At 32.4% G+C, this 115,343-nt stretch carries 96 protein-coding genes and 1 other annotated feature (1 of these 97 running past the window's edge); of the genes, 26 read left to right on the top strand and 70 right to left on the bottom strand.

Annotated elements, in window-relative coordinates:
* The 10 genes from GXK57_RS01190 to GXK57_RS01145 form a co-directional block, all read right to left on the bottom strand.
* Nucleotides 1-595 carry the 5' portion of a response regulator transcription factor gene (locus tag GXK57_RS01190; RefSeq protein WP_160670216.1) on the bottom strand. It extends 107 nt beyond the left edge of the window, so the window shows 595 of its 702 coding nt (coding positions 1-595); it begins with the start codon at nt 593-595; its stop codon lies beyond the left edge, outside the window.
* 198 nt (nt 596-793) lie between these two features.
* Nucleotides 794-2,581: a heme NO-binding domain-containing protein gene (locus GXK57_RS01185; RefSeq protein WP_160670213.1), complete on the bottom strand. Its 1,788-nt coding sequence runs from the start codon at nt 2,579-2,581 to the stop codon at nt 794-796.
* Between the two features lie 241 nt (nt 2,582-2,822).
* The gene (locus tag GXK57_RS01180) at nt 2,823-4,181 is read right to left on the bottom strand and encodes a peptidoglycan-binding domain-containing protein (RefSeq protein ID WP_160670210.1); all 1,359 of its coding nucleotides are present in this window, start codon (nt 4,179-4,181) and stop codon (nt 2,823-2,825) included.
* A gap of 131 nt (nt 4,182-4,312) precedes the next feature.
* Nucleotides 4,313-8,452 carry a S8 family peptidase gene (locus GXK57_RS01175; protein ID WP_243156349.1) on the bottom strand — a complete coding sequence of 1,380 codons (4,140 nt, stop codon included), beginning with the start codon at nt 8,450-8,452 and terminating at the stop codon, nt 4,313-4,315.
* A 95-nt stretch (nt 8,453-8,547) separates the two neighbouring features.
* Nucleotides 8,548-9,234, bottom strand: a complete 687-nt coding sequence (locus GXK57_RS01170; protein ID WP_160670204.1) for a LexA family transcriptional regulator — start codon at nt 9,232-9,234, stop codon at nt 8,548-8,550.
* Nucleotides 9,235-9,603, bottom strand: a complete 369-nt coding sequence (locus GXK57_RS01165) for a DUF3783 domain-containing protein (protein ID WP_160670202.1) — start codon at nt 9,601-9,603, stop codon at nt 9,235-9,237. It lies immediately after the preceding gene.
* Between the two features lie 223 nt (nt 9,604-9,826).
* Nucleotides 9,827-10,339 carry a peptidylprolyl isomerase gene (locus tag GXK57_RS01160; protein ID WP_160670199.1) on the bottom strand — a complete coding sequence of 171 codons (513 nt, stop codon included), beginning with the start codon at nt 10,337-10,339 and terminating at the stop codon, nt 9,827-9,829.
* 368 nt (nt 10,340-10,707) lie between these two features.
* Nucleotides 10,708-10,977, bottom strand: a complete 270-nt coding sequence (locus tag GXK57_RS01155) for an STAS-like domain-containing protein (protein ID WP_160670196.1) — start codon at nt 10,975-10,977, stop codon at nt 10,708-10,710.
* 153 nt (nt 10,978-11,130) lie between these two features.
* On the bottom strand, nt 11,131-11,907 hold the full coding sequence (gene murI / locus GXK57_RS01150; RefSeq protein WP_160670193.1) for a glutamate racemase: 777 nt from the start codon (nt 11,905-11,907) through the stop codon (nt 11,131-11,133).
* Nucleotides 11,908-12,077: 170 nt separating this feature from the next.
* Nucleotides 12,078-14,165 (bottom strand): glutamine synthetase III, encoded by a 2,088-nt coding sequence (locus GXK57_RS01145; protein WP_160670190.1) that lies wholly within the window; start codon nt 14,163-14,165, stop codon nt 12,078-12,080.
* A gap of 910 nt (nt 14,166-15,075) precedes the next feature.
* Here GXK57_RS01145 and GXK57_RS01140 point away from each other — a divergent pair.
* Nucleotides 15,076-16,983, top strand: coding sequence for a glutamine synthetase (locus GXK57_RS01140; RefSeq protein ID WP_160670187.1), 1,908 nt, complete (start codon nt 15,076-15,078; stop codon nt 16,981-16,983).
* Between the two features lie 287 nt (nt 16,984-17,270).
* Nucleotides 17,271-18,389 (top strand): HD-GYP domain-containing protein, encoded by a 1,119-nt coding sequence (locus tag GXK57_RS01135; protein WP_160670184.1) that lies wholly within the window; start codon nt 17,271-17,273, stop codon nt 18,387-18,389.
* 454 nt (nt 18,390-18,843) lie between these two features.
* Here the strand turns inward: GXK57_RS01135 and GXK57_RS01130 are convergent, their stop codons facing one another.
* Nucleotides 18,844-19,119: a hypothetical protein gene (locus GXK57_RS01130; RefSeq protein WP_160670181.1), complete on the bottom strand. Its 276-nt coding sequence runs from the start codon at nt 19,117-19,119 to the stop codon at nt 18,844-18,846.
* Nucleotides 19,120-19,443: 324 nt separating this feature from the next.
* Between GXK57_RS01130 and GXK57_RS01125 the strand changes: the two genes are divergently transcribed.
* Both GXK57_RS01125 and GXK57_RS01120 read left to right on the top strand, forming a co-directional pair.
* Nucleotides 19,444-19,644 (top strand): helix-turn-helix transcriptional regulator, encoded by a 201-nt coding sequence (locus tag GXK57_RS01125; protein ID WP_128211076.1) that lies wholly within the window; start codon nt 19,444-19,446, stop codon nt 19,642-19,644.
* Nucleotide 19,645: 1 nt separating this feature from the next.
* Nucleotides 19,646-20,026 (top strand): hypothetical protein, encoded by a 381-nt coding sequence (locus GXK57_RS01120; protein ID WP_243156341.1) that lies wholly within the window; start codon nt 19,646-19,648, stop codon nt 20,024-20,026.
* 211 nt (nt 20,027-20,237) lie between these two features.
* Here the strand turns inward: GXK57_RS01120 and carB are convergent, their stop codons facing one another.
* Both carB and carA read right to left on the bottom strand, forming a co-directional pair.
* Nucleotides 20,238-23,453, bottom strand: a complete 3,216-nt coding sequence (carB, locus tag GXK57_RS01115) for a carbamoyl-phosphate synthase large subunit (RefSeq protein ID WP_160670178.1) — start codon at nt 23,451-23,453, stop codon at nt 20,238-20,240.
* Between the two features lie 33 nt (nt 23,454-23,486).
* The gene (carA, locus tag GXK57_RS01110; protein ID WP_160670175.1) at nt 23,487-24,536 is read right to left on the bottom strand and encodes a glutamine-hydrolyzing carbamoyl-phosphate synthase small subunit; all 1,050 of its coding nucleotides are present in this window, start codon (nt 24,534-24,536) and stop codon (nt 23,487-23,489) included.
* Nucleotides 24,537-25,661: 1,125 nt separating this feature from the next.
* Between carA and GXK57_RS01105 the strand changes: the two genes are divergently transcribed.
* The gene (locus GXK57_RS01105) at nt 25,662-26,147 is read left to right on the top strand and encodes a hypothetical protein (RefSeq protein ID WP_160670173.1); all 486 of its coding nucleotides are present in this window, start codon (nt 25,662-25,664) and stop codon (nt 26,145-26,147) included.
* Nucleotides 26,148-26,537: 390 nt separating this feature from the next.
* Here the strand turns inward: GXK57_RS01105 and GXK57_RS01100 are convergent, their stop codons facing one another.
* The 3 genes from GXK57_RS01100 to hisS all read right to left on the bottom strand — a co-directional run bounded on the left by GXK57_RS01100 (nt 26,538) and on the right by hisS (nt 30,625).
* Nucleotides 26,538-27,161, bottom strand: coding sequence for a DNA-3-methyladenine glycosylase (locus GXK57_RS01100; RefSeq protein ID WP_160670170.1), 624 nt, complete (start codon nt 27,159-27,161; stop codon nt 26,538-26,540).
* A 177-nt stretch (nt 27,162-27,338) separates the two neighbouring features.
* Nucleotides 27,339-28,559, bottom strand: a complete 1,221-nt coding sequence (gene tyrS, locus GXK57_RS01095) for a tyrosine--tRNA ligase (protein ID WP_160670167.1) — start codon at nt 28,557-28,559, stop codon at nt 27,339-27,341.
* 367 nt (nt 28,560-28,926) lie between these two features.
* Nucleotides 28,927-29,188, bottom strand: a binding site (T-box leader).
* A 117-nt stretch (nt 29,189-29,305) separates the two neighbouring features.
* Entirely contained in the window at nt 29,306-30,625 is a 1,320-nt protein-coding gene (gene hisS, locus GXK57_RS01090) for a histidine--tRNA ligase (protein WP_160670164.1), read from the bottom strand.
* 700 nt (nt 30,626-31,325) lie between these two features.
* Between hisS and GXK57_RS01085 the strand changes: the two genes are divergently transcribed.
* On the top strand, nt 31,326-31,559 hold the full coding sequence (locus GXK57_RS01085; protein WP_160670161.1) for a DUF2164 domain-containing protein: 234 nt from the start codon (nt 31,326-31,328) through the stop codon (nt 31,557-31,559).
* 90 nt (nt 31,560-31,649) lie between these two features.
* On the opposite strand, the gene GXK57_RS01080 is transcribed toward GXK57_RS01085, so the two are convergent.
* From GXK57_RS01080 to GXK57_RS01050, 7 genes are all read right to left on the bottom strand, one after another.
* Nucleotides 31,650-32,681, bottom strand: a complete 1,032-nt coding sequence (locus GXK57_RS01080) for a hypothetical protein (RefSeq protein WP_160670158.1) — start codon at nt 32,679-32,681, stop codon at nt 31,650-31,652.
* A gap of 10 nt (nt 32,682-32,691) precedes the next feature.
* Entirely contained in the window at nt 32,692-33,705 is a 1,014-nt protein-coding gene (locus GXK57_RS01075) for a phosphodiester glycosidase family protein (RefSeq protein WP_160670155.1), read from the bottom strand.
* A 758-nt stretch (nt 33,706-34,463) separates the two neighbouring features.
* On the bottom strand, nt 34,464-35,639 hold the full coding sequence (locus GXK57_RS01070) for an ABC transporter permease (protein ID WP_160670152.1): 1,176 nt from the start codon (nt 35,637-35,639) through the stop codon (nt 34,464-34,466).
* Nucleotides 35,632-36,363 (bottom strand): ATP-binding cassette domain-containing protein, encoded by a 732-nt coding sequence (locus tag GXK57_RS01065; protein ID WP_160670149.1) that lies wholly within the window; start codon nt 36,361-36,363, stop codon nt 35,632-35,634. Before GXK57_RS01065 ends, GXK57_RS01070 begins: the two co-directional genes overlap by 8 nt.
* Nucleotides 36,364-36,382: 19 nt before the next feature.
* Nucleotides 36,383-36,910, bottom strand: a complete 528-nt coding sequence (locus GXK57_RS01060) for a DUF2812 domain-containing protein (RefSeq protein WP_160670146.1) — start codon at nt 36,908-36,910, stop codon at nt 36,383-36,385.
* Nucleotides 36,911-36,930: 20 nt separating this feature from the next.
* Nucleotides 36,931-37,254 carry a PadR family transcriptional regulator gene (locus tag GXK57_RS01055; RefSeq protein ID WP_160670143.1) on the bottom strand — a complete coding sequence of 108 codons (324 nt, stop codon included), beginning with the start codon at nt 37,252-37,254 and terminating at the stop codon, nt 36,931-36,933.
* A 259-nt stretch (nt 37,255-37,513) separates the two neighbouring features.
* Nucleotides 37,514-37,954, bottom strand: coding sequence for a GNAT family N-acetyltransferase (locus tag GXK57_RS01050; RefSeq protein ID WP_160670140.1), 441 nt, complete (start codon nt 37,952-37,954; stop codon nt 37,514-37,516).
* A 240-nt stretch (nt 37,955-38,194) separates the two neighbouring features.
* On the opposite strand from GXK57_RS01050, the gene GXK57_RS01045 reads away from it, so the two are divergent.
* Nucleotides 38,195-38,353 carry a hypothetical protein gene (locus tag GXK57_RS01045; protein ID WP_202127657.1) on the top strand — a complete coding sequence of 53 codons (159 nt, stop codon included), beginning with the start codon at nt 38,195-38,197 and terminating at the stop codon, nt 38,351-38,353.
* 136 nt (nt 38,354-38,489) lie between these two features.
* Here the strand turns inward: GXK57_RS01045 and GXK57_RS01040 are convergent, their stop codons facing one another.
* The gene (locus GXK57_RS01040) at nt 38,490-39,362 is read right to left on the bottom strand and encodes an SDR family oxidoreductase (RefSeq protein ID WP_160670134.1); all 873 of its coding nucleotides are present in this window, start codon (nt 39,360-39,362) and stop codon (nt 38,490-38,492) included.
* A gap of 183 nt (nt 39,363-39,545) precedes the next feature.
* On the opposite strand from GXK57_RS01040, the gene GXK57_RS01035 reads away from it, so the two are divergent.
* Nucleotides 39,546-39,962 carry a hypothetical protein gene (locus GXK57_RS01035; RefSeq protein ID WP_160670131.1) on the top strand — a complete coding sequence of 139 codons (417 nt, stop codon included), beginning with the start codon at nt 39,546-39,548 and terminating at the stop codon, nt 39,960-39,962.
* Between the two features lie 198 nt (nt 39,963-40,160).
* Here GXK57_RS01035 and GXK57_RS01030 read toward each other — a convergent pair whose 3' ends face one another.
* Nucleotides 40,161-40,796: an FMN-dependent NADH-azoreductase gene (locus tag GXK57_RS01030; protein ID WP_160670128.1), complete on the bottom strand. Its 636-nt coding sequence runs from the start codon at nt 40,794-40,796 to the stop codon at nt 40,161-40,163.
* 196 nt (nt 40,797-40,992) lie between these two features.
* On the opposite strand from GXK57_RS01030, the gene GXK57_RS01025 reads away from it, so the two are divergent.
* Nucleotides 40,993-41,304, top strand: a complete 312-nt coding sequence (locus tag GXK57_RS01025) for a helix-turn-helix domain-containing protein (RefSeq protein WP_128211055.1) — start codon at nt 40,993-40,995, stop codon at nt 41,302-41,304.
* Between the two features lie 49 nt (nt 41,305-41,353).
* Here the strand turns inward: GXK57_RS01025 and GXK57_RS01020 are convergent, their stop codons facing one another.
* The 4 genes from GXK57_RS01020 to GXK57_RS01005 all read right to left on the bottom strand — a co-directional run bounded on the left by GXK57_RS01020 (nt 41,354) and on the right by GXK57_RS01005 (nt 47,026).
* Nucleotides 41,354-42,424 (bottom strand): AI-2E family transporter, encoded by a 1,071-nt coding sequence (locus GXK57_RS01020; RefSeq protein WP_160670125.1) that lies wholly within the window; start codon nt 42,422-42,424, stop codon nt 41,354-41,356.
* Between the two features lie 569 nt (nt 42,425-42,993).
* A complete protein-coding gene (hcp, locus tag GXK57_RS01015; protein ID WP_160670122.1) occupies nt 42,994-44,703 on the bottom strand; it encodes a hydroxylamine reductase in 1,710 nt (569 codons plus the stop codon).
* A gap of 318 nt (nt 44,704-45,021) precedes the next feature.
* On the bottom strand, nt 45,022-45,936 hold the full coding sequence (locus tag GXK57_RS01010; RefSeq protein WP_160670119.1) for a pseudouridine-5'-phosphate glycosidase: 915 nt from the start codon (nt 45,934-45,936) through the stop codon (nt 45,022-45,024).
* A 1-nt stretch (nt 45,937) separates the two neighbouring features.
* A complete protein-coding gene (locus GXK57_RS01005) occupies nt 45,938-47,026 on the bottom strand; it encodes a PfkB family carbohydrate kinase (RefSeq protein ID WP_160670116.1) in 1,089 nt (362 codons plus the stop codon).
* Between the two features lie 462 nt (nt 47,027-47,488).
* On the opposite strand from GXK57_RS01005, the gene GXK57_RS01000 reads away from it, so the two are divergent.
* Nucleotides 47,489-48,205: an EcsC family protein gene (locus tag GXK57_RS01000; RefSeq protein WP_160670113.1), complete on the top strand. Its 717-nt coding sequence runs from the start codon at nt 47,489-47,491 to the stop codon at nt 48,203-48,205.
* A gap of 217 nt (nt 48,206-48,422) precedes the next feature.
* Here the strand turns inward: GXK57_RS01000 and GXK57_RS00995 are convergent, their stop codons facing one another.
* Genes GXK57_RS00995 through GXK57_RS00985 form a run of 3 tightly spaced genes read right to left on the bottom strand, consistent with a single transcriptional unit; the run spans nt 48,423 to nt 51,302 of the window.
* Nucleotides 48,423-49,526, bottom strand: coding sequence for a Gfo/Idh/MocA family oxidoreductase (locus GXK57_RS00995; RefSeq protein ID WP_160670110.1), 1,104 nt, complete (start codon nt 49,524-49,526; stop codon nt 48,423-48,425).
* Complete coding sequence (locus GXK57_RS00990) at nt 49,523-50,107, bottom strand: acyltransferase (protein WP_243156340.1); 585 nt, start codon at nt 50,105-50,107, stop codon at nt 49,523-49,525. The genes GXK57_RS00995 and GXK57_RS00990 overlap by 4 nt, the downstream gene beginning before the upstream one ends.
* Before the next feature lie 7 nt (nt 50,108-50,114).
* On the bottom strand, nt 50,115-51,302 hold the full coding sequence (locus GXK57_RS00985; protein ID WP_160670104.1) for a DegT/DnrJ/EryC1/StrS family aminotransferase: 1,188 nt from the start codon (nt 51,300-51,302) through the stop codon (nt 50,115-50,117).
* 267 nt (nt 51,303-51,569) lie between these two features.
* Here GXK57_RS00985 and GXK57_RS00980 point away from each other — a divergent pair, with 267 nt between their 5' ends.
* Together GXK57_RS00980 and GXK57_RS00975 are read left to right on the top strand one after the other, a co-directional pair.
* Nucleotides 51,570-51,866 carry a hypothetical protein gene (locus GXK57_RS00980; protein ID WP_160670101.1) on the top strand — a complete coding sequence of 99 codons (297 nt, stop codon included), beginning with the start codon at nt 51,570-51,572 and terminating at the stop codon, nt 51,864-51,866.
* Nucleotides 51,867-52,244: 378 nt separating this feature from the next.
* Entirely contained in the window at nt 52,245-53,066 is an 822-nt protein-coding gene (locus GXK57_RS00975) for a DNRLRE domain-containing protein (protein WP_160670098.1), read from the top strand.
* Between the two features lie 186 nt (nt 53,067-53,252).
* On the opposite strand, the gene GXK57_RS00970 is transcribed toward GXK57_RS00975, so the two are convergent.
* The 4 genes from GXK57_RS00970 to GXK57_RS00955 form a co-directional block, all read right to left on the bottom strand.
* A complete protein-coding gene (locus tag GXK57_RS00970) occupies nt 53,253-55,046 on the bottom strand; it encodes a glycosyltransferase family 2 protein (RefSeq protein WP_160670095.1) in 1,794 nt (597 codons plus the stop codon).
* A gap of 20 nt (nt 55,047-55,066) precedes the next feature.
* Nucleotides 55,067-56,383 carry a nucleotide sugar dehydrogenase gene (locus GXK57_RS00965; RefSeq protein WP_160670092.1) on the bottom strand — a complete coding sequence of 439 codons (1,317 nt, stop codon included), beginning with the start codon at nt 56,381-56,383 and terminating at the stop codon, nt 55,067-55,069.
* Between the two features lie 158 nt (nt 56,384-56,541).
* On the bottom strand, nt 56,542-57,540 hold the full coding sequence (locus GXK57_RS00960) for a UDP-3-O-(3-hydroxymyristoyl)glucosamine N-acyltransferase (protein ID WP_160670089.1): 999 nt from the start codon (nt 57,538-57,540) through the stop codon (nt 56,542-56,544).
* Nucleotides 57,541-57,551: 11 nt separating this feature from the next.
* Complete coding sequence (locus GXK57_RS00955; RefSeq protein WP_160670086.1) at nt 57,552-58,301, bottom strand: hypothetical protein; 750 nt, start codon at nt 58,299-58,301, stop codon at nt 57,552-57,554.
* Nucleotides 58,302-58,405: 104 nt separating this feature from the next.
* On the opposite strand from GXK57_RS00955, the gene GXK57_RS00950 reads away from it, so the two are divergent.
* The 3 genes from GXK57_RS00950 (at nt 58,406) to GXK57_RS00940 (ending at nt 61,308) form a co-directional block, all read left to right on the top strand.
* Nucleotides 58,406-58,930, top strand: a complete 525-nt coding sequence (locus GXK57_RS00950) for a DapH/DapD/GlmU-related protein (protein ID WP_202127651.1) — start codon at nt 58,406-58,408, stop codon at nt 58,928-58,930.
* A gap of 45 nt (nt 58,931-58,975) precedes the next feature.
* Nucleotides 58,976-59,851 carry an NAD(P)-dependent oxidoreductase gene (locus GXK57_RS00945; protein WP_160670083.1) on the top strand — a complete coding sequence of 292 codons (876 nt, stop codon included), beginning with the start codon at nt 58,976-58,978 and terminating at the stop codon, nt 59,849-59,851.
* Nucleotides 59,852-59,952: 101 nt separating this feature from the next.
* Nucleotides 59,953-61,308 (top strand): tetratricopeptide repeat protein, encoded by a 1,356-nt coding sequence (locus GXK57_RS00940; protein WP_160670080.1) that lies wholly within the window; start codon nt 59,953-59,955, stop codon nt 61,306-61,308.
* A 242-nt stretch (nt 61,309-61,550) separates the two neighbouring features.
* Here GXK57_RS00940 and GXK57_RS00935 read toward each other — a convergent pair whose 3' ends face one another.
* The 6 genes from GXK57_RS00935 to GXK57_RS00910 all read right to left on the bottom strand — a co-directional run bounded on the left by GXK57_RS00935 (nt 61,551) and on the right by GXK57_RS00910 (nt 70,289).
* Complete coding sequence (locus tag GXK57_RS00935) at nt 61,551-62,540, bottom strand: NAD-dependent epimerase/dehydratase family protein (RefSeq protein WP_160670077.1); 990 nt, start codon at nt 62,538-62,540, stop codon at nt 61,551-61,553.
* A gap of 15 nt (nt 62,541-62,555) precedes the next feature.
* Nucleotides 62,556-63,185 carry a PIG-L deacetylase family protein gene (locus tag GXK57_RS00930; protein WP_160670074.1) on the bottom strand — a complete coding sequence of 210 codons (630 nt, stop codon included), beginning with the start codon at nt 63,183-63,185 and terminating at the stop codon, nt 62,556-62,558.
* Between the two features lie 14 nt (nt 63,186-63,199).
* Entirely contained in the window at nt 63,200-63,886 is a 687-nt protein-coding gene (locus GXK57_RS00925) for a glycosyltransferase family protein (protein ID WP_160670071.1), read from the bottom strand.
* Nucleotides 63,879-65,471 carry a glycosyltransferase gene (locus tag GXK57_RS00920; protein ID WP_160670068.1) on the bottom strand — a complete coding sequence of 531 codons (1,593 nt, stop codon included), beginning with the start codon at nt 65,469-65,471 and terminating at the stop codon, nt 63,879-63,881. Before GXK57_RS00920 ends, GXK57_RS00925 begins: the two co-directional genes overlap by 8 nt.
* A 308-nt stretch (nt 65,472-65,779) precedes the next feature.
* Nucleotides 65,780-67,810, bottom strand: coding sequence for a methyl-accepting chemotaxis protein (locus tag GXK57_RS00915; protein ID WP_160670065.1), 2,031 nt, complete (start codon nt 67,808-67,810; stop codon nt 65,780-65,782).
* Nucleotides 67,811-68,270: 460 nt separating this feature from the next.
* Complete coding sequence (locus tag GXK57_RS00910; protein ID WP_160670062.1) at nt 68,271-70,289, bottom strand: methyl-accepting chemotaxis protein; 2,019 nt, start codon at nt 70,287-70,289, stop codon at nt 68,271-68,273.
* Nucleotides 70,290-70,503: 214 nt separating this feature from the next.
* Between GXK57_RS00910 and namA the strand changes: the two genes are divergently transcribed.
* Complete coding sequence (gene namA / locus GXK57_RS00905) at nt 70,504-71,529, top strand: NADPH dehydrogenase NamA (RefSeq protein WP_160670059.1); 1,026 nt, start codon at nt 70,504-70,506, stop codon at nt 71,527-71,529.
* 143 nt (nt 71,530-71,672) lie between these two features.
* Here the strand turns inward: namA and GXK57_RS00900 are convergent, their stop codons facing one another.
* The 26 genes from GXK57_RS00900 to cysC form a co-directional block, all read right to left on the bottom strand.
* Nucleotides 71,673-72,242: a hypothetical protein gene (locus tag GXK57_RS00900; RefSeq protein WP_160670056.1), complete on the bottom strand. Its 570-nt coding sequence runs from the start codon at nt 72,240-72,242 to the stop codon at nt 71,673-71,675.
* Between the two features lie 138 nt (nt 72,243-72,380).
* Nucleotides 72,381-72,683: a PTS sugar transporter subunit IIB gene (locus tag GXK57_RS00895; RefSeq protein WP_160670053.1), complete on the bottom strand. Its 303-nt coding sequence runs from the start codon at nt 72,681-72,683 to the stop codon at nt 72,381-72,383.
* Nucleotides 72,684-72,758: 75 nt separating this feature from the next.
* Nucleotides 72,759-72,998: a hypothetical protein gene (locus tag GXK57_RS00890; RefSeq protein WP_160670050.1), complete on the bottom strand. Its 240-nt coding sequence runs from the start codon at nt 72,996-72,998 to the stop codon at nt 72,759-72,761.
* Nucleotides 72,999-73,456: 458 nt separating this feature from the next.
* Nucleotides 73,457-74,197 carry a MurR/RpiR family transcriptional regulator gene (locus GXK57_RS00885; protein WP_160670047.1) on the bottom strand — a complete coding sequence of 247 codons (741 nt, stop codon included), beginning with the start codon at nt 74,195-74,197 and terminating at the stop codon, nt 73,457-73,459.
* 59 nt (nt 74,198-74,256) lie between these two features.
* Nucleotides 74,257-75,273 carry a homoserine dehydrogenase gene (locus tag GXK57_RS00880; protein ID WP_160670044.1) on the bottom strand — a complete coding sequence of 339 codons (1,017 nt, stop codon included), beginning with the start codon at nt 75,271-75,273 and terminating at the stop codon, nt 74,257-74,259.
* Between the two features lie 25 nt (nt 75,274-75,298).
* Nucleotides 75,299-76,483 carry an MFS transporter gene (locus tag GXK57_RS00875; RefSeq protein ID WP_160670041.1) on the bottom strand — a complete coding sequence of 395 codons (1,185 nt, stop codon included), beginning with the start codon at nt 76,481-76,483 and terminating at the stop codon, nt 75,299-75,301.
* A 279-nt stretch (nt 76,484-76,762) separates the two neighbouring features.
* Complete coding sequence (locus GXK57_RS00870; RefSeq protein ID WP_202127650.1) at nt 76,763-77,872, bottom strand: FtsW/RodA/SpoVE family cell cycle protein; 1,110 nt, start codon at nt 77,870-77,872, stop codon at nt 76,763-76,765.
* A gap of 269 nt (nt 77,873-78,141) precedes the next feature.
* Nucleotides 78,142-78,663, bottom strand: coding sequence for a DUF1648 domain-containing protein (locus GXK57_RS00865; protein WP_160670038.1), 522 nt, complete (start codon nt 78,661-78,663; stop codon nt 78,142-78,144).
* 211 nt (nt 78,664-78,874) lie between these two features.
* A complete protein-coding gene (locus tag GXK57_RS00860; RefSeq protein WP_160670035.1) occupies nt 78,875-79,876 on the bottom strand; it encodes a hypothetical protein in 1,002 nt (333 codons plus the stop codon).
* Nucleotides 79,873-81,036 carry an FtsX-like permease family protein gene (locus GXK57_RS00855; RefSeq protein WP_160670032.1) on the bottom strand — a complete coding sequence of 388 codons (1,164 nt, stop codon included), beginning with the start codon at nt 81,034-81,036 and terminating at the stop codon, nt 79,873-79,875. The genes GXK57_RS00860 and GXK57_RS00855 overlap by 4 nt, the downstream gene beginning before the upstream one ends.
* 23 nt (nt 81,037-81,059) lie before the next feature.
* The gene (locus GXK57_RS00850; RefSeq protein WP_160670029.1) at nt 81,060-81,722 is read right to left on the bottom strand and encodes an ABC transporter ATP-binding protein; all 663 of its coding nucleotides are present in this window, start codon (nt 81,720-81,722) and stop codon (nt 81,060-81,062) included.
* An 11-nt stretch (nt 81,723-81,733) separates the two neighbouring features.
* Nucleotides 81,734-83,425 carry a hypothetical protein gene (locus GXK57_RS00845; protein ID WP_160670026.1) on the bottom strand — a complete coding sequence of 564 codons (1,692 nt, stop codon included), beginning with the start codon at nt 83,423-83,425 and terminating at the stop codon, nt 81,734-81,736.
* 60 nt (nt 83,426-83,485) lie between these two features.
* Complete coding sequence (locus GXK57_RS00840; protein ID WP_160670023.1) at nt 83,486-83,932, bottom strand: hypothetical protein; 447 nt, start codon at nt 83,930-83,932, stop codon at nt 83,486-83,488.
* Between the two features lie 179 nt (nt 83,933-84,111).
* Nucleotides 84,112-84,558 carry a hypothetical protein gene (locus GXK57_RS00835; protein WP_160670020.1) on the bottom strand — a complete coding sequence of 149 codons (447 nt, stop codon included), beginning with the start codon at nt 84,556-84,558 and terminating at the stop codon, nt 84,112-84,114.
* Between the two features lie 278 nt (nt 84,559-84,836).
* Complete coding sequence (locus GXK57_RS00830; protein WP_160670017.1) at nt 84,837-87,023, bottom strand: DNA topoisomerase III; 2,187 nt, start codon at nt 87,021-87,023, stop codon at nt 84,837-84,839.
* Between the two features lie 690 nt (nt 87,024-87,713).
* The gene (locus GXK57_RS00825; protein ID WP_160670014.1) at nt 87,714-88,619 is read right to left on the bottom strand and encodes an HD domain-containing phosphohydrolase; all 906 of its coding nucleotides are present in this window, start codon (nt 88,617-88,619) and stop codon (nt 87,714-87,716) included.
* 65 nt (nt 88,620-88,684) lie between these two features.
* Nucleotides 88,685-89,146, bottom strand: a complete 462-nt coding sequence (locus GXK57_RS00820; protein WP_160670011.1) for a hypothetical protein — start codon at nt 89,144-89,146, stop codon at nt 88,685-88,687.
* Nucleotides 89,147-89,477: 331 nt separating this feature from the next.
* On the bottom strand, nt 89,478-90,854 hold the full coding sequence (locus GXK57_RS00815; protein WP_160670008.1) for an amino acid permease: 1,377 nt from the start codon (nt 90,852-90,854) through the stop codon (nt 89,478-89,480).
* 429 nt (nt 90,855-91,283) lie between these two features.
* The gene (locus GXK57_RS00810; protein WP_160670005.1) at nt 91,284-93,083 is read right to left on the bottom strand and encodes a GTP-binding protein; all 1,800 of its coding nucleotides are present in this window, start codon (nt 93,081-93,083) and stop codon (nt 91,284-91,286) included.
* 16 nt (nt 93,084-93,099) lie between these two features.
* On the bottom strand, nt 93,100-93,981 hold the full coding sequence (gene cysD / locus GXK57_RS00805; protein WP_160670002.1) for a sulfate adenylyltransferase subunit CysD: 882 nt from the start codon (nt 93,979-93,981) through the stop codon (nt 93,100-93,102).
* A 219-nt stretch (nt 93,982-94,200) separates the two neighbouring features.
* Entirely contained in the window at nt 94,201-94,515 is a 315-nt protein-coding gene (locus tag GXK57_RS00800; protein ID WP_160669999.1) for a ferredoxin family protein, read from the bottom strand.
* Nucleotides 94,499-96,187: an adenylyl-sulfate reductase subunit alpha gene (locus GXK57_RS00795; protein WP_160669996.1), complete on the bottom strand. Its 1,689-nt coding sequence runs from the start codon at nt 96,185-96,187 to the stop codon at nt 94,499-94,501. Before GXK57_RS00795 ends, GXK57_RS00800 begins: the two co-directional genes overlap by 17 nt.
* A gap of 26 nt (nt 96,188-96,213) precedes the next feature.
* Nucleotides 96,214-97,011: an ABC transporter permease gene (locus GXK57_RS00790; protein ID WP_243156339.1), complete on the bottom strand. Its 798-nt coding sequence runs from the start codon at nt 97,009-97,011 to the stop codon at nt 96,214-96,216.
* Nucleotides 96,923-97,762 (bottom strand): ABC transporter ATP-binding protein, encoded by an 840-nt coding sequence (locus GXK57_RS00785; protein ID WP_160669993.1) that lies wholly within the window; start codon nt 97,760-97,762, stop codon nt 96,923-96,925. The genes GXK57_RS00790 and GXK57_RS00785 overlap by 89 nt, the downstream gene beginning before the upstream one ends.
* A 16-nt stretch (nt 97,763-97,778) precedes the next feature.
* Entirely contained in the window at nt 97,779-98,804 is a 1,026-nt protein-coding gene (locus GXK57_RS00780; RefSeq protein ID WP_160669990.1) for an aliphatic sulfonate ABC transporter substrate-binding protein, read from the bottom strand.
* A 21-nt stretch (nt 98,805-98,825) separates the two neighbouring features.
* Nucleotides 98,826-99,437, bottom strand: a complete 612-nt coding sequence (gene cysC / locus GXK57_RS00775; RefSeq protein ID WP_160669987.1) for an adenylyl-sulfate kinase — start codon at nt 99,435-99,437, stop codon at nt 98,826-98,828.
* Between the two features lie 583 nt (nt 99,438-100,020).
* On the opposite strand from cysC, the gene GXK57_RS00770 reads away from it, so the two are divergent.
* The 3 genes from GXK57_RS00770 to GXK57_RS00760 all read left to right on the top strand — a co-directional run bounded on the left by GXK57_RS00770 (nt 100,021) and on the right by GXK57_RS00760 (nt 104,187).
* On the top strand, nt 100,021-101,046 hold the full coding sequence (locus tag GXK57_RS00770) for a branched-chain amino acid aminotransferase (protein WP_160669984.1): 1,026 nt from the start codon (nt 100,021-100,023) through the stop codon (nt 101,044-101,046).
* Nucleotides 101,047-101,258: 212 nt separating this feature from the next.
* Complete coding sequence (locus GXK57_RS00765; RefSeq protein WP_160669981.1) at nt 101,259-103,259, top strand: S9 family peptidase; 2,001 nt, start codon at nt 101,259-101,261, stop codon at nt 103,257-103,259.
* Between the two features lie 277 nt (nt 103,260-103,536).
* Entirely contained in the window at nt 103,537-104,187 is a 651-nt protein-coding gene (locus tag GXK57_RS00760; protein ID WP_160669978.1) for a hypothetical protein, read from the top strand.
* 284 nt (nt 104,188-104,471) lie between these two features.
* Here GXK57_RS00760 and uppS read toward each other — a convergent pair whose 3' ends face one another.
* Together uppS and GXK57_RS00750 are read right to left on the bottom strand one after the other, a co-directional pair.
* Nucleotides 104,472-105,113: a polyprenyl diphosphate synthase gene (gene uppS / locus GXK57_RS00755; protein WP_160669975.1), complete on the bottom strand. Its 642-nt coding sequence runs from the start codon at nt 105,111-105,113 to the stop codon at nt 104,472-104,474.
* A 71-nt stretch (nt 105,114-105,184) separates the two neighbouring features.
* Nucleotides 105,185-106,063 carry a DMT family transporter gene (locus GXK57_RS00750; protein WP_160669972.1) on the bottom strand — a complete coding sequence of 293 codons (879 nt, stop codon included), beginning with the start codon at nt 106,061-106,063 and terminating at the stop codon, nt 105,185-105,187.
* A gap of 365 nt (nt 106,064-106,428) precedes the next feature.
* Between GXK57_RS00750 and GXK57_RS00745 the strand changes: the two genes are divergently transcribed.
* The 7 genes from GXK57_RS00745 (at nt 106,429) to GXK57_RS00715 (ending at nt 115,300) form a co-directional block, all read left to right on the top strand.
* A complete protein-coding gene (locus tag GXK57_RS00745) occupies nt 106,429-107,331 on the top strand; it encodes a Gfo/Idh/MocA family oxidoreductase (RefSeq protein ID WP_160669969.1) in 903 nt (300 codons plus the stop codon).
* Between the two features lie 228 nt (nt 107,332-107,559).
* A complete protein-coding gene (locus GXK57_RS00740; RefSeq protein WP_160669966.1) occupies nt 107,560-108,333 on the top strand; it encodes a MurR/RpiR family transcriptional regulator in 774 nt (257 codons plus the stop codon).
* 691 nt (nt 108,334-109,024) lie between these two features.
* The gene (locus GXK57_RS00735) at nt 109,025-109,984 is read left to right on the top strand and encodes a GTP-binding protein (RefSeq protein WP_160669963.1); all 960 of its coding nucleotides are present in this window, start codon (nt 109,025-109,027) and stop codon (nt 109,982-109,984) included.
* Nucleotides 109,985-110,581: 597 nt separating this feature from the next.
* Nucleotides 110,582-111,250 (top strand): GTP-binding protein, encoded by a 669-nt coding sequence (locus GXK57_RS00730; protein ID WP_160669960.1) that lies wholly within the window; start codon nt 110,582-110,584, stop codon nt 111,248-111,250.
* Between the two features lie 2 nt (nt 111,251-111,252).
* Nucleotides 111,253-112,293: a permease gene (locus tag GXK57_RS00725; protein WP_160669957.1), complete on the top strand. Its 1,041-nt coding sequence runs from the start codon at nt 111,253-111,255 to the stop codon at nt 112,291-112,293.
* Between the two features lie 2 nt (nt 112,294-112,295).
* Nucleotides 112,296-113,039, top strand: coding sequence for a TIGR03943 family protein (locus tag GXK57_RS00720; RefSeq protein WP_160669954.1), 744 nt, complete (start codon nt 112,296-112,298; stop codon nt 113,037-113,039).
* 548 nt (nt 113,040-113,587) lie between these two features.
* Nucleotides 113,588-115,300: a methyl-accepting chemotaxis protein gene (locus GXK57_RS00715; RefSeq protein WP_160669951.1), complete on the top strand. Its 1,713-nt coding sequence runs from the start codon at nt 113,588-113,590 to the stop codon at nt 115,298-115,300.
* Nucleotides 115,301-115,343 lie beyond the last annotated feature (43 nt).

Here is a 115,343-nt window from a genome sequence, read left to right as displayed (position 1 = left end):
CTACTGTATTTTCACTGTTATAGCTTGGTTCATTCCATACTATTTCATATATCTCATCTATAGAAAAAACTCTTCCCTGATTTGATATCAGAAGTTCTAAGATTTTATATTCTCTTGGAGTTAGTTTAATTTCTTCTCCATCAACTGAGACACTTTTATCTAAAGTATTGAGAACTAAACCACCTGCTCTTAACTCACCCTTTTCTAAACTCTTATAATTGCCAAGATTTAAATATCTTCTCAGCTGAGATTTCACTCTTGCCACAAGCTCTAAGGGATTGAAAGGCTTTGTTATATAGTCATCAGCTCCCATATTAAGTCCTAAGACCTTATCCGCGTCTTCTGATTTTGCGGACAAAATTATTATAGGGATATTCCTCTCCTCCCTTATCCTAAAAGTAGCCTTTAATCCATCCAATCTAGGCATCATTATATCCATTAAAATCAAGTGAATGTCGTTGTCCATCAAAATTTCTAAAGCCTCTAACCCATCGTAGGCCTTAAACACCTTTAACCCTTCATTCATAAGATATATCTCAATAGCATCGGTTATTTCTTTTTCGTCATCTACCACTAAAACATTGTACTTTGCCAAAGTCTCTTCCCCCTATTAATACAATTCTACAATATTATACCATGCAACTCCCTCCTAAACCTTTTCTTTAATAATATAGCTAAAATCTTACAAACTACTTTTCATATTTCTTAAGTTTTTCTTACGAAAAACAAAAAAGCTACCCAGCACGAATCTTGTATCAATTCGCATTAGGTAGCATTTATTATGTATTAAAGACTATATATTATACTTAGCTAATTCCTTCTTAAATACATCTATTATTCCTTCAATCTTTCTTATGCTCTCAATGGTCTTGTCTATTTCCTTCTTGTAGTCATCAATGCTTGCACTTACAGTTTCTGAAGCTGCTGCATTTTCTACTGCTATAGCAGCTAAGGAATCTATACTCTTAAACATCTCTTGTATAGAATCAGCTTCTCTATTAAGAGCTTCAATAGAAGTATTTATTGCTTGTGAAACTTCTTGTATTGAATTCTTAGCCTCAAAGCTTATATCCTTAACATCTCTAAGTGAGGAAGTCTCTGTTTCCAGTATCTTATACTGATCATCTATATTGTCAACTAGTACATTTATGTCTTTAGCAAAGGTGTCTAGATTTGAGTTTATTTCACCAACAGCATCCTTTGATTGTTCTGCTAACTTTCTTATAGATTCAGCAACAACTGCGAAGCCTCTACCTTGTTCACCTGCTCTAGCTGCTTCTATAGAAGCATTTAGAGCTAGTAGATTAGTCTGTTCTGATATTCCAGAAACGATAGATACTATACTAGTTATATCTAAAGCTTTTTCTTGTAGTCTTCTTCCACTATCTTTTACTCCCATAAAGGATTTAAGTGATTCTTCTATATTCCTGCTTGACTTTTCTACATGCTCGTAGCTGTCACCTATCTTTAAAACAGCTTTATCAAGCTCAGCTTTATTCTTATTTTCACTGCTTACCAATGAATTTATTTCCTCAATGTTATTATTTATTTGAGTTACTAGTTTTTCTGTATTTATATCTTGCTCTGTTGCCATATCTGCAACTTGTCCAGAAAATCCGCTGATTTCATCAGTAGTAAACTTCATAGATTCTGTTATATCAAACATATTCTTTGAAAATACATTCATTTCATCTGTAACACTATTAAAGGAAGTTAAGTCTTGAGACCACATATTCTTAACTCCAACAATACTATTGAATATGTCTTCGAACATATCCTTAGATTCCAGCTGAAAATTACTATACTTTCTTTCTGCCATAGCATTAAGCTCATTTATTATTACCTTTCTTGGAGAAAGCATAATACTTGTGAATAAAGCAGATATAACAGAGGCAACTCCAGCTAATATAAGACCATTGATAGTTCCAGCTAGTATTACTCCTAGAATAGCTGTAACTACAAAAGTTGGTATAGCTGACTTTATGCCTATATTTCTTATAAAGCCAAGAGATAGGATTTTATTAATTCTAAACTTTTTCCTATTTATTATTTCATATTGAAAAGTTAATTTAAGAGAAAGTGAAGTCTCTGTCCTTGCAACTTCTTCTATTGTTATCTCTTCACCAAACCTTTTAGCACTTCCGATAAGTAACCCTTGAAAATAATCAAACATTCCTCTTGGTGAATTATATACAAATATAGCTTGATTCTTGCTTACTGGCTCTAATTGAAAAGCAGGAGGCTTCGCTCCAGCAAACTTTCTCATTATAACAGCATGTACATCATTCATTGCTTTTAAGAATGTATATAAATTTAACTTTCTGAAGAAAGCTGGGTAATCATTATAAAAAGTATCTATGTTATTTTCACCTAATATGTGCCAAAGCCTTCCTATCTCCATCTGCCTAACTTCGGCTATGTATCTTATCACATTTCCTATTACCTTATCATCTACATTCTCTAGTGGTGTAAAAATCTTATTGCTATCCCAAGAGACCTTAGTCATAGCACTATCTACAACATCATCTCCGTAAAGTCTTCTACAAGTCTTAAGCCACGTAGAAACTACTGTACCTTTCATAAGAATCCTCCTTATTATTTAATAACCATTATCATCTCTATTAATTATACTCCTATTATACGAAAATAAATAGTCATAGAAAGACAATAATTCGCCAATATTCTACACAATTTTTGTATACTATTCCATTATAGTTAGCTTTATTAAAAATATAAATATATAATCTATCTATTTAATAAAAATAAGCAGACTACCTAAAGTAGCCTGCATTGTATTTGTATTGTATATAAAAAAGTTGTCCTTAATATAAATCATCAAAATATTGTACATAAGGCACATCATCATTTCTGTAAATATTAGTTGATGGTGGGAAAAATGTTCTCTCTACTCCCACTTCTTTTGTATCATAGCTACTACCTCTAAGCTCAGCTATTTTACTAACACCTACATATACATCAGAAATCTTATACCAGGTAGCGTAATCTACGACTCCTGTTTGCGGCAAATTAAATACACTTTGGAATACCTTAACTGAATTTGCAGTGTTAGGGCCATAATCTCCATCTACTGATAGCTTTGGAATAAGAGGATATGCTACAGATATTCTATTTAAAAAGGTCTGTACAGTCCTTACAGGTTCTCCTTTTGCACCTACAGTAAGATTATATCCAGGGTAAGAGCTTGGGATTCCTTTTACCTGATCAGCTCTAGTGAGCTCAAGATCTGTACCATAAAAGCTTGTTAGTATATCAAAAGGTGCTTTCCCTTCGTCGCCAAGATATTTGCTGCCCCACTGTGTGAGCCAACCTGGGCACTGAACATTTTTACCATCACAATATTGAGTTAGCAGTGGCTGTCTTCTTCCTGGTCTCTTTACGTAGGATGAAAATATATCATCTGCTATTCTGTCTATATTGTCAAATATGTTTCTGCCATAACTAAAAGCATGGTCATAGGCAGTAGAACTTGTTATATCAAAGTTTTTTCCTTTTCCTCTATACCACTCTGTGTATATTCTATTGAGAGTAAATGATATTATACAATATAAATTTGCCCTTATAGTATTATCAGTCCAAGTAGGAAATATTTCAGAGCTAGCTACGTTCTTTATATAATCTTTGTATTTAACTGTGTAGTTAGGTGCCGAAGCATCATTAGGAACACCTTGATGGACTACTACATATTCAGGAACAACAGGATAAGGAAGTACTACGCCACTAGCTGGAGGCGGCATAACCTTTTCTGGAGACTCTGGTATCTTAGGTGGAAAGTTGCCCACAAGTTTATTAGGTAATATAACTATGATGTCCTGCTGCTGTCTGGTATTAGATACTGGTATCATCCTGCACTGCTGAAAAGCAACTCTATCAGGGTAAACTTGACAGCCTCTTACAAATAGTGGCTCAAAACCATCCCTTTCTACTCTAACATCTGCAAGACTATAAGGAATTTGATTTGTTGGAGTTTGTGAATAATTTAATGGCGGTGTATCTAACGGAACCTGTTGTGTTAATCCTGAAGAATCTGTAACAAGTTGTATAGTCTTAGCATTAGGTGAGACAAATTGACCAGTGGGACTTATAGTTATCCTTGCTCTATCCAAAGGAACATAATTGTCCCCTTGAAAACATTGAATTTTCAAATCACCCCTAAATGGCATTACGTGACTCCTTTAAAATTTCTCTCTAATATATTATGATTTTAATAAAACTTTTGTGAACAATATGATTACTTTTAATTTATATAATACATTATATTTTGAGAGCCTTTATTATAAATTATATATTAGATTTATCTACTAGACTTCGGTATTCTAATCAACAGATTCCCCTTACTATACTGTATAAACTCCTCGCTTTCTATATACAAGTTGTTCTCAGTATTTAATTTCTGTCTTCTTGCTTGATTTTTATCATTACTTTCAACATTCTGTCCGAGTACTTCTACTGCTGAATCCTCTTTCATGTTTATAGCACTTCTTATGTTGTCAAATACTCCTTTCATATTAAGCATACCGTATCCCCACTGTGGGTTAGGATATACGTCACCTTCTCGTTTTGTAGCTCCTCTATATAGATAAGTCTTTATATTGGCTGCATACATGGTAGGATCATTCTTCTCCACTACTCCCCATTGCAAAAGTATTGCACAGCAACCAGCAGTAACTGCACCAGCCACACTTGCACCGGAAATAGTAACTGTCCCACCTCCAACATCTGTAGTAAGTGCATTAATACCACCGGCTGCTATATCTGGCTTTATCCTATTATCTCTAGTGTATCCTCTGCCAGATTCACCAACTGTTGCATTATTATTCTGGTTATAGTAGGCAACAGCTATTATTCTTCTTGAGGTAGCTGGCAGTGTAAGTGTGGTATATTGGTTTCCACTCAAAAACTTAGTATCCGGTGCTAAAAGTTCTTTTTGAAGAAGATATGAATCATACCTTCCGGTAACCACCAAATCACCAATAATCTTAAACTGCCATATTCCTTCTCTTATGTTCTCCGCTCTTATTACTATTCTTTCATCACCAGTGGTATTTTCAGGAATAAAGTACTCTATATTCATTTTAGTTCTTTCGTAAACAAAATTTACATCTATTGCTTGATTCAATCTAGGAGGGATCCTTTGGATTATCTCTCCAGAAGGAGATACAATAGATAATGAATATTTATCCGGCTTTCCTACCCAAATATCTATTAATATATTTCTTTGGTTCTTGCCTATTCTTAATTCAATAATGCTGCTATCACCATTTTTAGTTAAGGTTCCAGTAGTATGGTTATCAGCTTCACCTTGATTGCCTACAGTAGTAACTACAATTATCCCCCTAATTTTACAAACTTCATCTATATACCTTTCCATAGATGAGTTGCCATCATGGGAGCCTAGGTTAGTTCCTAGCGGTATATATATTACCATAGGTCTTCTAAGTTCAAGCGCTAGATTGTAAAGATATTTTATACCTAATAACACATCCACATTTCCATAGCTACCACGTTCTCCATCATAAGCATAAAAATAATCTAAGGACCCTTGGGGAGCTTCCTTTAGCTTAACTATAGCTAGATCACTTCCTGGTGCTGCTCCAACTAAAGCTGGATTTTTACCTCTTGCTGCAGCGAGTCCTGCCATATGTGTCCCATGTCCAATCTCATCTTTTGTAGGTACTATAGCATAAGGGTCGGTTCCGGCTCTTTTAGCCTTGATAGCACTATTTATCTGCTGTTCTGTGTATACTGTTCCAAAAGGGAAGCCTATGGGAATTTGATTTGGAGTTTGAATGGTCTGATCCCATATTCTAACTACCCTAGAGGTATCATCTTCCCTTATAAACTCTTCATTTAAATAGTCTATACCAGTATCTACAATACCTATTATTACGCCACTGCCATCCAGAGGAAGATATACATTATTATGAAACAATGTGGCTTGTGAAGCTTCTACTGGAGATAACGCTGATAAGGTATATAGTCTTCCCGTATCCAGGTTAACCACCTCAGGTACACTTTTTGCAATTTCAAATACTCTATTTATTGGCGCTACTAATACCGCATTAAATTCATCTAATATGAGAACATCAGCATCTGGATAATTACTTATAGCTCGCTTAATATCTCCTTGATACTCGATAGCAAAGTATCTGTAGTTAGGATTTAAAAATAAATTGCCCTCTGCACTGATTTGCAGATTTTGGTTCGGCCCACCTTCTTGAGCTATCTGAGGCGTCACTTGTATAGTTCCAGTTTGACCAGTAGCCCCCCCTGTTGCAGGTTGATTGCTTAATCCTGTAGTTCCACCAAATCCAGTGTTGCCAGTTACTCCTTGTGTATTAATTAGTTGATCTCCCTGTGCTGTAGCAACGGTCTGACCTACCTGAAATTGATTTCCTTGAAAACTATTTGTACCTGTACTTTCCGCACCTATGGCAACTCCTTGAGTTTGACTTTGCTGACTTGAACCTATACCAGTAGCACCAGATACACCTATCTGACCTTGATTTTGCTGTACACCTAAATCAGTAGTTGTTCCTGCGGCATTCTGTTGAAGCTGTTGAGTATTATTACCAGCACCTTGATTAGTACCGGACACAGTCCCAGGCTGCTGATTTTGTATTATTGCATTTTGTTGCGGTGGATTTTGTGGGCTGTTAGGAGTAACACTTTGCTCTATGTTCTCTTGTCTATAATCGTCACTCAATTGATATAATCTTCCTTCTTGAGATGCTTTCAATAGTGAAAATGCATTATCTGCACATGCAGTACCATATCCCCAGCTTGGATTTGGATATACAACATCTGTTCTTTCCCTCTTTGCCGCTCTCATAAGGTAATACTTTAATCTATCCCCAAATAGGAAAGGATCATTTTTATTGACAATACCCCATTGAAGAAGTAAAGCACATATTCCTGCCACATGAGGAGCAGCCATAGAAGTGCCACTCTTTGAATCAAAACCTCCCCCTTCTACTGATGATAATATGCCTTCACCTGGTGCGGATAAGTCTGGTTTATTGAAGGAAACATTTAAAAGTCGTCCTCTTCCTGAAAAAGGAGATAGATTATTAGTTCTATAATCATAGCTGCCTACAGAAATAGCAGCTTCAACTGTCGCTGGAATTCCTAAGGTATTATATACATTAGGCTGTAGGAATCTAGTATTAGGATTTAATCCTTCGGTAATTGGCATCCAAATATCATAAAGTCCTCTATATTGATTTAAGGTTTTTATTGTAAGCCCCCATTCTCCAGGACTTATATTTTCTCCCACAGGAACAAAGCTTATTATTATTTCTCCAGATATATCAAAGGGTCTAGGGCCTGTATTGTAGATGAGGCATCTGTTGCCACCTATAGTAACATCCTTATAACCCTCACTTAAGACTATATCTCCACTCCTAACGCCAGAAGGTGTAGTTAAAACTATTGATAAGTTACTGAGAAGTGGCTTATAAAGCTGAAGGGATAGTCTAGGTTCACCTTCTGATACTGTAAATCCTATATTTATCTGATCTCTTAATTCTCCTCCTACATGGTGAGCCGCTTCACCTTCATTACCTGCAGCTATAACTATAGCCACTCTCTCTAGAGTACATACTGTTTGTATATACTGCTCGAAAAGACTAGTTCCATTGTGTGCACCATCATTTGTACTTAAGCTTATATTTATAACCAGAGGCTTATTCAACTCTGCCGACTTATCAATTAGAAACCTTATTCCTCTCATTATCTGAGTACTAAGTGCATAATTTGCAAAGCCATACCGAGTGGTTTTTACCATTGCTATAGAGCTCTCATAAGCTACGCCATAATACTGCCTATCTATATTACCTCCAGCACACGCAATGCCTGCAACATGAGTTCCATGACCTATAGGGTCAGTTATATCAACTATAGTTAGTGGATTTGGAGATCTTAATGCTTGATTTATAGTATTCCTATCATAGACTTTTCCCAAGGTGCTTAAGTCATATATATAATCTATTCTAGTAGTCCCATCAGCGTTTCTGAAAGCTGGATGAGTGTAATCAATACCTGTATCTATAAAACCTACTAATACACCTGCTCCAGTGGAATTGTATTCACTATAAACTTGTGGCACACAAGCGGCTCTATTACTGTTAATATCCGATGTAAATAGCACCTTTGGTAGCTCTGCATATTGAACCCCTTGCAATTCAGATATTCTATTGATATCCACAGCTTTAATAGTTACTATTCCAAACCCAAAGCCCAAGTTTTCAAGCTTTCCACCGATTTTATCCACAGATTGCACAACTTTATCCACATTATCCCCAAATAATACAACAACCTCTATACTTCCTTGATTTATCGTCTCGTTTTCTGATATCTTCGAAAGTTTTCCTACTAATTCATTTGGTACGTTGGCTAATAGATTAAGTGATGCATCAAATTTTCCGGTATCTATAGTAAATTCCTCCTAAAAATCTTTCCATATACTAAATTATTCAAAAAATAATAGAGTAATGCACCGCATTACTCTATTATTGTATAAATATTTAATTATAATATTATTTCTAATCTATCTAGCTTCCCAATAAGCTTTATGTCCTTAACATTAGCAGTTTCAGTTTTTACAGTACCTTTATTACTGATAAGAAGCACTTTTGTACTATCAAGTTTCTTTATCTGTCTTATAACCCTATTGTTATTAAATTCTAATAAGCAAATAGTGTTGTTTTCAACTTCTTTTATGCTATGACAAAAAGCAATATCTCCCTCAGTGATTCTGAAGCCTGACATATCATCATTTTCTACCTTTATATAGAAAACCTTATCTATGCTATGTCCTTCTATTTTGTTAGAGTGTAGTACCATTTCTTTGTAGTCATACACTTTTGTCATTGAATAATCATAAATTGGAACTCTCTTAAGCACTGAACCAAAAGCTTGATTCCAAACTTCGTCAGTATCACCCTTTGGTGCAGCTTCTGACTTTTTAGGTTCATAAACCTTCTTAACTTCTTTTTCTTTTCTTAGGTCTTCATCAGTAACAACCATGTTTACATCATTTAGATTTGTATTAAGTACTTTAGCAATTTTCTCTATAAGAGCTTCGTTGAGTATTCTTTTACCCATTTCAACTTCATTTATAAACTTTTCTGCCACACCTAACTTTTTAGCTAGAACCTTTTGAGATATTCCCGCATCTGTTCTTGCTTGTTTTATCTTCTCTCCTACCCTACTCAATTAAACTCTTCCTTTCTGCTTTTTATACCACTCTCTTTCTTCTATTAAGTGTTCTATTAAATAACTAAAAGTCCACTCACTTGAAGTTGGAGTAACCACTGCCAATATGGAATTCTTAACTGTAGCTCTAACTATCTTTATAAGATCATGCAATTCCTTGTCTTCAAAATTATTAAATATTAGAACCTTTTCTTGCGGAGTAGCTTTATCTGCCACAGTTTCAAACTTTAATCCAGAAACCAAATCCTTAATCTTCATATTAGCCATTTCAGTGGTTATTACAATAAACTTATTCTTTGTAATCTCTAATTCACTTAATTCTTCCTTTTCCAACCCATAGGCTAAAATACATTTTTGATTATCTAGCACCTTAAACACCTCCATTCCATACTTTAATATTCTTAGTATAAGTTTACCACTTCGTAACGAACCTTATATTTTCAAATTCTCCTCTAAGAACCCAGAGTGGCCTTGAAAATAGATTTCTGATCGAAGTGGTAAATCTTTATATCCTGCTTAATACTATTATTATTTTGAAAAAATCTATACTAAAATACTGTGTTGAAATTATACTTAGCTTAAAATAGCTGTATTATAGTGTTTCTGGTTCTCCGATTTCATCTGCACCTTCAACAGTTACTTTTTCCATAACTTGATCTTCATAAGGCTTATCGCTATAGTCTGTCTTTGTCGCTACAATGCTATCAACAACATCTAAGCCTTCAGTTACCTTTCCAAAAGCTGCATATTGGCCATCTAAGTGTGGAGCATCTGCAACCATTATAAAGAATTGGCTGCCAGCAGAATCTGGATGACCTGATCTAGCCATTGAAAGAACTCCCTTTGTATGTTTCAAGTCATTTTTAACACCATTAGCTGAAAATTCACCTTTTATTGAATATCCTGGGCCACCAACACCTATACCTTGTGGATCTCCTCCTTGTATAACAAAGCCTGGTATTACTCTATGAAAAATCACTCCATCATAAAATCCTTTTTTAATTAAAGATACGAAATTCTTAACAGTATTTGGAGCTACCTCTGGATAAAGTTCTGCCTTTATAACCCCACCTTGTGCCATTTTTATAGTAACTATTGGATTCATAATAATTCTCCTTTCAAGATACAGAAATATAATCTATATTATTGACAATATTTCCTTGTTAAATTCTACATAGGTAAATTATATAATACTTTAAGGGTTAATATCAATAATTGCTATCAGTACATAAAATGGTAATTTATTAATAACTTATAAATTAATTTAAATTATCTAACTATAATTACTCATAGCCTTGTCTAAAATATAGTTTAATAAAAGACAAAAACTAATAAAGGAGTATATTCAAGAACTACCTCTTAAATACACTCCTTTATCATTGATGCCATATAATAGTCTTTGACCATTTCAGAATAAAACTCCTAGCAGATACTTAGATTTTTCATCTTAATGTCTTTCTACATAAAACTACATTAATTGAAAGTTGTTCCCCTAACAACTCTAGAGTAATCTGTAGAATTTGATAAGTTTTTAACATTTATGTGTGAAATAATAAAATCTCTACCGTTCTTGTTTATTAAATCAGTAAACAAGCAGCATAAAAAAGTGGTTGGAACTCTATCAAATCCTTCAAAATCTAATTCAATTTCTTCCCCAATGTTTTCTTGTATTAGTTCTCTTAGCACTATAGCATCCTCTACAGCAAAATTTTCCCCTAAAAACTTTCTTACATTAACCTTCATAAGATCATCCCCTTGATATATATTCATAAAGAATTAATATTCTTTTTTTACAATTTTCAGATAATTCATCCTCTATATATAATATATCAAGAACAGCGTATTTTGTCAATATTTTAACAAACTTTTTTTATGATATTTTTATTGTTTTTATAGTTATTCTAATAGTCTATAACTAAGCTCTATAATCTTATTATTTTTCAAAGAATTATATATCTTTATTTGCCCTTTTCTACCTTTATCACCCAATGTACCATTCTTGCCTAGTCTTCTTCTTAACTCCTTAGCAGTACCTTCACTACCGTCTATAAGTATAGCCTTATCTCCTAAAACTTTAGATATAGCTTTTTTTACAAAAGGATAATGAGTACATCCTAAAACAACCGCTGATATAGTATCTTTATCTATATCTTGAAATTTGTTTTCTAGAAATTGTACTAACTCATCCCCTTCAGTAACTCCAGACTCTATAAGTTCTACTAATCCTGCACAAGGCAATGGAATTATATCAGCCTCTTCAGCATATCTGTCCATTAACTTCTTAAACTTCTTCTCAGCAAGTGTCATTGGTGTAGCCATTATTATTATCTTACCACCATCACTCAATTCTACTGCAGGTTTTAGCGCAGGCTCTATCCCAATAATAGGAATGTCCTTATAGTGAGCTCTAAGCTCATCAATAGCCGCTGAAGTTGCAGTGTTGCAAGCTACTACTAACGCTTTAACGCCTTCCTTTATTAAGAACTCTGCTGCATTAAAGGTTAGTTCTTTCACTTCATCAACAGTTTTAGTTCCGTAAGGAGCATTTTTAGAATCTCCAAAATATATATAATCTTCCCAAGGCATAAATTCTATAGCCTTTTTCATTACACTTAATCCACCTACCCCTGAATCAAAAAATCCAATAGGCTTTATATTTTCATTCTTTCCCATATATATCACCCCATGCTATAGTCTCTAAAGTTATTTTATTACTTTACAACTAATAAATCCAATTTTTTTTATTGTAATAATACAAATAAGAGCTGTGTATCAGCGTTTTATAAACGCCAATGCCACAGCTCCTTATAATTTACTAAAGAATAAATTATCTTTCTTGAATATTAAACGTTAAATAGTAATTCACCATAAGTTGGTAAAGGCCAAACTTCCTTATCAACTAAAGTTTCAAGCTTATCTGCAACAGCTCTTACTGCTTGCATCTTTTCAAACACATCAAACTTATAGAAATGAGCAACTTCATATGAGTCTCCTTCTAAAGCTTGTGCCTTTTCAACTGAAGCTTCTAATTCAGCAACGTTTTTCTTTAATGCTACTGCAAGTTCGTCCACTTCGCCTAAAAGTTCAACTTGAACTCCTGCAGCTGCACCAGCAGCCTTAACAGCGCTGATTGATTGAGCTAAGCCTGTCTCAAACTTGATAACAGCTGGTAGTATTTGACGTTTAGCAATCTCAAGTGTTGTTTCTGCTTCTATATTTGTAGTCTTAGCATAGTTTTCTAGATTTACATCATAACGAGCATGCATTTCTAGCTTGCTTAATACGCCATGCTTTTCCATTAATGCTACGTTCTTTTCTGTTATATAAGCCTTAGTAGCTTCAACAGTTGTCTTTATATTTGGAAGACCTCTCTTTTCAGCTTCAGCTACCCATTCATCAGAGTAACCATTTCCGTTGAATATGATCTTTCCATGTTCCTTAACAATTTCAGTTAATATTGCAGTTATTTCAGCATCTAAGTCTGAAGCCTTTTCAAGTCTATCAGCAACTTCTGAAAGAACTTCAGCTACTATTGTATTTAAAACTGTATTACAATCAGCTATATTTCCTGAAGATGGAACCATTCTGAACTCAAACTTATTACCAGTGAAAGCAAATGGTGATGTTCTATTTCTATCTGTTGGATCCTTAACTAACTTAGGTAATGCTGCAGCACCTAAATCTAACACTCCTGCTGGTAAAGATGAAGTTAATTCACCTTTTTCAATTTGTTCAATTAGATCTTGTAATTGATCTCCTAAGAATATTGATATTATAGCTGGTGGTGCTTCATTAGCTCCCAATCTATGGTCATTACCAGGATTTGCAGCAGAAGCTCTTAATAAATCTGAATATTCATTAACAGCCTTGATAACTGATGTTAAGAATAATAAGAATTGCTTATTATCATGTGGTGCATCAGTAGGATCAAGAAGATTTTGTCCATCATCTGTGCTCATTGACCAGTTATTGTGCTTACCTGAACCATTAACCCCTGCAAATGGCTTCTCATGTAATAAGCATACTAATCCATGTCTTAAAGCAACTTTCTTCATTACATCCATTGTTAATTGATTGTTGTCTGTAGCTACATTAGTTGTACCGAATATTGGTGCTAACTCATGTTGAGCTGGTGCAACTTCATTATGCTTTGTCTTAACTGATATTCCAAGTGACCAAAGTTCTTTATCTAAATCCTTCATGAAGTCGGATATTCTTTCTTTTAATGAACCGAAGTAATGATCTTCTAATTCTTGTCCCTTTGCAGGTTTAGCCCCAAATAAAGTTCTTCCAGTATATATAAGGTCTGGACGCTTGTCATATAATTTCTTATCAACTATAAAATACTCTTGTTCAGGTCCAACTGTAGTTGTTACCTTAGTAGCTGTAGTATTTCCTAGAGCCTTTAAAACTCTTAAAGCTTCTTTTGAAAGAGCTTCCATTGAGCGAAGTAATGGAATCTTCTTATCAAGTGCTTCACCAGTATATGAAACAAATGCTGTAGGAATATATAAAGTTCCATCCTTAACAAAAGCAGGAGAAGTTATATCCCAAGCAGTGTATCCTCTTGCAGCACATGTAGCTCTGCTACCGCCTGATGGGAAAGAAGATGCATCTGGTTCTCCTTTTATTAATTCTTTACCTGTAAACTCTAGCATAACCTTACCGTCACCTGTAGGATTGATAAATGAATCATGCTTTTCTGCAGTAATACCAGTTAGTGGTTGGAACCAATGAGTAAAATGTGTAGCCCCTTTTTCAACTGCCCAATCCTTTAATGCTGAAGCGACAACATCAGCTGTAGCTAAATCTACAGCTACCCCATCTGCAGCTGCCTTTTTAACAGCCTTATAAGTAGCCTTAGGAAGACGTTCCTTCATAGTTGCATCGTTAAATACATTTACACCGTATAAATCACCAAAATTGCTCATCGTAATAGCCCCTTTCGTATTCAAACCCTTTTTACACAAAACGTGCCTATCTTTTAATTTGCTATTCAAAATTATAGCATCCTAAATTTCTACAATCATCAAATCCGGGCCAATACCTAAAAAAGCTATATTTTTTTGTAAAATTAATAATTTGTCATACGGTATTTTTCTTTTTTCATATTTTTACTAGTTTTTTTGGTTTTTTTGACTTTTTTTATTGATTTTTCTTTATCATTTCATTGACACCTTAGGTTTGCTTATACTACAATTTTTTTATAATATATTACTTTTTCTTTTACTCTTTATAAGTATAATACAATGCTTTCTAAGGAATTCCTATATCGAAACTTATTTTATACTTGCTGAAAAGTGGCCAATTATGGTTATTTGGGAAGTGGATAAATTAATAATTTGGTTAGGAACTCTATATAGATATACCAATTCATATTGAAATCTAAGCTAATAAGTAAATTACAGTTATATGAAGGAAAGATCCATCATATTATTTTTCCATTGGTTGTCTATACAATATTACAAAATTCAATTCTAAAGATTTTGTAATATATAATTTTTCAAAGAGTAAAATACTAATAGTTTCTGAATACTAATCTAAAATCTCAGAAATTGCTAATGCTATCTAGTAAAAAGTAATTGTTCTCTAATAAAGATCTACTACTTTAATCATTAAACTCAGATAAAGAATGAGTAAATATCATTCTTGCCTTAGTAAACTCTACTTTAAAGTGATTAATCTATAGATGTACAATAATAAACTTTATAGTAATTAATTCAAGGTTCTTTTAAGCATTTCATTTAACAGCCAGTTACTCTTATAAAATCACTAAAATTTATAAAGAAGGGAAGTGAACACGCTCTTACTTAAATATATATTTAGTAAGAGCAAAATATTATGGCAAAAGATTTAATCTATACTATTAGTAATGATAAGCATAACAAAGAGGATTTATTAAACTTATTAAGTTCTCATCCTGAAATAAAGTTTGTGTCTATAGTAGGCATAGATTTATCAGGTAACGATACAGATGAAAAAATACCTGTAAGCTTATTTAAGGAGGATATAGATTCATTTTTAAGTGGAACCGCTGTTCAAACTGACGGTTCGTCTGTAGTTCTTCCAGAAATAGCTACATTGAATAATGCCAAGGTAGATATGATAACAGACTTAGATGCAGATTGGTTTGTAGATTATAACTATGAGTTTATAGATGAAGAAACAAACAAGCCTGTAGGAACCTTAAGAATACCTTGTTTTCTTTATCACGAAGATGTGCCAGTAGATTCAAGACATATATTAAAATCCGCAGTAGAAACTTTCAAAAGCTCATTGCTTGATATATTTAATAATAAACCTGAAACTCTTAAACCATTTGGAATAACTTCAAATGACATAAAGGAAATTGTTATAACCTCTGCAACTGAACTTGAATTCTGGGTTAAAACCCCTAACGATAAGGTGGAGACTGAAGAACTATCCACTTCCCAAGTGTTGCAAGAGCAATACTGGACTAGAACTAAGGGTATAGTAAGAACTGCTCTTGAGCAAAGTTTAATTCTTATGGAAGAATACGGCTTCGAACCAGAAATGGGTCACAAAGAAGTTGGCGGAGTTAAAGGTAAGTTCGATTCTTCAGGTCATTTCAATCACATAATGGAACAGTTAGAAATAGATTGGAAGTATGCTGACGCAATTCAATCTGCTGACAATGAACTTTTTATAAGAAATCTTGTAAAAGAAACCTTTAGAAGAAATGGGTTAGATGTTACCTTCCTAGCTAAACCAATAGAAGGCGTTGCAGGAAGTGGAGAACATACTCATCTTGGGGTTAGTGTTAAGCTTAAGGATGGTAAGAGAATAAATCTATTCACAGCCACAAAAAATGACTTCTTAAGTACTATAGGCTATGGCGCTATAATGGGACTTTTAAAGAACTACGAAGTTGTAAATCCTTTTGTTTCTTCAACTGCTGATTCTTTAAGAAGATTAAAACCTGGTTTTGAAGCTCCTGTTTGCATAGTTACTTCATTAGGTCACAGCCCAGAAGTACCTTCAAGAAACAGAACTATCTTGGCTGGTCTTGTAAGAGATCCTCATAATCCATTAGCTACAAGATTTGAATTAAGAGCACCAAATCCTCATACAAATACTTATTTAGCATTAAGTACTGCTTATTTATCAATGTTAGATGGTATATTATATGCCTTAGAAAACGGAAAAACAGAAGAAGAGCTTCTTAAAGAGCTTTCAAAAAAGGCTGGTGAAGAAGCTGATTACCTTGAAAAATCCAGAGCATATAGAGCCGAAGAAGATGTTTTCGAAGACTTTACACCAGAGGAAAGAGATGAATTCTTTGGTATAGCACCAGCTACAGTTTATGAGAATTTATTAGCCTTAGATAAGTATCCCGAGAAAGTTAAAGTATTAAAGAGAAATGATGTATTTACTGATAAGCTTATAAACAGCTTCAGACTTGGAGCTACTAAAAGATGGACTACAGAAATAACTAGCAGAGTAATTGCTGAATATGCTTCAGAAATAAGAAGTTATAAATCTCTTCATTCTCTTGATAAAGCACTTGACCTAGATATATCTAATTGGATGGCTATAAATGATTTAAGACATTATATAATGAAGGATAGCTATACTAACAAGAGCTTATTCACAAAGATTAGAGAAGCTATTGCATCAGATGACCTAGAAACTGCTTCAGATTTACAAATAGAATTAGATGATAAGATGACCTTACTAAGATACTTATATAGTACTTATAAGAAGAATCTACTTGATATAGATTTATAAAACAGTAAAAATAGCCCTTAAAGATTTATTCTATAGGGGCTTTTTTTTATGTTTAATTTTACTTACACCACTGAACGATGAATAAGTAAATATCCATAAGTCCAATAAAAAATAAATATACTTATATGAACTTTTGTATAAAAAATGTTAACTTACTTCAATATGAACAAAAAATATAATTAATTCATAATACTTTGTCATTAATTTCTATTATTTAATAAAAGTATGGAAGACTAGAAACTTTTTGTAGTATAATTGAGTATATATCTTAAGATGAGGTGCAGGAAATGAGACTAGTTCCTATTGAATGCGTAAGGGAAGGTTGTTATTTAGCCAAGACTTTATTTGATGAAAGCGGAAGAACTTTACTAAAGGAAGGTATAAAACTAACTTCCCCTATAATAAAACGAATTAAAGACATACATATTTATTCCTTATATGTAACGGATGAATATAGCGAAAAAGAGATTAATGATATTATAAAACCTGAATTAAGGCAAAAATCCATTGCATTAGTTAGGGAAACTTTTAGTGATGTAGAAAGAATTTATTCAAATCTTCATAATTCATCATTAAACAAAAAGAAAAGAGGAATACTTCTAAAACAAAAGGAAGATTATCTATCCTCCATTCATGATCTCGCTGAAGAACTTTTAGATAATATACTTTCAAATAAAAATATAATGGTAAATCTAGTAGATATTAAGAGCATGGATGCATATACATACCAACATTGTGTAAATGTAGCTATACTTTCCCTAGTACTCGGAATAGGGCTTCAACTAACCAAACACGAACTGATAGATCTTTGCATAGGCGCTTTATTACACGACATTGGAAAAGTATTTATTCCTAAAGAAATCTTATTAAAAGAAGGTCCTTTGACATATAGTGAATTTGAGATAATGAAAGAACATCCTAAGAAAGGATATTCTTACTTAAAAAATTCTCATAATGTTTCAGCTTTCTCAAGAATGGTAGTATTACAGCATCATGAGAGAGAAGATGGATTAGGATATCCAGATAACCAAAACGGAGCTAAGATAAACAAGCTAGCAAAAATAGTTTCGGTCGCTGATGTATATGACGCTCTAACTTCTGACAGGCCCTATAGACGAGGTTTGTCGCCTAATGAGGCTTTTGAATTCATTCTAGGAAACGCTGGCACAATGTTTGATTATAACATAGTGAAAGCCTTTGCTAAAATAATAGTTCCATACCCAGAAGGTACTATAGTACAACTAAGCAATGGAGATATCTGTGTTGTTGAAAGCACTCCACCTGACTATCCACTTAGACCTCAAGTGAAGATAGTTAAAAGTACTAATGGAAGCTCTGTAGGTTCATTAGTAAGCTTAGTGAAAGAATTGTCTCTGGTAATATCATCAGTACAATATGAAGTTTAGATCTTTTTAAGATTACATCTTACATATTTGAAAGTTATAAATAGTAATTACATATATGCTTTGAACTTAATTATTATATCTACACAATCTAAAAACTTTATATTTTACCCTAAACTTAAAAAGTACAGATTTGAGCATTCTGTACTTTTTACTTATTCTATATATTTACTATTATATATACATGCTAAAGCTTATATTTACAGATTAAACCGGTGGATCTTTATAGAGTCCATAACTCAACTATTATTTATACATGCTCTAAAGTTCCAATAACCAGCAAATTTACAACAAGTATACATTAAGCTTCGATATATGAACTATTTATATGTCTTCTAATATAAAAACCAAGGTTCTGCTAGATAATACTGTTGAAATTATACCCACTTACTTTCAGCAACACTCTAAACATAACCAATATAAAAAGAAAAACCTGCAGTGTACTATTGTTAAGTCATTAATTATTTAAAGCTATATAATTATTGCTTAATATTTCAAAAGAATAATAATCAGTACCCACAAAAGGATTATTGTTTACAATTTCTTCAGCTTCCTGAAAAGTGTTTGCTTGGAATATAAATGTACCACCATTTTTATTATATGTTCCAGCACATAATAAATATTTTGATAAATTCATTTCTCTATATTTAGCATTAGTGTCCTTGATCTTCTGCTTTTCTGCTTGATCCAGTTTATAATTAATCTTAACAAATATACCACTATTTTTTTTCATCTCATAAGTCCTCCCTTTTTTATCCTTGTTTTATTATATTAGCTCGTCCATAAATTTATGCCTAAAGTTTTCCCGAACATACGTTTGATTATATTGTAGCGAACACCCGTTCACATGTCAATACATTTATATACATTTTCCAACATATTATTCAAAATATTTTACATAGATTTTGTAGTATTATAAGAAATTCTGTAATATTAAAATTCTAAGTGTTCTCTTTATAGGAATATTTGCATATGGAAAGTTTACTTGACATTATTAATTGTTATTGTTAAACTATAATTGTAAAGTTTACTTTCCATTCTAAACGGAGGTAATATTATGAAAAACAAACTTGAAGAAATTAGAAAACAGCACGGCATAACACAAGAAGAACTTGCTGAAAAATTAGAAGTATCCAGACAAACTATCGGCTCACTTGAAAACGGAAGATACAACCCTTCTATATTATTAGCATTTAAGATTTCTAGGCTTTTCAAACTGAGTATTGAAGATATCTTTATTTATGAGGAGAGTGAATAAAATGAAACCTTTCAATTATATTTTTCTTTTTTTAGTAATTATCTTACTCCTATGTTCATCAATCACTTTGTTTTTTATAGGTGGGTATACTTCTAAGACCGTAACAATTATAATAGTTGCAATAGCTGTATCCGCTATCACTAGAACTATATATTCTAGAATTTTTGTAAAACAAAAGGAAACCGATGAGAGAAATATAGACATTGACGCTAAAGCTAAAGCAAAAGCCTTTGATGTGGTTGGAATTATCCTAGGAATACTAATACTTATATATGCATTTACAAACGCTCACATTCAGGTAATAGCCTTTGTTGGTGTAGCGTACTTATTAATATATATTGTGTATATGTTTTACTTTTCTAAATACCATAAAGAAATGTAACTTTATAAAAAAATTTATTACTCTATAAAAAAACTGCTATGATCATTTGATATTTTAAAGTTTAGCTAACTAAAAATTTTATACCGATCTAGACATTGAAAAAGCCATCCACATGAAAAGGGTATACCTTACATGTAGGTGGCTTTCTTATTTTAACTCTATTTAATTTAGCGTATATTCAAATATTGTTTAAATTAAGTGACAGCTTAAATTAATATTTCTGCGCTAGGTTGAACACCTCAAGGTCTTTATCTTCCATTTTACTTAGTTTTACTTGCACAAGAGCATTGAATGTATCTAAAGCGGTTATAACACCTATGTTTCTTTCTACAGCAGCTCTTCTTATATGAAAGCCGTCTCTCTTAGAGTCATTTCCCTTAGTTGGTGTATTTATAACCAAGTCTACTTCTTTATTCTTTATAACATCTATTATATTAGGATGCTCTTCATTTAACTTTCTTACATTCTTAGCACTTATACCAGCAGCTTCTAGTAGTTCAGCAGTACCTGAAGTAGCCACAAACTCATAACCTATCTCAGAAAGAACCTTTGCTATTGGGAGGAATTCATCCTTGTCATGGTTATTTATAGTAGCTAGTACTGCTCCCTTCTTTTTGTTAAGGGTATACATGTATGCTCCTACAAATCCTTTATAAAGAGCTTCTTCTAAAGTTCTACCAACTCCAAGCACTTCTCCAGTAGATTTCATTTCAGGTCCTAGTGAAACCTCTACCTTTGGAAGCTTTTGAGTTGAGAATACTGGAACCTTAACTGATATCAAATTTGGCTCCTTATATATCCCAGTACCATAACCTAAGTCCTTAAGTTTAGCTCCTAGCATTATTCTTGTAGCTATATCTACTATAGGAACTCCACTAACCTTACTTATATAAGGTACAGTTCTTGAAGCTCTAGGATTAACCTCTATAACATAAAGTTCTCCCTGAAATTCTATGAACTGAATATTAATCATGCCTTTTATTCCTATAGCAAGAGCTAACTTATTTGTATACTCTAGAATCTTATCCTTTATACTTGCACTTACATTTTGGCTTGGGTACATAGTTATACTATCCCCTGAATGTACTCCAGCTCTTTCTAAATGTTCCATTATTCCAGGTATAAGTACTTCTTCTCCATCAGAGATAGCATCAACTTCAATTTCTCTTCCCATTAAATATTTGTCTATTAATATAGGATTTTTTCTATCTTTTTCGAAGGCATTACTTAGGTAGAATTTCAACTCTTCATCATCATGAGTTATCTCCATGCCTTGACCTCCAAGAACAAAGGAAGGTCTTACTAGTACTGGGAAACCTAACTCTCTTGCTTCATTTATACCTTCTTCTAGACTCCAAATCGCCTTGCCCTTAGGTCTATAGATTCCAAGCTCCTCAAGAAGAGCATCAAACTTTTCTCTATCCTCTGCCATGTCTATCTGATCCGAAGTAGTTCCAAGAGTCTTTATATTCTTTTCCTTAAGGAACTTTGCTAGCTTTATGGCAGTTTGACCACCAAATTGAAGTATAACTCCATCTGGATTTTCTTTTTCAATTATGTTGAATACATCCTCTTCTGTTAGAGGCTCAAAATATAGTTTGTCTGATATATTAAAGTCAGTACTTACGGTCTCAGGATTGTTGTTTACTATTATAGTTTCTATGCCTTGGCTTCTTAAAGATTTTACACAATGTACTGAGGCATAATCAAACTCGATTCCCTGGCCTATTCTTATTGGGCCAGATCCTATTACCATAACCTTTTTCTTATCACTTACTTCTACCTCATCATGAGTTTCGTAGGTTGAATAGTAGTAAGGAGATAAGGCTTCAAATTCCCCGCCGCAGGTATCAACCATCTTATATACTGGTCTTATGCTCCATATATCCCTTAACTTATATATGTCATCTGGAGATACTTCCAAAAGATCTGCTATACCCTTATCAGAAAATCCCTTTCTTTTAAGTTTGTACAACCAATCCTTATCTACATCACCTATCTTAGATATTCTTAATCTCTGCTCTTCTTCAACTATCCATTTAAACTTTTCTAGGAAGAACATATCTACGCCTGTTATTTCAGCAATTTTCTCCATCCTATAATCTCTTCTAAGCATTTCCGCAAGAGCAAATATTCTCTCATCATCTGGAGTTACTACTTTTTCTTTAAGTTCTTTCATAGAAAGGTTTCTAAACTTCTTAAACTCTAAAGAATATTTTCCTATCTCTAAAGATCTTATTCCCTTAAGGAATGCAGATTCAAAATCACTTCCTATAGCCATTATCTCTCCAGTAGCCATCATCTTTGTTCCTAGAGCCCTATCTGCTCCTTGGAATTTATCAAAAGGCCACTTTGGTATTTTTACAACCACATAATCTAGGGATGGCTCAAAGCAAGCATAAGTCTTTTGAGTAACCGCATTTTTAATTTCATCTAAAGCATAGCCTAAGGCTAACTTTGCAGCAACCTTAGCTATTGGATAACCAGTTGCCTTTGATGCTAAAGCTGATGATCTGGAAACCCTAGGATTTATTTCAATTACAGCATACTCAAAAGAGTCTGGATTTAACGCAAATTGTACGTTACATCCACCTTCTATTCCAACGGCATTGATTATATCTATAGATGCACTTCTAAGCATTTGATACTCTTTGTCTGATAGTGTTTGGCTAGGAGCAACAACTATACTGTCGCCAGTATGTATTCCAACAGGATCAATATTCTCCATATTACATACTGTTATACAGTTTCCAAAGCTATCTCTCATAACTTCGTATTCTATTTCCTTCCAACCTTTTACACTCTTCTCAAGCAATACTTGACCTATGGAACTAAGTTGCAAACCTGAATCTAGTATTTCTTCTAGTTGCTCTTCATTGTCTGCAATTCCACCACCAGTTCCACCTAGAGTATATGCAGGTCTCACTATCACTGGATATCCTATCTTCTTAGCAAACTCTTTCCCTGCTTCCATGTCTGTTATAATTTCGCTCTTTATAACAGGTTGACCGATTCTATGCATCATCGCTCTAAAAAGCTCTCTATCTTCGCCTTCTTTTATTCCCTCTATGGATGTACCTATAACCTTGACTCCATATTTATCAAGTATACCTTTATCATAAAGCTCAACAGCTAGATTTAAACCAGTTTGTCCTCCCATACCAGCTAAAAGACTATCTGGTCTCTCCTCTGCAATAACCTTCTCAACAAATTTTATTGTAAGAGGCTCTAAATAAACTTTATCCGCAACCTCTGCGTCAGTCATTATAGTTGCAGGATTGGAGTTTACAAGTACCACTTCTATTCCCTCTTCTTTAAGTGCTTGACATGCCTGAGTTCCTGAATAATCAAACTCCGCTGCCTGACCTATTACAATTGGTCCTGAACCTATAACTAATACTTTTTTTATATCTTTTTTAATTGGCATAATGGTTACCCCCTAAGTTTTCTATACTACTAACTATTCTGCAAATTTTATAAACTCATCAAATATATAGTCGCTATCCTTTGGTCCAGGACTTGCTTCAGGATGAAATTGTACAGAGAAAATAGGCAAGCTTTCATGTCTCATTCCTTCTATAGTTCCATCATTTACACTGATATGAGTTGCTCTTACGTCTTTTGGTAGTACATCTACGTAATAACCATGGTTTTGGGAAGTAATATAAACTCTGTTTTTATCAAGATCCTTAACAGGATGATTACATCCTCTATGTCCAAACTTAAGCTTCTTAGTCTTTCCACCTAAGCTTAAAGCCAATATTTGATGACCAAGGCATATGCCTATTATAGGTTTCTTGCCTATCATATTTTTCACATTTTCAACTACTTCTGTTAAGTCCTCTGGATCTCCAGGGCCATTTGATAGGAAAACAAGATCTGGATTTACTTTTAGAACCTCTTCGAAAGGTGTACTTGCTGGAAAAACCGTAACCTTACAGCCTCTTCTAGCAAAGCTTTTTATTATGTTTTGCTTAACACCAAAATCCATTATAGCTATATGTTTTCCTTTTCCTTCTATCTCATAGGAGCTACTAGTTGTAACTTCCCAAACAGCATCTTTATTTGAATAAAGTTCTGTCTTTTTTATAGCCTCTTCAGTAGAAATATCTTCTAAGGTTATGATACCTTTCATGGTTCCATTTTCTCTTAGAATCTTTGTGAGAGCTCTTGTATCAATACCTTGCAGTCCTATTATCTTATTGTTATTTAAAAAAGTTTCTAGCTCTAATTCGCATCTAAAATTACTTGGTGAATCACATTTTTCTCTGACTATGAATCCTTTCACCTTCGGAGCAGAAGACTCCATGTCTTCAAGGTTTATACCGTAGTTTCCGATCAAAGGATAAGTCATAGTAACTATTTGTCCATAATAGGATGGATCTGTAAGCACTTCTTGATACCCTGTCATTCCTGTATTAAATACTACTTCTCCAACACTTTCTTTTAGGTATCCAAAGGCTTTTCCCTCAAAAACAATACCATTTTCTAATATAAGCTTTGCTTTCATTATAGTCCTCCTTATAATCCTTTAAGGAAAATACACTTTTTACAAGCGAGGTTCCCGCCGAACTAATTCATGTATATTTATTAAATCATATTGCATAAATATTCGTCAATAACAATTTATGCGTACAGTTCATCATTTATTCTAATAATGAGCCTATACTTTTACTTAGGTTAAAATTCTACTCTTTATCTTAATGGATATAGCTCCAGCATAAGATTAGATCTCTCTATTCGCTTAGATAAATGCAGTATTATGAATATAGAGCATCACAATCAAAAACTCATAAGAAGCTCTTTAAAGAGCAATAAATTAACCCTTGTGACATGAAAAGAATAAAACAAAAGGATATCTAAGAGATTAATAAAAACACTAATCTCTTAGATACCCTATATATTCAGCAGGATATTCAATTATAATCAAAGCTATTTGTTTAATTGCACGACAAAAAACGTGTGTCATAATCATACCCCTTTCTGGCCTCTCTGGACCAATTTAAAGTGTATTATCTACCTTAATATTTTCTTATTTATATCTATTCTAGTTTAACCATTAAACTCTGTCAAGCTTTAAAAGTTAGCAAATAGGAAAAAAAAGATTAAAGATTACTCTAATGAGTAATCTTTAATCTTAACAATATTATACCTTGCCTATAGGTATTTGTAAGTTATAAATAACCTACGTTGTACTCTTTTTGTCCTATTGAGTCCATTATATTATTATCTATACCAAGGATTTTGTCAATGTGATTATTAATCCATAAAAATATAAAATATACAATCGAGAGCCGCGCTTTGTATATTTATGCATAAAACTATCATCTAGAGTTTCCTTTAACTATATTTTATCCTAATGATATAACTAAAACTTTATAGCTAACAAAAAACAAAGTTCTTAAAATAAGGCTATATTTAAGAATATTGCTTAAATCAAGTGGTTCCGGAGGAGATGCTATATAAGCAAGTTATTAGCGCAAGCTAATCTAGGCATTGGATTACTGATCACTTACAACACGGTACTTTAAAAGGGCCTACAGTTAAAGACTTTAAGTATTTTAAACATATATTGTAACTTAAGTGATATAAATCTCATATTCATATAAGGAGATAAATTTTATAGGAGATCAAAATGGATTTCTTTAATAATGATTACTTCAATCCAAACAGTCATTTCAGATTTTATGATGACGGAAGTGATATTGACGAGGTTGGGGAATATGAAGTTGATGTTAGTTTTACTTACGCTCCAATATATGAGAGCTTAGAAGAAGATATGAGAGGACCTTCTGACAGACCAGTTCCTCCTCCACCTCCAGTTAATACACCACCTATGGCTCCACCACCATCCTTTAATCCTTCAAAAAACGATCCTAAGGCAAAAACACTTGCTGGAGGACCTGAAACCTTCGGAGGACAAACAAAAGCTGTAAGCCCAACTTCAATTAGGCCATGTCTTTTTAGATACACTTATATATGGCAAAATAACGGAAGATCTTACTGGGCATATCTAACCTCAGTAGATCGTTACTCAGTTTCTGGATGGAGATGGATGTTCTATAGATGGGTATATTTTGGTATAGACATAAGAAGAATAGATACCTTTATATGCTACTAAGAATGTTTTAAGGAGAAGATTTAAAATTTCTTCTCCTTAAAATATACTTGCCCTAGCATTAGTGTAGATGATATCACTTGATAATTAATTCCTTAAGCTGAAGTTTATACACCATTAGACGAATATCCATTCCATATCCTCTATGCCTTCACAATAAAAAATATATCCTGTGGTTTTATCAAAAATAATAATAGGGTTCATAGCACATCACCATTAATATTATTTTCAATAGAACTATTTTTATGACACTCATATAATGTATATTTACTACTGTAACCAGCATTATAACTATATATTTATATAAATATAACTTTTTATAAAGTTTTATTTTTAACTTCTTAAGAAGTTGAAGCATTAGATATAAATACTACAATCAAAAAAATATCTATACTACTTTTTAGAAACCCACTCATTGCCCTTAACGTAGAATCTCCATGGGAAATGAACAGCTTCTTCAGCATAATCAATTCCAATCCTTGTAGTTTCAACAATTTCTTCTGCTGTCAGTACTTTAGATTCCTTAGCTTCTTCTAAATAAATACTTTCACTTTTAGTCATATCTACCCAGTTGTCATTTTTATCTATAGAAAAAGCTATACATAGCTTTGATGGCCCATTGGTAAGTGACTTTCGCTGTGCCTTAGTTAAAGTATCTATATCTTTATCAAATCGCCTTTTGGCCATTTCCTCTAGCCCTTCCAAGGGTTCTATGCCTCTTATAAGCACGCCTTCAGCGGTTCCTTCTTCTTTAGTAATTATATTAAAGCAATTATACATACCGTATATAGAAAATACATATACAATACCAGGAGGTCCATATAGTGGCTTAACTCTCTCTGTCATTCTTCCACCATATGCATGAGAGGCTTTATCTATAGCACCAATATAAGCTTCTGTTTCTACTATCTTTCCTTTAAAAGTTATTCCATTTATATTTCTAACCAATACTTTTCCTAAAAGCTCCTTAGAAACTGTAATAGCATCTCTTGAATAAAAATCCTTTTCTATTCTCATGGTTACCTCCTGTTTTATAACTTTTATCTATAACTTTTTACGTAACTGCCTTTTCTAAATAAATGCAAAGAATTTATACCAGGCCAATGAGTTGTTGTATATTTAATACTCTAAGTTTCACTCACTACTATAGGTATATCACTGAAATTCATCACAAATTATTTTCAGCTTATTACTCTAATCTATTCTAAGCCTAAAAAACCTCAATTTACCAATCTGTATTATATCTTCATTCTTTAATTCAACAGTGGACGTGTCAATAAGCTTCTCTCCATTAATCTTTACTGCTCCACCTGCAATGAGCCTTTTGCCCTCATTCCTACTTTTAAACAGTGCTTTTTCAGTTAAGAATCCAACAAAATCTTTATTTATGACTTCCAACATATCTTTTGTAATATCCAACTCTTTTATATCTGTAGGCATATTCTTATTTTGAAATATATTAATAAATTCTTGTTCTTCGAGCTCCGCCGCAGCCTCTCCATGGTATAACCTTACAAGCTCTTTAGCCAAGCTAAGCTTAATATCTCTTGGATTGACTTTATCTTCTTCTAACCTAGCTTTCATTTCATTCACTTTATCAGGATGAATATCAGTGGCTAGCTCAAAGTATTTGATTATTTTATCATCCGGTATAGACATGGTTTTACCAAATATATCTTTAGAGCTTTCATTTATACCAATGTAATTACCTAAGCTCTTGCTCATCTTTTCTATTCCATCTATACCTTCAAGCAAAGGCATAAAAATAGCAACCTGTCTTTCTATATTAAAATCCTGCTGAAGGTTTCTTCCCATCAGTATATTAAATCTTTGGTCCGTTCCTCCAAGCTCAATATCTGCTTTTAGACTTACTGAATCGTAAGCCTGCATCAATGGGTAGAAAAACTCATGAAGTGAAATGCTTTGATTGTTTTGAAATCTTTTCTTAAAATCATCCCTTTCAAGCATTCTAGCTACCGTAGTTTTAGAAGCAAGATTTATCACATCCTCAAAATTAAGCTTAGAAAGCCATTCACTATTAAACCTTACCGTTGTCTTTTTCTCATCAAGTATTTTAAAAATTTGCTTTTCATAAGTTTTTGCATTTTCTAAGACCTGCTCTTTAGACAATTGCTTTCTAGTCTTAGACTTTCCAGTTGGGTCTCCAATCATTCCAGTAAAATCACCTAAAACTATAACAGCTTCATGGCCAAGTTCCTGCATCTGTCTTATCTTTCTAAGCACAACAGCATGACCAAGATGTATATCTGGAGCAGATGGATCAAGTCCTAGCTTGATCACTAATGGTCTGCTTTCCTTTATTGAATTTTCTATTTTCAGTCTTAAATCGTCGAGATTTATAATCTCATCTACACCTTTGGATATTATTTTTATTTGCTCTTCTATATTTATCATTTCTAATAAGTTAAGACCTCCCGCTAATTACTTAGAAATTACATTTTGAATTAAGGCTCCTAAAATAATGTAATAAAATTAAGTAATTAGCTATATCTTAACTACACCTCCTAATCAAATTAATAATTTAAATCTAGCTTCATAGTAAGCACATATAAAATTATCTGCAGAATAATCTTATAAGAATGCCTTCTTTACCAAATTAATAAACCCGCTATAGCTTATTAATCAATGAACCTTAGCTACTAATAAAGTAATTTTTATTTCCCAGAAAATAAAATTGATAAATTGACTAGTCATTAATTGATATATTTTTAAAATTGTACTTTATTTTTGAAAACAAAAAACTCCCGCCATCTAGATTGCTCTAGAGGGCGAGAGTATAACTTCGCGGTACCACCTCAGTTTATTAATGCCTTACGACACTAACCTTTTCAAGTACAATGTTAAAACATGATACTCTAGCACTATAACCTGTGCAGGAAACGGAAAACAGCCTACTACCTTTTATAAGGGTTTGGTGTTTAGCTAATAGATGTATTCAAAATAAACTCTTTGCTTCTTCACACCACCCAGAAGCTCTCTTAAAAAGAAATATATTTTTACTCTTTCTATATCATAGCCTTTTTTATATTTTTTTATATATTATACTCAACTAAACAAATTTATTCAACTAATTTATTGAAAATGTTATTTTTTTATCTCCTAAATATATCTCAACAAAAATCAAGTTGTGAAGTTTATAATCATATATTTGATACAACCAGCTTAATTGTTTCCTCAATAGATTGTTTAAACTGCTGCCCCTGAGCCATTTCTTTTACTGTTAAAATATTGCTCTGCATTTCTTCATCACCGATAAGTATCACATAAGGTATCCCTAACTTATTTGCGTAATTAAGCTTCTTTTGAAGCTTTCCTTCCTCAAAATAGACCTGAGTCACAATTCCAGCCTCCCTTAACTTATTAGCTGTATCTATAGAATAAGCTAGAGCACCATCCATAGGTATTATAATCACATCACATAAACTTTCCTTTTCCTTTGATTTTAAAAGCTTAGCTTCTCTCAGCTGGTAAAACAGTCTTGTTAACCCTATAGATATACCTACTCCTGGAAGCTTTTGATTGGTATAGTATTCTGCTAAGTTTTCATATCTTCCTCCAGAGCAAACTGAACCTATAGATGGATAGTCATCTAATATGGTTTCGTATACTGTTCCTGTGTAGTAATCTAACCCTCTAGCAATCTTTAAGTCTATCATATAATTTTTTTCAGGTACTTTAAACGCTCTTATATACTCTACTACAGTTTTCAATTCATTTAGTCCTTGAGTAAACTCTTCTTCTTGTATATTTAATTTATCTAGAGCTTCAATTACTTCATCATTACTGCCTGTTATCATTATAAAGTTAATTATAGATGATACCTGTTCTTCCTTCAAAGCAGCTAAAAGCTCTTCTTTTACACTATCTTCGCCGATTTTATCTAACTTATCTATAGTTCTAAGCACAGCCGAGGCATCAACTATCCCTAAGGCTTTAAAGAAACCATTCAATATCTTTCTATTATTTATCCTTATCTTAAAATTCTCAAAACCTAACTCTTTGAATATGGAATATATCACAGCTGGAATCTCTGCATCATTTACTATGCTTAGTTTTCCATTGCCTATAATATCTATATCACATTGATAAAACTCTCTAAATCTACCCTTTTGGTTTCTCTCTCCTCTATAGACCTTTCCTATCTGATATCTCCTAAAAGGAAAATTTAAAGAGCTCATGTTTTGAGCTACAAACCTAGCAAAAGGAACTGTCAGATCAAAGCGTAGGGATATATCATTATCACCTTTAGTAAAACGATATATCTGCTTTTCTGTTTCTCCACCACCCTTTGCTAAAAGCACCTCGCTTTTTTCCATTATAGGTGTGTCCATTGGTACAAAACCGTATTTTTCATAATTCTTCTTTATAGTATCCAACATCATATTAAAGTCAATTTGATCCTTTGGTGTAAGCTCCATAAACCCCGGAAGTATTGATGGTTTAACAATATTATTACTCATTTCTGTTCCTCCTTGTACAATATAATTAATTTCTTAGTTTGGATATTTTATATAAATAGTTGTTAGCACAAATATAAGCTTTTTATTTTACCGTATACACTGAAGGACTATCATACCACTCAGCATTGAGAGGTTTAGCTAGGAAAAACTTATACTCTAAAGTAAAAAACACCCACACAGGTTTTTGTACCTATGTGGGTGTTAATCTCTATCTTCACACCATAGATGCAAGCTAAACAGCAATAGACCTGTATCTATGGTTACTTTAACCAAGAACAAGCCTTCTATCTATGGTGATGTAATTTTACTCGCAAATTAAAATTCTCTCTTATCATAAATATACTTCTCCAAAACTAATTTTCATAATTTTAACATAATGGCAAAATATAATCAAGTAATCAGATAGACAAAAGCCAATTAGAAGAGCTATTTAATTATAATGCTATTTATGTATAACTCAATCTAGATTTTGCTTTTATTGCCTATAGTATGTATGTTAATTTATAATTATTATATATTTCATTATAAATCTATATAGCTAACTCATTCGAATAATATCGATAAAGAATATCTATATGGAATTTTAATTTATACTTGCTTGAAGATCGCGATACTTAGCCATCTTAAAGCATGAATAATTTGATAATTAAGTTGGGATCTAATTCACTATACTATATTTATTTTAAAGGAGAATGTAATCTTGAGAAAAGAGAAAAAGCCACCAATTAGTAAAGAAAAAAGAGAGGAGATGATTTCCTCAATACAAGAATTTTTCTACAATGAAAGAGATGAAGAAATAGGTAACTTAGCAGCTTCTGCAGTTTTAGACTTTTTTATAGAAGAGCTATCTTCAGAATTTTACAATCAAGGAATAAGCGATGCCTATAAATATATAACTGACAGAACTGAGGATTTACTAGGACTGCAAAAATAAAACTAAATTCTACCTTCATGTTGAATTATTGTACAGTAAAATAAGAACTACAAAGCTAGCTCATATAGCATGCTTTGTAGTTCTTATTTATTATTCTAATTCTATTACCTTAGACTGACCGTCAACTTCACAAAGTACTCCTCTATCATTGACATCTAATAAGGTTCCTTCGTATTTTATATTCTTCTTAGTAGTTAAATCAGTTAAAGTTTTATTTGAGTTGTTTACAAAAATTCTACCACCAGAAGTTAAGAATATATTTTTCACGCTAGTCTTATTGTCTATATTAATTATTTGCCAGCTACTTGCAGGCTTTTCTACATCTCCATATACTATTTCACTAACAGAATCACTTTTTCCCTTTGCAATAAATACTGAACTGTCGCTATGCCCTAGTACATTTCCTTCACTAAGATTTTTAATTCTAGTTTGTTTAGAACCAGTATTAATTTTTACCATACCAGATTGCTCATATATTAAATTTGCATTTACAGGATCTACTTCTATAGTATCTATGCCCTGAAGGTTAGCCTTAACTTTTTCCATCTGAGCCATTACATTTATTTTATATATATCACATTTACCTGCTGGTTTTCCTAATTTAAAGTACATAACATTTGAGGAAGTAGCAAAGGCCATATCTTCAATATTATCTTTACTGCTTGATAAGTTTATTATGTCTTTATGCAGGTCTAAATCAGTAAGTTCAGTTTTATCATCTCTAACGGCATCATACTTGTAAAAACCTATATATGGCTTCTTACTATCTTTTGTCTTTTCAGCTATTATTAAAAAGTTTCCGTCAGTAACCCATTTTGTATAGTTTACTGACATGTAGTCAGCTACCTCAACAGTTTTTACCGTGCCTTTAGTTCTATCCCCTATCTTCAATACACCATCTTCTAGATATGAAACATATGATCCATCATGAGACATTTTTACGCTTTTAGCCTCACTTGGTATACTAACATCTTTCATATCACTGGCTTTTTTCTTTTCTACCTTTTCTGCTTTAATAGAAGAACCTTGAACTAAATATACTTTTTCAAAGTATAAAAAAACTCCATTTTCTATAAGCAAAGCAATGACAGTCCATATTAAAAATGTTCTAAGCTTTTTCATAACAGTTCACCTACTTTTCCACATAAAATGCTGTGGCTACCTTTCTCTCCCCAGACCAAACATTAGGTGAGTTAATAACTTCTCCATCATAATACATGGTACTTGAATAACCACCATCAAGCTTTCCTGCATTCACTGCTCCTCTTGACATCATTATCTCTTGAACATCATACATATTAGCTCCAATTTTACTAACGCTCTTTCTTCCATCTATAACAAGAAGTAAGATGGTTCCATCACTTTTTTGTCCTATTGCTGTTCTAGGATTAATTCCATCTATAAACTTATCCTTAGCCTTAATCTGCCTTTGACCATTCACGATTATAGGAACCTCTGAAAAGCACATAGCTTCTTTTACATTTAGTTTTTTCAAATCGTTTATGGTATAGTTTCCAACTATAAGCACTCCACTTTTACTTATTGCAACAGCACTTTTAGCGTCATCGTAATTTATATTCTCTTTTGGGTATATAACCTTACCATCAGAAATTACATATCCTCCAGGTACAGCTCCTGTACCTTCATAAAGCTTTCCATCTGGAGTCTGGTCACTAAAAGCCCCTCCATTTATTGCAGCAATGGCATTATAATCCTTGGCAAACTCGCTGGTTTTTTCTCCAACCTTGCCTAAGTACTTAGTCATCGCCACTCTTACTTTCTTAGGGTTCTTTACCTCAAGCATATACCCATCATATCTGTCTGTATGGAAGTCATATCTCTCTATATCATTGCCAAAAGTATTCTTTATATTAATTAAACTAGTATCTTCTTTCATTGTTGGTGCAGATTCGCTGGTTTTATCCAACAAGTCATTTATAGTTGACTCAGGTAAAAATTTAGTTATAAGATAACTGTGCCTCGTACCCAAAACAGTACCTAAAACCATCTTTCTAACATCATTATATGGACCGAATAATAATATTATAGGCGAAGTTACAATTGTAAATACTATTATGTAAACTATAAACAAAGCAAACTTTTTGTATGAAAACCTACTTTTGTTCCTTGCTTTTTTCTTCTTCATAATACAAATCCTTTCATCTATAATAATTGCCTTACTTAATATAACAAAGACATATTTAGTTTTAATTACATTTTAATTACAGCTTTAATATTTAATAAATATTTAATTTTTAATTTCTCAATAACAGCATGTCCAAACGGCTTTCACTATTATAAGCTCTATAGCTTTATCACTAAGTTATATATCCAATGAAATCAATAAAATTGATAGTTACAACAAACATATCTAAGGCTTTAATAGAATAGTTATTTATTAATTAAATACTAATCTAGTTTAAATAAGAACAGTCTGAACTATCATAATTCTTCATTATTATATAATTATATGTAATCCTATACTATTATTCCAGTAACATATATTTTTATACTTGCCTATTAAGCATATTACTATACACCCCATCTATTATATAACTTTATAATTTTTATATAAACATATTTTTGTAACCATCAATCACATATTAACACTTTTCACCCATTAAATTATCCTTTGGCCTGGTAGAAAAAATTATAATTGCAGATGTGAAGAAACTACTTGGCATCATATATATCCTTATCCTTAGAGGTTTTAATCAAGCTGGTATTGGAATATTAAAACCAAAGGTTTAAAAGTACTAAAAAAATAAAAGTCATGGATAAAAAAGATAATGAATCTTTTTTCAAACATGACTTTCATTCATAAAAATTTATAAATATAGGTTTAGTAACATTATATTCAGAGATTTACTATGGTTATAACTTAGAAACCTTATACTTTCATTTCTAGCTTCTAAATATAACCTCTTCTCTTGAGAACATTATCTTGGCGAATAGAAGTGATAGTATTACATAAACTATATGCCAAGCTGCTACCACAAGAATATGTTGAGTATTAAATATTCCAACTAAAAATTCCTTCATAAGTACTACTACGTTAACTATAGGTACATGGAAGTATATAAACTTAACAGTTTTAGCATCCATCATAAATGGGATATAAGATAATATGAATACTGGAGCTGTAATTCCTGCTAAAAATGAATTTGCTTCTTTTATAGATTTTGCATATATGCTTATAGCCATTTCTACTGCACAAACTGATATTAATATAAATAATGCAAATACTGAAATTAATATTAAAGCCTTAGGCGTTATATTCAAGGAGCTACCTAACTTAAAGTTATATACTAAGGACCCTCCCATAGCTAACATACTGGCTACTAAAGCTATTATTGATACTGTTGCTAGAGTGGCTAGCTTGCCCCACATTATTGACATTCTGCTAACCGATGTAGATAGTAGTGGTTCAAAGGTTCCTCTTTCCTTTTCTCCAGCAATGAAGTCTGCTGCAATTGAGAGAGTTGGAGTAAGCATGAATATAATTATAAAGGTTGGAAGCATTCCTATCATCATAGATCCAATATCATCACCGTTGCTCTTCTTATTGTCTGCAGTGACTTGTTGTATATCAAAAGGATTTAAAAAGGTTTTATCCAAGCCCTTGCTCTCAACTCTTGCATTGACAATGGATTTATAGTATGAATCAAAAATCGCTCTTATATTTGATGCAGCCATAGATGATTTATTTGAATCCTTATCGTATACCAGCTTCAAGGTTGTTGGCTTAAGGTCTTTTATATTTTGATCAAAACCTTCTGGTACTTCTACTATAAGAGATACATCCCCTTTTTTAAGCTTAGCATCTAAATTGTCATCATAATGAAGATTTATATTTTTCTGCTCTTTTAGTATGCTTACTATGGCAGAATCCTTATTTCCTTTAATCCCTAGATCTAACTTTTTCTCAATATCAGTTTGAGCATCCTTCATCATGTAGTTAACAAGGCCAAACATCACTGGATATATTAGTATAGGTAAAAAGATACTAAATATTATTGTCTTTCTATCTCTAAAGATATCTGTAAGTTCCTTTTTAAATATGGTAAGAAAATTATTCATCTTTTTCACCTCCTATAAGATCAACAAACACTTCTTCTAAATCATTGTTATTATACTTTTTCTTTAATTCTTCTATGGTTCCCTCTTCTATAAGCTCACCTTTATTTATTATTACTACTCTATCGCACAATCTTTCAACTTCGCTCATAGAGTGACTAGAAAACAGTATTGTTTTATTTTCCGCCTTACATTTCTTTATAAAGTTCTGTATTATTCTTGTAGCTCTTACATCTAAACCAGTTGTAGGTTCATCAAATAGCATAACTGATGGAGAATGCACTATTGATCTTGCAATAGAAACCTTTTGCTTCATCCCCCTTGAGAACTTACCTACCTTTTTGTCTATATATTCCTTCATATCAAGTTCTTCAGCTAGCTCGTTGATTCTTCTATCAGCCTCTTCCTTAGTAAATCCATAAAGATTAGCGAAGTAAAGCATGTTTTCCCTAGCTGTTAATCTATCATAAAGCCCTACATCTCCACCAAATAAAATTCCTATCTCTTTTCTAACCTTTTCTGGCTCATTGATTACATCAAATCCATCCACAAGAACCGTACCTGTAGTTGGCTTTAAAAGTGTAGAAACCATTCTCATTGTTGTGGTCTTTCCTGCACCATTTTCTCCAAGAAGACCTACTATTTCTCCCGGATTAACAGTAAAACTCACTTCTTTTACTGCCTTAGTATTCTTAAAAGTTTTAGTTAAGTTTTTAACCTCTAGCATATATATTCACCCTTTCCATCTATAACTTTTTCTTTAATTCTCTATATTTAAAAAACATTTTTATATTGCCGTATATAAAAAATCCAATTATTAATATCCAAAAAATATATAATATTACTGACCTATCTGGCTGTAGAATTACTGATGTAAAGCAAATTAGCTCTGCAACTGTAAGTAAAGCTAACAGCTTTTGAATATCCCTAATCATCTCAGCTTTTGACTCTACATCATTGAAAATGTCCAGTTCTTCACTGTTTATTGCTTCACTTTTAAAATAAATCCAGCTCTTGCAAGTGGTTACAAGCTGCCAGCCTGACTCTTCGAATATAGTTAGGTAATTATCCTTTTCATACTTTTTAAGTCTTCTGTAATCAAGCTTATACACTACATCCTTTGGTTCACAGACTCTAAACTTAAATCTGCATACTCTCACAGATACTAATTCGTATCCCTTGAGGCTCATTTCCCTTAACCATCTTTCTTCAGCATCGTGCTGCCATATAAAGAAAGGCCTGTATTTTGTTATACTCTTCTCTCCACTTTTCATATTGCCCTCCAAAATATATACTATAATTTAGCTATCGCCGACTTACCATTTTCATAAAGCAATTTAATTCTTGCGTGTTCTAATCTAACTACCTCTTTGCCTAATTCAGTTAATGAATAGCTTTTTCTTCTTGAGTCAAACTCATTAACCACTTCCACTATTATTTCCTCTTTAACTAGTTTGCTTATAGCTCCATACAAGGTTCCAGGTCCAAGCTTTACTTGACCTTCAGTCATTTCTTCAACTTTTTGCATTATGCCATAACCATGCATAGTCTCTGTTAAGGAAAGGAGTATATAATATGTAGCTTCTGTTAAAGGAATATACTTTTTAGCATCCTTCATCTATCTTAGGTCATCTCCCTTAGTTATCAGTTTTTATATCGCTAACCGATATATCGCTTACTGATATATTATTCCATTTATTTCATAAAGTCAACTGTTTTTATTGAATTTTTTTACTATTATTATAGAAATTTTTCTCACTGTTCTTTCTTCAATGCTATTTCTTTATGCCTCTTACTTTCTAAATTTATATGGATAAAATACTTTAGGCAAAAAAATAGAAGCTAAATATTATAGCCTCTAACTTTCTTATAATCATTTACTCATATCTCATTTTAATATGAGGTATTCCAGCCTCCATATATACATCAGACTTTCTTTTAAAACCTAAGGATTCATATAAATCTACCACGTATTGCTGGGCTGATAGGGTTATACTTTCTTCTTTAAGTTCATCTCTTATAAATTTCATAGCCTTTACCATCATTTTGCTGGCTAGGCCAAGTCTTCTATGACTTTTTATAACTAAAACTCTTCCGATGGAAGGATCTTTATAAGCAACTCCAGCTTTAATAATCCTGCAATAGGCTACCACTCTTCCATTATCTACTGCAAAAAGATGATAACAGTCTTTATCTCTATCATCCAAGTCTTGTTCAGTAACTCTTTGCTCTCCTATAAACACTTCCATTCTAGACTTAAGTATTTCATAAAGCTCGTCTATTGTTAATTGGTTATAATGCTTTAAAATCCACTCCATAATATCTTCTCCTTCTTCATTATAACTATTTTACTAATTTCTTGAGATTAATTCTATAGCTTATAAGATCCAAACTTCAACTATTAATTTTCACTTGTCCAAAAAAATCTCCAAAGCCCGCGAATTTGAAACAATTATATATTAACTTTACATATAGGAACTCTTTAGTACAACTCTCTTTTTATTCTAGTTTAAATCTTTAGGATTAATCAAATAATAACATTGAAAGGAGTGTTGATTATGCCAAATAAAAAAGGAATGCATGAAAAACAAATGGAATCTGCTAGAAAGTTCCTTGAACATAATGTTGGATTAACAGAGATAGTAAAACAAACAGGCTTATCTGAAGAAGATGTGTTAAAAGAGAAACATAAGATGGAGAGAAAATTTGATGATTAGCTAATAGCTTACTGATATTCATCTATCTATATTATATAGATGGATATCAGTAAGAATTGTGTCAAAATATTTATTAGCATAATAAATTGGTATATCCAAATTGTTTTTTGTAATAAATATCAGACCTAATTATTAATTATCCATTAACTATATTACCACCATTTACATGTATGGTCTGGCCAGTAATATAAGATGCATCATTTGATGCCAAAAATACATAGGCTTGAGCCAACTCAACTGGTTGCCCTGCTCTACCTAAAGGTGAGTCTGATCCAAACTTTTGAACATCTTGAGCATTGAAGCTAGCTGGTATTAATGGCGTCCAAATTGGTCCTGGTGCAACAGCATTAACCCTTATCCCTGTCTCTGCAAGGTTTTGAGATAAAGATCTTGTAAAGCTAACTAAAGCACCTTTAGTAGAAGAATAATCAAGTAAAGTTTCATTGCCTAGGTAAGCTGTTATAGATGTAGTATTTATTATGTTAGCTCCACATCTCATATGTGGCAAAACTGCCTTAGTTAGATAGAAAGCACCAAATACATTAGTTCTGAAAGTTTTCTCAAGCTGATCCGCACTTATATCCTTTAGACTATTTTGTACATGTTGCTCTGCTGCATTGTTAACTAAAATATCTATTTTACCCCATTGATCTATTACTTTCTTAACTACTTGCCCACAGAAGTCTTCATACCCTATATCTCCACTTATTAGCATACACTGTGCGCCATATTTATCTATTACTGTCTTTGTTTCTTCTGCATCATCCTCTTCATGAAGATAAACTATGGCTACTTTAGCTCCTTCTTTAGCAAAAGCTATAGACACTGCTCTTCCTATTCCACTATCTCCTCCAGTTATTATGGCAACCTTATCTTTCAACCTGTTGGAAGATTGATTGTAGCCTTCCATCTCAAAAATTGGTCTAGGATCCATCTCATTTTCAAAACCTGGCTGTCTATCTTGATGTTGTGGTGGAAAACTTGTAGGAAATTTATGATTTTTATCCATTTTTATCACCTCTAAAATCTAAAATCTATCTTATCTATTATTCCTTTTAAAAAAGTATTTTATCCTTTTCATAAAATGTTTAATGATTGCACCTCATATTTGTTAACCCTTTATTGCTGAATAATTCTAGTATAGAGACATATAAATATAGAAAAAATATATTTGTAGAAAGGAGTGATTGCAATGGAGTATAAAAGAATACTTGATAGCGGCGACTTAGAATCAAGAATTGAGAATACTTTAAATGAGTTCTATTGGGTTAATAAATTAGATATAAACGCAAAAAATGATCCTTTTTCTGCAATTGTATATGTGGATCCTAAATTAGTAACCTATGATGAGGTACTTGACTTTATAGAATTTATAGGAGACGAACAAGATACTGCTAAATGTACAATATGTGATACTAGAGCCATAGTATCCTTAAAAGAGGGCTTTGACAGCGGTAAGGAATTTGAGTATTTAATAGGATTAAATGAACTTAAGATAATTCTTGCAAGATCTTATGACTTACCTGACAGCAAGGTAATTGATGCTATAGTTAAGGTTCATGAGGATATCCATATTTTAATAAAGGATAGAAAACCACTTCCAGTATAATCAAAAGGAGCTAACAGTAACTTTACGTTTACTATTAGCTCCTTACCAATTTATATCTTTGAATAAATAAGAAACAAAAATCATATAAATAGATTTTCATATTTATTTTAAGCTTGCTCTTGTAATTAAGTATATATAGAAGATGCTATAATAGACCACCATTACAATTAATTAAATAACACTTTTACAGTAGCTTTATTAAAACTTCTTAGCTACTTCCTTTGCATTAGCTATTGCAGCAGCCTTAATCTCCTCAGCTTTATCTGGAGTGAAGTTAGCACCTTCAACTACTACAGACTGAACATCTGTTACTCCAAAGAATCTAAGTACAGCTTTTATATATCTATCTGCTAATTCAAGTTCTGCAGCAGGTCCAACACTATATATGCCGCCTCTTGCTTGAACATGTACAGCTTTCTTGCCACTTAACAAACCAACTGAACCTGTTTCAGTATATTTAAAAGTCTTACCAGCTACTGATACTGCATCTATATAAGCCTTTAGCATTGGAGGTATACCGAAGTTCCATAATGGAGATACAAATACATACTTGTCCGCTTCAACAAATTGGTCTACTAGTGCACCTAAAGTACCAACCTTTTGTTGTTGCGCTTCTGTTAAGTCTGTAAAAGCTGTGCCTTGAGCTAACTTGCCCCAAGCTTCAAAAACATCTCCATCTATTAAAGGAATGTTGTTCTTGTAAACATCTATATTTATTATTTCATCTTCTGGGTTATTATTCTTATACTCATTTATAAATTGTTCAGCTACAGATAAGCTATAAGAAGCTTCTATAGGCTTTGGATTTGCTGTGATATATAATACTTTTGACATAATTTAATCATCCTTTCATTTTCCATAAATTATATTTTAAAATTTCTAATAATATGCTTGAGTTCTTGTAATAAGTTTTATATAATTATGATACCTAATTAATAATTATTATCAACTTACTTTATGTAACTATATTAATATATACAGCTTACTTTTGTCAAGTATATATGTTAAAATAAATTTGGGAGATGATTATATGGATAAGTGTCACCAACTTTGCCCTAAGTTTGAAGCTGCTTTTTCTCTACTTGGTAAGAGATGGACTGGTTTAATAATTCGAACTTTACTAAGTGGTCCTAAAAGATTTTCAGATATATCCGAAACTATTCCAAACATGAGTGCTAGAATGCTTACAGAACGTTTTAAGGAATTAGAAAAAGAGGGGATTATACTGAGAAATGTTTACCCTGAAATACCAGTAAGAATTGAGTATGAGCTTACTGAAAAAGGGAGAGACCTTGGAACAGCCATGGATGAAATACAAAAATGGGCTGAGAAATGGAGTTAAAATCGGCAGGCATCTGCCGATTTTCCATTTTATAAAAAAGATGTAGCTTTTAATTTTCATTTTTATAATTTATTCTATTGTCAGAAGTTAATACATTAATATTTATTAAGACAACTTTCAGCAGTGAATATAATGGAACTATTATGAAAGCTCCTAAAGGTCCTATTAGACTAGCTGCGGCTATAACTAAGAATATGTCAGTAAGAGGATGTATATGCATAGCCTTAGACATTATAAGCGGAACTACTATTCTCCCTTTTATTCCTTGAGCTGCCATAAAAAGTATAGTAAGCTTTATTATCATTGGTATCCCATAACTTATGGCTATAATATATGGAATAACCATAGATATAAAGAACCCTACGAAAGGTACAAAGGCTAGTATAAATGTGGTAGATGCCAAAACAATTGCACTAGGGATACCTATTATCTTATAACCTATAAAAATCATAGTAGCCAAAGATATTGCAACACAAGCTTGCCCTGTGACATAAGAGGAAAGAACTTTATTCCCATCACTCATAATCTTTGATATCACATCTTTATATCTTTTAGGAATTATCTTCAGTACACTTTCTTTAAATTCTAATCCATCCTTTAGTAAATAAAATATTATGATAAGTATTAGAAGCAAAGCTGAAAACAAGTTCATAGTAAAGGAAAATACTTTTAAACTTCTTCTTCCAATAATGTATAGATAGCCTTCTAAATACTTTGTTATTCTATCATACATCCATTGAACATCCATATATCTACCAACATAACCATCAAACTGACTGGTAAAGTCATTATTTATTATTTCAGACAGATTAAATATCAGTGTCCTAAACTCTTTTATTAAATGCCTTCCTAAAAAGATAAAAAATCCAGCAAGCACTACCGAGGCTATAATCAAGGTTATCATTGCAGAAAATCCAGACTTAACCCCCTTTTTTAATAATATATCATTAAGGGGTTTTATAAGATAAAAGAAAAATACTCCTATTATTATTGGTACCATAACAACCTTTACTATCTTTCCAGTAAAGGTCAACAGCATAGGTACTTTACTATAAATATATAATATTAACAACAAAAGGTTTATTATTAATAGATTATAAATTACTTTCTTTTTATTCATAATTTTCTCCTAATCCTCTTGATTTTGTTCATGTTCCTGGGCCAATTTCCGTAATAGATTATACAAAATCATGTTAATTCTTTGAACAGGCTCATAGACCCCTAAGAGGACTGAGCACTCAATTTTGATAAGTTATTTTAATAGAGCCAATAATCTAAAGAATAATTACTAACTCTGTAATTAGCTTTTTCCATAACCTTAATTTGTATTCCTAGTAATATTTATAAATTAGGCTCTAATTCTTCTACCGGACCTTACTTTCCTGGACAATAAAAAAACTGCTAAATCCACCTAACTTGGCAACCCTTGGGACACCTCGCTTTCCGAAGTATATGAGGAAAACTTGGCAGTCTACATAACTTTTCTTTTTTCTATTAATCTAAAAGTTAATCTGAAGCATTAATATGGCTAATCTTAACTAAAGAAACCTTTTATACTGTAAAGTAAAAAAGAGAACTACATACTGTAGTCCTCTTTTTATAAAGGGTGTGAGATTGTTACTATAATGAAGATCTGGGGAGATCTTATTTTAATTTTAAAGGGATAGTTATATATAATTTAAGCTTATCTTATGCGTTTAAGAACATTGCCATATCATCTTCAACATTAGTTATTCCACCGATACCAAAGTTTTGTACTAAAACGTTAGCTACATTTGGTGAAAGGAATGCTGGTAGAGTTGGTCCTAAATGTATGTTCTTAACTCCTAAGTGAAGTAATGATAACAATACTATAACAGCTTTTTGTTCGTACCAAGCTATGTTGTATGATATTGGTAACTCATTGATATCAGCTAGACCGAATACTTCTTTAAGCTTTAATGCTATTAATGCTAATGAGTATGAGTCATTACATTGACCAGCATCTAGAACTCTTGGAATTCCTCCGATATCACCTAGGTTTAATTTGTTATACTTATATTTAGCACATCCAGCTGTAAGGATTACTGTATCCTTTGGAAGCTTTTCAGCAAATTCTGTGTAGTAGCTTCTGCTCTTAGCTCTTCCGTCACAACCAGCCATTACGAAGAATCTCTTTATAGCTCCACTCTTAACTGCATCAACAACCTTATCTGCTAAAGCAAATACTTGTTCATGAGCGAATCCACCGATGATTTCTCCTGTTTCTATTTCAGTTGGTGTTGGGCATTTCTTAGCTTGTTCAATTAATACTGAGAAATCCTTAATTCCATTTGCATCTGCATCTATGTGCTTAACTCCTGGGAAACCAGTTACACCTGTAGTGTATATTCTATCCTTGTATGAATCCTTTGGAGTAACTATACAGTTTGTAGTCATTAGTATTGGTCCGTTGAATTTTTCGAACTCTTCGTTTTGTTTCCACCAAGCATTTCCGTAGTTTCCTGCAAAGTGACTGTATTTCTTGAATGCTGGGTAGTAGTGAGCTGGAAGCATTTCACTGTGAGTATAAACGTCTACTCCAGTTCCTTCTGTTTGCTGAAGTAATTGTTCTAAATCTCTTAAGTCATGTCCACTTATTAATATAGCTGGGTTATTTCTAACTCCTATATTAACCTTTGTTATTTCAGGATTTCCGTAAGTCTTAGTGTTAGCAGTATCTAATAATGCCATACCTTGAACACCAACTTCACCTGCTTTTAATGCTAACGCTACATAATCATCAACTGTCTTTGTATCATCTAGCAATTCTGCTAATGCTTCAGCCATGAAAGCAACAACATCATCATTTTCAAAACCTAATGCTCTAGCTTGCTTTACGTAAGCTGACATACCTTTTAATCCATAAGTTGTTAATTCTCTTAATGATCTTATATCTTCATCTTTAGTTGAAAGAACACCTACAGTTTCAGCCTTTTCATTAAATTCATCTATATTAGTTGAGAACCAAGTTGTTGCTTCTGGAAGCTTGCTTTCTTCTTCTCTCTTTAATCCAACGAAAGAAAGTATTTTAGTTAGCCAGTTTTCATTAGTAACTCCAACGTTTCCGCCTGCTTTAGCTACTTCAGCCTTTAGTTCTTCTCTTAAAGCTAAACCTTCTCTTATTCTTGATATAAATACATCTCTATCAAAGTTTGCATTTGTTATTGTTGCAAATAAACTATCAACTATGAAGTTGTCAGCCTTTTTGCTTGTAACTCCAACTTTTCTTCCTTCATTGTTTACTACTGCAAGACCTTTAACAACATATATTAATAAATCTTGTGATTTTGCTACATCTTCAGTCTTTCCACAAACACCTTTTATTGTACAGCCTTTACATCCAGCTGCTTCTTGACATTGATAACAGAACATACTCATAACTTAACCTCCAGATTAATTTATTTATTTTAAATTATTAATACTAGCTTCCTGCCTACGCCCTAAACTAGTATTTATTATTTTAATCTCTTCTCTACATTTCAAATTATACTAACTTAATCCACATTAATCGGTAACCTAAGTTACGAATAAAACTTTTTTTAAAAATAAATAAAATTTTAGCCCGTTAAGCATGATAAGTTCATACTTAACGGGCCGACAACTATTATAGTATTTTAAATTTTTCCATAAGCTGTTTAAAACGTTGGCTAACTAGCCTCTTAATTTAACACAGCGCTTTAACAAAATATAATATTATTAAAGTTTAGCTAATTCTACTGCAAGCTTAGCAGCAACCTCTGCATTATTAAATACTAGTTTTATATTTGAATCTAGAGATGCCCCACCTGTGATTTCTTTAACCTTAGCAAGTAAGAATGGAGTGCTGTCTTTTCCCTTTATTCCTTTTTCCTTAGCTTCTTTTAATGCATTTTCTATAGCAGTAGTTATTGTGTCATAATCCATTTGATATTGTTCTGGTATAGGATTAGCAACTACAACTCCACCATTTAGCCCAAGATCCCACTTAGCTTTTATAGCTAGAGCAAGTTCCTTTTCATCATCAACTTTGTAATCAACTCCAAAGCCGCTCTTTCTTGTATAGAAAGCTGGAAGCTCTTCTGTCTTGAAGCCTACTACAGGAACTCCGAAAGTTTCTAGGTATTCTAGAGTTAATCCTATATCAAGTATTGATTTTGCACCAGCGCAAACAACTGCTACGTTTGTATGAGCAAATTCTTGTAAATCTGCTGATATATCAAAGGTCTCTTGTGCTTCTCTATGCACTCCACCTATTCCACCTGTAGCAAATACTTTTATTCCAGCTAAAGCTGCTATTATCATAGTTGATGCAACAGTTGTAGCTCCATCAGCCTTTTTAGCTATTATGAAAGGTATATCTCTTCTTGAAGTCTTTATTACATTTTTAGCTTGACCCAAATGATCTATTTCTGCTTCACTTAGTCCAACCTTTAGAACTCCGTCTAATATAGCTATTGTAGCAGGAACTGCCCCATTGTCTCTTATTATCTTTTCAACTGCAAGAGCTGTTACAACATTTTGTGGATAAGGCATACCATGTGATATTATTGTAGATTCTAGAGCTACTACTGGTCTACCTTCCTCTATTGCCTTCTTAATTTCTGGTTTAACGTCTAAATATTTTTCTAACATTCTAAAATGCCTCCTCAATTAATTTATATATATTATCCACAGTTATATTAGGGTTTATTGTATTCTCATGACTTAAGGCCATTATAGCTGCAGCGTTTCCAAATATAGCTTTTTCCTTTATGCTAAGATTATTTAGCTCACCATAAACTAAACCTGCTATAAATGCATCTCCAGCACCTGTGGCATTCACTACCTTTATTGCTTTACCTTCTATATGTCCATCTTCTTTGCCATCTGTATAATAAGTACCTTTTGAACCAAGACTTATAAATACATTCTTAACACCTGCATTTATAAAATACTTTCCAGCCTTTTTTAAGCTAGCTTCATCTTCAATCTTTATTCCACTTAGTATTTCAGCTTCCAGCTTATTAGGCTTTATGGTATGAAAAGCACCTATTATTTCCTTTACCTTTATAGCCTTTGCAGTAGACACAGTATCTAAAAACAGCTTGCTTTCTTTGTAATTATTAGCTATATGCCTTATAACATCTTCCCTGAGGTTTGTATCCACAACTGTAATTGCTGAATTCTCAAGCACATGCTTTTTACTTAGCACGTAATTAACATCAAGCTTTTCCATAACCTCCATATGAGATATAGCTACAGCCATATCACCAGTTTCATCTAAAATAGAAAGATAAGAAGATGTACTTTGCCCCTGAGCTACCATAACATCTTTAATATCAAGGCCTAAGCTTCTGCCTTCATCTAGTATCTTTTGACCATAGACATCTTCACCTACTACTGATAAAAACTTAGTAGCAATGCCAAGCCTAACCATGTTTTCAGCTATGTTTCTTCCAACCCCACCTAAGGAGTGTTTAACTGTTCCTATATTAGAGTCTTTAAAAATTAATTTGTTACTTGGAAAGCCTTGAATATCTATATTAGCTCCACCAACCACAGTAGCATACTGACTTTCCTTAACCACATAACCTTTTCCTACAATACTACCTTTTTTAATTAAATTAGTTATGTGCACTGCTACTGAAGATCTAGTTATTCCTAAGATATTTGCTAGTTCCTTTTGCGATATCATAGGATTTTTTCTTATAATCTGTAAAATTTCCTGCTCTCTGTTCGTCATAGCATCACCCTAACATATGCTTATTTTATTAACTTTTGCTTATATAAATCATATCACTTTCACTTCTAAGTGTAAAGGTTTTATATGCCCCATATTTGTAAATAAAATATAAACTTTTACTAAAGCAATAGAAGTTCTAAATAAACATTCAAACCTTGCTACGCCCCCCTTTACTTAGATAGATTCATTTTAATAAGTATTTATCTATAGGTAATATTATTGGATAATAAACATAAAACTACTCAAAATATATGTAATAATTAAATTGGTTATTTTCGAAATTTATTTGGTTTCTGATGGAGCAACTTCAAAATATAAATTTTCACATCTATATAGCACAATCAAGGTATTACTGAATATTAAATAATATACACCAGTATGCTTTAATACCATTAATGCTATATTGTTTTATTAAAAACTATTGCATACAAATCACTTTGAAAAGGAGAGACTTCTTTATATATGAGACACTATAAAGATCACGTTAGAGCGGAACTAAAGCAGTGGAAATCCAAAGTAAATAAAAAACCTTCTGTGATAGATAAACTTACAAAAGGCAGTCAAAAGAAGATAAATAGTATACTTCCAGATAAGTATCATACTATTATGACTGAAGCCATAAAAAATATATCAAAAGCTGTTATATCAGGTTCTGAATTCATAACTAAAAAAACATATTCCGATATGAGTTTTTTTGATAGAGAAGAATTAGTAAGAAAAAAGCTAGAAACCTATAAAACTACAGCCATGATAGAAGGAGCTGGAACCGGTGCTGGTGGATTCTTAGTAGGTCTTGCTGACTTTCCTTTATTGTTAACCATAAAGTTTAAGTTTCTTTTTGATGTGGCCTCAGTATACGGTTTTGACGTTAAGGACTATAAGGAAAGATTGTTTATCCTCCATGTATTCCAACTGGCCTTCTCCAGTCAGGAACATATAAATAAGACCTTCTCTGAAATTGAGAACTGGGATAGTTACTCAGAGACTCTGCCTGAAGATATAAATAAGTTTGACTGGCAGACCTTTCAGCAGGAATATAGGGATTATATTGACTTAGCTAAATTACTGCAGATGCTTCCAGCAGTAGGAGCCTTTGTAGGCGCCTATGTAAATTCTAAGCTTTTAGATAAGCTTGGTGAGACGGCTATGAACTGTTATAGGATGAGGTTGTTAAGGTAAAAAAATATGTGCCTACTTTTGTAAAAGTTATGTTTTCACCTCTCATCTAGCGGCTAAAACTATAACTTATTACCTTCAGTAGGCACACATTTATTAGTTTCTAATATAGTAGTCAAACTCTAGAAAATATATTGGGTTGTCTGTTAATTCTTTGCGTAAGCTCATTAAAATATAGGATCATTAACCATTAAAATTCAATCTAGCCTTCTAATGTCAACTAACCTTTTCCCACAACACCTTCCATATCCAAGGTAGAAAACTGTTCCAATGGAAACTTAACTTCCTTACCTGTTAGCCTTGACTTGTAGGCTGCTAAAACTATTGCCATAGCCTTTTTTCCTTCTTCACCATCTACATATGGGGTTTTGTTTTCTCTAATGGCGTCAATCATATCCTTAAATAGAAGCTTATGTCCAAAACCATAGACAGTATCAGGATCTTTTGAACTAAACTTAGATATAAATTCATTACCCTGACTACCATCTTCAAAACTCCAAGTATCTATTTTATTAACAGCAATTCCTCCTATTGATACAGTTCCTTTCTGTCCAAATATATCTAAGGTTTCCTTAAGGTTCTTTGGATATATGCAGGTTGTTCCTTCAACCATACCTACAGCACCATTTTTGAACCTAATTATTATGGCTCCAAAATCCTCTGCCTCTATTTTTCTTAAAAAGGTATCACACTGAGCATAAACTGTATCAATTTGTCCTCCAAGCATCCATTGAAGCAAGTCTATATCATGTATACACTGATTCATCAAAGTTCCGCCATCTAACTTCCAAGTACCTCTCCACTTTGCTTGATTATAGTAGTCCATCTCTCTATTCCAAAGTATACGTGCTGTTCCACTTATTAATTTACCGAACCTATCTTCTTCAACTGCTTTTCTTAATAGTTGAATAGCAGAGTTAAACCTGTTTTGATGGCATATAGCTAGCTTTACATTGTTTGCTTCAGCACAACATATCATATCATCAGCATCCTTAATGGATAAGGCCATTGGCTTCTCGCATATGACATTTATACCTTTGTTCATACAATAAACTGCTATCTCAGCATGATACCCACTTTCTGTTGCTATTGTTATAACATCTATCTGTTCTTTTTCTATCATTTCCTTGTAATCACTATATACCTTAGGAAACTGCTCAAGTGGACATTCTTCTTTGTACTGCTTAGCTTTGCTTACAGCTCTTTCTTTCACTAAGTCACAAACACATACTAATATAGCTTCATCCTTATTAGCAGCAATTGCATCAACATGCTTACAGGATATTCTTCCACAGCCTATTATTGCAAATCTGTATTTTTTCATTGCTCTACACACCTTACTATTCCATTGATCATCAAATATAATTTTCCACAGCTGCTGCAGGTTTCATGTTCTTTATCCACAAAATTTATCCGTTGTCCACATTTGCAAACATAGCCTATTAACTTTCCTGGGTTGCCTACAACAACGCCATAATCAGGAACATCTTTTGTAATAACTGCACCAGCACCCACTAAGGCGTATTTTCCAATATTGTTTCCGCATACAATTGTAGAATTAGCGCCTATACTTGCACCTTTACCTATTAAAGTACGCCTATACTCCTTTTTTCTTTCTATAAAGCTTCTAGGATTTATAACATTAGTAAAAACACAAGAAGGACCTAAGAAAACATCGTCTTCACAGATTACACCGGTATAAACTGATACATTATTTTGTATCTTAACTCTATTTCCTATAATAACCTCAGAGGATATATATACATTTTGACCTAAGTTACAATCACGTCCTATAATGCAGTCCTTCATCACATGGCAAAAGTGCCATATCTTTGTTCCTTCTCCTATGATGCAAGGCTCATCTATATATGAAGACGCATGAACAAAATAATTGTTGTTCTCCACTTTACTTTTACACCTCGAAATCATTTATAGTATCTATAATGTATTGTTTTTGTTCCATGGATAGTTCAGGGTATACAGGGATGGCTAATGTTCTTTTTGATACATATTCTGACTTAGGTAAATCCCCTTCTTTGTATCCAAGACCAGAGTAGACTTTTTGAAGATGTAATGGTATAGGGTAATATACACCTGTAGCTATACCTTTTTCTTTTAGATAATAGCTAAGCTTATCTCTATAGTCACTCTTAATTACATACATATGATAAACATGCTTGGATTCAATGTTATCCATTGGCTTTTCTATAAGCTTATTAACTATATTGCTATTGTAAAAAGTAGCATTTTTTCTTCTATCATCGTTCCATTCATCTAGTTTTTTAAGCTTTACTTTGAGAATAGCAGCTTGAATAGTATCTAGCCTAGAGTTGCACCCAACAATATAGTTGTAATACTTTGTAGGATTATATACGGTATTTTCAATATTATTAGCTTCTAACTCTTCATGAATATCATTCATCAAATTGTACGCCCTTCTACCATAAACTCCGCTGCCATGAGTTCTAATAGCTCTAGCGATATCTGCTATATCATCATTATTAGTTACTATCATGCCTCCATCTCCAGCACAACTCAAGTTCTTTGTAGGAAAAAAAGAAAAGCAAGCTACATCACCTAAAGTTCCTACCTTTTTACCGTGGTACTCTGCGCCAATAGCTTGGCATGCGTCTTCTATAACATATAAACCCTGCTCCTTAGCAATAACTAGTATGTCCTTCATATTTGCAGGCAGCCCGAACAAATGCACAGGAAGTATCGCTTTTGTTTTATCAGTTATCTTATTAATAAGCTTTGAGCAATCTATATTAAAAGTCGCCGTATCTATATCCACAAACACTGGCTTTGCTCCAATGGCCGAGATACTTTCTGCTGTTGAAAAAAAGGTGAATGTAGTGGTTATTACCTCATCACCTTCCTTTATGCCTAAAGCCTTCATTGCTATTATAAGTGCATCAGTTCCATTCGCTACGGAAATTGCATTCTTTACCTTTAAATAACTGGCAAACTCCTTTTCGAACTGCTTTACAGCCTTTCCCATGATATAATCTGACGAAGACAAAACCTCTAACACTGCTCTATTTATATCTTTTTCTAAACTTATATATTGAGCCTTCAAATCAATAAGAGGGATATTCACAATGTTCACCTTCATTACTTATTATTGATAAAATCACAACGTATAAACTAATTACCTTTAATTATTCTTTGCAAACTAAGATACACTTCACTATATGCAAAATACTGTATTTTAGATACTTCTCTATACCATAGAACTAAGTATCTAGAATCAATGGACAAATAGTTCACACTATTCTTTTAAATTCATATATTAATATAAGGATACCGTTTTAGACCATAGGATAATATCGTAATAAACTAATTAAGATAAAAGGAGCTGATTATTTTGGCAGCAGATGCAACCTTGCATTTTGATACCCCTGAAACTGGTTCACTCTATACCGTACAAGCAACAGGAACTCTCGTTCCTCGTTTTGTAGGATATATTACAATAAATGTTGCAGCTAGCAGCACTAGTCTTACCTATCCTAGAAGCTTAACAAACTTTAAGAAGACTTTTGCAATAAGCAATCCTACTAGTACCACAGCAACTTATAACGTTACAACTACTTTAACCATAGTTCCTAAGAGGGAAGTTAGAGATACAATCGACGTTACTTGGGGATTATCACAAACACCTTAATACTACTTTAATTTATTATAAAAACTACTTTTGTAAGGAATAACTAGAACTTAAAATATACTTCTGTAAGGATATATTTATAGTATAGTTACTCTACTCCAATATAAATTCTGAAAAATAAGAATTATAATAAAAAATATCAATATAAATATGGAGTGAGATATACAATATCTGACTCCATATTTTAATATTTAAATTGTCAAACCTCAAAAAGACAACTCAGATTATTTGTTATTAACTTTTATATTAGAATAAAATTAAATTAAATTATAGATTTTTTATGAAATAGTAATACCAAAGGAGCTGTTAGCTATATATTAGTATTAGAACCTTAAGGTATTAGTGTTTTTTATAGAACTGAGAAGAGAGGTGAATCTCTTGGCTAGTATCATAATTCCTGCTGATAAAAGTATCACTCTTTCAGATAAACTCCCAGACGGAAATATAAAAGAAGACATTTTATTAGTAGGTAGTGATGGCATAAATAAATATATTAGTTATCTTTTTTTTGATATATCTAATATACCAAGCAACGTGGCTGTTAATTATGCAGAGCTTGTGATGTTTAAAGCTAATAACTTTTACAATGACTCAAGTAAGGTTTTTGGTGTTTATCCCTGCAGCTACTTCAGCAGCTATTCAACTTATAATAATCAGCCACAAATCGATGCATGTAACCCAGCATACTTCTATCCCATAACTTCACAGGTGCACGTTAAAGCAGTCATAACCTATATCATTTCAGCTTGGGTTAATAATGCTAAAAGAAGTACTTGCCTTATGTTGTTTGGTAAAAATAACGATATTTTCTCAACTTTTGGCTCCGCTACAAGTAAAGACAGCTATTTGATACCCTTTTTAAAAATTAACTTCACCCCTATTCCTCAGAAGCCAATTTTTATTAAGTATACTACACCTACCAATCCAAATACGCCTGTTGAAACTGGAATACCTTCAGTGGAACAGGTCCAAGTTACAGGAACAGTAGCAGTTAACGCAAAATATAATGCTCTAATAAATGTTGCCGTAAAAAGGCAGGCTACAGGAAATACAGACAACTATTACGTAGTTGATGAGTATGATAATACAGGGAAAAACATTCCACTTAATATAGATAAAACCTATAGTATAACTATAAATCCTAAGCCTAATCCTGGAGATAAGGAAACTGTAACCTTTAGTGGTTCCTATTCTGAATGACCTTAATTTTAAAGAACTTCTAAAGATATAACACTTTGGTTTTGTGCTTTATTAAACTTGATTATATATTTTTTTCCGCTTGGTCCCTCAATCTCAATAGAGCCCTCAGCCATATAGCTTATTACAATAAACAATGAGGCCACGCAGGTGATATTAACTAAATAAAAACACTTGCATGGCCTTTGATTATGGAGTAACAGCTTTTAACATTTCTAATGCCTCACTATCATATATCTCGAATTCTCTAATTGATCTTAAAATTTCCTTCTTAGCTAATTCAAAATACCCATTTCTATAATATAGCTTTCCTAGAGCAAGAAGCATTAGACGACTATTTGTTAAATTTCCTAGATTAACAGCTATAGACAACTCATCATACCTTTTATTTATAAGCATTATCTCGCAAATCTCTATTATTATATCTATATATATTCTTTCGCTTACATCTTTGCTTAATATTGTTGTGGTTTCTTTTATGAATAATTTTATCAACTGTTCATAAACTGTTATTCTTTCTTTATACCTATGGTTTATGCTTTCTTCTTTTTTTATTTCTTCAAGAAGCTTATTAGCATCGTTATACCTCTTTAACAATATATAGCTTAAAAACTTACTGAAGAAAAATTCTATATAAGCCTGATGTTTCTTGTCCACTTCCGTTAATACTACACAGCCTTGAAAATCACCTATTCTTATAAGGCATCTTGATTTAAGAATGTTTATCTCTTCTCTAAGTGAACTATCATTACATCTATTTAGATACTCCAAGGCGGTGTTATAATATCCTTCTTTAAAGAATATATCCCCAATAAAAACATAATCTTTAGATGACTCAGTGAAGAAATCTTCAACTACACTCTTAATCTCACTAATACTCTTATTTTCAAGTCTTAAAATATGCATAATATTATAAATAGGGTCTATAAAGCTAGTATCTGCTTTTAGAGCCTCAATATAATAGTTATAAGCAGTTTCAAAATCCCTTAGTCCATAATAAGCATTTCCTAATTCATAAAAGGCCTTAACACCTCCAGTTCCATCAAAAAATTTAAGGTTAGCTGGTGGTTCTCCTAATTGAATACATTTCTCTAAGGCCTTTATCTGCAAAGTTGGTTTTGCCAATACCTTGTAATTTTCAGATTTTAAGAAATATAAATCAGTGCACTCAGGGTAATATTTAATTCCTTCATCTATCAGTCTTAGCGATTCATCATATTCACCTATATCGAAGTTAACATATACCATCCTTATAATCAGTGCATAACCAAATCCTACATCAGGATTAAAATTATCATAGCATCGATAGTAAAGTTCTAGCGCCTTCTTTAAATCTCCTAAGGCAGCATATTCATTTCCTAAATTAAACAAAACAAATTTATCATTAGGATGCTTTTTTAGTTGATCGTTTAATATAGTCAAATTTCTGTTTCTTTTATCTGTTGCTACAATTCTCTTATTTAGATATCCATAATGATGTACTTTTACATCCTCACAAATAACATGATAATTGTTTTCTCCGTAGGCTAATTGATTGTGGATAGCACCTTCATAATGCAATCCAATCTTGTTTTTAAATAACCTTGGATTAAGATTTATAATTTTATTATTCTCATCAATATAATTGCCGCAATAACTTACGCCTTGAAAGTTATATATAGCATTTTCATCAAGTTTGTTGCTCAATAATATCTTTAGAAGCTCTTGATCTTCTTTATATAGTTCTTCATCCGCATCCATTATTAGAATCCAATCCTTTGAAGCATGCTTTAAAGACTCATTTCTGGCTTCACTAAAGTTATTATTCCATTTAAAAAGGTACACCTTAGCATCAAAGGATTTTGCAATATCTACTGTTCTATCTGTAGAACCAGTATCTACTATTATAATCTCATCTACAATCTCCTTGATACTAGCTAAACATCTTGGCAGGTACTCCTCCTCGTTCTTAACTATCATACATAAGCTTACCTGATTTCTCATATTAAGTCTCCTACACAAATCTATAAAAGATATATATTTTCTCTATTCTTGATATCCTTAGTAGCATTTTTTGTATCAAATATAAGCTTAGAATTCTTTTGAATAAGTTCATAATCGTACATCTTATGATCAGTTGTAATTACTACTAAGTCTGAGTTGCTCAAAGCTTCTTCAGTTAGCTCAATGCCCCTATATTCAAATCCTTTATAATTAAATTTCTCTATATATGGATCATAGAAATCAACCTTGGCTCCATGATTCTTAAAGTTGTCTATGATCTTAAGTGCTGGACTCTCTCTATAATCTGCTATATCAGCTTTATAGGCAACTCCAAGTATTAATATTTTTGAATCTCTTAAAGGTTTATTAAATTCATTTAAAATAACTGAAGCCCTTTCAACTATATATCTAGGCATATAATTATTTATCTCTCCAGCAGTCTCTATAAGTCTAGTATGGTAGTCGTATTCTCTTGCTTTCCAGGTTAAATAGTAAGGATCAAGAGGTATACAATGGCCTCCAAGACCTGGTCCTGGATAAAAAGCTTGAAAGCCATATGGTTTGCTTTTAGCAGCATCAATTACCTCCCATATATCTATATTCATCTTGTTACAAATAATGGCCATCTCATTTATCAAGCCAATATTTATGTTCCTATAGGTATTCTCAAGTATCTTTTCCATTTCTGCTACCCTTGGGCTTGATACTGTTATAATCTTGCTATCTAACACACTTTCATAAAAACTTCGTGCAATTTCCGTACTATACTTACCAACACCACCAACTATTTTAGGAGTATTTTTTGTATTATATATAGAGTTACCTGGGTCTACTCTTTCAGGAGAAAAGGCTAAATAAAAATCCTCTTCACAGATTAGAGCTGACATACTCTCTAATATTGGTAATACAAGCTCTTCAGTGGTTCCAGGATAGGTTGTACTCTCCAACACTACAAGCATATCCTTGTGAAGAAATTGAGCTACGGCTTCTGTAGATTTTTTTACATAGCTGATATCTGGCTGTTGATACTTGTCTAGTGGAGTTGGTACACATATTAAAACCACATCCACCTTAGCTACAAAGCTAAAGTCAGTTACTGCTTCAAGTCTTTTAGTACACACCAATGAACTAAGTTCCGAGTCCACTATATCACCTATATAATTAATGCCCTTATTGATCATATCTACCTTTTTATCTTGGATGTCAAACCCTATAACCTTGAAGCCGCACTTTGCACTTTCAACCGCTAAGGGAAGTCCTACATATCCCAAGCCCACTACTCCAACCACTGCACTTTTGTTAATAATCTTTTCTTTAAGCTCAGTTTCTTTAAACACTTTTGTTGACTCCTTTTATTTATCTATTAACAACAATAAGCCTAAGTTTCAATATATAATATGTTTACTAAAAAAATATGTTCTTGCAAGGCGTGCTCGGTTCAACTAGTAAGAGTTTTATCTTTTCCTGAAAAATAAAAATAGCAAGAGCTATTCTTTTATATACCGCTCTTGCCTTTACTCTCATCTAATAAACTTTTTATTACCTTATTTAACTTTCTAAGCTTTTCTGTGGTATCCGCAGGGTTGCCTGCAACGATAGTGTTTTCCTCCACATTCTTTATTACTACACTTCCAATTCCAACAGTGACACTTCTCCCAAGCTTTATTCCATTAATAATAGATGTACTTGGACCTATCCAGCTATTCTCACCTATAACTACACTACCGCTAATCTCCGCATTGGCTATTATATAACTTCCTTTGCCTATCCTACAATTATGAGCAATAAATACGCAGTCATCAATCTTTACATAATCTTCTATAACTGTAGGTTCAATAGTCCCCTGAGCTATTGATACTAAGGCACCTACTTCTACGTTATTTCCTATAACAACCCCACCTAAATGAGGAATTCTATAAGGTATTCCTTGTTCATCTCGCTCCATACCAAACCCCTCATCACCTATGACACAATTCTCCTTTAGGATGCAATTATCTCCGATAATAGTGTTCTCTCTTATCTTTGCACCACTCTTTATAACACAGCCATCACCTATAACACAGTTGTCAGCTATAAAAACAAAAGGCTCTATCTTAGTATCCTTTCCTATGACAACACCTTTACCTAAAACATATCCTAATTCGTTTATCTTATAGCCAGTATGCTGTACCTCTTCTCTTTCCAATATATAATTTAATATTCTTGCATATTCTCGTCTTGGATTGTCTACTGGGATAACTACATTTTCTTTACTAATCAATAAAAAAGCTTTATCTAGGGCTTCAAAGCAATCTTCAGGAAGTAATATGACACTTTCTTTTACTCCAATTATATGATTAAGTAATTGTCTATCTAACTTATTTATAAATATTAAGCTATTATCTTTTGGTGAGCTGGCAGTTGCAACTTGGAATACATCAACCCTTTTGTTAACTTTTCCACTGTACTTACTAATATTATTAAGCTCATAACTATTAAAGCAAAACTTTCTCATATTACCTCCAACTAACTAAAACGCTCGCAAATTCTATCAATTAATCTTCTAGCACCAATTTCTTCATTATACTTCTTGTTTATCCTCATCTCACAATCTAAATCATTGATTTTGTTCTCAAATATATCACTAAAGCTATCAATATAAGTAGTTTCTAATGTATTAAAATGTATTGGATGTAATAGCACTTGTATTAAGCTGTTCTTTCCCTTTTCAACAAATTTAAATATATCCTTGCCCCTAAAGTCCTTACATGAGTCTGATATATAAAACTCGTCTTTAAATAAGTCTATATCATATGCATTTTTATATCCTATAAACTTAGGATATTTATTGAGAACTGACGGACAGTGAAGGCTTATGGAATGTACTCTATGGCCAATTATGTCTTCAATAATGGCGCACTCACTTTTAACTTTGCTTAACAGCTTATCTCCATCTAAATTGCTATATATAAGTGGATCAAAGTGTAAGCCTATCTCAAAGCCTTTGTTGTGCATGGCTCTTAGCATAACTCCATTCTTTAGAGAACTAACGTTGTATACTTCAGAAGTTGTAAGCACAAAATATGAACTTGTAACATTTTTATCTTCTTCAATCTTAGAGAGCTCATAAGCTTTTTTTATATCAAAATCAATGTCATGTCTCAGTATTATTCCAGAAGATGCGTTTTCAGGTAATGCTCTAAAGCTGTATATATGGTTTACTGCTTTCATCTTATCTAATAACTTCTCATAGCTTTCATAAGTAAATATGCTCATATCAATCTCCAGTAATAAAGTGTTGTACCTTATTTAGTACCCTCATCATACATATATATGAATAAAGTAATTATTTGTTATCTTATTCTTCTTGGAGGTTTAAAATGTTTATAAAGCTATGGTCAAGTGAAGGTAAAGGAATTCCTGATAAAAATAAATTAAAGAAATGCGGTTCAAATGTAATCATAGAAGATGGTGTGAGAATATTCTTCCCTGAAAATATTGTAATAGGAGACAACGTATATATAGGGCATGACACCATATTAAAGGGCTACTTTAACTCAGTATTAACTATAGGTTCAAATACTTGGATAGGCCAGCAATGTTTTATTCACGGTGCCGGTGGTGTTACTATTGGAAGTAATGTAGGAATTGGTCCTATGGTAAAAATTCATGGTGCTAAACATAAAGATATAGGATTAGATATTCCAATGCTATTTTCGGGTTTAGATTATGCTCCTATTAATATAGAAGATGATTGCAATATAGGTATAGGGGCAGCTATACTACCTGGTGTTACTATCGGAAAAGGTAGTAAGATAGGAGCAAATGCTGTTGTCAACCGAAATATCCCTAAATTCTCAGTGGCAGTAGGGGTTCCTGCTAAAGTTATTAAATCTAGATCCTAATAAGTTGTAACTAAATATAATCTTACTAGAAGGAGAAATTAATTAATGGATGATAGACCACAACTCCTAATCACAGGTGGAACTGGCTTTATAGGCTCAAGCCTAGTTAAGGCAGTAAATAGTATATACGACATAACTAATATTGGCAGAAATAGAAACCCCATATGCTCCAATATTTATTGGGATCTAAAAACACCTTTGAGTAAGTTACCAATAAATAGGATTAAGGCAGTTATACATTGTGCAGCTATAGTTAATGATAAATCTTATAGAAACGATAAATATATAGATGTGAATGTAAAGTCAACTCTTGATCTGCTAGATTTCTGCATTGAGAATTCAATTTCAAAATTTATTTTTTTATCTTCTGGAGGAGTATATGGCTTTAATGAAAGCCCTCTATCAGAAAATCAGTTATGCAATCCACAAGAAATATATACACTAAGTAAGTATTTTTCTGAAAAGCTCTGCGATCTATATAAGAATAAGTTATCTATAACAGTTTTGAGACTTTTCTTTCCTTATGGCCAAGGTCAAAATAATAGATTAATAAGCAATCTGTTCTCAAATGTAATTAGCCACAAAACAATCACTTTAAACAAATCCGGCAGTCCCAAGATAAATCCTATATATATTGATGATGTTATAAATATTATAAAAATTGCTATTGAATGTAATCTACCAGGAACTTTTAATGTCTGTGGAGATGAAATCGTCTCAATAGAAGAACTTTGTCATAAGATAGCGCTGGTCTGTGGTGAAAAAAACTTAAATTTATCATTTAAAGATACCTACGTAAAAAGCTTAATAGGAAACAACCTTAAGCTAATAAGCTCCTTTAATTATAAACCTAAATTCAACTTATCTTATGGTCTTACTTCCTACTTTAATTGGATGAAATGTGTAGAAGTTTTAACCTAGAGTAATATATTAATACAAGGCTCTGTTAAGGTACCGTGTTGACCATAGTCTAATACAAAAATAATAATTTCTAATCAATGATAGAAGGTGTGTAAGAATAAATGGATGATAATGCTATGAGGATAAAGCAAGCTATAGAAATTAACATAGATAAGAACAACATTGAGGAGGCTTATAAGTTAGCAGAGCAGTATGTAACCTTAGAACCTAACGACTCCGATGGATATTACTTATTAGGTTACCTATGTATAGTAAAAAATCAGTATGAACAAGCTAAATCCATACTTGAAAGAGGTATGTGCTTAAATGAAAAAAATGCGAATCTAAATTTTACTTTTGCCAATTTGCTATGCAGAGAAGGTAACTCTAGTGGAGCTTTTAAGTATTTCTGCAGAGCCAAGTTATTTGACCCATTAATAGGCTTTAATATAAATTATAAAAATGATTTTTCAAAAGCTCATGTGATTTTCGGTTCAATGGAGATTGCAAATCAGATGTATACCTCAGTAGAAGGACTAAAAGCCTTAGGAATACATGCAGCTTCGGTAAACTATTATCCAAGTTATTTGGGCTATAAAGCTGACTATATGTTGGACTTACCTTCTTATAAATCTATTGAACAAGCTGATCTTGAAACTAAAAAAATAGCTTCTGATTTAATATCAGAAAATAATTTATTTCATTTTTATTTTGGAACAACTCTGACCTTAGATTACAGTGACTTGCCATTAATTAAAGAATTAGGTAAGAAAGCAGTAATGCAGTATTGGGGCTCTGATGTAAGAATGTACACTAAAGCTGTTAAGTTAAACAAATATGTTAAAGTAAAGGATATGAATGAGGACCAAATAAAGAGAAAACTAGAATTCCTTTCTCACTATATACCTGATTGTTTAGTTGATTATGAACTTGCCGAATATGTGAAGGATTTCCATGCTAACCTTCATTATATAAGGCCTGCTATTGACCTATCAAAATATAAATCTATAAAAAATACAATTAAGGATAAACCTTTAATTGTTCACGCCCCTACATCACCAGAATTTAAAGGCACACCTTATATTTTAAAAGCAATTGATGAACTTCAGCAATCCTATAATTTTGATTTTAAACTTGTCCAAAATATTTCCCATGAAGAAGCTGTAAAAATATACGAGGCCTCGGATTTAGTTATCGATCAAGTCTTGACAGGAAGCTATGGACTTTTCTCAATAGAAGCCATGGCTCTTGGAAAACCAGTAGTGTGCCTCATAAGTGATTTTATGAAGGAAAAATACCCAAAGGAATTACCTATAATATCTGCAAATCCTGATAATCTAAAAGCTACACTAGAGTATTATCTTAAAAATCAAGAGCTCTTACTTGAATTAGGTGCTAAGGGACGACAATATGTTGAAAAATACCATGATAGAAATTCAATCTGCCTTGATTTAATAAATATCTATAATAAGCTGTAACAAGGCATAGCTTTATTAAGTGTTTATCCTAAAAGATCTAAACCCACAAGTATACAATTTCTTAAAGCCTTATAACTTCTATCAAATAGCACTTTCAGCTTATATCATAGTTTTATTTTATAAAATACAAAGAACATTGCAAAATCTATAAATATAAAGCTAAACCTATTATGTGCATGGTTTGCATTTATATTTTTTTGCAATGTTCCTAATCAACTGTGTTTAAGAAAACATAACATATTCTATCCATTATTTTTTTGTTGCTTCCTATACCACTCTATAGTTTTTTCTAATCCCTCAACTAATTGGATTTTAGGTATGAAACCTAATAACTCATAAGATTTATCTATACTAGGCACTCTCAAATCAACATCAACATAAGTTTTTGGCACATACACAATATCAGATTTAGAATTAGCTATTTGTTTTATTAACTGTGCTAGCATACCTATGGTTATGGTACCTTTAGGATTACCTATATTAAAAGAGTTACCTATAGCTTTAGTATTGGTTAAACATAGCTCGATGCCCTCAATAAAATCATCTATATAGCACCAAGATCTTATTTGGTCTCCATCTCCATGAATCTGAATTTGCTGATTGTTAATTGCTCTTATAATAAATTGATGAACTGCGCCTTCTCCAACTTGTCCAGGTCCATATATATTAAAAGGTCTTACTGTAACAACCTTAATTCCATATTGCTTATAATAACTATGAGCCAAGTGTTCACCTGCCAACTTACTCACAGAATAAGTCCATCTTGCCTCACCTACTGGTGCTAAATTGGTGTTACTATTTTCATTAACCTTATAAGCTTGAACCCCAAAAACCTCACTAGTTGAGAAGTCAATAAATCTATCCACATCTAAAGAACAAGTCTTTATAGCCTCCAAAATATTATAAGTCCCAATCATGTTTACTTTCATAGTATCCACTGGATTTTTAATAACTGAATCAATACCTGCTATAGCAGCTAGGTGTATAACTATATCTGGCTTAAATAAATCTATACTCTTCTTTAATAGCTGAAGATCTAATATATCTCCCTGGATTAACTCAATGGATTTATCCTTCAATAGATTAGTAGCTTTTATAGAATTTCTCTTTAAATTATCATAAATTAATATATTGTTATCCTTATATAGCCTTTCGCATATCTTAGTTCCTATAAACCCTGCACCGCCTGTTAGAAATAGTTTTTTCCCTTTTATACAACCATCTATACTCATATTTCCTCCAATTTTCTATCTATTTATCCATCTTACTGCCTCAAATACCTCTGCAAACTTTTCTCCTATCTGAACGCCTCTTATCATGGCTAAACTTCTAATAAAACCCTCATTTAAATAATCTCTATGACTTTGGGACTTGTAGTGACTTAAGGCTCTTACCTTAGACTTTACATGTGCATCCTGCAAAACAAAAAATACTTGAGTATTAAAGGATAGATTATTCCATATCATTTCATATCCTAAGATAGACGACTTCTTAAATGCTCTAACCCCTTCATTTGCAATAATCTGGTGATCTTGGTGTATGTCCTGTAGGGAGGGCATCAAAATAAGCTCAGGTTTAAGCTTTTCCCTAAGTTTTATTAAATCATCTAAGATCATTTGTCTATTATCGGAAAATGTTCTTACTGCATATTTATATAGAAAGAGATTTTCAGGCCTTACTCCTAATTCTTTTGTAGCCTCTCTAACCTCAATTTCTAGTGTGTTCTTTGGAAGTCCATTGGGTAATGATAGTTCACATACAGAAAAAGCCGCATAATATACCTGTGACCCCTCTTCAATAAATCTTGCAATAGTTCCTCCACAGCCTAATTCTCCATCATCAGTATGGGGAGCCAAAACTAATACTTTTCCAAACATAGTATTCCTCCAAGTTATTTAGTTGGATTATAACTAGCTAGTTCCTCTGCATATTCCTGCAGTAGCTTTAGCCTTTCTTGCTCATATCCATAGTTTAAATCTATAACTCCACAATCATGAATGCACCATAAATTATCTTGTCTAGGAACCACAACCTTATATCCTTTTCTCTTAAACTCTAAGCTTTGAGATATATCGTAAAAGTGCCAGCCTGAGAAAATATCTTCTCTCCAGGGTATATCATACTGAGTTATCATTATTAGCCCATCTAATGCAGTTACCTCTTCGTAGTCGCAACTAACTTCTTTAAAGCTAAGAAGCTCCATTACCCCAGTGTGACTATCAGCTACCTTTCCATAGGTTTGATCTGTCTCCCACCATATCCCACTCTTTGGAATACACTTACAGCCAGCTACTCCTATCATTCCAATTGCTTCAGAGGTATTAAATAGATTTAAAATATCATATAAGAAATTCTTATTAACTATGAATACATCTTGATGAATAAAAACCTTGTATTTTGCATCTGAGCTATTCATCCCCAAATTATAAGCCTTTGCTAGAGAGGTAGCCTCTTCAACTTTAATAAATTCTATCTCAAACCCAGCAGGTTTATTTAACTGCTGTATATAAAACTTTGATTCATCATATAATTCTTTATCATTTACAGAGGTTATAAATGCAATCTTCTTATCATTCATTTTTCTCCTCCAAAGAAATTACATTCAAAGTATTTCTTAATTTCTCCTTTAACATTATATTTTTTTCAATGGAACTTTCTATGTCCATCATTGAAATATTCTCAGACAAAATTAATTTCAAAAGCTTCCCTATACTGTTTTCAATATCTATATCATTTTCAATTCTTCTAAGAAGAAATTTCAACTCTGCTTCCACATCATAATTATTATTGTCCGCCACAATTACATATCTGTTTGATATATATTGAATCCTCATATCTTGACCGCATACACCTAGCAATCTATCTACAAGCTCATAATCCTCTTTGTTAAGGTATCCTAATATTCCTTCCCCACGCACATTAAAGTACTTGTGCTCAGATAGTATCTTATATATATCCGTGAAAGTGCAAATCCATAAGCACCCTTCTCCAAACGCTTGATTATCGTAGAGCCAGCTTCCATTTATGAGCTTCCTAATTTTCTCAATATACATGGCATTGGGTACTATTAACACAAGACTTCCATAAGGTTTTAGATATTTTTTTATATTAGCTAAGAATTCAATTGGTTTCTTCAAATATTGGAGGATTTCGCTAAGTATAATGTAATCGAAAAAACCTCTTTCATAATCAAACTCTATAGCTTCTACGTCGCCTAGCTTTACCGTCATAAAGTTACTAGCAATCTTAGCTGCTGCTGCATTTTTCTCAATTCCAAAAAACTTAGCTTTAGGATATAAATCTCTTAATTTTAAACAAGTAGCGCCACATCCGCAGCCTAAGTCTAATACATTTATTTCTTTATTCTCTAAACACTTTATTCTGCTTATGACCTCATATCTTATTAAGGTCATACTATCTGGATCAAAGCCCCACTTTTCCATAAACTTATTATGGTTAGTCTGCATTATGTTACTTGTACTTGCTGAATCCCTCTTAAAAGACGCACTTCCATAATGATGTATAAAGGTATCCTTACAGAGAATAAGCTTATATCCTTTATTCATAATCCTATAAGAGTAGTCATCATCCTCATAATTACCTGGAGTAAACCTCTCATCTAAAAGGCCTATCTCGTCAATAACCTTTCTCTTTATCAGCATGCAAAAACCTATAAGTTTAATCCTCTGCTCCCATTTTGATGGATCCGATATATTATATTTTGTAGAAAAATCTATAAGCTCATCATAATCTTTATAATCAACTTCAATGGTCTGATAGTATGAACAATTATTTGTTACTGCTCCAACTGCACCTATTTCATCTAAGCTCCATAGTGCAGTCATAAGATTAGAGATCCAATTAGGAGTAACAATAACATCATTATTCAAAAGCAATATACTATCTCCTGTAGCGCCTAATATACCCTGGTTGCAACCTATAGGAAAGCCTAAGTTTACCTCATTAAATATGCACTTTATATGATCATTTTGCTTTAACCACTCCTTTGTTCCATCTGTTGAGCAGTTATCAACTATAACTATTTCATAATCTATTTCTGTAGTATATTTCTTTATACTTTCTAAGCACTTTTTTGTATATTCTAGATTGTTATAAGTTAATATTATTATGCTAACCTTATGTTTATCTGAGTTTCCCTTCAAATCTTATCAGTCCTTAAAAGTAATCAATACTATAATATGTTCACTAATTAAATTTGATAATAAAAAACTAACTAAGGTGTTTTTACTAAACTAGTTTTTTAACCATATGTATTTTGTGAATTTATGTGAAGAAATTGCGGCAGGTAAATATGATTTGTTCTTTTTACTATACTTCATAGTAATTTATTTTATTGTAACCTCTGAAAACCGATAGATTAAAACAACAATAAATTATAATTTCAAACAAAAAGTGGCCTCTGAATAAATACTTCAGCGACCACTTTACTAGTAAATACACAATTTATATATTATATTTTAAACTTACCAACATTATCTTCAAGGCTTTCTGAAAGCTCTCTTAAAGCTCCAGCCTTTTCATTGAAGGTCTCCATATTAGCTGAGACCTCTTGAGTTGCTGCTGAAACCTCTTCAGTACTTGCAGCAGTTTCTTCAGATATAGCAGACATATTCTGCATTCTTTCCATTATTGAATCTTTGTCTTTATTTATACCTGCTATTGACTGCTGTACATTAGTTATCATGCCTGTCAATTTATCAATTGCATTAGATATATCATTGAAGGTACTCTTCGTTTCTCTAACAGCTTCACCTTGTTCTTTTATTGTTACCTTAGACTCTGCAACAGACTCAACTGCTACCTTTGACTTTTCGTTAACTTGTTCTATAAGTGCTTGAATATCCTTTGTTGATTCAGTTGATTGCTCTGCAAGCATTCTTATTTCTTCCGCAACTATTGAGAAGCCTCTTCCTGCCTCACCAGCTCTAGCTGCTTCAATTGCTGCATTTAAAGCTAAAAGATTTGTTTGCTCTGCAATACTATTTATGGCCTTTGTTATCTCTTGAATATTTAGTGAGGAATCTCTCATTTCTTTAACTGCAACCTCGATTTTATCCGAAGCCTTCCCAGTATCTATTGATTTTTCGGTAAGAGTATCCATAACACTCATACCACTCTTAGCCATTTCTTCGGTATGATTTGATACCTTGTTCATATTATTAGTATGTTCAAGTATAACTTGTAACTTTTTCACTAATGCTTCGATTTCATCAACACCTGCTTCAACATCTCTTGCTTGTTGAGTACTTCCACTGGCAACTTGATCTATAGTCCTTGCTATATCTTCTACTGCATTTGTGGTTTGATCACTCATTGCAGCTATATTTATGGCAGTATTGTTTATTGTATCAGTTGAGTTTTTCACATTAGCTATAAGGGTACCTATACCGCTTGCCATTTCATTAAAACTTGTAGCTAGCACACCAAACTCATCTTTACTTTTTACACTTATTCTATCTGTTAAAATTCCTTTAGCTGCATTGTTTAGAGCCTCTACTAATTTCTTTATATTCTTAGTAATTGCCCTACTAAATAAAACGGCAACTGTCACATTAATTATTAGAGCTATTAGTAATGATGCATAAAGTAGTTCATTTAAAACCTTTGTGTCACTGTTTATCTCACTTTTCTTTATGGAGGCCATTATCTTCCACCCGGTAATGCTATTTGTCTTATAGCTGGCATACTTGGTTTCTCCAGTCTTAGTGTATATATACTCAGACATACCACTTTCACCATTCTTAACTTCATTCCAATAAGTTTGTTTAGTAGTATCATCTTTTCCAAGTAAAGATTTATCTGGATGAGAGATCATTACTCCATTTTTATCACTAACAAATACGTAACCTTCATTACCTATTTTTATTTTAGCCATTCTCTCAGAAAGAGTTTCCAAGTTTATATTTATAGCAATTACTCCAACTAATTTGCCATTATTACTTACTGTTTTTGATACAGATATTATGTTTTTGCTGTCTGTAGCAGATTTATAAGGCTCTGAAAATACAACATTGCCTTCACTACCTACTGCTCCTATATACCAAGGTCTAGCTGCTGGGTCATAGGAACCTGTTGACATTTCAGCCGTTGGATAGATAACAACTTTCTTATCTGTAGTTGAAAATATTATTTGATCTATATCTGGATTACTTTCCTTTACGTTTTGAAACAATTCATTTGTAGATTGTCCATACTCTGGATGATCAATTAGATTCTTTAAATTAGCGTTATTAGAAAGCATTTGGGTAGTATTTACTATTCCAGTAAAATAATTATTCAAGGAATCATTTACAAGCTCTACTTCTTGGTTTGTAGTTACTTTAAACTTATTTAATATTATGTTATAGGCCTTTTTGTAAGATATCTCCCCGTATGTAATAAGTGGAACCTGACATATAAGTATCAACATTAGTATTAATTTAAAGCTTATTCCCCTAAATCTTGATACCTTTCTCTCTCTCTTTTTTGTAGTCTTTGACATTAATTCTTCCCCCTTAAAAGTCAAACTGCACTGATGATAAAAGTCTATATATTTTTATATTTATGTATTTATATCTTTTTACTTCCCATGTTTAACGTGTACAATAGGCATAACCTTACAAAATTCTGCTATCAAATAAACAAAGCTTACATTATAAAAAATATATAATCTTACAATTTATAGACCTTTTTTCAACATCTTCATATATTTATCGACAACATTGTCGTTTTTTTAACTACTAAAATACATAAAGTTAAATTTTTATTTAATTTAATACAATTTCTAATTTAAACAATCAACTTTACTATTTACCTAAGGTTATAATGATAAACTTTTAACATGTATGCACTATTTTTATTTTTCATATATTTAACGCCTTCGTTTACTTGATAAAACCGCCTATAAAATAAAAAGATGCTCATGATACCAATGTACCATGAACACCTTTTTAATCTTGCTATTAAATAGTAAATTTATTTATGTCATTATTTAGCTCTTCAGATAAGCTCTTAAGCCTTTGAGCATTTTCATTAAAATCATCCATTGATGCAGATACTTCTTCTGTTGCTGCAGATACCTCTTCTGTACTAGCTGCAGTTTCCTCTGATATAGCTGAAAGATTCTGCATCTTTTCCATAATTGAGTCTTTATCTCTGTTAATATCATTTATTGAGCTTTGAACACTACTTATCATATTACTTAAATTCTCAATAGCTTTTGAGATATCCACAAAGGTAACTTTTGTCTTAGTAACAGCTTCGCCTTGTTCACTTATGGTTGTCTTCGCCTCACTAACCGCTCTAACTGCAATTTTAGATTTGTCATCAACCTGATCTATGAGTGCTTCTATATCCTTAGTAGCTTCAGTGGATTGCTCTGCTAACTTCCTTATTTCATCAGCCACTATAGAGAAGCCTTTACCTGCTTCTCCAGCTCTAGCAGCTTCAATAGCAGCATTTAGAGCTAATAGATTAGTTTGTTCCGCAATCTCATTTATACTACTAGTTATAGCTTTAATATTTGAAGATGCTTCACTCATGTCTCTTACAGCAATTTCTATCTTATCTGAGGCATTGTTTGTGTCCTTAGACTTTGAAGATAATAGATCCATTACTACTAAGCCATCCTTAGTCATTTCATCTGTATTCTCTGAAACCTTAAACATACTCTTGGTCTTTTCATTTATTTCCTGAAGCTTGAATACCAGTGATTGTAGCTCAGAAACACCATCTTCTATGTCTTTAGCCTGTTCTGTACTTCCTGACGCAACCTGATCAATAGTCTTTGCTATATCAGCTACTGCGTTAGTAGTCTGACCACTCATAGCTGATATAGATACAGAAGTCTTATTGATTATATCTGAAGATTCCTTTGCAGTACCTATCAATGCACATATTCCATCTGTCATTTCATTAAAACTATTAGCTAACTCTTCAAACTCGTCTTTAGAATTAATCTTAATCCTTTCAGTAAGGTCACCAGCTGAAGCCTTCTTGAATACATCTTTCAACTTATTTATATTTTTCTTTATTGATTTGCTAAATATATATGCAACTAATATATTTAAAGGAAGAAATATAGCTATAATTATTATAAGTAAGTTTCTTATATCATCAGTATCATCATTTAGTTCCTTTTGCTGCATGGAAGCCATTATCTTCCACCCAGTTACTGCATTTGTAGAATAGCTTGCAAACTTATTCTGTCCATTATAAGTATATTTAGTAAAACCTCTTGGATTAGATTTCACTTCATTCCAATAGCTTTGTTTTGTAGTGATGTCTCCGCCTATAAGAGAACTATCAGGATGAGCTATCATCAAACCTTCTGCATCACTTATAAATGCATAACCTGAATTTCCTACCTTAACCTTTGACAACTTTTCTGATAGGTTCTTCAAATCAACATCCACAGATACTACCCCTACTAGAGTACCATTGTTCATTACAGTCTTAGATATAGAAACTACAAACTTTCCTGTAGAGTTCTTGTATGGCTCAGAATAGTTTATATCATCTTGTTTTTCTATAGCGCCTTTGTACCATGGTCTCGTAGTTGGGTCATATCCAGCCTTTGTCTCTTGTGCTGGGTACCTTACAATCTTCTTATCTATAGTTGAAAAAACTATTTGTTCTATATCACTATTGCTTTCCTTTGCTTCTCTAAATAATTCTAATGCAAAGCTTGCATACTCAGGATGTATCGCTATCTGAGTCAAATCAACATTATTAGATAACATCTTTGTGGTTGCTGATACACCAGAAAAATAATTATCTATGGATCCACTTACCAACTCTAATTCCTGACCCGCGGTTGTCTTTAGTTTATCATAAAGAATATTATTAGCTTTGTTATATGCTAATACTCCAAAGGTATTTAGTGGAATCTGACAGATTAATATTAGTATAAGTATTAGCTTAAAACCAATGCCACTAAAATTAAACCTTTTTCCACTTTCTTTCATCTTAAGTTTTGGCATAAATAATCCTCCTAAAATTTTATATAAATAATTATCGAAGATATTTGCCTAATTCTTAGTACATTTTCATTTAAGCATAAGTTACACTTTATGGATGATAATCTCTTTAATAGGGCCATATGTAATTAATGTTAAAAATAAATGTACTCTCATACGTATAAAAGTTGTATAATATATTTACTTAGTAAATTAAAATAACCAGGCGGTGATATATATGTCTAAACTTTTTAGTAGTTTTAAGATCAAAGACATGGAGATAAAAAACAGAATAGTCATGGCTCCAATGTGCATGTACTCTTCGGATAGTGCTGGATATGCTAACGACTGGCATTACATTCACTACTCTACAAGAGCAATTGGAGGTACAGGCCTTATTATCCTTGAAGCAACAGGCGTGGAGCCTGGAGGATGTATTTCTTCGAAAGACTTAGGGATTTGGGATGATTCTCATATTGAAGGACTTAAAAATATAGTGGATCAATGCCACAAATATGGCGCTAAGGTAGGTATACAGCTTAATCATGCTGGAAGAAAATCTGAAGTGCTATCTGAACCTATGATAGCACCTAGTGCCCTTGCTTTTGATGAAACCTACAGAACACCAGTTGAAATGACTAAAGAAGATATTGCTAGAGTGGTGAAATTATTTAAAGATGCTTCAGAAAGAGTTTTAAAGGCAGGCTTTGATACGATAGAAATCCACGGAGCTCACGGATATCTTATATCTCAATTTCTTTCACCTCTATCCAACAAGAGAGAAGATGAGTATGGTGGAAGTTTAGAAAATCGAGCAAGATTTTTGAAAGAGTTAGTTTCAGCAGTAAGAAGTATATGGCCTGAAGATAAACCTCTAATACTTAGAGTATCAGCAGAGGATTACGTAGAAGGTGGCAATACTCCAGAAACTATGGCTGAACTTATAAACCTTGTTAAATCGGAAGGTATAGATATTGTCAATGTGAGCACAGGTGGTGTTGCTCCAGCTACTATACATGCTTTTTCAGGGTACCAAGTAAAAGCTTCAGAGATTATAAATAAAAATTGCGAGCTTCCTACTATTGCTGGCGGACTAATTTCTGAGCCTTATATGGCAGAAGAAATTCTATCTAATAATAGAGCTGATTTAGTATTCTTAGGAAGAGAACTATTAAGAAATCCTTACTGGCCACTTAAAGCAGCTCATGACCTCCATGAAGATATACAGTATCCAACTCAATATGAAAGAGGAAAATATAGATAATAAAAAGGGCTAGGAAAAGATTTTATATTTTTCTATCACGGTAAAAAGTCACTGAATGCACCTTTCATATACTGTAATAAAAGCCAATGTAGTTTTCTCTCTACATTGGCTTTACTTATCAATTTTTTGTATGATAACATAATCTAATTCATCCTATCTAGTCTTCTTGAGCTTTTTTCTATTCTTCTCTCAAGTCTTCTCCTTGCTTTGTCAGCTCTCTGCTGAAATATTAATTGCAAAACTTCAGGTCTTCTCCATATTACAACTATGCTCTTTGCAACCATTTGGCAAGATATCATAACTAGATAAGATAGTCCTGCATAGTTTAAAACCTCATTTCCAGGAATATGTCCTAAGGTATATCTAAGCATTATTCTTATTGGTATAGTTATTACAAGAAATACTAACACAGGCACTCCACCACTCTGATAAAGTATTCCGTCTTCTCCTCTAAATATTTTAGTTAACATCCCTGATATAACACCGGTTATAACTCCAACTGATGCTAGTATGGTCAAAGCTCCAGCTGCTTTTCCTAATCCTCCTGTTATAGAATCTATTGATTCTAAGGTAAAATAAATTAACAATAAGGGAATTATTATATAGCGAGATCCCTTAACTGGTCTTGTAACCACCTGCTTATAAACTATATAAAATAATACCAAACCCATTAAATATAATTGATGCAATCCAAGTGCTTGTAAATTGTTCATGATAGCCTCCTAAACATTAAATATTATATATAAATAATATCCCTTTGTAGGCTATCTAACAGGTGAAAAAAGTAATAACATGTATAACTTATGCTTTAAAATACATTACTAAAGTAATATATCTTTAATCCTAATCTTTTAACCTAAAAGTGCTAGGGTTTTATCTAAGACAGCTTTTCCATTCATCATGCCATAGTCCTTCATATCTATTACAGCTACAGGAACTCTTCCCTTTATTATTTTATCTATTTGAGCCTTTTGGCAGCGTACTTGAGGTCCAAGAAGAACTACATCTACGGTATTACTTACATTTGCACATTTTGAGATAGGCAGTGCGAATATCTCTATATTTAAATCCTTATCGTTTGCCGCGCTCATCATCTTACTAACTAAAAGACTAGTAGACATGCCAGCTACACAGACTATTAAAATTCGCTTCATACAATCCCCCTCTTTATATAAATAACCTATCATTGATATGAAAAAAGGATGCCCTAAAACATCCTCTGAAGTTACTTACTTTACATAAATAGCAAAATATAATGCCATTCCGTATTTTGATTTCTTTTTAAATGTTGTTTTTAAATAAGACTCTAACTTATCCTTTGGAAGATTTGTTTCTACATCCATTGTGGATTTAATTTTACTTACACTATCTTTAATAGTACATTTTATGCTTTCATCTTGATAGTTGTCAAAAAACTCTATCAAGTACTTCAACTGTGCACAGTTTAGTTCTGCTACATAAGTATTCATGATATATTCCTCCTAAGATATATTTTTATATGAGATACATATTTAAAGCTTGGCTATTTTAACCATTACATTGAAATTAATTGATTAGTTTTAAGACACTTTAATGAGCTTATGTAAATAATTAATATATTAATCACATAGCATCTCATAAACAACCTCTAATCTCAACAGTAATCTTAAACATAGCCAAAGTATTAAATGCAAAAGCTTGTACTTTATATACTGATACAAAAACTAACTAATATATAATATTCTTAATATAAAGCTTATATAATCAAATATTAAAATAATCTAGATCAAAAATTTGTTTATTAAACTAAGATTATTAGGAATTATAGTCAAATACTACAACCATATAAAAATTATACAATTACCGAACACCTATGTAAAGGTTTAACCGACTATAGTTAAATATAACTCTTATTGTAAAATGGTACTTTTTAAAAACACCCTGTTACTTATACTATCATTCTATTTACTTCCCTTGCCAGAGCTTCAACAATGTATAAAGCAGGCACCTGAGAAGTAGTGTCTCTATACTCTAAATCATTATCCAAATAGCTTTCTGTAGTTATATAATAAGATATACTTACATCAGAAAGCTTCGATAAAGTGGAACTCTTTTTATTAGTTATGCTTACTATCTTACTACCTTTAGACTTAAGTAAGCTTATAAGTCTTAAGGCAGCATCTGTTTCACCAGACACAGAAAGCGCTATAGTAACACTATTATTGACCAAGTCACCTATAAGAGGGAAATAAGGATCATCAATATGTACCGCAAACTTACCTAAACTTGACATGTAACGTGCACCATAGCCAGCTATAAACCCTGAATTACCTATACCTATAAATAAAACATTATTGTAGTTTACAATCAGCTCAGCTGCTTTTATTATATTTTCATCTAAGTCTCCTTTTAAGGACCTCTCCATAAACTCTTCAATAGCATCTATATTATCATCAACGGATTTGGTATTGCTCTCTTTCGCATGCATCTTCAGCTTAACCTTAAAGTCAGAGAATCCATCACAACCTAAGTTTCTACAAAACCTTATTATTGTTGTGGTAGAAACATGAGTCTCTTGGGCCAACTCTCTTATTCTCATATAAATCACTTTGTTAATATTCTCTATTACATATTTATACAACTCCAACTCTAATTCACTTAAATTAGCTAAATTATCAGCACTAAACATTATAATCACCCCTTATTCAATAATATACCTTTATTCCATAGTTTATTAGTATCAAAATCTTATTTATATAAATTTATTATATCCTTTAAAACAGCAGCTCCAGCACCCATAGGATCTGAGGCCCCTCCTGCACAAAAGATTTCTCCCATCTCAAGTGTATCATAAACTATACACTTATTAGTTCCATTAACTGAAGAAAACATCTCTGCTTTTGGCACTGGTAAAGGCGCAACCTTCATTTCAACTTCATCTCCATTAAATCTCGCTTCAGCAATTAATTTTATGGTTTGTCCACTAGATCTTGCTAAATTAATATCTTCAACACTTAACTTATCAATACCTTTTATATCAACTTTACTAATATCGTATTGCTTATTAAATATCCTATTAGCTATTAATAGAAGCTTGCAGCCACTATCAAAGCCACTTATATCTAAGTCAGGATTCTTTTCAGCTATCCCTTTTTCTTGAGCCTTTTTTAGAGCATCCTCGAAGCTTATGTCATTAGTGAACATCTCAGTTAATATAAAGTTAGTGGTGCCATTAAGTATTCCTTTTATGGATTTAATCCTAGCTCCGCTTAAACTACTCTCACCTATGTCTAAAGTAGGCAAGGCCGCAGCAGTGGCCCCACTATAATTTATCTTTAAATCTAGCTCTGCTGCTTTTGTAGAAATCAACTTATAATTTGTTACCAAGGCTCCTTTAGATGCAAATACTAAATTCATGCCACTATCTAAGGCCTTTAGTGCATAGGTAAGTCCAGGCTCTCCACTTTCTAAGTCAGTGGGAGTAGCCTCCACAAGAACATCTCCCTCAAATACTATATTAGTTTTTAAAGTTAAATTCTTTTGCTTTGCATAATATTCAATAGCACAAGAACCTTTTCCAAACTTCAATAGAGCTTCTAAGTCAATACCTTTTTCTTCGTAAAGCTGTCCATGTCTGCCTACTATGGATCTTACTTTTAAATCCAAGTTATACTTTTCAGTTATGTAGTTTTTATTGTCCAGCAATATCTTACACAACTCAAGGGCTACACCTCCATAGCCGCATATCATTATAAACTTCTCCAAAAAAATCCCCCCAATAGATTAATCTTTACTCCACTTTTCCATCTAAGATACTCTTAAGCTTAGATAGGAAATATCCAGATATTAAAGGTGTTACTCCTATAATAATTATGTATATATTTAAAATGTTATATGTTTTAAAGGTTGAAAGTAAAAATACTAGAACTACAGTACTTATGATTCTACCTAAATTAAGAACTATATCCTTATTAATCATATACTCTACTCTTAGATCTCCCTCATGAGATTTGTCTATTACATTAAAGGTAGTAGAAGACAATTGGATCATAAAAAACGGTATGAAGAAAGAATCTATTATTGTATATATCAAAAGTATAGTATAGCTTATTCTTAAAGAAAGCATAACCGCTCCTACAAGAGCTGATGAAGCACCAATAAATATAGCTAACCTTCTTCGCTTTGGTTTGATTATCTTTTGTACTAGTATATAGGCTAAAGATGATATAAAAGCTCCAATTAGTGATAACTTACCAAGAGACAACTCACTTCCTGTACTTTGAAATATTAAAAGGTTCACTATAAATACTATGATAACATCTCTGAAGCCCCAACACATAGTGGCTTTTCTAATTTTTGACCAGTCCTCATTATTTTTAGAAAATGCAACCTTTAGATTAAGCTTATTGCCACAATTTTTACACCTTAAGGTTAGACTTATGAGCATCAATACAACAAATAATGCTAGTGTTATGCTAAACACTATACTGTAGCCCTTTATGCCTTCAAACCTAGTAATTATATAGGCTGAAGTAAATGGGGCTACTATGCTTGCAAGACCACTACAACTTCCGTTAAAGCCATTAAAGGTATCTCTATTAGTTGGAGAAGTAAAATCGAAGCTTAAGGTATTGAAGGCCAGCCAGTAAAAGCCACAGGCTATTCCATATACGACTCCTAAAAAGTATATGGCCCAAACACCACTTTTTCCTATTAGTAATATCAATACATAAAATATTGAATACAATAGCAAGCCTATTCTTAACGCCCATATACCATTTTTCTTTTTAGCTATAAATCCAGCTATTATGAAGGAAATAGGTGTAAAAATATAGTGCATTAGATTGTATATAGCTATGATTGTAAAGTCTCCAGTTTCTCTCCAGAAGAATATGTTTGCAAATATCCCTGATAAACCCATGCCCAATGTAAAAATAGTACTTACTCCTAATAATATTTTTGCCTCTTTACACATATTTTCCTCCTTTATTTACAAGTTAAAAAACCTAAAGAGTTTAATGTACATTTTTATTATCTTCATTATTTCTTATCACATTCATGAAAAATTCGCTAAAATATTTTCTTTAGGTTGAAGATGAAATAGGTTTAAGATAAGTGCCTTAAAATATGTAGATTAAATTTATATCGGCATAAAAATAATAAAGGGAAATATATATTACAAAAGCATTTCATACAAAATACCTGTAATACATATTTCCCTTTTGCTATTTTTTAATTTAAGTTATTATTCAAGCTAAAAAACAATCTTCTTTCTTCTCATACCTATATTTAGTACCAAAGCTATAGCCACTACTGTAGTTAAAAGAGAGCTACCTCCATAACTTAGGAGTGGAAAGGTTATTCCAGTTATAGGCATAATACCTATTGCCATACCTCCATTTTGAAGTATAGCAAAGGTAAAGTAGGTGGCTAATCCTGATGCAAATATCATCCCAAAACCATCCTTGGCAATCCTTGCTATGGCTATTATTCTATATATCAAAAAGCCGTAAAGACTTAACAAGATAATAGCTCCTAAAGTACCAAAGTTCTCTGTGGTTACTGCAAATATGAAATCTGTTTGTGGCTCTGGTACGTTGCTTGCTACATAACCACCATTATCTCTTTTTTCTCCGGTTAATACCTTACCAAAAAGGCCTCCAGAGCCAACTCCAGTCATAGATTGAAGCAACTGATATCCATCACCTAGGGCATAAGATTCCGGATCTAGAAAGGCTATAATTCTTCCTTTTTGATATTTCTTAATAAAGTGTCCTGAGTTCCACACTCCAACTACAGCTATTACAACAACTAATATTCCTGATGCTAATATCTTCAAATCAACCTTAGCAGAAAAAGCTACACCTAGTACTATGAAGAAAAGTACCATAGTCATCCCCATATCTGGCTGCTTGATTATAAGCCCCATTGGTATAGCACAATATATTCCAAGTATAATAAGGTTTTTTATATTATTAACCTTAAACTCCATCTCTTCTATCTTCACTCCCAGCATCATTATGAGAGCTATCTTTGCCATTTCTGCTGGTTGGATGTAGAAGCCCACATAAATCCATCCCGTTGCTCCGTTTATGGTTTTTCCAAAAAACAAGGTATATAAAAGCACCATCATGCACAGCCAGTAAAATAGCTTAACATACAGTTTTATATTTATGTAATCAATAAGCAAAACTACATAAGAGATAGCCAAAGACAAAATAAGCCATCTTATCTGTTGAGGGGCTTTATTACTACAAGTGTATATATTATAAGAACCAAATAGAACTATTAATATAACAGTTATTATTATACCAAAATCTAAGTGCTTTAACATTTTTCTATCTATAAATAAGCTCTTTATCACTGACTAAAACCTCCTATTAAAATACTCAATTTATATTATATAACTTCTAAGGAAATAATAGTAACAAATTTATCAATATATTAATATTTTTACCTATAAACCAATAAATAATTGGCAAGTAAGCTTTATTTTTTATTGTATCTTCTAATTACATTTTGTAAAAGCATCAGGCTTTATCCTAGTTTTATTAACAGTAAAAATAGCAGGCCATACTCTTTATCTAAGAATACAGCCTGCTATTTAAATGGCATCAACCATTAATAGGATTACTATTTATTTTTTATAGATTTTCTTATAAAGTATACCAATGTTCCGAATATAGTTATTATAAAAATAGGTAAAACCCATTGACCAAAGTAACTTTTACGATTTAAAGCATCCATCAAGTAATTATATTGAAATATGGTAAAGAATATGAGCATTTCTGACTTTATAGCTATCATTAATGTTCTAGCATTTTCATATTGATATCTAGCATTTTCCTCATTTATATCAACTATATAGTTAAATATGTGAGGGAACTTACTTAAGGTGGTAAAAAGAACATATAAAACTACTGAGATTATAGGTAGAACGAAAAGTTCTACTCTTCCTCCCCATCTATCTGGTCTGCCATCTATACCTATATGAGTTACTATACGCTGCGGTATCCTGCTCCAATAAGCTGTAAGCATAGCTATTTGAATAATCATCGAAGCAATAGCTATTACCTCTAATATCCTCTCTAGGTTAGAATGAGGAATTTTTAGTATTGGTCTTCTATTACTACCATTTCCAAAGGACTCCTTCATTATTTTCATCTCCACCAAGTTGACACAGTAAATTAATATCTCTTCTACTTTATAACAACCCTTTATACTTAATGTGAATTTAATCCAATACATTTTAATTATCTTAACAAAAGACTCTATTAACTTTTTAATAGAAGTGTTCTTCTTTAGAATCTGATTATAATTCTCTAAGTATATACCACCTATTTACTTTATACAATACAACATAATATTAGTTTAACTTTTTAAGTTTCAAATTATTATCTATTTTGAAGAACTCTCCACTTGCTATTATATATGGGTTTTTATTAATAACCACTACACTTTGAGTTTTAATTTGTTTATCATATAACTTTTCTATAGACTTATTCTCCATATTTAGCTTATATAAACAAAGTATATTGCCACCTTTTTCACTTGTAATTATCAAATTATTATTATTATAATTTATTTCAGATATTATGTTATTAAATATATTATATTGACAATTTAATTTATAGATATTGAAGTTTTCTTTATCAGTAGTAAAGTTGCTGTTATCAAATACATACATCATTGGTGATTCAACGTTATCTTGACGTGCTGCCAAAAAGTAAAACTTGTCATCGATAAAAGTAACATAGCCACTCAAAATCTTATCTGATATCTTAGCGTAATTAACTTTAGAATTTTTTATCTCGAGCACATAGCTCCCCAAGTTAGTGGTAAATACAGTTAAGTATTTGCCACTATTAGAAGCCCCTTGTAAAACTTTACTACTATTGTCTAGCTTAATAGAAAATCTAAAATCAGATTCCTGATTTGTTGAAGTATTAAAACTCTTTAACTTCCATTCTTTTTTCTCATATTTAACTAAAATTAAATTATCATTAATATTACCAATTAAATAATATCCTTTTCCATCAAGTTCTATCATCTTATTTTCTTTATATGGAGTAAATAACTGATCAACTTGATTTACTTTTGGAGAATTTATTAACCAATATTTATTATACTCAGTAATCACTGAATTACTGTCTATAGATTTATCTTTAAATATATACTTATCGCTATTTCCACTATCAGTATCTATTCTATTAAGTATAATTTTATTATTAGATACCTCATAACTTATTAAAGAATTTTTAGAAACTTTAAAATCTCCTGCCTTATTACATCCACTAGTACAAACAAGCATCAATATCAACATACTTAATATTATATATTTTCTTATATATTTATAAGTTTTCATCATTTTAAAACCTCTTTGTAAAAGGTTCCATCACTTAGCCTTTTAATGATTTTTTTCAGTTGAAAAGCGCCTGAAAAAATTAATAAAACAATTACAAGTAAAATATCTATTAATAAATATAGCAGTATATATTTAGATATTATATCGAAATTAAAAAAACAATTTAACAACATAGCCGCCACTATAGTTCCAGTCAGTGAAAATATCAGAGTAAATACTCCATTAAGGAAAAATTCATTTATAAATAAAATATAAATTCTCTTCTCTTCAATTCCTAAGATATGCATTAAGCCTATATCTCTTTTTCTCAGTATTAAAAACTGTTTTATATTTGAAGACACATTTAGCACAGTTATTATTAAGAATATAACCAATATTATAGAACTTACGGTAGTTATTGTTACAGCAAACTTCGGCAATGTGTGAGTAGTCTTCAATGCATAGGTAACCCTAAAGTCCTTGTTCATACTCTCTATCTTCTTACTTATTGCTTCCATACTATTAACCTTTGGACATATTACAAAAATCTTCGATGCATTAGCACTAGCATCTTCTATGTTAAATAGCTCATTAAACGATTTAGGATCCATAATTGACGTATCAGGTGGAAAGTAAAGTAACTCAGGCATAGTAAACTTTGAAGTTAAACTTATAGCTTTAAATTTAGACTCACCATATATAGCTCCGTCTTTCACCGTCGGAATATGTGCACATAAAGTTATATTATCATTTACTGAAAACTTTGCTGAATCTACCGCTTTATCATTAAATAAGAAATACTTATCACTTGACATTGTTTCCTTTACTCCAAAATACTTAAGGTATTCCTTTGAAACTGGGATTATAGCTGAGGCTGACTTTGCTTGTTTATCATCTTTTAATATCTCTAAAGTCATGCCATAATCAAAAGCTGCGTACTCTACCCCATCTATTTTAGAGATTTTACTTAAGGTATCCTTATTAAACTTATAATTCAAATCTTTATTCTCGATTTGCATAAAATATAAATTAGAATTATTAACGACATCAGTTTTATAATTACTAGTTACATTTAAAATAAATCCAATTATAAAATTAAATATCAATATAAATAAAGTTAAAGAAATTATGATATTAAAAAAATTCTTTATATTTCTCTTAAAAAATAATATTGAAATCTTCATAGTGTCCCCCCCTGTTATGAATATTAATATATCTCTCCGCTTTTAATATTATAAACAACATCAGCAATTGATTTATAGCTATCATCATGAGTAACAATTAATATAGCCTTTCCACTTTCTCTAAGTTGTAAGAATGAGGAGATAAGTATTTCCTTATTATCAGAATCAATATTAGCACTGGGCTCATCAGCCAATATAAGTTCTGTTTCATTCAGGTAACAGCGAGCTATTGTTACTCTCTGACGTTCTCCACCTGAAAGAAATTTAACCCTTTTGTTCAATATAGGCGATATTCCTAATTTGTCAACTTGAGTTAGTATCATATTATTTCTTTCTTTATCATCAAATTTAGTAGTTAGCTTAAGATAGATATCTAGATTTTCATATGCAGTTAATTCCTCAAATAGATTGAACTCTTGAAATATTATTCCTAACTTTGTTCTTCTTATTAAAGCTTTTTCACCAACGTTAATATCATTAACACTCTTTCCCTTCCATAAATATTCTCCATCTGATTGAGGTTCAATCATTGAAATTATATTCAACAATGTAGACTTTCCGGTTCCTGATGGTCCCATTATTACATATATCTTGCCTGAACTTATTGATAAATTAATATTCTTCAAGACTCTCTGACTTCCATAATTTTTCTTTACGTTACTAAGAGTAATCAGTGTATCTTTCATAAAACACCTCACTAGTTATTATTTTTCAATGAATCAATTAGACTTAATGCTTTAACACCTTCAAATGTTGCTTGTAAATTTGTAGATTTATACTGCACATTAGCTGAATAACCGTATATCGTCTTATAATCATTTAGTTTTTTTTCTAAATCATTAATCAATTGATCTTTAATTTTAACTTTACATGAGTTCACTATATTAAAATAAATATATATACAGTGAACATAAGAGTCATTACTATAGTTTAAAAGTTCTTTTCCAATGGAATTTAAGTCAATGCCATTTGTATTCTTATTAGTAGCATTTAATATTTCATAATACATCAAGTCTACTATCAACTTATTACTGTCATTTTTATAAATATCTTTTATACTTTCATAGCTTTTTGAAAAATCTGATTCTAACTTACTTATATTATCATATCTATTTAACGACAACATAACCTTTATTTTCCAATATAGGGTAACAAAATTGTCTTTTTCATTACTTGCTTTTAATGGTATCTCACTTATGTTCTTATTAACGAGATTATTTATTAAATCAAACTTTTTATCCTTACTGACATATTTTCTTACCTGCAAAAAATAATATATTTCCGAAATATCCATATTGGTATCTTTATATTTACTTAATAAATCACTAATATATTCCTTAGTCGGAGACTTATTTATATTTAACTGATTATCACTTATTGAATCGAGGCTTAATAAAAAGTATAATGTTTTAAAAGTAGGAACTAATTGAGCAGGAGCTGTAAAATTACATTTACTATCCCTAGGATATGTATCAATTATACTTTGTAGTTCCTTATTATCACTAATAATTTTAAAACAATAAAATTTGAGTACAGCTGGCAAGTCAACATTGCTTTTAACAATATCGAATACCTTATTTTTAAATTTCGATAACTTTTCATTTTCCGCCATGTTATCAAACAACATGGACAATAGAGGTATATTTTCTATATCATTCACAAAAGTATCATCTATATTTTTAGCAATATTATTAGTAGCCGTATTTACTAGAGGTTGAATCTCATTAACTTCCTTGTATAAACTTAACATCTTAAATATATTAATTTTATACAATAAAATAGTTTCGTTTTCAAAATTTACATTGTTACTATTAAGTTTAATGTTATTTACTGAGTTTAATATAAAATTTTTTATGTTTGCATCTAAACTTAACACACCCTGTAAAAATGATATCTTCTCCATCGAATCTAGTAGAACAAGTTTATCCTTTTGCTTTAAACTGTCCAAAGGTTTCACATAACTATAATTTATAAAATCTGATATACTTCTCTTTATTTCTTCTGGCGCCTTAACATTGATCTTATTTAAATACATAACATAAAAATAGACATTACTTAGTAATAACTCAGGATTACTGTTTGAAAGTGAAGTATTAGATAATTCGTCCCTTATCTCAGAATTAACTGTATCTAAAGACTTACGTATACTATCAACATTACCTGTACTACAACTTGCCATTAATATATTATTTATAAGAGTATCCTCTAATGAAAATTTATCCGTATATTCGATTATACTAAGATTATTTTGGTGAATGGCTTTATTGACATAATTCATGCTTAAACTTTTACTATTTCCATTAGCTTTATACCCATGAAAATTCCAAACTATATATGAAAAAACAAAAAAAATACATAGTACTATTGAAATCAAGGCTTTTTTTCTCATAAAAACTCCTTTAAGAAGAGTTAAGCATAATATGCCTAACTCCTTTTAATACTTTAATTATTATACTTTTGCAAGAGTACTATATGTCACTCCTCTAGCAAACATAGTTGCAGTATTATTGCAACCAACATAAAGACAAAGACCATTACCAGCAACTCTACCTCTAAAAGAAGCATCACTAGAATTATAGTTTGTCCAAGAGCTTCCGGTAGATGTTCCACTACCTGAAACACCTGCTCCATTCCAACTAACACTACCTCCTATACTGTAGAAGCTCCAAGCTGTTTTTATCCAATCTGCATTATAAGGCTCAGTTCCTGAGTAGTGAGCTGATACCTGGAAGTCTCCTGTTCCATTAACATCTGCTATACTCTGTATCCAAACATTTGAAGTTAACCTTCCATTAAACGCGCTAACTGATTGGCTGTTACTAGTAGCAAATACTGGCACTGAATAAACACTTGCCAATAATGCTGTCGATAATAATGTTCCTATAACCTTTTTCATAATAAATCCTCCCCTATATTAATTCTCTACAAAAACATAACCTTACTTCCATTATAAACAATTAATGTATTATTTTTTTATATAAGTATTTCTATATGGTAATAAATACTTTTATTACCACTTAAACAGAGTACTTACAGCTAAATCATAGAAATCAATTTTTTTATTATAGCATCACATCATACCTTTGCAAGAGTGCTATATGTTACTCCTCTAGCAAACATAGTCGCAGTGTTATTACATCCAACATAAAGACAAAGTCCGTTACCAGCAACTCTACCTCTGAATGACGCATCACTAGAATTATAGTTTGTCCAAGAGCTTCCAGTAGATGTACCATCACCAGAAATACCTGCTCCATTCCAGCTCACACTTCCCCCTATACTATAAAAGTTCCAAGAAGTCTTTATCCAATCTGCATTATAAGGGTTAGTTCCTGAGTAGTGAGCTGATACTTGAAAATCTCCAGTACCATTAACATCTGCTATACTCTGTATCCAAACATTTGAAGTTAGTTTTCCATTGAATGCACTAACCGACTGACTATTACTAGTTGCAAATGCTGGAACTGAGCAAAAACTTGCTAGCAACACCGCTGAGAATAATGTTCCAAAAACCTTTTTCATTGTAAATCCTCCTTTTAAATTTATTTTTGTAGCACTACAAGGATATATATTCTATATTAAATGTAAATTTCCTCCTACTAATTATAAATATTTCATATTTTTAGTTACTTTATATCTCGTGTATAAAATAAAAAAAAACATTTTTTATTTTTTTTTAACATTTCAAAATTTGTGTTCTTCTAATTAATAAAAAAAAAACGAAATACTGTTAAACATTTCAAGACAATATCTGCCTTGAAATGTTTAACGAGTTATTCGATTTATTCAATAGGTGTATTTTATTTAAAGTTTTTTAACAGTTCACTGAAAGGACTGTTTATATTTATATCTGACTCACTTTTCATCTTTTTCATGATATTAGCAACTTCTTTTTTGTTTATCTTGTCAGATTTCTTATCAAATCTCTTGTTGAAGGAACTTGCTTTTTCCCTAAAATTACAGTTATTGTTAGGACATACATATATCTGTCCTTCACCTTGCCCTCTAAGCTCAAGCCTCTTATGACATTCTGGGCATCTAACATTAGTGAATCTACTTAAGTTTTCTCTATGCCCACATTCCCTATCCTGACAGACTAACATCTTACCGTTCTTACCGCTGACTTCAAGCATATATTTACCACATTCAGGGCACTTTTTGCCTGTGATATTATCATGTCTAAACTTATCACTGCTTCCTTTAACATCTTCAACTAGCTCCTTAGCATAGTTTCTCATATCTTCTGTGAAAACTCTAGGGTCCTTCTTGCCTTTGCTTATAAGGTCAAGTTCAAGCTCCCATTTAGCAGTCATCAAAGGTGATTTTAGTTCTTCTGGAACTAGCTCTATAAGTTGTTTTCCTTTGGAAGTTGGGATTATTTCCTTACCATTCTTCTCAATATAGAACATGTTAAACAGCTTTTCTATTATATCTGCTCTGGTAGCAACAGTTCCTATTCCTCCTGTTTCTCCTAAGGTCTTAGCTGATTGCTTATCTACTGAAACGTATTTATGAGGTTTTTCCATGGCTGAAAGTAAAGTACCTTCGTTAAACCTTGCTGGCGGTTTAGTTTGTTGTTTTTTACTATCAACGGACAATATAGGCAGTTTATCACCCTTTTTCACAACTGGTAGCTCTTGGCTATCCTTTTCGTCTTCGTCCTCGGAAAGATCCTCTAACTTGTCATATACTTTCTTCCAACCCTTAGACTTTACAACATTTCCTTTGGCTACAAAGGTTTCTCCATTTATATCTGCTGATATTGTAGTTTGTATATATTCGTAAGGTGGAAGCATTACAGAAAGAAATCTCTTAACTACTAAATCATAAATATGTCTTTCTTCATTGCTTAATAACGCTAAGTTCACCCTCTCCTCAGTAGGAATGATGGCATGGTGATCACTTACCTTGCTATTATCTACAAAGCCCTTGTGACCGTTTATTTTTCCATTTAATATTTCAGTAGCTGCAGCCCTATAACTTCCTATAGAAATGGCTTTAAGCCTATCTGGAAGAGTTGCTACTATATCAGTTGATATATATCTAGAATCTGTTCTTGGATAAGTAAGGAACTTATAATTTTCATATAATCTCTGCATTATTGATAAAGTCTGCTTTGCAGAATATCCAAATATTCTATTAGCATCTCTCTGAAGCTCCGTAAGATCATATAAAGCTGGAGCAAACTGCTTCTTATGACTTTCAATAACGTCAACAATGCTTGCTTCTTTTCCCTTAGTAGCTGATATTATCTTATTCACCTTATCTTCTTCAAAGATGCTGCCATTATTATTTTTATCTCTCCAGCTTAGAGTAAAGCCTTTAGTCTTTGCAGTTATAGTATAGTAATCCTTAGGTTTGAAGTTTCTTATTTCTTCCTCACGATTTACTATCATAGCTAGAGTGGCTGATTGCACACGTCCTGCTGTAAGCTGAGCATTATGCTTGCAAGTAAGCGCTCTTGTTATATTAAGACCGACTACCCAGTCTGCTTCAGCTCTACAAGCTGCTGCCTTATAAAGGTTATCATACTGAGAACCTGGTTTTAGATTTCTGAAACCTTCCAATATAGCCTTATCTGTTTGGGAAGATATCCATAATCTTTTTATAGGTTTGTTTACTCTAGCTTTTTCTAGAATCCATCTAGCAACAAGCTCTCCTTCTCTACCAGCATCAGTAGCTATAACAATCTCAGAAACATCCTTTCTAACTAACTGTTCCTTAACTGCGTTAAACTGCTTTCCACTTTGCTTTATAACTACAAGCTTTAAGTGGTTAGGAAGCATAGGTAGGTCTTCAATCTTCCAACTTTTATATTTATCATCATAGGCCTCTGGATCAGCAAGGGTAACTAAATGTCCCAATGCCCAGGTTACTACATACTTATCCCCTTCAATAAATCCATTACCTTTTTTTCCGCATTTTAAAACTCTAGCAATTTCTCTAGCCACTGATGGTTTTTCCGCTAGTACGCATATCTTAGCCATTTTATGCTCAATCCCCTCTCACGTGATCATTTTTCAAATTAAGACTCTGTTTAATAATACTGTTGAAATTAAGTGGTCATGAAGGAGATGCTATATGAGCGAGCTACTAGAATTAAATGATTTTTTCAGATGGAATGGCGTTAATAAACTGTACTGTTCGAACGTAGTGAGTTTACAGTTTTAGCCATGGAGTATGACAAAATCATATTAATTCTTTGCGCAAGCTCATTTAAGCATCGGATGACTGACCACTTAATTTCAACACAGTACTTTAACAAAGAATAAATTAAATGATACCAACTTCTTCAAAGTTTATTATAAACTCAATTTAATAATATCTTCGGTCTACTAGTATTATATATTATTGAGTTTGAAAGTCCATAGTAAATGGCACATTATGAGAAATACAGTAATAATGAAAACTTGATGTACAAACCTTCTTTAGTGGATCTTTCAGAATCTGTCTTTCCAAATGTCTATAAGTAAAATCTATAAAACAGATATATTTTCTTTTTTTCTGCTTACCTTAATAGTCTGTTGTAAAACCTTTATATTGCTGGCCTATATGGTAAAAGGTTTTATGCTGATCTTTACAGCAAAAAGATAAAGGTGACCTCAAAACTAAATACTTAGCTCAGAGACCACCCTTATCTTTGTTAAATATAGTATATACTAAATCTTTATATTTTTTTAAATTAATCCTTCTTCTTTAAGGACTTCTTCTAGTTTTGCTACAATCAACTCATCGTAGTGTTTCCCAGCTAAGCTTTTGAGTTCTTCTATTGCATCCTTAGGACTCATCCCTTTTTTATAAGGCCTATCAGAAGTCATAGCATCATAGGAATCTGCAACACCAATTATCTTGGCCTCAATGCAAATCTCATCACCCTTTAACCCTAAAGGGTATCCACTACCATCTATTCTTTCATGATGCTGCCCTATAGCAAGAGCTGATTCCTTTATAAAAGTATCTTTTATAATATCTTCTCCATCCTTAGGATGTTTTCTTATGTATTCGAACTCTTCCTTAGTAAGTCTGCCAGGTTTTTTAAGAACTTCGTCTGGAACATTTATTTTGCCTAAGTCATGGAAAGCTGCTGCATAATTCAAGCAAGTCATTCTTGAATTTGAAAAGTGAAATTTTTCACCTATCTTTAAAGAATATTCTCTAACTCTTTCTCCATGATCATGAGTGTACATATCCTTTTCTTCTACTACTTTTCGTATGGATGATAGTTTTTTCATCTTATTACTCATCATATGGAATACTGGCTTATTACTAACATAAAGTAGTGTAACATCTGTCTCTGTCTTAAAAAAGGTCTTTTCCTCTAATTCGTGACATGAAAAGTAGTCTCCAGCTCCAAGCTTTATTGTTTTATTATCAATTTCTAATACTATTTTTCCTTTTAATATGTAGAAAAACTCCATGAAGTCAGAATCATCTGCAGGATATACAAAGAAAATTGTATTCTTATATATTTCAAAATTCATAACTTCTGTTTGTCCACCGTTAGCTAACAGAGAAAGCTCATTCTTATTGCCTAAAACTTTTTCAATATAATTTCCTTTATAATTATAAATTATCCCAGACATCGTTCCTCCTACACTTATTATTTAGATAGTATTAGATAATAAGTAATCTACACCTAATTTTATATTTAATCCAGTACTTGAACTGGATCTATAGCAATAATCTTTCCACCAATATTCTGATCAAAATATTGTTTTTCTACTTGGATTCCAGCCTTTTCTGCTTCTTTTACCATAGCATTAGCTAAATCCTCAGTTTCATTATATAAATCTAAGCAAAGCTTGTCTATCTCTTTGTTAGCTTCATCTTTTAATTCTGCAATTTCTTTATCAATTTCAGCTATTTTATCTTCTTGTCCTGCATAAGCAGCCTTTTGACTTTCTAAGTCCTTAATTTGTTTATCGAGTTTAGCATTTATTTCTGAACCCTTAACCTTAGCATTATCTATTAAAACTTGAATTTGTTGATTAGTTTGTTGGATCTTAGTAAGAACATCATCCTTACCATCATTTGTTGCTGCAAAAGCGTGATGACTTGCTCCAAAAGAAAATAATAAAAATGTGAATACAAAAGCAATTAATTTTTTCATTTTTTCTCCCCCTATAATATGACATTATTTTCTATGAATTTAGTATATACCCATTAATTTTACTGCATTTCAAGGTAATTAGCAATTTCTTCTATTTAATATGATAACTATAAGTCTATTAAAATTATGTAAAAATATAAGGATATTTTATCCTTTTAATGAATAGGAACAAAACTATTTGCCAAAATAGTAACATTTATTACAATACAAGGTATATAAAAAATGCACCAACCCATTGATTTATATAGCTTTGAAGCTACATTAAACAATAGCAACCTCTCAACCATATAATTAATCTACGAACTGGCACATTTAAAATATAAATATTTTGTTAACTTTTATTCAATTTACTATTTTTATATCCATATAGGAAGTATATGATTAATCCTAATATAAGCCATACTACAAACCTAACCCAGGTTGTACCAGGTAAGAAAGCCATAAGATATATACAGAATAGCACTGTCAATATTGGAGTAAAAGGCACTCCTGGACACTTAAACTTTCTTTCAAGGTTTGGCATAGTCTTTCTTAGTACAATTACACCTAGAGATACTATAACAAAAGCAAATAAAGTTCCTATATTACAAAGCTCCATTATAACGCCTAAAGGTAAGAATCCTGCCATAATTGCTGTTATTACTCCTGTTATAACAGTACATATTCCTGGAGTTCCAAACCTCTTATTTACCTTAGCAAATCTCTTTGGAAATAATCCATCTCTAGACATAACCATGAATATTCTTACCTGTCCATACAAAGTAACCAGTAAAGTTGAAACCATTCCAATAACAGCTCCGACACCAACCAAGGCAGATCCCCAAGTTATTCCTATCCTTGATAGTGCTCCTGGTAGTGCATTATTTATATCTATAGTGTTGAAAGGTACTATTCCTGTTAATATTAAAGAAACAGCTATGTATAGAATTATTACTGCTATTAAGCACATAGCAAGCCCCATAGGTACATCTCTCTTTGGATTCTTAGTCTCTTCTGATGCAGTGGAAACTGCGTCAAATCCGATGAAAGCAAAGAAGATTATTGAAGCTCCTGTCATTATTCCCCTTGGACCATAAGGTGCAAAAGGATGATAGTTAGCTACATTTATATGAGTCATTCCTAATACTATGAATACAAGTATTACGAATATCTTAATACCTACTATTATATTGTTGATCTTAGCACTTTCAGATACTCCTACAAATAGTATCCAAGTTACTATAAGAGTTATAATAACTGCTGGAAGGTCAACTATGCCACCATTTATTGGTGCTGTGGTCAAAGCTGAAGGTATTGCTAGCCCATAATCTTTTAATATACCAACTAAGGTTCCAGACCATCCTGAGGCGACCGCTGCTGCAGATACAAGATATTCTAAAATCAAATCCCATCCTATTATCCAAGCAATTATTTCTCCAAAAGCTACATAAGAATAGGAATAGGTACTTCCTGAAACAGGAAACATCGATGATAGTTCAGAATAAGTGAGAGCACACAAAGCACTAACGATTGCTGCAATTATATAGGATATAGTAACTGCAGGTCCTGCCTGATTAGCACCTTGTCCCGTAGCTACAAATATTCCAGTACCAACTACTGAACCAATACCTAAGGCTGCAAGATCAAATGCTGTAAGTTTTCTTTTAAGTCCACTATGATCTGCCGCTTCATTAAAATCACTAACTGTCTTCTTCCTAAATATGTTCAAGAATCATTCCTCCACTTAAAATTAATTCATAATTAATTAAAAATATTAATTTAACGCTTAGATACTTCATCTTTTTAGTACCTTAAAGCACCTCATAAATTATAAGTACTATATAATAATTATACAAATGAATATCATGCATATTATCATCTATTTTAGGTTAAAATATGTTATTATATAAAATTAAATTCATTTTACTCAACTATAAAAACAGATACTTTCAAATTCTCAATATATCAATATTTGTATAAATTTTATAGATATATATATTATTTGCTGTAACTCCTTTATTATTAAGGAAATTATAGCAAATAATAAATAATAAAAAGAGAATGATCTATAATCACCCTCTTCTAACTAAAACTCATAATTTTATGCATAAATTATCAACAATATTGCATATAAACCATGAAAACCTTATTATTCTTATTAAAAAGGCTTGAATATTATCCCTCTATCTTGTAGAAGTGTTTTTATCTTAGCTACCGCAGCCTCTATGGAATCATAACTTGGTATGTGAAGATCGTATTCCATATCGGTAGTAACTTCCTCTCCTATCCAAACCTTTATTATCCTATCAGAATCAACTGCTGTCTCAATTATTGCGACATCACCTTTGCTTAACTCAACTGCAGTGACAATAGGTATAGCTCCTGAGTCAACTAAAATGTTTGATACCTCTGATAGTCTTCTTAAGTGCTCCTCTTTGCTATCATTATCAGTATGCTTAATGTCAGCATCTACACCATATAACACATTACTTATGCCTAAAAAGTATACAATTCTACCATCATTGAAAAGCTTTCTTTCAAGCTCCTTAGCTATGGCCTTTTTGCCCACATCCTTTTGACCTGTTATGCATATTAAAGCCTGCTTTTGACCGTACTTTTCTGCTCTTTCTTCTCTTGATATGTTGCTATTTTCCCATTTATTGTTTCTAATGATAACCTTATCTCTTAGCCATGCACTATCATCCTCAAGATCCTTTAAAATAATACCTCCTCCAGCTATTTCATAGTTGTCTACAATTACAAATCTGCTGGTTTGAGCTATATCCTGAGCCAAATCATAAGCTATAGGCTTTTGAGCCCTCAATATACATTCTGCTACATCATGCCTATCTATAGAGTCCTTCACTTCATTTTGAAGATTTGATGCATCTATAACCTTAGTGATTTCTTCTATTCTAACAGGAACTTTTGCCGTTCCAACCTTTAATAGATAGTCCTTTCCCTTAACCATAGATTGTCTTCCCAGCCAGAACAGATTTACCTTTATCCTATTTCCTACCTTAGGCTTGGACTGTCCTGCTATAGTAACAACCTCTCCCCTTTTAACATAAATTTGCTCATCAAAGGTAAAACCAATAGCAGAGCCTGCTCCAGCACTTTCTGGGATCTCAGCATTAAATAACTCAATAGAATTTATTTTATTCTTCTTACCTGAAGGATAAAACACTACCTCATCTCCAACCTTAATACGTCCAGTTTCAATGGTTCCAGCAACTATTCTTCTATTGTCTCCATCCCCTGTAAACTTATAAACAGCCTGAACTGGCATTCTAAAAGGCTTGTGATCTGGAAGCTTTTCCTTCTCAAATCCATCTAGTACTTCTAGAACTGAGCTCCCACTATACCAAGGAGTTTTTTCAGAAGAAGTAACTATGTTTTCACCGAAAAATCCACTTACAGGAATATATTGATTTGGCTCTACATCAATCTTATTTAGAAATTCAGTATATTCTTTAACGATTTTATTAAATACCTCTTCACTGTAGTCCACAAGGTCCATCTTATTGATAAGCACCACTACATTTTTTATCCCTAGCATAGATAAAAGGTATCCATGTCTTCTAGAATTCTCTTGAATCCCTTCGTTAGCGTCTATTACTAGAAGTGCAACCTCTGCTCTAGAAGCACCAGTGACCATATTCTTTAGGAATTCTATATGTCCTGGGGCATCTATTATGATGTAATCCCTCTTATCTGTTTTGAAAAAACATCTTGCTGCATCTATGGTTATGCCTTGCTCCTGCTCATCCTTAAGAGCGTCTAGTAAAAAGGCATATTCAAAAGGTTTTGAATTTCTTCTGCATCTTTCTTTTACTTGTTCTAGCTTTCCTTCAGGAAGTGAATTGGTATCTGCTAAAAGTCTTCCTATTATTGTACTCTTTCCATGATCTACGTGCCCCACGATTACTATATTCATATCTTCTCTGACAAAACTCATCTTATAGCCCCCATCCTTACATATAACCATTTTTTCTTAGCTCTTCTAAACCGCCGCCATCTTCTTTATCCTGTGCTCTTCCTGATCTCTCAGCTATGTTTGCAAACTTACCAGTTTTAAGCTCTTCTATTATTTCATCAACATTTTTAGCTGTAGATTCTACAGGGGTAGTACATGGGTAGCAACCTAAGGATCTATATCTTTTTCCTTCCCCTTGGTCAAAATACAGTGATACCATTTCAATATTTTCTCTCTTTATATACTCCCATATATCAAGCTCAGTCCAATCTAAAAGCGGATGTATTCTTACATGAGTTCCAGGTGCAAAATCAGTTTTGTATTGATTCCAGAATTCTGGTGGTTGCTCAGCTACATCCCAGTCATTATTCTTATCTCTTGGAGAAAAATATCTTTCCTTTGATCTGCTTCCTTCTTCATCTGCTCTTACCCCAACGATAATGCCAGTGAAGGGCTCTGTATTTCTATCTATTTCATATCTACCAAGGTCATGGTTTAATCTATATCTTGGCCAGCTTCCATTAAGAGTGTTTGTTAAAGCCTCAGTCTTTAGTCTCTTGCAACACTCAAGTCTAGTGATATTCCCATCTGGAAAGGTTTCATTATTGTCTAGAGCTTCTCTGTTTTCCCCATAAATCATGTCTAGATTCCATTCTAAAGCCACTCTGTCTCTATACTGTATCATCTCAGGTATCTTATAATGAGTATCTACATGTATGAGAGGAATAGGTACATGTCCAAAAAAAGCCTTTCTTGCTAACCAAAGAAGTACTGTACTGTCTTTACCTATAGACCATAACATTCCTAAATTCTTAAATTCACTATATGCTTCTCTTAAAATATGAATACTTTTATTTTCTAACTTATCTAAATGATTCAATTAAATAACCCCCTAATTAATCATACTTTTATAAGCTCTAAATGCCTTATATTATTTGCTTTAGCCCTGCAAACTGTGCTAAATGCTAAGGCACAAAAACTATTTAGAATTCTTTTATATATAAATCTAGTCATAAAAACCAACTAAAATAAAACTACTAAAGATTATTGTAAGCACCTCTGGTTTATTAAGTGAGGCGTTAAATTTTATAATAAACCGCTAGTACTTATTTGATTCTTTAGTATTTATCTTTACAATATGAGTTTTGTCATCTAATGCTTTTATCTCCCACTTCCAATACTGACCTTCTCTTTTTACCTTCATAGAACCTCCTACACCACCGATATCATTTCCCAAGAAATAAGTGATAGCAGAGCTTCCACACTCTTTAAGGCAAGCAGTGCAACCCCAACAAGAATCTTCATACTTTATATAGGCTTTATTATGGTCATCTTTATAGATTAAGCTTCCAGGACAAACCTTTATACATTTACCACAGCTTATACATTTATCTTTATCAATTCCTATGCTCATAAGCCTCATCCTTTCTAACTAAGTCTCTAAATATGATATTAACCTTTCCATCTTTATATATGGAGTTCACATATTTCATCCAATTATCGTCATCTCTGTTTGGATAGTCTTCATTTTCTTGATAACATCTCCATCTGGTTTCTTTTCTTGCTCTAAGATGACTTATCAAAACCTTGGAAACATAAAGCCTGTCTATTACTTCAAAGATAAACATGAGTTCATGAAGATCCTCTGCTCTAAGCTTTTTTGCCAATCCAAATAACTCTTCAAGCTTCTCTTCAGCAGTATCTAAACCTTTTTCATTATATATGTAAGCCTTAGATATACCTCCAGCATATTTGTCCATAACTTCTTGCAGTAGCTCTTCTATTTGCTCTATAGAGTAATCAGAGTCTTCATTAGCTAAAAAACTACTAATAAATGATACTTTTTCTTGTAAAGCTTCATCGCTTAACTTATGGATTTTTCTATTTCCAGCCTCTTCAATGATTGCTTCTGCAGCAATCTCCCCTTCTGCAAAGCAGCCTGTAACATACTTTTTAGGACTTCCTCCAGCTACATCTCCAACGGCATAAAGTCCATTAAGGGTAGTTCTTCTTTTGTTATCAATCCAATAGCCACCAGCAGTATGTCCACCTACTATATAAGGCTCTGTACCCTCAATCTCAACATTTTCCTTAGAAGGGCCAGTGTTTCTCTCTAACCATCTTAAGGTTTGTGCTGGAGCCATATTTAAATAAGCCTTGAATAAATCCTTATCCAATTCTTCTGAGATGCCTTCTGTTTTTAAATAGCACGGTCCATTTCCAAGCTTGTTCTCCATAACTGTGGCATATAGTCTAATATGAGTATTGGGTTTACCATACTTTGATACATAACTTTCGCCAAGAGCATTTATCTGCTCTGCCTTTACCCCTTGAGCTATGGTACCTGTAGGTGCTATGGTATCCTTGCATCTTAGAGCTATGAACCTCATTTCAAAAGATGTCATCTCAGCTCCAGTTCTTATACCCATAGCATAACCTGCACCAGTATTAAACGGGCTGTACCACATCTTGTGCTTTGAAAAACCTGGGTTGTTAGGCTTATAAATACCTGATGCTCCTCCTGTAGCACATATTACAAAGCTTGCATATATGACATAAATAATCTTTTCATCTAGAGAAAAACCTATGGCACCTATCACCTCTTTATCCTTCACTAGATAATCCACTATATTTACTCTATTTAGAATCTTTATATTTTTTCTTTTATTTACTTCATCAGCTAGAAGTGGCTTTATATTTTCCCCATTTATCTTTACACTTCGTTTTCCTCTTTGAATATAGTTTCCTTCTTCATCCTTAAGGATTGGAAGCCCCATATCCTCTATCTTTTTAGTTACGCTATTTAGTCTTTTTGCAATATCGTAAACCAAGTCTTCTCTGATGACATTTTCCGAATCTCTCTTTACATATTCTACAAAAGAATCTGCGGTCTCACCTTTTCCTATATATGCATTAAGAGCATTAACTCCTGCTGCAAGACAGCCGCTTCTCTTAATGTTTGCCTTGTCCGCTATTATTACCTTTAAATCAGACTTGTCATCTATGTTCAGTGCACTAAAACAACCGGCAGTGCCTCCACCAATGACTAAAACATCAGTTTCCAAAACTTCCTTTCTAAAATCCAATTTTTAGCCTCCCTTATTGCTTATACTTATATTTCCGTCTTAAGTCCCCATTTTTGTCTTATGTTAGTTTCTATTCTTCCAAATACTATCTTGTCCAGTAACAACCCTAAAGCTATTATTACCACCATTACTGCAACCACTTGACTTATATCTCCAACATCTCTTCCTACCATAAGTACATATCCAAGTCCCTTAGAAGAAGATATCATTTCTCCAGCCATCAAAGCTCTCCAAGCAAAAGACCACCCTTGCTTCATCCCAGCTACAATTCCTGGAAGAGCTGCTGGAATGATAACATTGATATAAAGCTTAAGTCCCTTAGCTCCCATAGTTTTTGCAGCCTTTATATATAATGGATATACGTTACTTATAGCACCCTCAGTAGCTATAGAAATAGAGAATATAGACCCCATGGCAATAACAAATATTATGGATTGTTCACTTATTCCATACCAAAGTATGGCAAAGGGCACCCAGCATATGCTTGGTAGAGTCTGCAGACCTAAGATTAAGGCCTTTATGTTGTCCCCTATATACTTAAAGCGAACTATAAAAAGACCAAGAGAAAGACCAATAACTACAGATAACAGATAACCTAACAAAAGTCTTCCCATGCTTGCCAGTATAGCTATAAACAAGGTATTATCCTTAACTAAGTTATACAAACTTTTAGTAACTTGAAAAGGTGACGGGAAAGTATATGGCTTCCATATAGATAACACATCTACCCCTAGCTTATATACCAGTTCCCATATGGCTACTAGAGCTATATAAAACGCTATCTTTTTCAAAACTCCAATCACTGTCATATTCTGCTTTTGCAATCCTCTCTACCTCCTCTCTAAGCTCTTCCATAACCTGAGCTGCAATATATGTTAAGTTAACATCTTCAGCTTTTCTCGGTCTTGCCAAGTCTATGTTAAACTCTTTTTTTACCCTTCCTGGGTTTGCAGACATAACAATAACTCTATTTCCTAAAATAACAGCTTCCTCAACACTATGAGTTATGAACACTATTGTCTTCTTAGTCTCAAGCCATACCTTTTGTAGTTCTGTCTGAAGGATGTTCTTAGTCTGGCTATCTAAAGCAGCAAAGGGTTCATCCATAAGTAATACTTCTGAATCCAAAGTAAGTGCTCTAACAAGTGCTACTCTTTGTCTCATTCCTCCTGAAAGTTCATGAACATAGGAATTTTGAAACTTAGTAAGATGAACCATCTTAAGGTAGTGAAGAGCCCTCTCCCTTCTTTCCTTCTTAGGAACACCAGCTATTTTCATTCCAAACTCCACATTATCTATAACCTTTAGCCAGGGAAATAAAGCAGACTCCTGAAACATAACTGCTCTGTCTACGCCAACACCCTTTATTTCATCGCCATTTAAGGTTATTCTTCCTTCTGTAGGACTCTCAAGACCTGCAATTATATTTAACAAGGTAGATTTTCCGCATCCTGACGGCCCCAATATGCACACAAATTCACCTTTTTTGAAGTCAAGATTGATATTATCTAAAGTATAGGTCTCTTTACGCTTTGTTATAAATTTCTTCTTTACTCCCTCAATAACAAGACTCAACGTCTTTGCCCCCTTTTTATTTTGTTTTGCCTTTCTCATATTCCTTAATAGCTTTATCTAGCATATCAAGGCTGTATAAGTCAGCTAGCTCTGGCTCCTCCCTTATGAAACCTATGCTTCTTGAAAGCTCCGCCATCTCTACTATGGAATCCTTTATAGGATAGTTAGTCACTTCAAGCCTATTAAAAGCCTTATCCAGCACCTCTCCTTTTAAAGGTTTTTTAGTAAGCTTATTAAGTTCATCGTTTATTGCCTTTTTTGCTTCTTTCGGATTGGAGTTGATATAATCCGTAAGGCTTACATGCGCTTTTAAAAACTTTTCAACTAATTCCGGGTGCTTTTCCATAAACTCTTTTCTAACTACCACTACTGCCACAGAATAATTTCCCTCTCTCCAAACATCTTTGTAGTCAAGAACCACCTTAGCTCCAGCTTCTTGCTCCAGCCTAGCTCCCCAAGGTTCTGGTACCAATGCTGCATCTATTTTATGCTGAGATAAAAGAGTTTTGATTAGAGAATTTTCCGCTTGTACTATATCAACAGTTCCCCCACTGGTTTTATCTTTTAATCCGTTTTCCTTTAAAAGCGCTCTTAGTGATAAGTCTTGGGTATTGCCAAATTGGGGAATTGCTACTTTCTTTCCTGATAGGTCTTTTGCGTTTTTTATTGAAGAATCTTTTGATGTGAGTAAAACTGCTCCTGCACTAGAAGCTCCAGCTATTATTTGAATGGCACCTTTAGAATTTATATAACCATTTAAAGCAGGACCTGGTCCTATATAGCCTATATCTATACTTCCTGCTAGTAGAGCTTGAAGCTCATCTGGCCCAGCATTAAATTGCTTGAAGTTAAGACTATATTCATCCCCTATGTCCCTGTTAAACTGTCCATTGTTCATTCCTAATAAAGCTTGAGCATGAGTTATATTAGAGAAAAAGCCAATTGTGACTTTAGATGTGTCTTTGCTTTTTGATGAACATCCCACAAGCCCCAATACCAGTACAGATGTCACTATAGACGCAAGAATCTTTTTTATATTCATTTTTTAGCCCCCCAAAATGCTTTAGCTCCTATTCAAATATGCTTTTGCTTTTAAGTACTCTATTATTTGTTCGACACATTCATCTATGGTAGATTTATGAGTATTTATAGTTATCTCTGGATTTTCTGGTTTTTCATAAGGTGAGTCTATCCCTGTAAAGTCTTTTATAAGACCTGTTCTTGCTTTTTTATATAACCCCTTAGGATCTCTGTCTTCGCAAACCTCTAAATCACAGTCCACAAAAACTTCCACAAATCTGCCTCCTAATAATTCTCTTACGCTATCTCTATCTTTCCTAAAAGGAGATATAAAGGTAGCTAGGGTTATGATACCAGCATCTGCAAAAAGATTGGCTACTTCCTTTACCCTTCTTATGTTTTCTTCTCTGTCTTCTTTGGAAAAACCAAGGTTTGAGTTTAAGCCATGTCTTAGATTGTCCCCGTCTAAAAGGTAGGTAAAATAAGAATTGTTATGTAGTTCTACACTTAAAGCATTAGCAACAGTAGACTTACCTGCCCCTGAAAGTCCAGTAAACCATAGAACTATACCCTTTTGGTTTAACAGACTTTCCCTATCTTCCTTACTAACACTTGTATTATGCCAAACTATATTGCTCTCTGTATTACTATTCATGAAATAAGCCCCCCAAAATTTCTTGTTACTAACTTAACATAGTTATTCACAAATTCAGCCATATTAATTACATCACAGCTATAATAATTCTATGACTTTTCAGATTATTTCGCTTCAAATATTCCCCCAATTTGAATATTTGAAGCCTTTGCTTAGATTAAAACAGTCATCAACATGGACCTTTAAATAAGGCTATGTTTAATAATATCGTTGAAATTAAGTGGTTAAGAAGGAGATGCTATATGAGCGAGCAATTAGCGCAAGCTCATCTAAGCATCGGATGACTGACCACTTAATTTCAACACGGTACTTTAACAGAGCCTTAAATAAAACTTATGAATTACCAACTATTCCGATAAGTATTATTTTATTAAGATTTAGTATAGTAGAGGATTAAACTGAAAGCAATATATTTTTTGATATTTTTTGAACAATTTAACAATTTATACTATAAAGTTGTTAAAAATATTTTTTTATTAATATAAGTCTTTATTAATGTAAAACTTTATTTCACATTACAATTAAAAGTGATAAAATTAAATAATAGGAAAAAAAGTATAGTTTATAGATAGGGGGCTTTTTTATGTCTAAAGAAGTAAATATTGATTGGAATAACTTGGGGTTTAGTTATATTAAAACTGATTTCCGTTATGTTTCTAAGTGGAAAGACGGACAATGGGATGATGGAGCATTGGTAGAAGATAACATGCTTTCAATAAGCGAGGCCTCAACTGCTTTACACTATGGTCAGCAATGTTTTGAAGGGCTTAAGGCTTACAGAACAAAGGAAGGAAAGATACAACTTTTCAGACCTGATCAAAATGCTAAGAGACTAGCAAACAGCTGCAAGAGACTTTTAATGCCTGTAATTTCTGAAGAAAAGTTCATAGATGCTTGTATACAAGTGGTCAAAGCTAATGAGCACTTTGTTCCTCCATATGGAACTGGAGCTACATTGTACTTAAGACCATTCATAATAGGAGTTGGAGACAACATAGGCGTTAAGCCAGCACCTGAATATTTATTCTGTGTATTCTGTATTCCTGTAGGAGCTTACTATAAGGGAGGAATAACTCCAGTTAACTACGCAATTGCTGATTATGACAGAGCAGCTCCTTATGGTACTGGAGCAGCTAAGGTTGGCGGTAACTATGCTGCAAGTCTTTATCCTCATGAATTAGCAGCTAAGGCTGGCTTCGCAGACTGCGTTTATCTAGATCCTGCTACTCATACTAAGATAGAAGAAGTGGGAGCTGCAAACTTCTTTGGTATAACAAAGGACAATAAGTTTGTAACACCATATTCACCTTCAATACTTCCTAGTATAACAAAGTACTCTTTACTTTATCTAGCTAAGGAATACTTAGGCTTAGAAGCTGAAGAAAGAGATGTGTTTATAGACAATCTAGATGAGTTTAAAGAAGCTGGGGCTTGTGGAACCGCTGCTGTAATAACCCCAATAGGAGGAATCTTCTATAAGGATAAACTACATGTATTCCACAGTGAAACAGAAGTAGGACCAATAACAAGAGAACTTTATGATACTCTTTCAGGCATACAATTTGGAGACAAAAAGGCTCCTGAAGGATGGATTGTTGAAGTAAAATAAATTAATCATACCAAAGATAAAAGATTATAATTTAAAAAATATTAAAACAGGGCAGAATTAAGCTAAGAGTTCCTATATCGAAACTTGATTTATACCTGTTCGAAAATCCCGGCTTCTGGCCACTTTCGGGCATGTATAAATTAATAGTTTAGTTAGGAACTCTGTTTTAATCAAATACAAATAATACTTTCTTGATTTGGAGGACTAATAAAATGGAAAAAACAAAAATTGACGACCTTGCTAGATATACCTTCCTTTCTTCAATAAAACATTCCCCTGATGGTAAATACGCCTGCTTTGTTGTACATGAAGCTAGTATAGAAGATAACAAGTATCTTTCAAATCTTTGGATTCTTAATCTAAAGGATAATTCAAAATATAGATTAACTTCTTTTGATAGTGAAAGAAGCTTTTTCTGGCTTGACTCAGAGAATATAGTTTTTCCTGCTCAAAGAGACCCTAAGGATAAGGAAAAACAAGAAGCTGGTGAAGAGTTCACTCAATACTATAAGATCAACATCCATGGAGGCGAAGCTGTAAAGTTCTTAAATATACCTAAAGCAGTAAGCCAAATTAAACAAGTAGATGCTGACACTTATTTATTTACCGCTGAATACAATCCTAGAGAAGTAGATTTAGACAGCCTTAGTGTTGAAGAAAGAGAAAAAGAAAAAGCTAGAAGAAAAGAGGAAGAAGACTACGAAGTCTTAGATGAGATACCTTTTTGGCTTAACGGAGCGGGATTTACAAGAAGCAAGAAAACAAGCCTATATTTATTCACAGTATCTACTGAAAAGGTTGAAAAGCTCACTTGTGACAATACCAATGTTGACTTCTTTGCCTTAAATAAAACTAAGACTAAAGCAGTAATTTTAAGCTATTATTTTAAAGATAAAATGCCTCTTACAAATGACATATCTATCTATGATTTTAGGACTAAGACCTTAAAGGTAATACCACAACCTGTGCCAATGAGTAACGGTTATGCTGACTTTATATCTGATGAAAAGTTAATCGTAGCTTCAACAGATATGGTCAGTTATGGAGTTAATGAAAATGCTAAGTTCTACACTATTGATTTAAACTCTCTTGAACAAATCTGCATAACCCCTGACTTCGATAAGGCTCTATACAATTCTGTTGGATCTGACTGCAGATATGCTGGATCAGAAGCTACAAAGGTTGAAGATGATTATCTATATTTCGTAACCACAGAAGATGATAGTTCCTTCCTTAACAGAATAGATGCTAATGGCAATATGGAAACCCTAACTAAAGATAATGGAACTGTTGAGGGGATAAGCATAAATGGAGAAGACATATTACTTATAGCTATGGAAGCAAACTCTCTTCAAGAGATTTACAGCTTGAAGGAACAAGATTTAATTAAATTAACCTCCTTCAACCAATGGGTTAAAGCAGATAGAGTAATTTCTTTACCAGAAAAGCTAAGTGTTGAAACTGAACCAGGTGTGATAATAGATGGTTGGGTTATTAAGCCAGTAGATTTTGATGAAAGCAAAAAATATCCTGCTATATTGGATATTCATGGTGGACCTAAAACTGTATACGGAACAGTGTTCTTCCATGAGATGCAGTATTGGGCTAGCGAGGGATATGCTGTTTTCTTCTGCAACCCTAGAGGAAGCGATGGAAAAGGTAATGAATTTGCTGATATTCGTGGCAAATACGGTACCATAGACTATGATGACCTAATGAAATTTACCGATGAAGTACTTAAGAAATGCTCCTTTATAGATCCAGAAAGAGTTGGTGTTACTGGTGGTTCTTACGGTGGATTTATGACTAACTGGATAATAGGTCATACTGATAGATTTAAAGTAGCTGCTGCTCAAAGAAGTATTTCTAACTGGACTTCCTTCTTTGGTACAACAGATATAGGATATTTCTTTGAACCTGATCAAACTGCTGCTACCCCATGGAGTGACTACGAAAAGGTTTGGTTCCACTCCCCGTTAAAGTATGCTGATAAAGTAAAGACTCCTACATTGTTCTTACACTCTGATCAAGATTATAGATGTTGGATACCTGAGGCACTTCAGATGTATACTGCTTTAAAGTACCACGGAGTGGACGCAAGGCTTTGCATGTTTAAAGGCGAAAACCATGAATTAAGCAGAAGTGGTAAACCTAAGCATAGAATAAGAAGACTAACAGAAATAACTGAATGGTTTAATAAATACCTAAAGTAATCCAATAAAATCAAGGATTTATGATGTCAATAATAATTGACATCATATATCCTTTTTTACTTTGTAACAAATTGTTCAAAATCATCCCATCAAATTGACATAATGATTGAATATAATCATCTTATAGAGTTCCTAGCTCAATTATTAATTTATGTATGTCCCATAATACGGGATTGTGCATTTATAACTTAAGTTCTGATAAATGGACTCTTAAGCAAAAACTTAGTTATCAAATTACTTAAAAATAAAAAATTAGGAAAGTTTGAGGAGTGAAAGCATGATGAAAAACATATTATCGAAGAAAGTTATAATGCTAGTTTCCGCCCTTAGCATTTCAGGATTATTACTTACAGGATGCAGCAGCGCTAATAAAAACGATGTAGCTCAGGCCTCCACGCAAAACCAGCAGAGTCAGCAAGGGCAACAAGGACAGCATGGAAATGGTAACTTTGCTGCTAATGCAGAGGAAAGAAAGAAACAAATGGAGACTGATGTAAATGCACTTGTAAGTGATGGAACACTAACTAAAGATCAAGGAACTAAGGTTCTTGAAGCTTTAACAACCTTAACCCAGAGACCAAATGGCCAAGGCCGTGGAAATAATGCTCAAGGCTCAAATGGTCAAGGCAATCAAAATAATAATCAAGGATCGACTACTCAAAACGGTGAAAATTCACAGCAAGGTCAAGGCACTAAGAACGGCAACGGCACAAAGGGTAACAGAGGAAACTTCAATCCTTTAAGCAAGCTAGTTTCAGATGGTGTTATAACTCAAGATCAAGCTACTAAGGTAATGGAAAAGGTAAGGGCAGATATGCCAAACCGTCAAAGACAAAATAATAATGGCAACAATAATGGTACCAATAGCAATAGTAATAGCAACGGAACAAATAACACCAGTTCTAGCAGTACTGGTTCAAGCTCATAATAATTAATGTAGGAAAATCTTTTATATAGAAAAAAAATCACTAATGAATCCCCCTCATTAGTGATTTTCTAATTGCGTAAGTCTTAATTTTATCCACAATGTTTTTATCTTTATCCACTAAAAACTAATACTCTATAAAAACTTGTGTATAAGTTTTATGCTCTGTTAAAATAAAGTGGTCAGCCATAAGATTTTTAATGAGTACTCTCTCATATAGCCTCTTCTTCACAACCACCTAATATTAAAAATAATCAATTTTTTAAACTTACTAGAATACTTAACAATTATCCTCCAAGAGTTATATCTTGTTCATTGTACCAACTAAGAGCATCATAAAAATGTTGAGGTTTAAAATCAGGCCAATAATCATCTATAACATAAAAGTCAGAATATATTGATTGTACAGGAAGAAACCCACTTAGCCTTCTTCTTCCTCCCCATCTTATTATAAGATCCACTCTTGATACATCATAAGATTGTATCTGATTATTTATATTATTACTTCTGGATTTGACCTCTTTTAAATGGTCCAAATCCCACTTCCAACTATAATTAACTAAAAAATTAACTCTAAGGCCGCCATTACCAAAGGTCTTTCTTACAGTGTATGGCAATAACTCCTCTGGAAACATATCAGACTTTGTATTTCCTACAACTAATAGCTCCGCATCCTGACCTGAAAGGATTTGAACCGCATTTATGCAAGCTTCTGTAAAAGCTCTTCTTTGTTCTGCTGGCCTCTTTGTATTGTCAACAGTAAAACCATAGTAAGTTACTTCTTTAACTCCAGCATTCTTACACAGCTTAAAAAGTTCTAATCCTGGATCAATTCCAGAAATGTAGCCACTTTCTTTAGTCAGTCCCTTATCCACAGCCCATCTTCTATTTCCATCTGGTATTATTCCAACATGATTTGGTATTCTCATAATTCACCTCAATAATATATAAATGTAGTGCTTATACATATTATTGCCAAATCACTTAAAATTAACCCTATCTACATCTCTAAGGTATTTACCTTACCAACTCTTTCAACTAAAAAGGTGGATAAAAGAACTATTATGCCTCCAATGATTTGGACAGCAGTTATGGATTCTCCTAATAATAATGTAGAAAATATCACCGCTGATATTGGATCTATGTAACTTAGAATGGCTATAGAATGGCTTTCCAAGCTCTTCATTGCTGTGAAATAAAGCATATACGCTATACCAGTATGTATTATTCCTACAACCAATACATATATTAATCCGCTAGGACCAAGTTCTTTAACGTTTGCTATTTCTCCTCTATATATTATAAAAGGAAGTAAGGTTATTGCTGATACTGCAAGCTGTATTAAGGTAGTTTCAAAACCAGATAAATCTTTTATAAATTTATTTATCAACACTACAGTGGCATATAAAACAGCGCCACTAAGTCCAAAAAGTATTCCCTTAACATTTTGAGATGGCACACCTGAACCGTCTCCCAAATTGATCATTATTATTCCAATAAGTGCGGCTATTAAGCATAGAACTTTAGTTGTTGTAAGCTTTTCTTTTAGTACAAAAGGTGCTGCTATTATTACAAACATAGGTGCAAAATAATAGCTTATAGTAGCTATAGATACAGTTGTATACTTATAAGCTTGAAATAATAGTATCCAGTTAAAGCCTATGGCTGCCCCAGAAATAATAAGTGGCAAGGCATTCTTCTTTATTTTATCTAAAGAGAAGCTTTGCTTCGTTAATAAACTAAAGCAAAATAAAAAAACACTGCCGATTGTAGCTCTAAGAAATGCAATTTCTAAAGATGGAAGATTTATATTTTTTACTAATATGCCTATACTCCCAAAGATAATCATTGCAAATAAAATCTTGATTTTGTCGTTCATTTTTTAGCCCCCAATTCCTATATATAGGTATCCTTTACCAAAACTTAATTTATACATACAACGATAATTACAACTTTTTTTGGATTAGATGATCCAGACTTCTAGGGATAATCAAACATGTATAAATCAATAGCCGAAGTTGGATATCTATTATATTACAGCATATATCTGTGTTTGTCATTGAGGTTTAAGTGATTTATAATTACTGTATAAGATAACTGAAGAATCGAATCTCTTCAGCTTAAGATAAATATTTATATTGCTTAAATCATACATAACGTTAATGGTTTACTCAAGATAGAAATTTTTATGAATTTACGATTCTCATTTCCATAAATAAATTTAATACATAAGGAGGATTTGTTATGAGAATAGGAGTAATAGGCCTGGGTGGAATAGCTCAAAAGGCATACCTACCAGTTATAACAGCTAGAGGGGATATTGAACTTATATTTTGTACTAGGGATAGCGAAAAGCTAGAGAAACTAGCTAAACAGTATCGAGTTAGTGAATATACAACCTCTGTAGATGAACTAATAAACTTAAATATAAAAGCAGCCTTCGTACATACAGCAACAGAGTCTCATTTCGAAATCTGTAAAAAACTACTAACTTCTGGTATAGATGTTTATGTAGATAAACCACTTTCCTACTCTTATGAAGAATCAAAGGAACTAGCTTCCATAGCTAAGAAATGCAACAGAACACTTATGGTAGGCTTTAACAGACGTTTTGCACCTATGTATGCCTCATTAAAAAAAGAGAAAACTGCTAATATAATCATAATGCAAAAAAACAGGTTTGCTAGACCAGAGGATATAAGAACCTTCGTACTTGATGATTATATACACGTTATTGATACCGTTAGATATTTGATGGGGGGAGACGTTTCAGACCTACAGGTAAATGGACTTTTAGATGGCGACAATCTGTACAACGTAGTGACTAAACTATCAAATACCAATACTACCTCAATTGCAATAATGAATAGAAATAGCGGTATGTCTGAGGAAGTACTTGAATATATGTGTGCCGAAAAAAAGCTTGTAGTTAAGGAGTCAGCCCTAACCTCAACCTTTGCAAAAAATGAAGAAAGTTTATCTAGATTAGCTGATTGGGATACAACCTTATTTAGAAAAGGCTTCGTCCAGATAATAAATCATTTCTTAGACTGTGTAAGGGATGGAAAAGCTACTGATATAAGCCTAGAGGATGCACTTATTACCCACGAAATATGTGAGCAAATTATAGATAAACTACTTAAGTAAGCAGTTACTATATGTAAACTTAACTTGTACTTGTTCGATAATCAAAAATATATGGATTTTCGAGCCTGTATAACTTAGCAGCTAAGTTAGAAACTAAAAAGTTCCTATATGGAAACTTAGATTTATAACTATTAGAAAATCACGGTTTCTAGGAATCTTTGCTGCATTCATAAATTAATAGTTTAGTTAGGAACTCTATATACAAATACAAGTACCGGTGGTGAAAAAATGAGTGATATAGTTCACAAATTACTAATAATAATAAATAATAGCAATGAAAAAGATATTGATTATAATATATCCTGGATAATACTTCAGAACTTAAATGTAATTCCCACCCTTAGTATAAATCAATTGGCTGATCTTTGTTATGTATCAATATCAACCATAAGTAGATTCTGCAGAAAACTGGGCTGTACCAACTTTTCTGAGTTTAAGAACATGCTTATTTATGAGGAAAATGAGTATTTCAATCCTAGGAATAAGAGCATCAATATGAATGTTAATGAGGATGCTACAAATCTAGTAAATATGGCAAAGAAAAACATAGACTTAGCCACCGAAGCCTTAAAGATTGAAGAAATTGATGAGTTAGCTAGTCAAATACATGAATATAAGAATGTGGCCTTTGTAGGTTTAAACACCGCTCAAACCATAACCTTAGACCTTCAAGGAGAACTGATGGTTTTAGGTAAATTTGCTACAGTATTTATTGACATAGATCAGCAATTAGAAAACATCAAGAGCCTTGATAAGGACTCCTTACTAATTATATTGTCTGCATCTGGGGGCTGTAGCTATACCTCAAGGTTAAATGATGCCTTAAAACAAAGCAAAGCCAGAAAAGTTCTGCTAACACAAAATAAAGCTACAAGCTTACAACAATACATATCTAAAGTGATACTTTATGGAAATGAATACTTCCCTTTTGTGGGCAGGTATGCGCTCTTATATGTAAAGGATATGCTTATTATGAGATATAGATTTTTATTTGAAGTGTAGATTAAATATTAACCGTTTCAAATAAAATCTTCTTATAGAATTCCAACAACTTTTAACAGCTGCATTGTAGTTACTATCTAAATATAACTAAAAGAAAGGCAAGAGTTCTAGTAAAATGGAACCTATATAATGGACACTCATAAAAGAGAGTCTATTTATATTAGGTTCTTTTTTTGTGAACTCATCTCTCATAATCTAATCCCATCACTTATGTTATGAGCTTATTAATCTAAAATACTAAGCCTTCAAGTATAAATATCTTTAAAATTCCTTCATATTAAGTAAAAACTCTCCTGTTTAAAAGTTTTCTTAATCCTAGTTCCAATTGTAAATTTTATATGTACAACATATAATGCAAATCATTTGCGTTGATTTAGTGATTTTATAGGTTTAAAATTAATAAGTGGAACATAATCTAGAGTATTAAGACAAACTTATAAAAACATTATAATGAACCAGACCGGTGATTCTTAAGGCTAATTTTATTAATATTGTTTAACTTAACAAAGCCTTTTCCTAAAAATTTAGCTATGTTTAATAGGATTCTTGAAATTAAGCGGTAATGAAGGAAATGCTATATGAGTGAGCAATTAGGGCAAGCTCATCTAAGCATCGGATCACTGATCACTTAATTTCAACACAGTACTTTAACAGAGCCAAAAACTTATATATTTAGAAAGAAGGGATTTATTTGAAGGTTAAAGTCGATTTATTTTCTGGATTCTTGGGTGCAGGAAAAACTATGCTTATAAAAAAGCTTATAGGTGAAGAACTAAAGAATGATAAAATAGCTATAATTGAAAATGAATTTGGAGAAATCGGCATTGATAGCAGTTTTTTAAAAACTACTAAGATAGATGTTAAAGAGATCAACGCTGGCTGTATATGCTGCAGTGTATATGGAGACTTTACTGATGGAATAAGTGAAGTTATCGAAAAGTACAATCCTGAAAGGATAATAATAGAGCCTTCAGGGGTTGCAAAGCTATCTGAGATATTATCAGTATTCAAGGAACCTACTCTAAAAGATAAAGTTACCCTAAACATGATAATGACTGTAATTGATGTAACTAAGTATGATATGTATGTTATGAACTTCGATGAATTCTATAAAAACCAAATAATAAATGCGAAAACTATAATCCTAAGCAGAACCCAAAATGTAAGCAAAGATCATGTAGTACAAGTAGTTGATAAAATCAAAGCACTAAATAAAAGTGCCAATATAATAACAACCCCATGGGATAACTTAAAGGCTAAAGACATAATAGAAATCGCTGAAGGAGATGCTCAAAAGCAGCTTATTGCAAAAGTGAATCTTTTAAAAGACAACTCCTTAAGAGTTGCTGTTAAAAGTACAACTTCTAAATCAACAGTGGATACCTTCAAAACCATAGGTATTGAAACTCCAAAGATATTTTCTAAAAGTACCTTAGAAGCCATTTTATCTAAATTAAATGATAAAAATGTATATGGAACTGTCCTTAGAGCCAAAGGGATTATTGAGTCTTCAAGCAGCAAGTGGCTTGAATTCGATTATGTTCCAGGCGAGTTTGACATAAGAAACTCCTCCCCTGACTATTCAGGAAGAGTATGCGTTATAGGTAATGGGCTTAATTCTAATGAGATAAAAAAGCTATTTGATATTTAAGGTTATATGGCGCACCATGGTGCAAATTTTAACTAAAGCTTGTAATTTCAAAGGTTCTATTATCAAGCTATAGATTTCCTATAGGGTTACAAGAGCAAACTTTAAGTTATGAGTTTTGCTTGCAATAGATTTTGCAATACCTTAACGGTGAGTATAACTTAAACTTCGAACCGTGAGCATATGTACCACTTCATAATAAAGTCTTTATTTTCAAATTATCCTCTCATGATATAGGGAGTTTTTGAAGATACACTTTAAATTGAAGTGGTATATCTTTATGGCTAATTCAAATCTTCAGTTTGGATTTAAGTGATCTATTTATAATATAAGCAAAGAATTATTTCCCACAATATATCATACTTTACTGAGAACAAATTAATTCTTATGTAACCTATAAGGATCGAAGTGTAATATAATAATTATATTAATAAGATTAGTATATGCTTAATAATATTGATATAACTAAATAGTTATATCCTATATGCTATATGAGCTAGATATTGTACTAAAACCTATGATTATAAACCAATTAATCTTTAGGTACTTTAGCAGTACCAGGATAAAAACACTATTTTAAATTAAAGGCGTGATTATATTATGCAGACTAAAGTAGATATTGAAATAGTTACTGGTTTCTTAGGAGCTGGAAAGACCTATTTCATAAATACATTAATAAAAGAAACTTATCTTTCTTTTGAAAGAGTTTTGATTATTCAAAATGAAAAAGGCATGACAAGTATAGAAGATACCATCTTACATAGCAAGAATATAAATTTGGAATTTTGTGAACCTAGCTCTAACATAAGTGCTGACTATATAAAAACTATGATAGAAAAATACAAGCCTCAGAGAATAATTATAGAATACAATGGGACAAAAAACCTTGTTCAATTGGTAGAAATTATTTCCCAGGAATTGAGCAAAGCTTGTAAGCTAGCTTCAGTATTTTATTTGGCAGATATACTTTCATATGAAATGTTTTTTTCTAATATGCCAACACTTATTCTTCCGTGTATTTATCATAGCAACCTAATAGTACTAAACAACTGCTCTAAGGTTTCTAAGGACAAGCTTAAAATCATTAAGACTAATATAAATAAATTAAATAAAAACACCTTTATTGCAGATATAGAAAGTCTTGACTTCTTGGAGAAGGAACTTCAATACATGGCTATATTAGATGGCGGTATTCTAAAGTTTTTAAGAATTGCCACTAAGCTACTGTTCTCTAAAATAGGAAATAAAGCTACAAGAAAGGAGTATTAAAAATGGAGTATAGAGAAACGAAACAAAAAAACTACATTAATGTACTATCAAAACTAGCATTTATTCCATTGATAATACTTACCATATTATTGATGCTAAAATTTAAGATAGCCTTCAATGGTAGAACTCTTAAAAACTTTTCTGCCATCTTTATAAGTATAATACTAGAGGCTATGCCTTTTATATTTCTGGGTTCCTTAATATCCTCTTTTATACAACTATATGTTTCTGAAAAAACTATAGCCAAAATATTACCTAAGAATAGAGTTTTAGCAATACTTATGGCATCTGCAATAGGAATCTTTTTTCCTATATGTGAATGTGCAATAATCCCTATAGCAAGGCGTCTTATAAAAAAAGGAGTACCAGTAGGGGTTGCAACCACCTTTATGCTAGCAACTCCTATAATAAATCCAGTAGTACTGATGTCAACTTACTATGCCTTTAATCATAGAATATCCATATTATTTATAAGAAGTATTGCCGGAATGATAGCTGCTATTACTATAGGTTTTATAATAAGCTTCCTAGAAAAAACTACACCAAACTTGCTAAGAACTGATATTTATGATGATGACGATAATTTTTGTGGCTGCGGTGAATCACACAACTCGTCTTCAAATCAATCTAAGTTATCCTTATTGCTGGACAATGTAGTCTCTGAATTCTTGGATATAAGCAAATATCTAATATTTGGAGCAATATTATCAGCAGTATTTCAAGTTTTGGTTGCCAGAGACAGTATAAATGTATTAGGAAGAAATCCTTACATATCAGTATTAGCTATGATAGGCTTAGCTTTTATTTTATCAATATGTTCTGAAGCAGATGCTTTTATAGGTTCTACCTTCATCGGTCAGTTCACCACTGGATCAATAATAGCATTTTTAATATTTGGTCCTATGTTAGATATTAAGAACACATTAATGCTAGCAGGCGGCTTTAAGAAGAAATACGTATTTTGGTTAATAGCAAGTATTATTGTAGTTTGTTTTGTGCTAGGATCACTTGTAAACTTTATGGAAGTAATGAAGGTGATTTAATTATGAAGAGATTTAATTTTAATGAATTTTTGAAATTCCTAACTTTTTTATTGCTATCATTATTCCTATATAATTTAAATACAACTGGTGAAATCAAGCTGTTTATTACACCAAAACTAATATTTTATGTAAACTTATTTCAGGTAGCTCTAGTAATACTCACACTATATCAATTAAGAAAATCCTTTACCATAGCTACATATAAACGTTCGAATAAGATATACTTGCTATTTCTATTTACCATAGTTATAGGCTATGGCGCTGGAAAAGCAGGAATTGATACAACAATAGTTGATAGCAAAGGAGTTAAAGCTATAAACAAGCTAGCCAACGTATCTGGTCAGATGACAGCAGAAGAAAGAGCCAAAAAGCTTCCTATTACAATAACTTCTGACAACTATGTGGCATCACTTTCAGATATGTTCCAACATGTTTCTGAGTATAACGGAAGAGAAATTACAATTAGCGGATTTGTTCATAAAGAAAAGGGCTTGGATAGCAATGAATTTGTAATATCAAGGTTATACATGAGCTGCTGTATAGCAGATGCACAAATTGTAGGGCCTATTGGAAGAATACGTAATAGAAATGTTGACTTTAAAGAAGGTCAATGGGTTAAGGTTGTTGGAAAACTATCAGAGAAAGATCAGCTTCAGGATGGGCAAAAAACTATAACTCCATTGGTAATAGCTGATAGCTTCGAGAACATCGCAAAGCCATCGGACCCATATGTTTATTTAAAATAGCTTGAAGTAAAATTTTAATCCCCCATATCTCTTAAGGACACTTTTAGAGATATGGGGGATTTTTTCTAAAATCTCAAATCCAGGTTATATAGTTATAGTAATTATTTCTGCATAATTATAAACAAACTTTAGTATTATATTAGACACTAAAAATATCCTTGATACAAAACAGATTTTTAATGAAAGCTATAAACCTTTACAAGAACATAAATCCAAATAATGCATAAAAATATTTTATGTTAGAATTTACACTGCGACTAATCGATAATTATTATTAATTGCTATTGAGTTTTATCTACTTTCCTAATATACTTATAATTAATCATTAATATTCTTAACACATATTGAATAGGATTAACTATTTAACAAGAAAATTATTAGTTTCTAAACTAAAAATAATGGTTTAGTAAAGCAATTATAAAAACTTAATATTTATATTAACTTATTAAAAACAATGCATATTCATGCAACCAGGAAAATCATATCAAGTAAATGGAGTCTTTAGACGATAAAAAATCAAAATACAAAAGAAGAATGGAGATCATAACATGAAATGGTTTAACAACTTAAAAGTTAAGACAAAGCTCATATCCGGGTTCTCAATAGTTATCATATTTATGATTGCTATAACGGTAATAAGCCAAGAAAGTATCAGTAAAATTAACAAAGCATCTAGCTCTATGTACAGTTCAGAATTTCAAACCCTAAAAAACTTAGAAAAGTCTAACGCTAACACAATGCATATAAGACTGGCTGTAATCAACTTGGTTGAGTCAAAAAACAAGGACAATGTCAGTGCTACTACTGAAAAAATAAAGGAATATAGAGCTGAAAATAATAATATATTTGATGAATTTTCAAAATATGATCTAACCTCTGAAGAAAAATCAGAATTTTCTTTACTTCAAAGTCAGTTAAAAGATTATAGAGCTGCCTGTGACAGTATAATACAACTTATGTCTCAAGAGAAGTATGATGAGGCAGCAGCCCTTAGTACAAAGACCGCCGATATAAGAAGTAAACTTACAGCATCGATAGAAAAACTAGTTTCTAATATCGATCAAAGAGCGGAGGATAAAGAAAACAGCAATAATAAGATATATAAAAATTCATTAATCACTGTAATATCAATAGCAGTGATAGCTATTATTATAGGAATAATTCTAGCTGCAGCTTTGACACTTACTATAACAGGACAAATATCAAAGATATTAAACTTTGCTCACTACTTAGGTGAAGGTGATTTATCGCATTCCATGTCTATCGATAGCAAAGATGAGTTTGGTAATCTAGCAAATCAGTTAAACAGAGCAAAGAGTAACGTAAGAGAACTTATATCTAAGGTAATGAATGATTCTGAAACCCTAAGCGCTTCAAGCGAAGAGCTTTCTGCTTCCACTGAAGAGATTTCTTCTATGATGCAAACCATAAGTCAATCAGCAGATGAAATAGCTAAAGGCTCTCAAAATCTAAGTGTGGTTTTTGAAACCGTAAGTTCTTCTGCTCAAGAAGTAACAGCTACTACAAACGAGCTATCTAGTAGAGCCTCAAATGCATTAACATCAGTTAAAGAAATAGATAAAAGAGCAGTTTCTATAAAAGAAACAGGAGCAAAAAGCAGTAAAGAGAGCGCAAGTATCTATGAAGAAAAGAAAGCTGGATTAATTGAGGCAATTGAAGAAGGAAAAGTTGTTGAAAAGGTAAAAATAGCTGCTGATTCTATCGGTGCTATAGCTGAACAAACCAACCTGTTAGCTCTTAATGCAGCTATAGAAGCAGCTAGAGCTGGTGAGCAAGGCAGAGGATTTGCAATTGTTGCTGACGAAGTTAGAAAGCTTGCGGAACAATCTTCTGAAGCAGTTGTAAGTATACAAGCTATGGTTACTCAAGTACAATCAGCCTTTGGTAAATTATCAAAAACAGGCTATGGTATGTTGGATTACATGAACGATGTGGTAAAGCCAACTTATGAATTGCTCATAAATACTGGTGTTCAGTATGAAAAGGATGCAGCTTTTGTAAATGATATGTCTGAGGAAATAGCAGCTTCTTCTAAACAAATGAATGTTGTTATGGATCAAGTAAGTGATTCTATTCAAAATCTATCTGCTACTGCGGAACAGTCAGCTGCAAGTTCTGAGGAAATATTGGACAACATAACTGAAGTTACAGAGTCAATTGATGATGTGACTCAAGCTGTTCAAACTCAAGCTATATTAGCTCAAAACCTTAATAACTTAGTTCAGAAGTTTAAGTTATAGGCTATGTTAAACTCGAATAATTGTGTAAGAGATGTTATATAAT

It is taken from the genome of Clostridium sp. C8-1-8, from assembly GCF_009928445.1.
GTDB lineage: Bacteria > Bacillota > Clostridia > Clostridiales > Clostridiaceae > Clostridium_AR.
Note: the sequence above shows the minus strand (reverse complement) of the source record. Positions and strands in the feature narration are given on the sequence as shown.

Bases quoted from the DNA above. Each gene is read 5' to 3' on its own strand.
- GXK57_RS00865 (WP_160670038.1), bottom strand. From the start codon at position 78,663: ATGAAGGAGTCCTTTGGAAATGGTAGTAATAGAAGACCAATACTAAAA.
- GXK57_RS01055 (WP_160670143.1), bottom strand. From the start codon at position 37,254: ATGAAGGATGCTAAAAAGTATATTCCTTTAACAGAAGCTACATATTAT.
- GXK57_RS01040 (WP_160670134.1), bottom strand. From the start codon at position 39,362: ATGGATAAAAATCATAAATTTCCTACAAGTTTTCCACCACAACATCAA.
- namA (WP_160670059.1), top strand. From the start codon at position 70,504: ATGTCTAAACTTTTTAGTAGTTTTAAGATCAAAGACATGGAGATAAAA.
- GXK57_RS00850 (WP_160670029.1), bottom strand. From the start codon at position 81,722: ATGAAAGATACACTGATTACTCTTAGTAACGTAAAGAAAAATTATGGA.
- GXK57_RS00855 (WP_160670032.1), bottom strand. From the start codon at position 81,036: ATGAAGATTTCAATATTATTTTTTAAGAGAAATATAAAGAATTTTTTT.
- GXK57_RS00770 (WP_160669984.1), top strand. From the start codon at position 100,021: ATGTCTAAAGAAGTAAATATTGATTGGAATAACTTGGGGTTTAGTTAT.
- hcp (WP_160670122.1), bottom strand. From the start codon at position 44,703: ATGAGTATGTTCTGTTATCAATGTCAAGAAGCAGCTGGATGTAAAGGC.
- GXK57_RS01180 (WP_160670210.1), bottom strand. From the start codon at position 4,181: ATGCCATTTAGGGGTGATTTGAAAATTCAATGTTTTCAAGGGGACAAT.
- GXK57_RS01050 (WP_160670140.1), bottom strand. From the start codon at position 37,954: ATGGAGTGGATTTTAAAGCATTATAACCAATTAACAATAGACGAGCTT.
- GXK57_RS01160 (WP_160670199.1), bottom strand. From the start codon at position 10,339: ATGAATCCAATAGTTACTATAAAAATGGCACAAGGTGGGGTTATAAAG.
- GXK57_RS00860 (WP_160670035.1), bottom strand. From the start codon at position 79,876: ATGATGAAAACTTATAAATATATAAGAAAATATATAATATTAAGTATG.
- GXK57_RS01130 (WP_160670181.1), bottom strand. From the start codon at position 19,119: ATGAAAAAAAATAGTGGTATATTTGTTAAGATTAATTATAAACTGGAT.
- GXK57_RS00885 (WP_160670047.1), bottom strand. From the start codon at position 74,197: ATGTTTAGTGCTGATAATTTAGCTAATTTAAGTGAATTAGAGTTGGAG.
- GXK57_RS00910 (WP_160670062.1), bottom strand. From the start codon at position 70,289: ATGCCAAAACTTAAGATGAAAGAAAGTGGAAAAAGGTTTAATTTTAGT.
- GXK57_RS01020 (WP_160670125.1), bottom strand. From the start codon at position 42,424: ATGAATAAAAAGAAAGTAATTTATAATCTATTAATAATAAACCTTTTG.
- GXK57_RS00955 (WP_160670086.1), bottom strand. From the start codon at position 58,301: ATGAGCATATTTACTTATGAAAGCTATGAGAAGTTATTAGATAAGATG.
- GXK57_RS00930 (WP_160670074.1), bottom strand. From the start codon at position 63,185: ATGTTTGGAAAAGTATTAGTTTTGGCTCCCCATACTGATGATGGAGAA.
- GXK57_RS00765 (WP_160669981.1), top strand. From the start codon at position 101,259: ATGGAAAAAACAAAAATTGACGACCTTGCTAGATATACCTTCCTTTCT.
- GXK57_RS00830 (WP_160670017.1), bottom strand. From the start codon at position 87,023: ATGGCTAAGATATGCGTACTAGCGGAAAAACCATCAGTGGCTAGAGAA.
- GXK57_RS00995 (WP_160670110.1), bottom strand. From the start codon at position 49,526: ATGAAAAAATACAGATTTGCAATAATAGGCTGTGGAAGAATATCCTGT.
- GXK57_RS01140 (WP_160670187.1), top strand. From the start codon at position 15,076: ATGGCAAAAGATTTAATCTATACTATTAGTAATGATAAGCATAACAAA.
- murI (WP_160670193.1), bottom strand. From the start codon at position 11,907: ATGGGAAAGAATGAAAATATAAAGCCTATTGGATTTTTTGATTCAGGG.
- GXK57_RS01060 (WP_160670146.1), bottom strand. From the start codon at position 36,910: ATGAAAAGTGGAGAGAAGAGTATAACAAAATACAGGCCTTTCTTTATA.
- GXK57_RS00925 (WP_160670071.1), bottom strand. From the start codon at position 63,886: ATGAATGATAAGAAGATTGCATTTATAACCTCTGTAAATGATAAAGAA.
- GXK57_RS01025 (WP_128211055.1), top strand. From the start codon at position 40,993: ATGGATAAGTGTCACCAACTTTGCCCTAAGTTTGAAGCTGCTTTTTCT.
- hisS (WP_160670164.1), bottom strand. From the start codon at position 30,625: ATGAGTAATAATATTGTTAAACCATCAATACTTCCGGGGTTTATGGAG.
- GXK57_RS00835 (WP_160670020.1), bottom strand. From the start codon at position 84,558: ATGAAAAAGGTTTTTGGAACATTATTCTCAGCGGTGTTGCTAGCAAGT.
- GXK57_RS01010 (WP_160670119.1), bottom strand. From the start codon at position 45,936: ATGTTAGAAAAATATTTAGACGTTAAACCAGAAATTAAGAAGGCAATA.
- GXK57_RS00715 (WP_160669951.1), top strand. From the start codon at position 113,588: ATGAAATGGTTTAACAACTTAAAAGTTAAGACAAAGCTCATATCCGGG.
- GXK57_RS00720 (WP_160669954.1), top strand. From the start codon at position 112,296: ATGAAGAGATTTAATTTTAATGAATTTTTGAAATTCCTAACTTTTTTA.
- GXK57_RS00800 (WP_160669999.1), bottom strand. From the start codon at position 94,515: ATGAGCATAGGAATTGATAAAGATAAATGTATAAGCTGTGGTAAATGT.
- GXK57_RS01070 (WP_160670152.1), bottom strand. From the start codon at position 35,639: ATGAATAATTTTCTTACCATATTTAAAAAGGAACTTACAGATATCTTT.
- GXK57_RS00915 (WP_160670065.1), bottom strand. From the start codon at position 67,810: ATGTCAAAGACTACAAAAAAGAGAGAGAGAAAGGTATCAAGATTTAGG.
- GXK57_RS00780 (WP_160669990.1), bottom strand. From the start codon at position 98,804: ATGAATATAAAAAAGATTCTTGCGTCTATAGTGACATCTGTACTGGTA.
- GXK57_RS01075 (WP_160670155.1), bottom strand. From the start codon at position 33,705: ATGAAGAAGAAAAAAGCAAGGAACAAAAGTAGGTTTTCATACAAAAAG.
- GXK57_RS00820 (WP_160670011.1), bottom strand. From the start codon at position 89,146: ATGAAAAAATTAATTGCTTTTGTATTCACATTTTTATTATTTTCTTTT.
- carB (WP_160670178.1), bottom strand. From the start codon at position 23,453: ATGCCAATTAAAAAAGATATAAAAAAAGTATTAGTTATAGGTTCAGGA.
- GXK57_RS01135 (WP_160670184.1), top strand. From the start codon at position 17,271: ATGAGACTAGTTCCTATTGAATGCGTAAGGGAAGGTTGTTATTTAGCC.
- carA (WP_160670175.1), bottom strand. From the start codon at position 24,536: ATGAAAGCAAAGCTTATATTAGAAAATGGTATTGTTTTTGAGGGAAAA.
- GXK57_RS00945 (WP_160670083.1), top strand. From the start codon at position 58,976: ATGGATGATAGACCACAACTCCTAATCACAGGTGGAACTGGCTTTATA.
- GXK57_RS00745 (WP_160669969.1), top strand. From the start codon at position 106,429: ATGAGAATAGGAGTAATAGGCCTGGGTGGAATAGCTCAAAAGGCATAC.
- GXK57_RS00895 (WP_160670053.1), bottom strand. From the start codon at position 72,683: ATGAAGCGAATTTTAATAGTCTGTGTAGCTGGCATGTCTACTAGTCTT.
- GXK57_RS00740 (WP_160669966.1), top strand. From the start codon at position 107,560: ATGAGTGATATAGTTCACAAATTACTAATAATAATAAATAATAGCAAT.
- GXK57_RS00890 (WP_160670050.1), bottom strand. From the start codon at position 72,998: ATGAATACTTATGTAGCAGAACTAAACTGTGCACAGTTGAAGTACTTG.
- tyrS (WP_160670167.1), bottom strand. From the start codon at position 28,559: ATGATAAATATAGAAGAGCAAATAAAAATAATATCCAAAGGTGTAGAT.
- GXK57_RS00725 (WP_160669957.1), top strand. From the start codon at position 111,253: ATGGAGTATAGAGAAACGAAACAAAAAAACTACATTAATGTACTATCA.
- GXK57_RS01035 (WP_160670131.1), top strand. From the start codon at position 39,546: ATGGAGTATAAAAGAATACTTGATAGCGGCGACTTAGAATCAAGAATT.
- GXK57_RS01185 (WP_160670213.1), bottom strand. From the start codon at position 2,581: ATGAAAGGTACAGTAGTTTCTACGTGGCTTAAGACTTGTAGAAGACTT.
- GXK57_RS01105 (WP_160670173.1), top strand. From the start codon at position 25,662: ATGGATTTCTTTAATAATGATTACTTCAATCCAAACAGTCATTTCAGA.
- GXK57_RS01065 (WP_160670149.1), bottom strand. From the start codon at position 36,363: ATGCTAGAGGTTAAAAACTTAACTAAAACTTTTAAGAATACTAAGGCA.
- GXK57_RS00970 (WP_160670095.1), bottom strand. From the start codon at position 55,046: ATGAGAAATCAGGTAAGCTTATGTATGATAGTTAAGAACGAGGAGGAG.
- GXK57_RS01045 (WP_202127657.1), top strand. From the start codon at position 38,195: ATGCCAAATAAAAAAGGAATGCATGAAAAACAAATGGAATCTGCTAGA.
- GXK57_RS01155 (WP_160670196.1), bottom strand. From the start codon at position 10,977: ATGAAGGTTAATGTAAGAAAGTTTTTAGGGGAAAATTTTGCTGTAGAG.
- GXK57_RS01120 (WP_243156341.1), top strand. From the start codon at position 19,646: ATGAAACCTTTCAATTATATTTTTCTTTTTTTAGTAATTATCTTACTC.
- GXK57_RS00875 (WP_160670041.1), bottom strand. From the start codon at position 76,483: ATGTGTAAAGAGGCAAAAATATTATTAGGAGTAAGTACTATTTTTACA.
- GXK57_RS00750 (WP_160669972.1), bottom strand. From the start codon at position 106,063: ATGAACGACAAAATCAAGATTTTATTTGCAATGATTATCTTTGGGAGT.
- GXK57_RS00960 (WP_160670089.1), bottom strand. From the start codon at position 57,540: ATGAGAAAGTTTTGCTTTAATAGTTATGAGCTTAATAATATTAGTAAG.
- GXK57_RS00935 (WP_160670077.1), bottom strand. From the start codon at position 62,540: ATGAGTATAGATGGTTGTATAAAAGGGAAAAAACTATTTCTAACAGGC.
- GXK57_RS00845 (WP_160670026.1), bottom strand. From the start codon at position 83,425: ATGAGAAAAAAAGCCTTGATTTCAATAGTACTATGTATTTTTTTTGTT.
- GXK57_RS01005 (WP_160670116.1), bottom strand. From the start codon at position 47,026: ATGACGAACAGAGAGCAGGAAATTTTACAGATTATAAGAAAAAATCCT.
- GXK57_RS00810 (WP_160670005.1), bottom strand. From the start codon at position 93,083: ATGAGTTTTGTCAGAGAAGATATGAATATAGTAATCGTGGGGCACGTA.
- GXK57_RS01030 (WP_160670128.1), bottom strand. From the start codon at position 40,796: ATGTCAAAAGTATTATATATCACAGCAAATCCAAAGCCTATAGAAGCT.
- GXK57_RS01125 (WP_128211076.1), top strand. From the start codon at position 19,444: ATGAAAAACAAACTTGAAGAAATTAGAAAACAGCACGGCATAACACAA.
- GXK57_RS01100 (WP_160670170.1), bottom strand. From the start codon at position 27,161: ATGAGAATAGAAAAGGATTTTTATTCAAGAGATGCTATTACAGTTTCT.
- GXK57_RS00730 (WP_160669960.1), top strand. From the start codon at position 110,582: ATGCAGACTAAAGTAGATATTGAAATAGTTACTGGTTTCTTAGGAGCT.
- GXK57_RS00950 (WP_202127651.1), top strand. From the start codon at position 58,406: ATGTTTATAAAGCTATGGTCAAGTGAAGGTAAAGGAATTCCTGATAAA.
- GXK57_RS00900 (WP_160670056.1), bottom strand. From the start codon at position 72,242: ATGAACAATTTACAAGCACTTGGATTGCATCAATTATATTTAATGGGT.
- uppS (WP_160669975.1), bottom strand. From the start codon at position 105,113: ATGAGAATACCAAATCATGTTGGAATAATACCAGATGGAAATAGAAGA.
- GXK57_RS01000 (WP_160670113.1), top strand. From the start codon at position 47,489: ATGAGACACTATAAAGATCACGTTAGAGCGGAACTAAAGCAGTGGAAA.
- GXK57_RS01080 (WP_160670158.1), bottom strand. From the start codon at position 32,681: ATGAAAAAGCTTAGAACATTTTTAATATGGACTGTCATTGCTTTGCTT.
- GXK57_RS00940 (WP_160670080.1), top strand. From the start codon at position 59,953: ATGGATGATAATGCTATGAGGATAAAGCAAGCTATAGAAATTAACATA.
- GXK57_RS01145 (WP_160670190.1), bottom strand. From the start codon at position 14,165: ATGAGCAATTTTGGTGATTTATACGGTGTAAATGTATTTAACGATGCA.
- GXK57_RS00825 (WP_160670014.1), bottom strand. From the start codon at position 88,619: ATGTCTGGGATAATTTATAATTATAAAGGAAATTATATTGAAAAAGTT.
- GXK57_RS00840 (WP_160670023.1), bottom strand. From the start codon at position 83,932: ATGAAAAAGGTTATAGGAACATTATTATCGACAGCATTATTGGCAAGT.
- cysC (WP_160669987.1), bottom strand. From the start codon at position 99,437: ATGAATAGTAATACAGAGAGCAATATAGTTTGGCATAATACAAGTGTT.
- GXK57_RS00760 (WP_160669978.1), top strand. From the start codon at position 103,537: ATGATGAAAAACATATTATCGAAGAAAGTTATAATGCTAGTTTCCGCC.